The organism is Priestia sp. TGN 0903 (assembly GCF_050846855.1).
In the GTDB taxonomy this organism is placed as follows: Bacteria; Bacillota; Bacilli; order Bacillales; family Bacillaceae_H; genus Priestia; species Priestia zanthoxyli.
Window position 1 is genome coordinate 114,348 of record NZ_JBOZGL010000001.1, and the last position, 113,778, is coordinate 228,125.

At 37.8% G+C, this 113,778-nt stretch carries 126 protein-coding genes and 2 riboswitches (2 of these 128 running past the window's edge); of the genes, 86 read left to right on the forward strand and 40 right to left on the reverse strand.

Going from position 1 to position 113,778, the window contains the following annotated elements; genetic code table 11:
- The 7 genes in view from cobI to cobO are tightly spaced (at most 31 nt apart) and all read left to right on the forward strand, a layout consistent with a single transcriptional unit that may run on beyond the window.
- Positions 1–543 carry the 3' portion of a precorrin-2 C(20)-methyltransferase gene (gene cobI, locus ACRPLY_RS00610; RefSeq protein WP_033579168.1) on the forward strand. Its footprint begins 159 nt before the window's first position, so only the last 543 of its 702 coding nucleotides appear in the window; its start codon lies beyond the left edge, outside the window; it ends in the stop codon at positions 541–543.
- Positions 540–1,316: a precorrin-4 C(11)-methyltransferase gene (gene cobM / locus ACRPLY_RS00615; protein WP_033579167.1), complete on the forward strand. Its 777-nt coding sequence runs from the start codon at positions 540–542 to the stop codon at positions 1,314–1,316. Before cobI ends, cobM begins: the two co-directional genes overlap by 4 nt.
- Complete coding sequence (locus ACRPLY_RS00620; RefSeq protein ID WP_154988645.1) at positions 1,313–2,437, forward strand: cobalt-precorrin 5A hydrolase; 1,125 nt, start codon at positions 1,313–1,315, stop codon at positions 2,435–2,437. The genes cobM and ACRPLY_RS00620 overlap by 4 nt, the downstream gene beginning before the upstream one ends.
- Positions 2,438–2,450: 13 nt before the next feature.
- Positions 2,451–3,833 carry a cobyrinate a,c-diamide synthase gene (locus ACRPLY_RS00625; RefSeq protein WP_033579165.1) on the forward strand — a complete coding sequence of 461 codons (1,383 nt, stop codon included), beginning with the start codon at positions 2,451–2,453 and terminating at the stop codon, positions 3,831–3,833.
- Positions 3,830–4,600, forward strand: a complete 771-nt coding sequence (gene cobA, locus ACRPLY_RS00630) for a uroporphyrinogen-III C-methyltransferase (RefSeq protein ID WP_013057306.1) — start codon at positions 3,830–3,832, stop codon at positions 4,598–4,600. The genes ACRPLY_RS00625 and cobA overlap by 4 nt, the downstream gene beginning before the upstream one ends.
- 20 nt (positions 4,601–4,620) lie before the next feature.
- A complete protein-coding gene (locus ACRPLY_RS00635; protein WP_154972989.1) occupies positions 4,621–5,190 on the forward strand; it encodes a nitroreductase family protein in 570 nt (189 codons plus the stop codon).
- Positions 5,191–5,221: 31 nt separating this feature from the next.
- A complete protein-coding gene (cobO, locus tag ACRPLY_RS00640; protein ID WP_014459837.1) occupies positions 5,222–5,761 on the forward strand; it encodes a cob(I)yrinic acid a,c-diamide adenosyltransferase in 540 nt (179 codons plus the stop codon).
- A 26-nt stretch (positions 5,762–5,787) separates the two neighbouring features.
- On the opposite strand, the gene spoIIP is transcribed toward cobO, so the two are convergent.
- Positions 5,788–6,957 (reverse strand): stage II sporulation protein P, encoded by a 1,170-nt coding sequence (spoIIP, locus tag ACRPLY_RS00645; protein WP_045291726.1) that lies wholly within the window; start codon positions 6,955–6,957, stop codon positions 5,788–5,790.
- A 160-nt stretch (positions 6,958–7,117) separates the two neighbouring features.
- Positions 7,118–8,686: an RQC-minor-2 family DNA-binding protein gene (locus ACRPLY_RS00650; RefSeq protein ID WP_325077899.1), complete on the reverse strand. Its 1,569-nt coding sequence runs from the start codon at positions 8,684–8,686 to the stop codon at positions 7,118–7,120.
- Between the two features lie 249 nt (positions 8,687–8,935).
- On the opposite strand from ACRPLY_RS00650, the gene ACRPLY_RS00655 reads away from it, so the two are divergent.
- Positions 8,936–10,528, forward strand: a complete 1,593-nt coding sequence (locus ACRPLY_RS00655) for an APC family permease (RefSeq protein ID WP_013057301.1) — start codon at positions 8,936–8,938, stop codon at positions 10,526–10,528.
- 155 nt (positions 10,529–10,683) lie between these two features.
- Entirely contained in the window at positions 10,684–11,223 is a 540-nt protein-coding gene (locus tag ACRPLY_RS00660) for an SMI1/KNR4 family protein (protein ID WP_098113053.1), read from the forward strand.
- Between the two features lie 42 nt (positions 11,224–11,265).
- On the opposite strand, the gene ACRPLY_RS00665 is transcribed toward ACRPLY_RS00660, so the two are convergent.
- The gene (locus ACRPLY_RS00665) at positions 11,266–11,766 is read right to left on the reverse strand and encodes a GNAT family N-acetyltransferase (protein WP_098113052.1); all 501 of its coding nucleotides are present in this window, start codon (positions 11,764–11,766) and stop codon (positions 11,266–11,268) included.
- Positions 11,767–12,036: 270 nt separating this feature from the next.
- Between ACRPLY_RS00665 and ACRPLY_RS00670 the strand changes: the two genes are divergently transcribed.
- Both ACRPLY_RS00670 and ACRPLY_RS00675 read left to right on the forward strand, forming a co-directional pair.
- Entirely contained in the window at positions 12,037–13,527 is a 1,491-nt protein-coding gene (locus ACRPLY_RS00670) for a sensor histidine kinase (protein ID WP_014459843.1), read from the forward strand.
- Entirely contained in the window at positions 13,505–14,188 is a 684-nt protein-coding gene (locus ACRPLY_RS00675) for a response regulator transcription factor (protein WP_013057296.1), read from the forward strand. The genes ACRPLY_RS00670 and ACRPLY_RS00675 overlap by 23 nt, the downstream gene beginning before the upstream one ends.
- Before the next feature lie 41 nt (positions 14,189–14,229).
- Here the strand turns inward: ACRPLY_RS00675 and ACRPLY_RS00680 are convergent, their stop codons facing one another.
- Together ACRPLY_RS00680 and ACRPLY_RS00685 are read right to left on the reverse strand one after the other, a co-directional pair.
- The gene (locus ACRPLY_RS00680) at positions 14,230–15,849 is read right to left on the reverse strand and encodes a SulP family inorganic anion transporter (protein ID WP_098113051.1); all 1,620 of its coding nucleotides are present in this window, start codon (positions 15,847–15,849) and stop codon (positions 14,230–14,232) included.
- Between the two features lie 16 nt (positions 15,850–15,865).
- Positions 15,866–16,453 (reverse strand): beta-class carbonic anhydrase, encoded by a 588-nt coding sequence (locus ACRPLY_RS00685; protein WP_013057294.1) that lies wholly within the window; start codon positions 16,451–16,453, stop codon positions 15,866–15,868.
- Positions 16,454–16,702: 249 nt separating this feature from the next.
- Here ACRPLY_RS00685 and ACRPLY_RS00690 point away from each other — a divergent pair, with 249 nt between their 5' ends.
- From ACRPLY_RS00690 to ACRPLY_RS00705, 4 genes are all read left to right on the forward strand, one after another.
- Positions 16,703–17,365, forward strand: coding sequence for a hypothetical protein (locus ACRPLY_RS00690; protein WP_034269212.1), 663 nt, complete (start codon positions 16,703–16,705; stop codon positions 17,363–17,365).
- A gap of 155 nt (positions 17,366–17,520) precedes the next feature.
- Positions 17,521–17,967 (forward strand): MerR family transcriptional regulator, encoded by a 447-nt coding sequence (locus ACRPLY_RS00695; protein ID WP_074680920.1) that lies wholly within the window; start codon positions 17,521–17,523, stop codon positions 17,965–17,967.
- Entirely contained in the window at positions 17,937–19,109 is a 1,173-nt protein-coding gene (locus ACRPLY_RS00700; protein ID WP_098113050.1) for an MFS transporter, read from the forward strand. The genes ACRPLY_RS00695 and ACRPLY_RS00700 overlap by 31 nt, the downstream gene beginning before the upstream one ends.
- 153 nt (positions 19,110–19,262) lie before the next feature.
- Positions 19,263–19,562: a TIGR04104 family putative zinc finger protein gene (locus ACRPLY_RS00705; protein WP_028413131.1), complete on the forward strand. Its 300-nt coding sequence runs from the start codon at positions 19,263–19,265 to the stop codon at positions 19,560–19,562.
- 33 nt (positions 19,563–19,595) lie between these two features.
- Here ACRPLY_RS00705 and ACRPLY_RS00710 read toward each other — a convergent pair whose 3' ends face one another.
- Positions 19,596–20,795 (reverse strand): multidrug efflux MFS transporter, encoded by a 1,200-nt coding sequence (locus ACRPLY_RS00710; protein ID WP_028413132.1) that lies wholly within the window; start codon positions 20,793–20,795, stop codon positions 19,596–19,598.
- A gap of 426 nt (positions 20,796–21,221) precedes the next feature.
- Between ACRPLY_RS00710 and ACRPLY_RS00715 the strand changes: the two genes are divergently transcribed.
- From ACRPLY_RS00715 to ACRPLY_RS00745, 7 genes are all read left to right on the forward strand, one after another.
- Positions 21,222–21,569 carry an alanine:cation symporter family protein gene (locus tag ACRPLY_RS00715; protein ID WP_223546669.1) on the forward strand — a complete coding sequence of 116 codons (348 nt, stop codon included), beginning with the start codon at positions 21,222–21,224 and terminating at the stop codon, positions 21,567–21,569.
- Positions 21,570–21,747: 178 nt separating this feature from the next.
- Positions 21,748–22,110, forward strand: a complete 363-nt coding sequence (locus tag ACRPLY_RS00720; protein WP_028413134.1) for a YidH family protein — start codon at positions 21,748–21,750, stop codon at positions 22,108–22,110.
- A gap of 282 nt (positions 22,111–22,392) precedes the next feature.
- Positions 22,393–23,223: a YihY/virulence factor BrkB family protein gene (locus ACRPLY_RS00725; protein WP_098113048.1), complete on the forward strand. Its 831-nt coding sequence runs from the start codon at positions 22,393–22,395 to the stop codon at positions 23,221–23,223.
- A gap of 146 nt (positions 23,224–23,369) precedes the next feature.
- Entirely contained in the window at positions 23,370–23,912 is a 543-nt protein-coding gene (gene amaP, locus ACRPLY_RS00730) for an alkaline shock response membrane anchor protein AmaP (RefSeq protein WP_033579150.1), read from the forward strand.
- Between the two features lie 15 nt (positions 23,913–23,927).
- Positions 23,928–24,137, forward strand: coding sequence for a DUF2273 domain-containing protein (locus ACRPLY_RS00735; RefSeq protein WP_048019213.1), 210 nt, complete (start codon positions 23,928–23,930; stop codon positions 24,135–24,137).
- A gap of 27 nt (positions 24,138–24,164) precedes the next feature.
- Complete coding sequence (locus ACRPLY_RS00740) at positions 24,165–24,605, forward strand: Asp23/Gls24 family envelope stress response protein (RefSeq protein WP_098113046.1); 441 nt, start codon at positions 24,165–24,167, stop codon at positions 24,603–24,605.
- Positions 24,606–24,688: 83 nt separating this feature from the next.
- Complete coding sequence (locus ACRPLY_RS00745) at positions 24,689–25,147, forward strand: DUF523 domain-containing protein (protein WP_098113045.1); 459 nt, start codon at positions 24,689–24,691, stop codon at positions 25,145–25,147.
- A gap of 48 nt (positions 25,148–25,195) precedes the next feature.
- On the opposite strand, the gene ACRPLY_RS00750 is transcribed toward ACRPLY_RS00745, so the two are convergent.
- The 3 genes from ACRPLY_RS00750 to ACRPLY_RS00760 form a co-directional block, all read right to left on the reverse strand.
- On the reverse strand, positions 25,196–25,369 hold the full coding sequence (locus ACRPLY_RS00750; RefSeq protein ID WP_306460852.1) for a hypothetical protein: 174 nt from the start codon (positions 25,367–25,369) through the stop codon (positions 25,196–25,198).
- A gap of 123 nt (positions 25,370–25,492) precedes the next feature.
- On the reverse strand, positions 25,493–26,662 hold the full coding sequence (locus tag ACRPLY_RS00755) for an MFS transporter (protein WP_048019216.1): 1,170 nt from the start codon (positions 26,660–26,662) through the stop codon (positions 25,493–25,495).
- Positions 26,663–26,766: 104 nt separating this feature from the next.
- Entirely contained in the window at positions 26,767–27,525 is a 759-nt protein-coding gene (locus ACRPLY_RS00760) for a TrmB family transcriptional regulator (protein WP_033579145.1), read from the reverse strand.
- A gap of 218 nt (positions 27,526–27,743) precedes the next feature.
- Between ACRPLY_RS00760 and ACRPLY_RS00765 the strand changes: the two genes are divergently transcribed.
- Positions 27,744–27,971 carry a hypothetical protein gene (locus ACRPLY_RS00765; protein ID WP_074680934.1) on the forward strand — a complete coding sequence of 76 codons (228 nt, stop codon included), beginning with the start codon at positions 27,744–27,746 and terminating at the stop codon, positions 27,969–27,971.
- A 32-nt stretch (positions 27,972–28,003) separates the two neighbouring features.
- Here ACRPLY_RS00765 and pssA read toward each other — a convergent pair whose 3' ends face one another.
- Positions 28,004–28,495 (reverse strand): CDP-diacylglycerol--serine O-phosphatidyltransferase, encoded by a 492-nt coding sequence (gene pssA / locus ACRPLY_RS00770; RefSeq protein ID WP_176521421.1) that lies wholly within the window; start codon positions 28,493–28,495, stop codon positions 28,004–28,006.
- Between the two features lie 170 nt (positions 28,496–28,665).
- Between pssA and ACRPLY_RS00775 the strand changes: the two genes are divergently transcribed.
- From ACRPLY_RS00775 to ACRPLY_RS00790, 4 genes are all read left to right on the forward strand, one after another.
- Positions 28,666–29,073 carry a MarR family winged helix-turn-helix transcriptional regulator gene (locus tag ACRPLY_RS00775; RefSeq protein ID WP_034269240.1) on the forward strand — a complete coding sequence of 136 codons (408 nt, stop codon included), beginning with the start codon at positions 28,666–28,668 and terminating at the stop codon, positions 29,071–29,073.
- The gene (locus ACRPLY_RS00780; protein WP_367077176.1) at positions 29,066–29,407 is read left to right on the forward strand and encodes a DUF3147 family protein; all 342 of its coding nucleotides are present in this window, start codon (positions 29,066–29,068) and stop codon (positions 29,405–29,407) included. The genes ACRPLY_RS00775 and ACRPLY_RS00780 overlap by 8 nt, the downstream gene beginning before the upstream one ends.
- 67 nt (positions 29,408–29,474) lie before the next feature.
- Positions 29,475–30,170 carry a hypothetical protein gene (locus ACRPLY_RS00785; protein WP_063247882.1) on the forward strand — a complete coding sequence of 232 codons (696 nt, stop codon included), beginning with the start codon at positions 29,475–29,477 and terminating at the stop codon, positions 30,168–30,170.
- A 141-nt stretch (positions 30,171–30,311) separates the two neighbouring features.
- A complete protein-coding gene (locus ACRPLY_RS00790; RefSeq protein WP_221834059.1) occupies positions 30,312–30,512 on the forward strand; it encodes a hypothetical protein in 201 nt (66 codons plus the stop codon).
- Between the two features lie 154 nt (positions 30,513–30,666).
- Here the strand turns inward: ACRPLY_RS00790 and ACRPLY_RS00795 are convergent, their stop codons facing one another.
- The 3 genes from ACRPLY_RS00795 to ACRPLY_RS00805 form a co-directional block, all read right to left on the reverse strand.
- The gene (locus ACRPLY_RS00795; protein ID WP_367077177.1) at positions 30,667–30,798 is read right to left on the reverse strand and encodes a hypothetical protein; all 132 of its coding nucleotides are present in this window, start codon (positions 30,796–30,798) and stop codon (positions 30,667–30,669) included.
- Positions 30,799–30,890: 92 nt separating this feature from the next.
- Positions 30,891–31,787, reverse strand: a complete 897-nt coding sequence (locus tag ACRPLY_RS00800) for a hypothetical protein (protein ID WP_048019223.1) — start codon at positions 31,785–31,787, stop codon at positions 30,891–30,893.
- A 147-nt stretch (positions 31,788–31,934) separates the two neighbouring features.
- Entirely contained in the window at positions 31,935–32,408 is a 474-nt protein-coding gene (locus ACRPLY_RS00805) for an Hsp20/alpha crystallin family protein (RefSeq protein ID WP_047750864.1), read from the reverse strand.
- Positions 32,409–32,478: 70 nt separating this feature from the next.
- Between ACRPLY_RS00805 and ACRPLY_RS00810 the strand changes: the two genes are divergently transcribed.
- Positions 32,479–32,718 (forward strand): hypothetical protein, encoded by a 240-nt coding sequence (locus ACRPLY_RS00810; RefSeq protein WP_033579134.1) that lies wholly within the window; start codon positions 32,479–32,481, stop codon positions 32,716–32,718.
- Between the two features lie 125 nt (positions 32,719–32,843).
- Here ACRPLY_RS00810 and ACRPLY_RS00815 read toward each other — a convergent pair whose 3' ends face one another.
- Entirely contained in the window at positions 32,844–33,077 is a 234-nt protein-coding gene (locus tag ACRPLY_RS00815) for a hypothetical protein (RefSeq protein ID WP_013057270.1), read from the reverse strand.
- 12 nt (positions 33,078–33,089) lie between these two features.
- The gene (locus ACRPLY_RS00820; RefSeq protein ID WP_098113037.1) at positions 33,090–33,320 is read right to left on the reverse strand and encodes a hypothetical protein; all 231 of its coding nucleotides are present in this window, start codon (positions 33,318–33,320) and stop codon (positions 33,090–33,092) included.
- A 184-nt stretch (positions 33,321–33,504) separates the two neighbouring features.
- On the opposite strand from ACRPLY_RS00820, the gene ACRPLY_RS00825 reads away from it, so the two are divergent.
- The 9 genes from ACRPLY_RS00825 to ACRPLY_RS00865 all read left to right on the forward strand — a co-directional run bounded on the left by ACRPLY_RS00825 (position 33,505) and on the right by ACRPLY_RS00865 (position 43,637).
- Positions 33,505–34,509, forward strand: coding sequence for an XdhC family protein (locus ACRPLY_RS00825; protein ID WP_099331062.1), 1,005 nt, complete (start codon positions 33,505–33,507; stop codon positions 34,507–34,509).
- Positions 34,506–35,156, forward strand: a complete 651-nt coding sequence (locus tag ACRPLY_RS00830) for an NTP transferase domain-containing protein (protein WP_228123004.1) — start codon at positions 34,506–34,508, stop codon at positions 35,154–35,156. Before ACRPLY_RS00825 ends, ACRPLY_RS00830 begins: the two co-directional genes overlap by 4 nt.
- Positions 35,157–35,174: 18 nt before the next feature.
- Complete coding sequence (locus ACRPLY_RS00835) at positions 35,175–37,505, forward strand: xanthine dehydrogenase family protein molybdopterin-binding subunit (RefSeq protein ID WP_194273189.1); 2,331 nt, start codon at positions 35,175–35,177, stop codon at positions 37,503–37,505.
- Positions 37,492–38,325 (forward strand): FAD binding domain-containing protein, encoded by an 834-nt coding sequence (locus ACRPLY_RS00840; RefSeq protein WP_155017290.1) that lies wholly within the window; start codon positions 37,492–37,494, stop codon positions 38,323–38,325. Before ACRPLY_RS00835 ends, ACRPLY_RS00840 begins: the two co-directional genes overlap by 14 nt.
- Before the next feature lies 1 nt (position 38,326).
- The gene (locus tag ACRPLY_RS00845; protein WP_063247888.1) at positions 38,327–38,806 is read left to right on the forward strand and encodes a (2Fe-2S)-binding protein; all 480 of its coding nucleotides are present in this window, start codon (positions 38,327–38,329) and stop codon (positions 38,804–38,806) included.
- A gap of 71 nt (positions 38,807–38,877) precedes the next feature.
- The gene (locus tag ACRPLY_RS00850; RefSeq protein WP_372454456.1) at positions 38,878–39,330 is read left to right on the forward strand and encodes a hypothetical protein; all 453 of its coding nucleotides are present in this window, start codon (positions 38,878–38,880) and stop codon (positions 39,328–39,330) included.
- A 420-nt stretch (positions 39,331–39,750) separates the two neighbouring features.
- A complete protein-coding gene (locus ACRPLY_RS00855) occupies positions 39,751–41,385 on the forward strand; it encodes an MrcB family domain-containing protein (protein WP_098999387.1) in 1,635 nt (544 codons plus the stop codon).
- Positions 41,339–43,051, forward strand: coding sequence for a DUF2357 domain-containing protein (locus ACRPLY_RS00860; RefSeq protein WP_033579125.1), 1,713 nt, complete (start codon positions 41,339–41,341; stop codon positions 43,049–43,051). The genes ACRPLY_RS00855 and ACRPLY_RS00860 overlap by 47 nt, the downstream gene beginning before the upstream one ends.
- Positions 43,052–43,238: 187 nt before the next feature.
- Positions 43,239–43,637, forward strand: coding sequence for a hypothetical protein (locus tag ACRPLY_RS00865; RefSeq protein WP_098999385.1), 399 nt, complete (start codon positions 43,239–43,241; stop codon positions 43,635–43,637).
- A 22-nt stretch (positions 43,638–43,659) separates the two neighbouring features.
- On the opposite strand, the gene ACRPLY_RS00870 is transcribed toward ACRPLY_RS00865, so the two are convergent.
- The 4 genes from ACRPLY_RS00870 to sspO form a co-directional block, all read right to left on the reverse strand.
- Positions 43,660–44,493 carry a Ku protein gene (locus tag ACRPLY_RS00870; protein ID WP_099331059.1) on the reverse strand — a complete coding sequence of 278 codons (834 nt, stop codon included), beginning with the start codon at positions 44,491–44,493 and terminating at the stop codon, positions 43,660–43,662.
- 150 nt (positions 44,494–44,643) lie between these two features.
- A complete protein-coding gene (locus ACRPLY_RS00875; RefSeq protein WP_098113035.1) occupies positions 44,644–45,084 on the reverse strand; it encodes an Hsp20/alpha crystallin family protein in 441 nt (146 codons plus the stop codon).
- 151 nt (positions 45,085–45,235) lie between these two features.
- Positions 45,236–45,376: a small acid-soluble spore protein P gene (locus ACRPLY_RS00880; RefSeq protein WP_013057256.1), complete on the reverse strand. Its 141-nt coding sequence runs from the start codon at positions 45,374–45,376 to the stop codon at positions 45,236–45,238.
- A 212-nt stretch (positions 45,377–45,588) separates the two neighbouring features.
- Positions 45,589–45,738: a small acid-soluble spore protein O gene (gene sspO / locus ACRPLY_RS00885; RefSeq protein WP_013083371.1), complete on the reverse strand. Its 150-nt coding sequence runs from the start codon at positions 45,736–45,738 to the stop codon at positions 45,589–45,591.
- 221 nt (positions 45,739–45,959) lie between these two features.
- Between sspO and acnA the strand changes: the two genes are divergently transcribed.
- From acnA to ACRPLY_RS00905, 4 genes are all read left to right on the forward strand, one after another.
- Positions 45,960–48,680, forward strand: a complete 2,721-nt coding sequence (gene acnA, locus ACRPLY_RS00890) for an aconitate hydratase AcnA (RefSeq protein WP_432231458.1) — start codon at positions 45,960–45,962, stop codon at positions 48,678–48,680.
- Between the two features lie 195 nt (positions 48,681–48,875).
- Positions 48,876–49,475 (forward strand): TlpA disulfide reductase family protein, encoded by a 600-nt coding sequence (locus tag ACRPLY_RS00895; RefSeq protein WP_028413159.1) that lies wholly within the window; start codon positions 48,876–48,878, stop codon positions 49,473–49,475.
- 212 nt (positions 49,476–49,687) lie between these two features.
- The gene (locus tag ACRPLY_RS00900; RefSeq protein ID WP_014459884.1) at positions 49,688–49,831 is read left to right on the forward strand and encodes an FbpB family small basic protein; all 144 of its coding nucleotides are present in this window, start codon (positions 49,688–49,690) and stop codon (positions 49,829–49,831) included.
- A 44-nt stretch (positions 49,832–49,875) separates the two neighbouring features.
- A complete protein-coding gene (locus ACRPLY_RS00905) occupies positions 49,876–50,019 on the forward strand; it encodes an acid-soluble spore protein N (protein ID WP_014459885.1) in 144 nt (47 codons plus the stop codon).
- 31 nt (positions 50,020–50,050) lie between these two features.
- Here the strand turns inward: ACRPLY_RS00905 and ACRPLY_RS00910 are convergent, their stop codons facing one another.
- Positions 50,051–50,662: a hypothetical protein gene (locus tag ACRPLY_RS00910; RefSeq protein ID WP_034266493.1), complete on the reverse strand. Its 612-nt coding sequence runs from the start codon at positions 50,660–50,662 to the stop codon at positions 50,051–50,053.
- A 172-nt stretch (positions 50,663–50,834) separates the two neighbouring features.
- Here ACRPLY_RS00910 and tlp point away from each other — a divergent pair, with 172 nt between their 5' ends.
- The 3 genes from tlp (at position 50,835) to ACRPLY_RS00925 (ending at position 53,118) form a co-directional block, all read left to right on the forward strand.
- Complete coding sequence (gene tlp / locus ACRPLY_RS00915; protein WP_013057249.1) at positions 50,835–51,077, forward strand: small acid-soluble spore protein Tlp; 243 nt, start codon at positions 50,835–50,837, stop codon at positions 51,075–51,077.
- Between the two features lie 112 nt (positions 51,078–51,189).
- Positions 51,190–52,617, forward strand: a complete 1,428-nt coding sequence (locus ACRPLY_RS00920) for a phospholipase D family protein (RefSeq protein ID WP_098113033.1) — start codon at positions 51,190–51,192, stop codon at positions 52,615–52,617.
- Between the two features lie 78 nt (positions 52,618–52,695).
- Positions 52,696–53,118 (forward strand): acyl-CoA thioesterase, encoded by a 423-nt coding sequence (locus tag ACRPLY_RS00925; RefSeq protein ID WP_048019239.1) that lies wholly within the window; start codon positions 52,696–52,698, stop codon positions 53,116–53,118.
- Between the two features lie 42 nt (positions 53,119–53,160).
- Here the strand turns inward: ACRPLY_RS00925 and ACRPLY_RS00930 are convergent, their stop codons facing one another.
- Together ACRPLY_RS00930 and plsY are read right to left on the reverse strand one after the other, a co-directional pair.
- The gene (locus ACRPLY_RS00930; protein WP_098113032.1) at positions 53,161–53,451 is read right to left on the reverse strand and encodes a HesB/YadR/YfhF family protein; all 291 of its coding nucleotides are present in this window, start codon (positions 53,449–53,451) and stop codon (positions 53,161–53,163) included.
- A 379-nt stretch (positions 53,452–53,830) separates the two neighbouring features.
- Positions 53,831–54,424, reverse strand: coding sequence for a glycerol-3-phosphate 1-O-acyltransferase PlsY (gene plsY, locus ACRPLY_RS00935; protein ID WP_014459891.1), 594 nt, complete (start codon positions 54,422–54,424; stop codon positions 53,831–53,833).
- A 205-nt stretch (positions 54,425–54,629) separates the two neighbouring features.
- On the opposite strand from plsY, the gene ACRPLY_RS00940 reads away from it, so the two are divergent.
- The 4 genes from ACRPLY_RS00940 (at position 54,630) to ACRPLY_RS00955 (ending at position 60,810) form a co-directional block, all read left to right on the forward strand.
- Entirely contained in the window at positions 54,630–55,043 is a 414-nt protein-coding gene (locus tag ACRPLY_RS00940; protein ID WP_013057242.1) for a CoA-binding protein, read from the forward strand.
- Between the two features lie 333 nt (positions 55,044–55,376).
- Positions 55,377–57,353: a DNA topoisomerase IV subunit B gene (gene parE, locus ACRPLY_RS00945; protein WP_028413163.1), complete on the forward strand. Its 1,977-nt coding sequence runs from the start codon at positions 55,377–55,379 to the stop codon at positions 57,351–57,353.
- Complete coding sequence (parC, locus tag ACRPLY_RS00950) at positions 57,350–59,776, forward strand: DNA topoisomerase IV subunit A (RefSeq protein WP_033579117.1); 2,427 nt, start codon at positions 57,350–57,352, stop codon at positions 59,774–59,776. The genes parE and parC overlap by 4 nt, the downstream gene beginning before the upstream one ends.
- A 212-nt stretch (positions 59,777–59,988) precedes the next feature.
- A complete protein-coding gene (locus tag ACRPLY_RS00955; protein ID WP_432231459.1) occupies positions 59,989–60,810 on the forward strand; it encodes an alpha/beta fold hydrolase in 822 nt (273 codons plus the stop codon).
- On the opposite strand, the gene ACRPLY_RS00960 is transcribed toward ACRPLY_RS00955, so the two are convergent.
- Positions 60,796–61,437: a LysE family transporter gene (locus ACRPLY_RS00960; protein WP_165635230.1), complete on the reverse strand. Its 642-nt coding sequence runs from the start codon at positions 61,435–61,437 to the stop codon at positions 60,796–60,798. The two genes, ACRPLY_RS00955 and ACRPLY_RS00960, sit on opposite strands and share 15 nt — an antisense overlap.
- A 152-nt stretch (positions 61,438–61,589) precedes the next feature.
- Between ACRPLY_RS00960 and ACRPLY_RS00965 the strand changes: the two genes are divergently transcribed.
- The 4 genes from ACRPLY_RS00965 (at position 61,590) to ACRPLY_RS00980 (ending at position 63,832) form a co-directional block, all read left to right on the forward strand.
- The gene (locus tag ACRPLY_RS00965; RefSeq protein ID WP_432231460.1) at positions 61,590–62,357 is read left to right on the forward strand and encodes a YqcI/YcgG family protein; all 768 of its coding nucleotides are present in this window, start codon (positions 61,590–61,592) and stop codon (positions 62,355–62,357) included.
- Positions 62,332–62,640, forward strand: a complete 309-nt coding sequence (locus ACRPLY_RS00970) for a cupin domain-containing protein (RefSeq protein ID WP_013057236.1) — start codon at positions 62,332–62,334, stop codon at positions 62,638–62,640. The genes ACRPLY_RS00965 and ACRPLY_RS00970 overlap by 26 nt, the downstream gene beginning before the upstream one ends.
- Positions 62,641–62,661: 21 nt before the next feature.
- Positions 62,662–63,246: a cysteine hydrolase family protein gene (locus ACRPLY_RS00975; RefSeq protein WP_098113185.1), complete on the forward strand. Its 585-nt coding sequence runs from the start codon at positions 62,662–62,664 to the stop codon at positions 63,244–63,246.
- Between the two features lie 94 nt (positions 63,247–63,340).
- The gene (locus tag ACRPLY_RS00980; RefSeq protein WP_014459898.1) at positions 63,341–63,832 is read left to right on the forward strand and encodes a GNAT family N-acetyltransferase; all 492 of its coding nucleotides are present in this window, start codon (positions 63,341–63,343) and stop codon (positions 63,830–63,832) included.
- Between the two features lie 494 nt (positions 63,833–64,326).
- On the opposite strand, the gene ACRPLY_RS00985 is transcribed toward ACRPLY_RS00980, so the two are convergent.
- Positions 64,327–65,766 (reverse strand): amino acid permease, encoded by a 1,440-nt coding sequence (locus ACRPLY_RS00985; protein WP_047750873.1) that lies wholly within the window; start codon positions 65,764–65,766, stop codon positions 64,327–64,329.
- A 102-nt stretch (positions 65,767–65,868) separates the two neighbouring features.
- Positions 65,869–66,053, reverse strand: a riboswitch (Lysine riboswitch).
- A 174-nt stretch (positions 66,054–66,227) separates the two neighbouring features.
- A riboswitch (TPP riboswitch) is annotated at positions 66,228–66,328 on the forward strand.
- A 32-nt stretch (positions 66,329–66,360) separates the two neighbouring features.
- Between ACRPLY_RS00985 and thiT the strand changes: the two genes are divergently transcribed.
- The 7 genes from thiT (at position 66,361) to ACRPLY_RS01020 (ending at position 74,350) form a co-directional block, all read left to right on the forward strand.
- Positions 66,361–66,969, forward strand: coding sequence for an energy-coupled thiamine transporter ThiT (gene thiT / locus ACRPLY_RS00990; protein ID WP_098113183.1), 609 nt, complete (start codon positions 66,361–66,363; stop codon positions 66,967–66,969).
- 156 nt (positions 66,970–67,125) lie between these two features.
- Positions 67,126–68,544: an ethanolamine ammonia-lyase reactivating factor EutA gene (locus ACRPLY_RS00995; protein ID WP_098113029.1), complete on the forward strand. Its 1,419-nt coding sequence runs from the start codon at positions 67,126–67,128 to the stop codon at positions 68,542–68,544.
- Between the two features lie 26 nt (positions 68,545–68,570).
- Positions 68,571–69,941: an ethanolamine ammonia-lyase subunit EutB gene (locus ACRPLY_RS01000; RefSeq protein WP_098113028.1), complete on the forward strand. Its 1,371-nt coding sequence runs from the start codon at positions 68,571–68,573 to the stop codon at positions 69,939–69,941.
- Positions 69,942–69,955: 14 nt separating this feature from the next.
- Positions 69,956–70,669: an ethanolamine ammonia-lyase subunit EutC gene (gene eutC, locus ACRPLY_RS01005; RefSeq protein WP_432231461.1), complete on the forward strand. Its 714-nt coding sequence runs from the start codon at positions 69,956–69,958 to the stop codon at positions 70,667–70,669.
- Between the two features lie 21 nt (positions 70,670–70,690).
- Positions 70,691–72,040 carry an ethanolamine permease gene (gene eat, locus ACRPLY_RS01010; protein ID WP_028413174.1) on the forward strand — a complete coding sequence of 450 codons (1,350 nt, stop codon included), beginning with the start codon at positions 70,691–70,693 and terminating at the stop codon, positions 72,038–72,040.
- Positions 72,041–72,182: 142 nt separating this feature from the next.
- The gene (locus ACRPLY_RS01015; RefSeq protein ID WP_223546630.1) at positions 72,183–73,112 is read left to right on the forward strand and encodes a TcaA NTF2-like domain-containing protein; all 930 of its coding nucleotides are present in this window, start codon (positions 72,183–72,185) and stop codon (positions 73,110–73,112) included.
- Between the two features lie 47 nt (positions 73,113–73,159).
- Positions 73,160–74,350, forward strand: a complete 1,191-nt coding sequence (locus tag ACRPLY_RS01020) for a TcaA NTF2-like domain-containing protein (protein ID WP_165635227.1) — start codon at positions 73,160–73,162, stop codon at positions 74,348–74,350.
- Between the two features lie 53 nt (positions 74,351–74,403).
- On the opposite strand, the gene ACRPLY_RS01025 is transcribed toward ACRPLY_RS01020, so the two are convergent.
- Positions 74,404–75,399 carry a DUF3231 family protein gene (locus ACRPLY_RS01025; RefSeq protein WP_060745523.1) on the reverse strand — a complete coding sequence of 332 codons (996 nt, stop codon included), beginning with the start codon at positions 75,397–75,399 and terminating at the stop codon, positions 74,404–74,406.
- A 335-nt stretch (positions 75,400–75,734) separates the two neighbouring features.
- Here ACRPLY_RS01025 and ACRPLY_RS01030 point away from each other — a divergent pair, with 335 nt between their 5' ends.
- Both ACRPLY_RS01030 and ACRPLY_RS01035 read left to right on the forward strand, forming a co-directional pair.
- A complete protein-coding gene (locus tag ACRPLY_RS01030) occupies positions 75,735–76,817 on the forward strand; it encodes a tyrosine-type recombinase/integrase (RefSeq protein ID WP_325076925.1) in 1,083 nt (360 codons plus the stop codon).
- Positions 76,818–76,958: 141 nt separating this feature from the next.
- A complete protein-coding gene (locus tag ACRPLY_RS01035) occupies positions 76,959–77,393 on the forward strand; it encodes a hypothetical protein (RefSeq protein WP_013083346.1) in 435 nt (144 codons plus the stop codon).
- A 36-nt stretch (positions 77,394–77,429) separates the two neighbouring features.
- On the opposite strand, the gene ACRPLY_RS01040 is transcribed toward ACRPLY_RS01035, so the two are convergent.
- A complete protein-coding gene (locus ACRPLY_RS01040; RefSeq protein ID WP_033579104.1) occupies positions 77,430–77,882 on the reverse strand; it encodes a MarR family winged helix-turn-helix transcriptional regulator in 453 nt (150 codons plus the stop codon).
- A 198-nt stretch (positions 77,883–78,080) separates the two neighbouring features.
- Between ACRPLY_RS01040 and ACRPLY_RS01045 the strand changes: the two genes are divergently transcribed.
- From ACRPLY_RS01045 to ACRPLY_RS01055, 3 genes are all read left to right on the forward strand, one after another.
- Complete coding sequence (locus tag ACRPLY_RS01045; RefSeq protein ID WP_325076923.1) at positions 78,081–78,869, forward strand: HAD family hydrolase; 789 nt, start codon at positions 78,081–78,083, stop codon at positions 78,867–78,869.
- 204 nt (positions 78,870–79,073) lie between these two features.
- Complete coding sequence (locus ACRPLY_RS01050; protein ID WP_033579102.1) at positions 79,074–79,697, forward strand: hypothetical protein; 624 nt, start codon at positions 79,074–79,076, stop codon at positions 79,695–79,697.
- Between the two features lie 184 nt (positions 79,698–79,881).
- Positions 79,882–80,391, forward strand: a complete 510-nt coding sequence (locus ACRPLY_RS01055) for a hypothetical protein (protein WP_028413179.1) — start codon at positions 79,882–79,884, stop codon at positions 80,389–80,391.
- A 94-nt stretch (positions 80,392–80,485) separates the two neighbouring features.
- On the opposite strand, the gene ACRPLY_RS01060 is transcribed toward ACRPLY_RS01055, so the two are convergent.
- From ACRPLY_RS01060 to ACRPLY_RS01070, 3 genes are all read right to left on the reverse strand, one after another.
- Positions 80,486–81,769 (reverse strand): Nramp family divalent metal transporter, encoded by a 1,284-nt coding sequence (locus ACRPLY_RS01060; protein WP_034266468.1) that lies wholly within the window; start codon positions 81,767–81,769, stop codon positions 80,486–80,488.
- Between the two features lie 156 nt (positions 81,770–81,925).
- On the reverse strand, positions 81,926–82,855 hold the full coding sequence (locus ACRPLY_RS01065) for a PD-(D/E)XK nuclease family protein (RefSeq protein WP_367077190.1): 930 nt from the start codon (positions 82,853–82,855) through the stop codon (positions 81,926–81,928).
- Positions 82,856–83,266: 411 nt separating this feature from the next.
- Positions 83,267–83,761, reverse strand: a complete 495-nt coding sequence (locus ACRPLY_RS01070; RefSeq protein WP_033579100.1) for a hypothetical protein — start codon at positions 83,759–83,761, stop codon at positions 83,267–83,269.
- 415 nt (positions 83,762–84,176) lie between these two features.
- Between ACRPLY_RS01070 and ACRPLY_RS01075 the strand changes: the two genes are divergently transcribed.
- The gene (locus tag ACRPLY_RS01075; protein WP_048019258.1) at positions 84,177–84,677 is read left to right on the forward strand and encodes a GNAT family N-acetyltransferase; all 501 of its coding nucleotides are present in this window, start codon (positions 84,177–84,179) and stop codon (positions 84,675–84,677) included.
- A gap of 35 nt (positions 84,678–84,712) precedes the next feature.
- Here ACRPLY_RS01075 and uraH read toward each other — a convergent pair whose 3' ends face one another.
- The 3 genes from uraH to ACRPLY_RS01090 are packed head-to-tail and all read right to left on the reverse strand — an operon-like array spanning position 84,713 to position 86,928.
- On the reverse strand, positions 84,713–85,069 hold the full coding sequence (gene uraH, locus ACRPLY_RS01080; protein WP_033579098.1) for a hydroxyisourate hydrolase: 357 nt from the start codon (positions 85,067–85,069) through the stop codon (positions 84,713–84,715).
- Positions 85,066–85,593 (reverse strand): 2-oxo-4-hydroxy-4-carboxy-5-ureidoimidazoline decarboxylase, encoded by a 528-nt coding sequence (gene uraD, locus ACRPLY_RS01085; RefSeq protein ID WP_028413185.1) that lies wholly within the window; start codon positions 85,591–85,593, stop codon positions 85,066–85,068. Before uraD ends, uraH begins: the two co-directional genes overlap by 4 nt.
- Positions 85,594–85,605: 12 nt before the next feature.
- Positions 85,606–86,928, reverse strand: a complete 1,323-nt coding sequence (locus tag ACRPLY_RS01090; RefSeq protein WP_325076922.1) for a nucleobase:cation symporter-2 family protein — start codon at positions 86,926–86,928, stop codon at positions 85,606–85,608.
- 270 nt (positions 86,929–87,198) lie between these two features.
- On the opposite strand from ACRPLY_RS01090, the gene ACRPLY_RS01095 reads away from it, so the two are divergent.
- From ACRPLY_RS01095 to ACRPLY_RS01125, 7 genes are all read left to right on the forward strand, one after another.
- The gene (locus ACRPLY_RS01095; protein WP_325076920.1) at positions 87,199–87,786 is read left to right on the forward strand and encodes a lysophospholipid acyltransferase family protein; all 588 of its coding nucleotides are present in this window, start codon (positions 87,199–87,201) and stop codon (positions 87,784–87,786) included.
- Positions 87,787–87,806: 20 nt separating this feature from the next.
- The gene (locus tag ACRPLY_RS01100; protein ID WP_325076918.1) at positions 87,807–88,292 is read left to right on the forward strand and encodes a hypothetical protein; all 486 of its coding nucleotides are present in this window, start codon (positions 87,807–87,809) and stop codon (positions 88,290–88,292) included.
- A 219-nt stretch (positions 88,293–88,511) separates the two neighbouring features.
- Positions 88,512–89,585, forward strand: a complete 1,074-nt coding sequence (locus tag ACRPLY_RS01105; protein ID WP_028413189.1) for a branched-chain amino acid aminotransferase — start codon at positions 88,512–88,514, stop codon at positions 89,583–89,585.
- A gap of 222 nt (positions 89,586–89,807) precedes the next feature.
- Positions 89,808–90,035 carry a hypothetical protein gene (locus tag ACRPLY_RS01110; protein ID WP_325076917.1) on the forward strand — a complete coding sequence of 76 codons (228 nt, stop codon included), beginning with the start codon at positions 89,808–89,810 and terminating at the stop codon, positions 90,033–90,035.
- Between the two features lie 137 nt (positions 90,036–90,172).
- A complete protein-coding gene (locus ACRPLY_RS01115; RefSeq protein WP_028413191.1) occupies positions 90,173–90,454 on the forward strand; it encodes a hypothetical protein in 282 nt (93 codons plus the stop codon).
- Positions 90,455–90,558: 104 nt separating this feature from the next.
- Complete coding sequence (locus ACRPLY_RS01120) at positions 90,559–91,017, forward strand: hypothetical protein (RefSeq protein WP_325076916.1); 459 nt, start codon at positions 90,559–90,561, stop codon at positions 91,015–91,017.
- 255 nt (positions 91,018–91,272) lie between these two features.
- The gene (locus tag ACRPLY_RS01125; protein ID WP_014459925.1) at positions 91,273–92,199 is read left to right on the forward strand and encodes a manganese-dependent inorganic pyrophosphatase; all 927 of its coding nucleotides are present in this window, start codon (positions 91,273–91,275) and stop codon (positions 92,197–92,199) included.
- 19 nt (positions 92,200–92,218) lie between these two features.
- Here ACRPLY_RS01125 and ACRPLY_RS01130 read toward each other — a convergent pair whose 3' ends face one another.
- On the reverse strand, positions 92,219–93,163 hold the full coding sequence (locus tag ACRPLY_RS01130) for a lysophospholipase (RefSeq protein ID WP_432231462.1): 945 nt from the start codon (positions 93,161–93,163) through the stop codon (positions 92,219–92,221).
- A 225-nt stretch (positions 93,164–93,388) separates the two neighbouring features.
- Between ACRPLY_RS01130 and ilvD the strand changes: the two genes are divergently transcribed.
- Complete coding sequence (gene ilvD, locus ACRPLY_RS01135; RefSeq protein WP_013083330.1) at positions 93,389–95,065, forward strand: dihydroxy-acid dehydratase; 1,677 nt, start codon at positions 93,389–93,391, stop codon at positions 95,063–95,065.
- Positions 95,066–95,132: 67 nt separating this feature from the next.
- Here ilvD and ACRPLY_RS01140 read toward each other — a convergent pair whose 3' ends face one another.
- On the reverse strand, positions 95,133–95,561 hold the full coding sequence (locus ACRPLY_RS01140; protein ID WP_432231463.1) for a GNAT family N-acetyltransferase: 429 nt from the start codon (positions 95,559–95,561) through the stop codon (positions 95,133–95,135).
- A gap of 295 nt (positions 95,562–95,856) precedes the next feature.
- Between ACRPLY_RS01140 and ACRPLY_RS01145 the strand changes: the two genes are divergently transcribed.
- Positions 95,857–96,645, forward strand: coding sequence for a DUF4240 domain-containing protein (locus tag ACRPLY_RS01145; protein WP_325076913.1), 789 nt, complete (start codon positions 95,857–95,859; stop codon positions 96,643–96,645).
- Between the two features lie 46 nt (positions 96,646–96,691).
- Here ACRPLY_RS01145 and ACRPLY_RS01150 read toward each other — a convergent pair whose 3' ends face one another.
- Positions 96,692–97,669, reverse strand: coding sequence for a DMT family transporter (locus tag ACRPLY_RS01150; RefSeq protein ID WP_049164797.1), 978 nt, complete (start codon positions 97,667–97,669; stop codon positions 96,692–96,694).
- A 79-nt stretch (positions 97,670–97,748) separates the two neighbouring features.
- On the opposite strand from ACRPLY_RS01150, the gene ACRPLY_RS01155 reads away from it, so the two are divergent.
- Complete coding sequence (locus ACRPLY_RS01155) at positions 97,749–98,327, forward strand: helix-turn-helix domain-containing protein (RefSeq protein WP_049164793.1); 579 nt, start codon at positions 97,749–97,751, stop codon at positions 98,325–98,327.
- Between the two features lie 44 nt (positions 98,328–98,371).
- Here the strand turns inward: ACRPLY_RS01155 and ACRPLY_RS01160 are convergent, their stop codons facing one another.
- Both ACRPLY_RS01160 and ACRPLY_RS01165 read right to left on the reverse strand, forming a co-directional pair.
- Entirely contained in the window at positions 98,372–98,656 is a 285-nt protein-coding gene (locus ACRPLY_RS01160; RefSeq protein WP_028408390.1) for a hypothetical protein, read from the reverse strand.
- A gap of 95 nt (positions 98,657–98,751) precedes the next feature.
- A complete protein-coding gene (locus ACRPLY_RS01165) occupies positions 98,752–99,090 on the reverse strand; it encodes a hypothetical protein (protein ID WP_013057201.1) in 339 nt (112 codons plus the stop codon).
- Positions 99,091–99,431: 341 nt separating this feature from the next.
- Between ACRPLY_RS01165 and ACRPLY_RS01170 the strand changes: the two genes are divergently transcribed.
- The 6 genes from ACRPLY_RS01170 (at position 99,432) to ACRPLY_RS01195 (ending at position 107,113) form a co-directional block, all read left to right on the forward strand.
- Entirely contained in the window at positions 99,432–100,550 is a 1,119-nt protein-coding gene (locus tag ACRPLY_RS01170; protein WP_155008087.1) for a GAF domain-containing sensor histidine kinase, read from the forward strand.
- 15 nt (positions 100,551–100,565) lie between these two features.
- Positions 100,566–101,204 (forward strand): response regulator, encoded by a 639-nt coding sequence (locus ACRPLY_RS01175; RefSeq protein ID WP_432231464.1) that lies wholly within the window; start codon positions 100,566–100,568, stop codon positions 101,202–101,204.
- Positions 101,205–101,343: 139 nt separating this feature from the next.
- Positions 101,344–101,883 carry an NADPH-dependent FMN reductase gene (locus tag ACRPLY_RS01180; protein ID WP_048019267.1) on the forward strand — a complete coding sequence of 180 codons (540 nt, stop codon included), beginning with the start codon at positions 101,344–101,346 and terminating at the stop codon, positions 101,881–101,883.
- Positions 101,883–103,100: an MFS transporter gene (locus ACRPLY_RS01185; protein ID WP_325076911.1), complete on the forward strand. Its 1,218-nt coding sequence runs from the start codon at positions 101,883–101,885 to the stop codon at positions 103,098–103,100. The genes ACRPLY_RS01180 and ACRPLY_RS01185 overlap by 1 nt, the downstream gene beginning before the upstream one ends.
- 132 nt (positions 103,101–103,232) lie before the next feature.
- Positions 103,233–106,439 carry an SNF2 helicase associated domain-containing protein gene (locus tag ACRPLY_RS01190; protein WP_432231465.1) on the forward strand — a complete coding sequence of 1,069 codons (3,207 nt, stop codon included), beginning with the start codon at positions 103,233–103,235 and terminating at the stop codon, positions 106,437–106,439.
- Between the two features lie 17 nt (positions 106,440–106,456).
- On the forward strand, positions 106,457–107,113 hold the full coding sequence (locus tag ACRPLY_RS01195) for an MtnX-like HAD-IB family phosphatase (protein ID WP_028413203.1): 657 nt from the start codon (positions 106,457–106,459) through the stop codon (positions 107,111–107,113).
- Positions 107,114–107,124: 11 nt separating this feature from the next.
- On the opposite strand, the gene ACRPLY_RS01200 is transcribed toward ACRPLY_RS01195, so the two are convergent.
- Positions 107,125–108,219, reverse strand: coding sequence for an acetyl-CoA C-acyltransferase (locus ACRPLY_RS01200; RefSeq protein WP_325076932.1), 1,095 nt, complete (start codon positions 108,217–108,219; stop codon positions 107,125–107,127).
- 14 nt (positions 108,220–108,233) lie between these two features.
- Positions 108,234–108,791, reverse strand: a complete 558-nt coding sequence (locus ACRPLY_RS01205; RefSeq protein WP_048019272.1) for a biotin transporter BioY — start codon at positions 108,789–108,791, stop codon at positions 108,234–108,236.
- A 153-nt stretch (positions 108,792–108,944) separates the two neighbouring features.
- On the opposite strand from ACRPLY_RS01205, the gene ACRPLY_RS01210 reads away from it, so the two are divergent.
- Positions 108,945–110,378, forward strand: coding sequence for a class I adenylate-forming enzyme family protein (locus tag ACRPLY_RS01210; protein WP_432231466.1), 1,434 nt, complete (start codon positions 108,945–108,947; stop codon positions 110,376–110,378).
- Positions 110,365–110,823 (forward strand): GNAT family N-acetyltransferase, encoded by a 459-nt coding sequence (locus tag ACRPLY_RS01215; RefSeq protein WP_028413207.1) that lies wholly within the window; start codon positions 110,365–110,367, stop codon positions 110,821–110,823. The genes ACRPLY_RS01210 and ACRPLY_RS01215 overlap by 14 nt, the downstream gene beginning before the upstream one ends.
- A gap of 580 nt (positions 110,824–111,403) precedes the next feature.
- Here the strand turns inward: ACRPLY_RS01215 and ACRPLY_RS01220 are convergent.
- A complete protein-coding gene (locus ACRPLY_RS01220; protein WP_325076907.1) occupies positions 111,404–111,877 on the reverse strand; it encodes a hypothetical protein in 474 nt (157 codons plus the stop codon).
- Between the two features lie 353 nt (positions 111,878–112,230).
- On the opposite strand from ACRPLY_RS01220, the gene ACRPLY_RS01225 reads away from it, so the two are divergent.
- The 3 genes in view from ACRPLY_RS01225 to ACRPLY_RS01235 are tightly spaced (at most 56 nt apart) and all read left to right on the forward strand, a layout consistent with a single transcriptional unit that may run on beyond the window.
- Positions 112,231–112,788 (forward strand): class I SAM-dependent methyltransferase, encoded by a 558-nt coding sequence (locus ACRPLY_RS01225; RefSeq protein ID WP_432231467.1) that lies wholly within the window; start codon positions 112,231–112,233, stop codon positions 112,786–112,788.
- A 56-nt stretch (positions 112,789–112,844) separates the two neighbouring features.
- Positions 112,845–113,531, forward strand: a complete 687-nt coding sequence (locus ACRPLY_RS01230) for a response regulator transcription factor (protein WP_432231468.1) — start codon at positions 112,845–112,847, stop codon at positions 113,529–113,531.
- Positions 113,528–113,778, forward strand: partial view of a sensor histidine kinase gene (locus tag ACRPLY_RS01235; RefSeq protein WP_325076905.1) — the 5' portion only. The gene runs 1,252 nt beyond the window's last position; 251 of the gene's 1,503 nt are visible here — the first part of the coding sequence; its start codon is at positions 113,528–113,530; its stop codon lies beyond the right edge, outside the window. The genes ACRPLY_RS01230 and ACRPLY_RS01235 overlap by 4 nt, the downstream gene beginning before the upstream one ends.

The window sequence follows — 113,778 nt, forward strand, 5'->3', positions numbered from 1 at the left end:
AGTGCAAATGAAAAAGATATGCTGGGCCTTGTGTTTCCAATGACAAAAGATCCTGCTATTTTAGAGAAAAAATGGACCGAAACAGTGGAACGAGTATGGGAAAAGCTCCAGGAGGGAAAAGATGTAGCATTTGTGACAGAGGGAGATCCTATGCTTTATAGCACGTTTATTCACATGATGCGCCTGATGCAAGAACGTCACCCTCAAGCTCCTATTCAAGTAATTCCTGGTATTTCATCTATTAACGGGGCTGCGTCTCGCTTAGGCATTCCATTAGCAGACGGTGATGAACATGTGGCCATTGTTCCTGCTCGTGAAGATTATGAAACAATGAAAAAAGTATTGGTGGAAAACGACTGCGTTATTTTTATTAAAGTGGCTAAAGTCATCGATTTTATGGTCGGTCTTTTAAAAGAGCTTGATCTGCTTGAAAAAGCATCGGTGGTAACAAAAGTAACGTCAGATGAAGAAATTATTTGGAAAGCTTCAGAACTAGAAGGAGCCGATTTACAATACTTAACGCTAATGGTGGTGCGAAAATGAAGTTATACATAATCGGAGCTGGACCCGGAGATCCAGATTTAATTACCGTAAAAGGCTTAAAATTACTTCAGCAGGCAGATGTTGTTTTATACGCTGACTCACTAGTAAGTGAAGAGCTAGTTGCTAAGTCTAAACCAGGAGCTGAAGTGTTAAAAACAGCTGGTATGCATTTAGAAGAAATGGTCAGTACGATGCTTGATCGCATGCGTGAAGGAAAAATGGTTGTAAGAGTTCATACCGGAGATCCGGCTATGTACGGAGCCATTATGGAACAAATGGTGCTTTTAAAAAGAGAAGGCGTTGATATTGAAATTGTTCCGGGAGTCAGCTCCGTATTTGCTGCAGCAGCAGCGGCTGAAGCAGAATTAACCATTCCAGATTTGACTCAAACGGTTATTTTAACTCGTGCTGAAGGAAGAACGCCTGTACCTGAGTTTGAAAAATTAACTGATTTAGCAAAACATAAATGTACCATTGCTTTATTTTTAAGTGCGACGCTCACAAAAAAAGTAATGAAAGAATTTATAAGCGCCGGTTGGAGTGAGGACACGCCGGTTGTAGTAGTCTATAAAGCAACGTGGCCAGATGAAAAAATTGTTCGCACGACGGTAAAAGACCTGGATGATGCTATGCGAACAAACGGCATTCGTAAGCAGGCGATGATTTTGGCAGGCTGGGCCCTTGACCCCCACATTCATGACAAAGATTATCGATCAAAACTTTATGATAAAACATTTACCCATGGCTTTCGAAGAGGAGTGAAGTCGGAATGATTCAACTCCAAGAAGGAAAAAAAGCTCTCATTACACAGCGCGGGGATTATGCTGTCGTGGCCATCACGAAGCATGGCGTAGAAATTGCAAGAAATCTAGGCCGCACTTTTCAGCAGTCCGATGTGTATTACATGAGCAAGTTTGAAAAAGGAGACGAAAGAGAACAGAACATTCAGCTGTTTTCAGGAAGCGTGCGGATGCTCTTGCCTTCTCTTTTTGAATCGTATAAAGGACTTATTATTATTATTTCACTGGGAGCAGTTGTACGTATGATTGCCCCTATTTTAAAAGATAAGAAAACGGATCCTGCGGTTGTTGTGATTGATGATAAAGGCGAAAATGTGATCAGCGTGCTTTCAGGTCATATCGGAGGAGCAAATGAGCTTACGCGTGAAGTTGCGGCAGCTCTTGAGGCCCATCCTGTTATTACAACAGCATCTGATGTTCAAAAAACGATTCCCGTTGATTTATTTGGAAAGCGTTTTGGCTGGGTATGGGAATCCGCAGAAAAGCTAACGCCTGTCAGCGCTTCTGTGGTAAATGAAGAAGAAATAGCAGTGGTTCAAGAATCAGGTGAAAAGGGCTGGTGGCACTATGATCATCCTGTTCCAGCTAACATTAAAACGTACTCATCGATTCAGACAGCTCTCGAAGCATCGCCACATGCAGCCTTGGTCGTAACGCATCGCAATTTAAAAAAAGAAGAAGAAGCGATCTTAGAAAACGGTGTTCTTTACCGTCCAAAAGTACTGGCGATTGGGATGGGGTGCAACAGAGGAACAAGCGCAGCGGAAATTGAAACCGTTATTGAAAAAACGCTTGCTGAACTTCAGTTTTCAATGAAAAGTGTAAAAGCATTATGTACAATAGAGTTAAAGAAAGATGAAGAAGGGCTGCTAGAAGTGGCGTCTAAGTACGGCTGGGAGTTTGTCTATTATTCGCCCCAAGAGCTAAACAGCATAAGTATAGAACAGCCTTCCGATACAGTCTTTAAATATACAGGTGCATATGGCGTCAGTGAACCTGCTGCTATGTTATACAGCGGTGCTGATACGCTTGAACTTGTGAAGAAAAAGTCAGGGAATGTCACCATTTCAGTGGCGCTTATTCCATATGACTAAAGGAGAGAACAACATGTCAAACAGAAGACTCGTCATTGCCGGTACCGGAAGTGGCGTAGGGAAAACAACACTTACAATTGGGCTGATGGCGGCATTAAAACAAGCTGGTTATAGAGTTCAAGGGTTTAAATGCGGACCCGATTATATTGATCCAACGTATCATACGGCTGTTACAGAACGAGCGTCTCGTAATATAGACAGCTGGATGCTTGAACACGATATGGTTAGGGAAATTGTAGCTCGAGCTAGTGAAGACGCTGATATTTCCATCATGGAAGGAGTTATGGGATTTTTTGATGGGAAAAATCCGTTAACGAACGAAGGGACAACAGCAGAAATCAGCTTAATCACCAATAGTCCTGTCCTTTTAGTTGTCAATTGTGCTAGTATGGCTAGAAGTGCAGCGGCAATTGTAAAAGGGTTTCAGCAATTTTTACCGGAAGCGAACATTGTCGGTGTAATTGCTAACCGAGTTGGAAGTGAAGGGCATTATAAACTTGTTAAGGCAGCGATTGAGCAGGAATGTCATATCCCTGTAGTAGGCTACTTGAAAAGAAACGATGATCTTACGATTCCTGAACGTCACCTCGGGCTGATCCCGTCGATTGAACGAGGAGAATTAACACCGTTTTTTGAACAGTTAGGGCAGCTTGTTCATGATACAATTGATATTGAAAAAGTATATGAACTGGCTTTAGCTCCTAAAATAGAAATTAATGATCCTATCTTTACAAAGCCGTCCGTACCTCAAGTGAAAATTGCTGTGGCAAGAGATGCCGCTTTTAACTTTTATTATGAAGAAAATTTCGAATTGTTAAAAGCTTACGGAGCAGAGCTTGTAGAATTTTCGCCTTTAAAAGGAGAGACGGTTCCGCAAGATGCTGATGGCCTTTACATAGGAGGCGGATTTCCAGAAGAATTTGCTGAAACGCTGGCTCAGCAAATTGACGTTAAAAATTCTGTTCGAGCAGCCATCGAAAAAGGGATTCCTACACTTGCTGAGTGCGGAGGCTTTATGTTTTTAACAGATGCTATTGTCACAACAGATGATACATGCCATGAAATGGTGGGGCTTATTCCCGGACAAGTAAGAATGCAGACAAAATTGGCTGCTTTAGGGTACCGAGAAGTGACGGGAAAGCCAGGGAATTTTTTATTTAAAGGCGATATACAAGCTAAAGGCCATGAATTTCATTATTCAACCTTTCATTCAGAGAAAGAGTTTTCGCCTGCCTATGATACAAAAGGGATGCGAGGAATGAAAGAAGAAGGCTATATGAACAATAATTTAATTGCCGGCTATACGCACTTTCATTTCGGCTCTTCTACGAAGATGGTAGAAAACTGGGTGGAACAGTGTAAAGCGGTAAAAAAAGAAAGAAGAGATGCCGTGTGACAGTTGGAAAAGTATATTTAGTAGGAGCCGGACCAGGAGATCCGAAGCTAATAACCGTATATGGAATGGAGTGTATTCAAGAGGCGGATGTCATTTTATATGATCGCTTAGCTAATGAACAGTTATTAAACTATGCTAAAAAAGACGCGGAGCTTATTTTTTGCGGGAAATTACCGGGCAAGCACGGAGTCATCCAAGATCGTATTCACGAACTGCTTGTTGAAAAAGCACTTCAAGGAAAAGTAGTGACGCGCTTAAAAGGAGGCGATCCTTTTGTGTTTGGCCGCGGAGCAGAGGAAGCTGAAGTACTTGCTACTCAAGGAATTCCTTACGAAGTCGTGCCTGGTATCACGTCAGGAATTGCAGCTCCAGCTTATGCAGGAATTCCTGTTACCCACAGAGATCATGCCACTTCTTTTGCGATTGTAACGGGACATGGAAGAGAAGAAAAAGGAAAAGATTATTTAAACTGGTCAGCGCTTGCTCAAGGAATAGATACAATTGCGTTTTATATGGGCGTTGGAAATTTACCTCATATATGCAAGCAGTTGATGGACCATGGACGAGATAAACATACGCCAGTAGCGCTTGTTCAATGGGGAACGACGAAGTATCAGCGCACCGTAACGGGAACGCTTGCCACAATCGAAGAAATAGCAAAAAAAGCAGAAATTGCTCATCCTGCCATCGTGCTTGTAGGTGAAGTAGTGACAATTAGAGAAAAAATAAAATGGTTTGAAGAAAGAGCGGAAAATATTCTGCTTTAACGTTAAAAGGAGGAGACAATATGACGATTATTTCACAGCTAAAAGAACGAAGAGCGGTACGAGATCATGAACCGCGTGAAGTCGAACAAGAGAAAATCGAACAGCTGCTTGAAGCAGCGACGTGGGCTCCAAATGACAGAATGAGAGAGCCCTGGAGCTTTTATGTGATTCAAGGAGAAGCAAAAAAGAAGTATGAAGAACTGGCTGAAGCGTATCTAAAGGAGCGCTTTCCGACAAAGCCTCATTTAGTAGAAAGTTCGTTAAAAGCAGTGAAAAATACACCTGTACATATTGTTGTAACAGCTGATACAGTTGAAGGAGACGAAGAAGCCACGGAAGATAACAAATATGCGGTTTCGTGCGCGATTCATTCCATGTGGCTAGCAGCTAAAGAATTAGGGCTTGGATTCGTTTGGAGAACAAGAGGAGTTGGTCTTGTTCGAGACGAGAGATTGTATGAGTTTATTGGCAACCCTTCAGGTAAAGTCGTAGTAGGAAACGTTTTTTTAGGTTATCCAAATGAAGAGTCTCTTACAAAAATGAAAGAGCCTGCTAGAACATCGTTTACAGAAAAAACAACATGGCTGTAAACTGAAATTCGAAGAAAAAGAGGTTTTTAGATTGAAAGACAAACGGGGTCTTACGTTAATTTATACCGGAGACGGTAAAGGAAAAACAACCGCTGCTTTAGGTCTCGCTCTGCGCGCTACGGGACGCGGACAAAAAGTATTAATGATTCAATTTATTAAATCTCCTCAGCGTACATATGGCGAAAAGCTGATGTTTGACAGAATAGGAATTGAAATGATTCAAACAGGAGTCGGCTTTACGTGGACAAAAACACCGCCTGAACATCGTGAAGCTTTGCAAAAAGCCTGGGCGCTAACGAAGGAAAAAGTCTTCTCAAACGAATATGATGTGGTTATTTTAGACGAGTTAAATAACGCACTGGCTATCGAGAAATTTCCTATTGATGATGTGCTACCGCTACACGAAGTAATTGACCTTATTCAAAAGCGCCCGGAGCATATGCATTTGGTCATTACCGGGCGTTCTGCAAAAAAAGAAGTGATGGAAGCAGCAGATCTTGTGACGGAAATGAAGCCTCATAAACATTATTACGACGAAGGAATTCCTGCTGTAAAAGGAATTGAATTTTAAAAAGCCCTCAGTGAAGAGGGCTTTTTTTATTGAGCAGGGGCATCTACTTTTTCAGCTTGCCAGTAAAATTGGCTAATGACATCAGACAGTGCTTTTGTTGTGTTAGTTAGTTCATCAAAGTTATTGTCAACTCCGCCCACTTCAATTAAAATCGCATTTTTGGAAACATCTTGGTTATATACACCGTTACCGCTGGATTTGTTTTTGCCAATAACTCCGCGGCTTAATCCGGGATATTTCTTTTCAAGTCCTTCATGAAGCGCTTTTGCCATTTTTAAGTTTTGTTCAAAGTTTTGATTCGCTTTCCCTAAAACAAACACAACTTTTGCATACGATTTATTGTTAATCTTAATGGTTGTATTATCTTTTCGAAGCGAATCTCGGTGCAAATCGATAAAGTAAGTTAAATCTCTATTTTCAGTCATCGCCGTTTCAATGACTGTGCGAGACATGGCGTACGATTGATTGGTGTTCCAACCTTTTTCTTTTAATTTCTGTCCAATATTGGTTTGATCAACTTCTGCCCCAATTCCCTGAGCCTCTAAATCTTTTCCTAGCATATTTGCAACAATATTAATATTTGTTTTGCTATCCACTGCTTTATTAGCATCTGGATCACCTTCAAGTCCTAACAGAGGCAAGTAAGATTCCCAGCTGTGCGTATGATAAATATAAAATACCTTTTTTCCGCCAGTTGTATTATTATTTGGAGCGTTCGTACCATTGTTTTCTTTAGGCTGCTGAACTTTTGTAGTAGAATTTCTTTCTTTTAGCGTTTCATCTAGCGGCGGTGCAGATTCTCTAGGGAAGTTTGTGAAATTTGTGCCTTCACCGGCGATAATGATATTGGAGTCGTAAATACTGAATCCAGGAAGTTCGGAACCAAACAAGCTTCTCGCGTCTTCTGCTCGAATACTTGTTGATAACTCGAGCAGTGTAGAAGAAAGACCGGGAGGTGAGTAGTTTTTATCAAAAGCCGTTGAAAAATGATGGTTTTCTTGGCTCATTAAATAATAAAGACTTTCTGCTTTATGCTTTGATAACGTTTGATAGACAATAGAAGAATTGAACTGTTCTTTAAATGCTGAGTAACTTACTAGAACAATGATAGATGATGTCATTAAAACAACGGATAAAATAACAAGAACCATCTTATATGTTAACACTACAAAATTGGCGCGATTACTAGATTTCAATGGCGAAATCTCCTCTCTATGTCAGCGTCAGGCTAATAGGTATGAAGGACTTTGCTAATCTAGTAATAATTATATGAATGGAGATTTCTAATTATGATAAGCATTTAATAGAGAAAGTAGTCTTCAAAATCAAAAAAGAAGAATCACGTGAGATACAATCTCATATTCTCCGTGATTCTTCTTCAAATAGACGTCGGATGGCTTCTCCTTTTGGAGTGAGGCTGAATCCTTTTTTCTCTTTTTTAAGCAGCTGATAGTTTTGTAATTCTTGTAAATACGTAACAATGCGCTTGCGCTTTACGGAATTTAATAATCCAAATGCGGGTATTTTATCGAGCTCTTTTTGACGAATGCTGTTAGTAGAAACGCCTTCTAAAATTTGTACGTAACTCTGCTGAGTTTCCGTGTTTTTTAAGGTATCTATAAGCGTTAATAACTGTAACATTTGGTTTGAATCGAAAGTTATTTGACCGATTTTTAGCGGAGTCAAAAGCAGGTTCTGACGCTGCTTATGAAGTTCATTTTCTATCTTAGCGCTTATTTCTGTCAGCTTCGTTTCTATTTCGTTTGGACCCATATAACATATAAATTTGTTTGTTTCCTGCAGCAGGGTGACATCTGAAAAATCCCACTGTGAAAACCATTGGATGGAACCAATTTTGAGATTGGCATTCGGTGTTTTTACTTGTAATACGTTTTGAATGAAGGAAAGAAAAGGATCATTTTCCCGTAAAACTTGTTCTTCATTAAGTTGATAAGTGGTTAGGCTGCACAATTTGTCTTGGATTTCTTTGATGTGCACTTCATGATGCTTTAAAAGACTTTTCCACTTAAAAAAGACAAGCAGTTTTTGAATCACTTCTTCATTTTCATCTATAATCTCTTCGAACTGCCGCTGAGTTGTAGCTAATCGTTTGGCTGCTAGCACTACATTATACTCATCACCGAGTGAAATAGCATCATTTGTGACATCATATGTTACAGCGAGACCTCTGTTTTCTGAAGTTAAGCGAATGATCTCGTTTTCTCCGCGAACAGTTAATACCGTATCTTCCGTATCTGCAAATCCTCTCTCAAAGGCGGTGGAAGAAAGAGAGCGAAAAGGTCTCATAATGATTTCAATCCGATTGCGCCAAAAAGCAATTTGCTCAGGGTTTTTCATAATAAAAAGCAAAGGTGATTTTTTTGATTGTTCAATTGCTTCAATCACATCTGCATTTCGGTGATAAAGGGAAATGAGCGGATGTTTGAAGAAACACTTATTAATATGTTGAATCCATTCTTCTTTTGAAGAATCATGTATTCTAGCGCAAAACATGTAATCTTTCATAATGCTTCCGAGATAATTTTCCAACTCATTTTTAGTCAAAACCGTAAAATCTTGAGAATAAAACTCATCATGATGAATAGGAATGCCGCGATTCTTATTATATTCTTTCCATAGAAATGAAGTTGGTTTCCAAAAGTGAGGATAAACGTCTTCATTTTTATCAATTGCGACGGGAAAACCGCCCCTATGATTTCCATATAAGAATGTTTGAAAAAGGATGATATCTTCTTTAGGTAACTCATTCATTGCTCGCTCAAAGTAGTCATTTAAACGTCCAAGCAACCCTTTAGTATGTTTACTTCCTACGGATCGAATCGATTTATTCTTACGTCCAAGCGGAAGGAATGTTAAGTGGTTGTAAGCAGTAAAATCAACAGGCAAATTCTCTGGTAAAGTCATTTATCTAACTCCTTTCATTTATTGAGTATTTTACCCATTAAAGAAAAGAAGAAAAAGTTTTAATGTGTCTTGAACGCAAGAGTCGTTTTTAAAAATTTTCTGTTAATTAATCTGCAGAAATAAAGAAAAGGGATTCAAAGTAATTTTGAATGGGTATAGTAATAAAAATTTTGACACATATTATCGAATATATATGAATGTTGTCAAAAAAACCAACAAAAGTGATGATTCATCCAAAGGAGGAAGCTTATGGAGAATAAAGGTCCGTTTAAAAAGACGATATCCCTATTAGATTTAACATTGATTGGATTAGGGGCTATTTTTGGCTCCGCTTGGCTGTTTGCCGTTAGTAATGTCGCTACGCAAGCAGGTCCTGCAGGAAGTTTTTCTTGGGTTATTGGTGGAGTTATTATTTTATTAATAGGCCTTGTATACGCTGAGCTAGGGGCTGCCTTGCCTCGTACAGGAGGAATTATTCGATATCCTGTTTATTCACACGGTCATCTTGTAGGCTATATGATTTCGTTTATTACGATCGTAGCTTACACTAGTTTAATCGCTATCGAAGTAACAGCAGTGAGACAGTATGTGGCTTACTGGTTTCCAGGTTTAACAAAATCCGGATCTGACTCACCAACGATATCTGGATGGATTCTACAATTTGTGTTGCTTTGCTTATTCTTTTTACTCAATTACTGGAGTGTAAAAGCATTTGCGAAATCGAATATTATCATTTCTATTTTCAAATATTTTGTACCGCTTACGGTAATTGTAACGTTGGCATTTTATTTTAAGTCAGGAAACTTTACGATGGGAGAGTTTGCTCCCGGGGGATTTGATGGTATCCAGGCCGCCATTGCTACAGGCGGGGTTATGTTTGCTTACTTAGGCCTTCATCCGATTGTATCGGTAGCTGGAGAGGTGAAAAATCCTCAGCGCAATATTCCAATTGCTCTTGTGATTTGTATCATTCTAGCAGCTCTCATTTATACTGCTCTACAAGTATTGTTTATCGGAGCTATTCCATCTGACATGATTAAAGGCGGTTGGTCCGGCATTCAAGATAAATTCTCACTGCCGTTTAAAGATATCGCTGTTGTTCTTGGCCTTGGCTGGCTAGCAACACTTGTTATTTTAGACGCTATTTTATCACCGGGTGGTAACGGTAATATTTTTATGAATACAACATCTAGACTTATCTATGCTTGGTCCCGTAACGGTACGTTATTTAAAACGTTTGCTCATGTGGATAAAAAAACAGGGATTCCACGATCATCTTTATGGCTTTCATTAGGACTTTCGATTTTTTGGACACTGCCATTTCCTTCGTGGAATGCACTCGTAAACGTATGCTCTGTTGCGCTTATTCTATCTTACGCGATTGCACCAATTTCATCAGCGGCCTTTATGGTGAACGCAAAAGATTTGGAAAAGCCTTTTAAATTAAGAGGAATGAGTATAATTGGTCCATTATCCTTTATTTTTGCTTCCTTTATTGTGTACTGGTCAGGATGGAAGACTATTTCGTGGCTGCTAACTTCTCAACTGGTCATGTTTGTTATATATTTGATTTTTGCTAAATATGTGCCTAAAAATGAAGTAAGTCTTCGTCAGCAGATTAAATCAACATGGTGGCTAGTTGCTTATTATATCATCATGCTCTTTATTTCTTATATCGGTTCGTTCGGCGGAGGGAAAGGTTTAATCGATACGCCTGTAGACTTAATTATCATAGCGGTCGTATCTCTTGGGATTTATTATTGGGCTAAATATACGGGCCTTCCAAAAGCGCTTATTGATTACGATCACCATCCTGAACAGGAAGAAAAAGCGCCTGTATAACCTGTAAAGCAGCGACATTCGCTGCTTTTTTCTATGTTATGCAAACATGAATTTCTAAAGTTTATCGTATAATTGAGTAGGAAAGAAGGAATTAGCACATTATTGTTTAATTAATGTAATGTAACCGTTTTAAATCCAACGCTTGGAGGAAGAGTATGATTGAAAAAATAATAAATTCACTTCGAAAGCGGCTGTGGGAAAACAATAATGTTATAGAAGTGTGTAAAAATGAAGGAGAAGTATACAGAACCACTTGTACTTTTTTTGATGGAGTAAGCAAGAACCAACTGCAAGTTTTTGAAGAAGAAATGCATGTATCACTTCCTGAAGACTACAAGCAGTTTTTGCAGCTAACAAATGGGTGTAATTTGTTCATTGATGCTGACGAAAAAATAACAGGGAATCTTTATAGCTTAGAAGACGTAAGAGAAACAGCTTATAAAAGTCAGAGTCTTTATATGACAATTGGGTCTGTCGGAGAAGAAGAGATTATCATTGACTCTAAAAAATCAGCGCATCCTGCATATATAATAGTAAAAAAGCGGAACGCATCGTTTCAAGATGCACATGTATTACATATGAATTTTCAGAAATGGCTGGATTGTTTTATAGTGAGTCAAGGGAATTGTTTTTGGCACTGGAATAGGCTTTGTAATAAAGCTCATTCAACGGATAAAAAGACAACGGCTCAATAATATTATCTTCTAATAAATAAACGAGCACACTAGTGTGCTCGTTTATTTATTAGAAGGAAGACGTTCCCAACCGTATGCTTCGTCTTCAACTTTAGTTTCTCCAAATTGACTTGTACGATTCAAGCTTTTTTTGCCGCCTAATTTTTTATAAAACTGAACGGCTTTCTTATTTTTCTTCATGGCCCAAATAATCATAGACGTATAGTGCTGATCAGTAAATTCTTTTACTGAATGAGAAAACAGAAGACGACCAACTCCTTGGTTTTGCACTTCCTTGCAAACGTATAGCGCGTATATTTCAGCACCGGACAAATGAGGCTTACCTGCTGAAAAGCCGACAATCTTTTCTCGGTCATCGATAGCGAGCAAAATAAAATGAGAAGGATCGGTAAGAAAAAAGGACCATTTTTCTGCACTTTGTTTATAAGACAAGCTGTTTAAATAAGCATCAGGTACTAACCCTTTGTATGTAATGCGCCAGCTGTCTACGTATAAACGGGCAACAGAAGGGATGTGAGAGGAAGTAGCTTTGATAATCTTCATTAAAAAGTCTCCTTTTTTAAAATATTAAGACAGATAGTATAACTTTCAGCCTAAGAATATTATGAAAAATAGATCATAATTTTCCAGTAATTCATAAAATGGTAAAAAAGGTGGTGTTCATTCTCACTCTATCACGGTAAAGTGAGAATATACATTTGTTTTGTTGTTTTAATTTTTGCTATATGTATAATGTCTAACGATCTATTTGTTATTCACCTTTACTAGTCTATCAAATAGTTTTGTTAAAGCCAAAGGGGCATAGGGTAAGTCATGTCAATTCAGCTGCGTTTTGTTTTAACGTATATCAGTATTGTGTTTGTCTTTATTATTTTGCTTTTTTTATCGGGCTTTCTCATTTTCTTCTCTATTACTGGAGACGCCGATTTTGTAAGAAAACTGTACAGTCACTCCTATGAGTATAAATTGTTAACGCCAGAAGAAGAAAATGCATTCTTAGATTTAAAGTTATTGAGTGAAAAAAAACCAGAACAGCTGCTGCGGCCGGAGACGGTTAAAAAATATGAATTTGAAAATATTGATATTGTGATTCAAAAAAACACAGAGGTTGTATATGCTTCAGAATCCATTAAAGGAGAAAACCTTCGTAAATACTTGCCAAAGCATCAAAAAAGTAAAGGAAATCATTCGTATCAGCAGGACATGCTGCGAATAGGCAAGCAGTACTTTACATATATCAACCTTGATTTTCCTTTCTCAAATCAAGAAAAAGGAAGCATTTACGTTTTGCGAAAAATCAGCCCTTATGTAGGCATTATTAATCGAATTTTCCCTTTTTTAATCTTTCTACTATTAATTTTAGTGATTGTGATTATTGGATTTTTAAACTATCTTGTTTCAAGAAGCATTATTAAACCCATTCGTGAATTAAAAGAAGCGGCTGAAAAAATAAAACAAGGTGATCTTCACTTTGAGATCTCTGCTAATTCAAAAGATGAAATTGGCGAATTAACGCAAGCTTTTGAAGAAATGAGGCAAAAACTAAAATCTTCTGTTGAACTGCAAATTCAATATGAAGATAACAGAAAGCAGCTGCTTTCAAGTATTTCACACGATTTACGAACTCCTATTACTTCCATTGTAGGATATGTAGAAGGAATTCAAGATGGCGTAGCTAATACGCCAGATAAGCTTTCTAAATATTTGTTAACGATTTCAACGAAAGCAAAAGACATGAATGCGTTAATCGATGAGCTGTTTTTATTTTCTAAATTGGATTTGCACGAAATTCCATTTGTATTTAAAAAACTTAATCTTTCTGCTTTTATGAAAAGTTATGTGCAAGAGCTTCAGTTTGAAATGAGCGAACATGATATTGATGTTTTATTTTCCGATAATTCTCTAACCACACTGTATGCAAAAGCAGATGCTGAGCAGCTGCGAAGAGTTTTAATAAATTTAACAACCAACAGTATTAAATTTATGGATAAAGAAAGAAAAAGAATCGATATCGTTCTTTCCGCTACCGAAAGCGAACTCATTATTGAAGTGAAAGATAACGGCTCTGGTATTTCACCGGAAGCATTAGCGCATATTTTTGACCGGTTTTATCGAGCAGAACAGTCCCGCAATAGCAATACTGGAGGAAGTGGACTTGGACTAGCCATTGCAAAACAAATTGTTGAACGCCACGGGGGAGACATCTGGGCACTAAGTAAGCTTGGCGAAGGAACAAGTATTTTCTTTTCTTTGCAAAAAATGAATGAAAATGGTGATACACATGAAGAAGATATTGTTGATTGAAGATGAAGTAAGTATTGCTGAATTGCAAAGAGATTATTTAGAAATTAACGATTTTGAAATAGACGTTCAATATAGTGGTGATAAGGGATTAGAAAAAGCGTTAAATGAACATTTTGATTTGGTTATTTTGGATATTATGCTCCCTAAAGTGAGTGGATTTGAAGTGTGCAAGCAAATTCGAGCTGCAAAAGATATTCCAATCATTTTAGTTTCAGCTAAAAAAGAAGAAATCGATAAAATTAGAGGGCTCGGGCTAGGTGCAGATGACTATATTACCAAGCCATTCAGCCCTGGGGAGCTGGTCGCAAGAGTCAAAGCGCATTTAGCGAGATATGAAAGACTCTCTGATAAGCAGGAAAAGCGTATGATTCGTATTCATGGCTTAGCGATTGACACGCTGGCTAGAAGAGTATTTGTGAATGACAAAGAAGTGTTTTTTACAGCGAAGGAATTCGATTTGCTGAAGTTTATCGTTTCTCATCCAAATCAAGTATTAAGTAAAGAACATCTATTTGAAAAAATTTGGGGGTTTGATTCTTCAGGAGACATTTCAACCGTAACAGTTCACATTCGAAAACTAAGAGAAAAGTTAGAAGAAAACCCAGCAGATCCTCAGTACCTAGAAACGGTTTGGGGAGCGGGGTACCGGTTTAATATTTAAAAAAGAGATCCGAACGATTAATCGTTCGGATCTCTTTTTTATTACGTAGTAACGATTCTATGACGAGCTTTAATCTTACTGACGGGAGGTTCGGAGGAAAATATATTTTTTTCACCGATCTTATCGTATAGACCGGTTGACTTTAACATTTCTTTCGGCTGGTGCTGTAAGCCAGAAATAACGACTTGGCTATGCGAATCTTTCAACCGTTCGACCACCTTTGATAGTAAAGCTTCTCCAGATGTATCAATAAAGGATACTTGGCTCATTCGAAGCAATAAAACTTTCGGTTTCGCTTCGACGATGTTATCAAAAGAATCTTCCAGTACTTCAGCCGATCCAAAGAAAAGAGATCCTTGCATGGTATATTCCATCAGCTCAGATTTGTGAGCGTTTTCAGATGTTTCCGCTAAAACCTTTGAAATCTTCAGTGATCCGCTCATTCGTTTCACGAACATAACAATAGCTAAAAGTAGACCTACGCCTACACCTGTTGTTAAATCGATTGAAACTGTTAATAAAAACGTAGCTACAAGTACAAATGAATCAGCTGACTTGGTTTTTAAAATATGTGCAAATTCTTTACGTTCACTCATATTCCAAGCCACAAACATTAAAATAGGTGCCATACTTGCCAGCGGAATGTTTGATGCATAAGGAGCCAGCATCACAAGGACCAATAAAACAACTAAGCCGTGTATAACTCCTGATAACGGAGAAGCCGCCCCGTTTTTAATATTAGTAGCTGTTCTGGCAATGGCACCAGTTGCAGGAATTCCGCCAAATAGCGAGGTAGCGATATTAGCAATTCCTTGACCCACAAGCTCTTTATTGCTATTATGCTTGGTTTTGGCCATATTATCAGCAACAACAGCTGATAGTAAAGATTCAATACCTCCAAGCATCGCAATTACGCAGGCAGCAGGAAATAGCATCACGATGTTATCCCATGTTAAATCTGGGAAGCTAAAAGATGGTAGTTTACTCGGAATGGCACCGTAAGTAGAGCCAATCGTTGCAACTTTTCCTGGGAACAGTGTAATGGCTACAAGTGTGGAGACAAGAAGACCTAGAAGGGCACCGGGAATTTTAGGTAAAAACTTTGGCGTTATAATCACGATAGCTAAACAAATAGCGGCTATGATGACGCTGTAAATGTTAATCGTTGCAATTTTTCGTAGGATTTCAATCATATTTAAATGAAATTCCTCATGTTTTGCAATTCCCTTTAGGCCTAAAAAGTTAGCGATCTGACCTGAGAAAATAATAATCGCAATTCCTGCTGTAAATCCAATCGTCACAGGGCGCGGAATAAACTTTATAAGTTTCCCTAGTTTAAATATTCCGAGAAGCGTAATCATAATTCCAGCCATAAAGCCGGCAATAATGAGGTTCTCATAACCATATTGCATGACAACTCCAAGCAGCACCGGAACAAATGCACCTGTTGGGCCTGCAATTTGAAATTTCGATCCGCCTAATATTGAAACCATAATCCCTGCGATAATGGTTGTATAAATTCCGTATTCAGGTCTTACACCAGAAGCGATGGCAAAGGCCATTGCTAAAGGAATAGCAACGACCCCAACAACCAAACCGGCGATAATGTCTTTTTGTAAATGCCCTGCTGAATAGCCTTGAAATCGGTTATCTTTTAGCATTCGATAAAACCCTCCTTCATGAGCTTACGGTTTCAGCTCGGTCTTGGGAATAGCCGTTTACAACGACGTCAAGTTTTCCTGTTGAAGGATGAATAACCATTCCAGAAACAAGCACGTCTTTTGGTAATAAAGGGTGATTTCGAATCATATCCACACTGTTTTCGACACTATCCTCTACACATTCAAACCCAGTCAGCCATGATTCTAAATCAATACCAGCATATTTTAGATTACGAATCTGTTCCGTGCTAATCCCTCTTTGTTCAGCAGAGGCTAAAATAGCTTCAGCTTTCATGCCCGTCATTCCACATTCATGATGACCGATGACACATACTTCATCAGCTTGCAAAGCGTAGACGGCAACTAAGATACTTCTCATGACGCTACCAAAGGGATGGGAGATAACAGCTCCGGCATTTTTCACTATTTTTGCATCTCCATTTTTTAGCCCCATAGCTTTAGGAAGTAATTCTAACAAACGTGTATCCATACAAGTTAAAATGACTATTTTTTTGTTAGGAAATTTGGATGTTTGAAAAGCCTCAAATTGATTATTGGTTACAAATTTTTCATTAAACTTTAAAACTTCAGATAGACAAGTCATTGTTTTCCTCCTGCGTTATTTATTTTTAACTTATTTTTTAGTCTAAAGATAAAGTTTAAAAACGAACTAAATAAAATATTAAAATTTTCTTAAAATATTCAGAAAAAACTTATAAATAAACAGAAATTATATGCGTGAAATTATGTAAGCGTATTCTTTTGTTTGTTTTCGCGAAAAATAGGAATTATATGTTAAAATGGTACAAAGTTGGAATTTTATAAAAGAATGGTAGAGAGGAGGAAGGCAAAAGTGAAGGTTCTTATAGTAATAGGCATTATTTTCTGTTGTTTAGTAGGGTGCAGTTCTAATGCCCAAGTCACCAACGACAAAGAAATGGGAGAGAATATTCAGCAATCATTTGAAAAAAAAGGTGTAAGCTCAGTGGATGTATCGAAGTTAAGTGATTTTAAATGGGAAAAAGGATATTTATTCACAAACAAAAGCAAGAAAGCCGACGTAGAAAAACTTGTAAACGCACCGGTTAGTGAAGAAGTGATGAAAAAAATATCTGCTGCTGATCAAATGCTTGTGTTTGTACACGAAGGAGAGGTTGTCCGCTATGTAGAACTACCCCAAGATTTCATAGCGCATGATAAAAACCAACTTGAATTTTCATCTTCTCATTCGGAACTAAAATTTAATAAAAACAGGGAGGGCAAGCCTATAAAAGCAGGAGATAAAACGTTAAGTTCAGAAGATGCTTTAACTGTAGAATCAATTATGAAACAAATTCAATGGAAAAAAGCTGATTACAGCGTCGCTCTTGACCCAGATGTACAGCTTACTTATGAGGGCGCTGTATACAATGTACGATTCACCTCCGATAGTGCGGAACTTACTTCTAAAAAAAGAGGAGTGTACGGTAAAGTAACAGGAGAAACAGCACAGCAGCTATATGACATATTGATGTAACCTATTGATTTTTCAATAGGTTTTTTTGTGCACATATTTTTAAGATTTACATAAAATACCTTAATATTGTTGACATTAACGTTAACGTTAATCTATAATGAGTATATAAATGATTAACGTTAACGTTAATGTTAATGAGAGGTGAGGTGAAACATATGTATTTAATCGATGACGTGACGAAAATGACCGGTTTGACCAAGCGAGCTCTTCGGTATTATGAAGAGATTGGACTCATTTTACCCCCGCAGCGCACAAAAGGAAATGCACGAATTTATTCCGAAGAAGAGGTAAAAGAACTAAGAAAAGTAGCAGAAGCAAAAGAAGTTCTCGGTTTTTCTCTACAGGAGCTGCAGCAGTTTATGTCGCTTAAAAGAATGATTGAAGAAAGAAGTGAGCGGCAAGGATTGTCAGTGAAAGAGATCACGCAAATAGAAGATTTGCTAGAAAATCAAATCAAGATGATTGATTTTAAAGTTGTAAAAATGCAGGCATTTAAAACAGAATTAAAAGAAATGCGAGAATCTGCTATGGCAATACATGAAAAAACAAAAACAAAAGGAGAGATGAAAGAGTGGAAGGACAGCATTCAAATAACCGATTAGGTCAAATTATTACGGTAGTAGCTACTTTTTTAGCATTTATGGGAATTGGAGTAGTAGATCCGATTTTACCGGAAATTGCTAAGCAAATTGGAGCTTCTCATTGGCAAGTAGAAATGTTATTTACTTCCTATTTGTTGATGATGGCTATTATGATGATTCCAGCAGGCATTCTAGCGTCACGTGTAGGAGACAAGCGCTTAATGGTAACAGGACTTATCATTGTGACGATTTTTGCAGCCCTATGCGGGTTTTCTAACAACATTCCTCAGCTTTCCATTTTCCGAGCAGGTTGGGGACTTGGTAATTCGTTTTTCTTTGCAACAGCTATGACGCTGCTTATTGCATTATCAGGTGAAGTGAAAAAAGCAGTAGGATTATATGAAGCTGCAATTGGTTTGGGGATGGCCGGAGGACCGCTTGTAGGAGGCGTGTTAGGAAATGCTTCTTGGAGATTGCCGTTTTTCGGTACAAGTGCTTTAATTTTTATCGCCTTTATTTTAGTATTAACGATTGTTAAACAGCCTACAAGCACTAAATCTCGTAAAGCAGCAGGTTTTAAAGACATGGTTAAACTTTATAAATTAAAACCATTTACTCAAGGCGCTGTATCAGGCATGCTTTATTACTACGGATTTTTTACAGTGTTAGCTTATACGCCGCTTATTCTATCGATCGGAGCTCTTCAAATTGGCTTTGTTTTCTTTGGATGGGGATTATGTTTAGCTTATGGCTCAGCGGTTTTAGCACATCAGTTAGAAAAAAGATATCAGCCAAAACAAGTGTTACATGTTAGCTTAATTGTTTTTTCACTTATTTTAATTTGTTTATTTGCCTTTGATGCAACATGGTTGCGCATTGTTTTAATTATGGCAGCAGGTCTTGTATCAGGACTTAATAATGCATTATTTACGAGTCATGTAATGGAAGTATCTCCTTATGAACGAGGAATTACATCTGGAGGATATAATTTCTTAAGATGGTTAGGCGCAGCGTTTGCTCCTTTATTATCAGGAGTTATCGGCAATGCCGTAGCGCCTCAAGCTCCTTTTCTTGTAGCAGCGATTCTTGGATTGCTCGCTTTTGTTATTATGGTTATAAAAGTAAAAACAACTTCTCAAACGAATGAAGCTGTTTCTAAATAAACGTTGAAATAAAAGGCTTTTTCCTGTAAAAAGCCTTTTATTTTGTTTTATGTTATAATAGTAAAAACGTTTTTAATCATAAAAATGAAACTCTTTACCAACTTGTACGTATACTTTATATGTACATAAATTCTTTTTAGGAGCGTGATGCCCATGGCCACCTGTCAAAATTGTAATCATAAATGGAACTGGAGGACAACCTTTAAACAACTGTTAACATTTAGAAACGTTTTAGAATGCCCACACTGTGACAAACAACAGTATATCTCTGCAAAATCCCAAAAGCGATTATCAATCTACTCATTTGCACCCCTTATTATTTGGCTTATTCTCTCACTATTTGACTTTTCCTTTCCATCCATTGTTGTCGCGGAGCTTATTTTCTTCATAGCAGCGGTTATTATGATGCCACTTTCTTATGAAGTAAGCAGCGAAGAAGAACCCTTGTGGTAATAAAAAAACCTTCCGTTAAAACGGAAGGTTTTTTTATGCGGCTTTACCGTCTAGCTGTTGTCCGTGATGACGCTGATAATATACCCACCCAGCATTCAACAGTAGAAGAACACTCGTTGTTAAGAATACGTAAGGAATTCCTTTAGCTCCGGCAATTTGTCCGCCAATGACTGGACCGGCTAAATTCCCAAAGTATTGCGCTGTTTGATTATATCCAAACATTTTACCTGTAATCGAGTCCGGCACAATTTTCTTTAAATAAGAATTAATAGAAGGTAATAATCCTCCCATTGCAAAACCGAGTAAAAAACGCAGTAAGAATAGCTGCCAAGTACTATGCACAAAGGCCTGCAAGCCGCAAATAACCGCTACGATAAGCAAGCATATTTGAAGCACATTTTGAGGACCCACGCGATCGCTGACTTTGCCAAGTTTGGATGCAGCTAAAATATTTGAAATTCCTGTTGCCGCTACGACAAAGCCTGAAATAAGGGCAAGATGGTCGGTATGAGTAGACAGTTGTTTTACATACAGTGTAACAATTGGCTGAATAGCCATAACCGCAAGCTGCAGTAAAAAAGTTGTAACAAATACACCAATCACGGCCTTTGAATTCTTAAGAGAAAGTAACCCAATGTTAGACTCTTTCGTCGTTTTCGCCGTCTCTTTTTTGTCTTCTTGAATTAAATTTACAATTAAAAAAGACAAAAACATAAATGCGCCTGTTACGAAAAAGACGTGACGCAATCCAATTGTATCTCCTAAGTAGCCGCCTACTAGCGGTCCTAATAAAGATCCTGATACAGCCCCTGTAGACAACGTCCCTAATGCTTTACCGCTGTGCTCTTTAGGTGTTTGAGTCGCTACTAACGTAATGGCTGCAGAGATGAAGCCGGAAACGGCCCCCATTAAAAAGCGCAGCCCGACAAGCTGATAGACATTTTGCACAAAACCAATAGAAGTCATAACAATTGCCATACCCAAGCTTGCGCGAAGGAGCATAAGCTTTCGCCCGTATTTATCGGCCAAACTCCCCCATAAAGGAGAAACAATAGCCGCCATTAAAAAGGTAGCTCCAAACGCAATACCAGCCCATCTGCTGATGGAGCTTGTATCGTGAACTCCCAGCTTTTCAATATAAAGCGGTAAAAACGGAATAACTAAACTCATCCCGGCTGTGGTGCAAAAAGAACCGAACCAGCAAATGTACAAGTTTCGTTTCCATAATTCCATTCTATTTCCTTCTTTCGTCGTGCCGCATAGCGTAAAAACAACAAAAGAGCGAAACCATACGGCCTGCTCTTTTAGCATACATGCAGCATCTTTTTATCAGCTTAAATTATACCACATATCAGAAATATTTAAAAATAAAATGATTCACTTAGTGAACTATTAACATGAAATGAAAACAGAAAGATGTGCTGCGGTTACACTCCGCCTAGAACATAAAGTGACCCTTAGTTCACTCATTACCTTATGCTGTAACAGTAGGGGATATGTAAAGAACTTATGCTTCACTGAAAAAAGCGTCAGATAATCTGTCTAAAATATACGTTATATCCACAAATTTTGTCTATTTATCAAATAATGTGTAAAACAACCTGGCAAAAAGAGTGAATTTTCTGTTTTTTAACTCTATATTAAAACTATGTTCTCATTATTCATAATGCGGAAACGACCTTAGCTTACGTAATGAAAGGCAAACAAAATAAAATAGTATCCATGATCCTTAAGGCAGCTCTTTTAGCCACTACTTTGTACGGGTCTATCCGAACAGCTGAAACTGCATGGGCATTAGCAGACATCGGAGTTGGAATAATGGTTTGGTTCAATTTAATTGCAATTTTGATTTTAGCTAAGCCTGCTTTAATAACCTTAAAAGATTATCGCGAGCAGAGAAAACAAGGGATAGATCCTGTCTTTTTTCCTGGGAAATTAGGAATTCAAAACGCTGATTATTGGGACGAGGAATATCAGCATAATCAAGATAAAGAAAATGTTTCATAAACTAAAAAAAGCCAACTGGGGTTGGCTTTTTTTAGTTTGTGAAGCAGCTTTTTCGACCGCTTGAAAATGGTAATGATTCGTTTTTTTTGGGTATAATGTGGCATGAAGCGTCCTCAATTTATTTTCGTTTGAGCATTTATTTATAATAGAAGACATATAAAAGGACGGTGGTATGTGCATGACTAAAAAAGAAAATGAATCTATTTATATTCAGCAGCATTTAGCAAATGAACGAACGTATTTAGCGTGGATTCGAACGTCTATTGCTACACTCGGCATTGGTTTTGTTGCAGGTGGTTTGCATTTTAATTCGGGGAAAAATTTAAGTGAAGCAGCCGATACTCTTATTATTGCTGTTATCATCTTTTCTTTAGCTGCAAGTGCAGGGTTGCTTCTTTTCTCAACTTATCATTATTTTTCAACCCGCAAAAAAATTAACAGCCAAACGTATCAATCATCTCACGCTTTGGTTATTTTTGTTTTAATGATTATGCTGATGCTGATCGGCGCTCTTATGTTTTATTTTTTTAACATAGCGTAAAAAAGTTTAAGATATAAGAAAAAAGGGAAACCAGTCCCAAAGAATTTACGGTTTTATAAAAGAAAAAGAAGATCTATTAATATGGTGGTAATGGCAGAGGCAATGATAATAATATCTTCTTTTACAAACCGGCTGTGTGATTTTACAGGTTAAATTCTTTGTTATCCGCGGATAATGGAAAAGGAAAGCTGTATAAGCCAAAACTTATCCAATACATGTTGAACATAAAAATTGAATATGAATTTCACTACACGGTGAATCGAAAGTAAAGGAGAACGCTGTATGATTCAAACATCCAAGACCGTTGCCGCTCGTTTTTTTACGGAGCGTTTCTTTGATCAGGCTGCTCAAACAGCCTACTATTTTTTGTTATCTTTTGTACCGTTTATTATTTTTCTTTTTTCACTGCTGAGTTTCTTTCCAATTGACACAAACAATTTGCTCGTCTTTATTGAACCATTTACCCCTAAAAGCGCCTACGACGTAATTGAAAGATCAATTGAAACAGTTAACAATAGCGGGAAAAAAGTTTTGTCTTTTAGTTTATTAGCAACTTTTTGGCTCGCATCTATGGCTATACAATCTTTGGTTCGCTCGTTAAATGATGCGTATCATATTCAAAGAAAACAAACGTTTTTGCGCGGTTTAATCAATGATTTAATTTTGACCTTTGGCTTTATGGTTGTGGTAGCTATTTCATTGTTTGTGCCAATTATTGAAGAAGTCATTCGACATTTGGTGTTAACAAAAGTCCATGTTCCTGACATATGGTTTCAAAGCTGGACGACAATTAGATGGGGAATTGGGACATTATTTTTATTAGGCTTTTTTATTCTTTTTTACAAACTGATGCCAAGCGCAAGAGTAACGTGGAAAGATGTACTTCCAGGAGCTGTTTTCTCCACACTAGGATGGCAAGTTGTATCTACCGGATTTGGATACTATGTCCAGTTTGGAAGCTACTCGCAAATCTATGGTCAGCTTGGAAGTATTATTATTTTAATGGTCTGGTTTTATTTAACGGCCGCTATTTTATTAATTGGCGGTTTAATAAACGGTAATAAGTTCATCAAAGCTCACAAGACAACGTATAGAGACGTGGAAAACGACTAGGGAAACCTAGTCGTTTTTTTATATTCAGTTTTACAGTTAAAAGGTTTATTAAAAAAATATCGCGGGTAACTATTGAATATCTCGTTGCCTTTCCTATACACATAACTAAAAAACAGTAGGAGTTCACGTTGAGATGAGGTGGAAAATTGAATAATTTTAATCGGTTTTTAATCGCAGTTATTGGAATTGCAGGACTGATTTGTTCCGGTATGTTAGCACTGATGGTTTATAAGGTTCCTCACCTTTCGAACTGGGTAGAAAAGTGGCAGCATCAGGAGTGGTTTTACTACACAATATTGTCAATAAGCGCATTTTTAGCTGTTATTTTTATTATTTTTCTTTTAACAGGCATATTTAGCAGGCCGCCTAAAAAGAATTTAGCAATTGTAACAGGCGAAGGCAAAATAACCATTTCTAAAGCCACGATTGAATCTACAGCTTTGCGAGCAATTAGAGGCTTTCAGGGAATACGCTCTCCTGAAGTCCAAGCATCTATTCATTCTCGTAAAGAAAGAGTTAGTCTATATATTAACTGTTCGCTGTTTGGACGAGATGGACTACCAACACTAGGAAAAGAGATGCAGCTTGAAACGAAACGTGCCGTAGAGGCTTTACTTGAGCTTCCCGTTCACTCCGTCCGCATCGATTTAACAGATACACAAACGCGAAAGAAAGAGCGTGTTGTGTGATGAAGGAGGGACATAATGGGTACTCCAGATAAATTGATTCCATACCGTGGCCGAGTACTTGGTATTTTGGCAGGTTTAGTGTTGGCAATTTTACTATTAACAATTGGTTTTGGCCCCACGCTGCTAATTGTAGCTTTTATGGGAATTGGTTATGTAATCGGGAAGTGGCGAGATGGTCATTTAGACTTAAATAATTGGGTAGGATTTTTTACTAAAGGAAGATAGAAAATCACTTTAAGGGAGATGTTCGTTATGGCAGTTAATGAAACAAATACAGCAGTAAAATCTCAGGAAAATACAAATCAAAATACATTAACATTTGAAGATCAAGTCATTAAAAAAATTGCTGGAATTGCAGCTAACGAAATTAAAGGGATTTTATCAATGAGCGGCGGATTTATGAGCGGGTTAACAGATCGCTTCCGCAGCACGGAAGATATCACAAAAGGGATTAACGCTGAAGTAGGAGAAAAGCAAGTGGCCCTTGATTTAAAAGTAATTGTCGAATACGGAAAAAATGTTCCATCCATTTTCTCTGAAACTGTTAATAACGTAAAAAAATCAGTTCACGATATGACGGGATTAGAGGTAGTAGAAGTAAATATGCATGTAGAGGACGTAATGACTCGATCTGAATTTGAAGCGAAAACGGATCGAGACAAAGAGCAGGAGTCAAAGCGTGATCTTGAATAAAATATAAAAGGTAAACACTTCCATTCGTCATATATTCTTTGTATGATGAATGAGAAGTGTTTTTTTATGGGAGGGAGAATTCTGTGATATTGGTTAGTTCTTGCTTAGCAGGTCAAGCTTGCAGATATAATGGAAGTAGTGCCTTAGTTAAGGAAATGGAAGCGCTCGTTAAAAATAAAGAAGCGGTGATGATATGTCCGGAACTGTTAGGTGGATTTCACACGCCTAGAGAACCGGCAGAAATTATAAAAGGAACGGGAATAGACGTAATAAACGGAAATGCGCGAGTTATTGAACGATCGGGAAAAGACGTGACAGATATATACATAGACGGGGCCTATAAGGCACTGAACATCGCAAAAGAAATAAAAGCTACTGTTATTGTACTAAAAGAAAACAGTCCTTCATGCGGAAGTGAACATATATATAACGGAGCATTTCTAGGTGTTAAAATAGCCGGTGAAGGGGTAACGACTGCGTTGTTAAGAAAGCATGGTTTTATCGTTATATCCGAATCTCAATTTGCAGCTAAAATGTATTAAGAGCAATCACAATGACAAGAGGATGGGACAGAACGAAATGAATCCAACTCAAAGACAAACAATTTGGATGCATGATCTGGACTGCTTGCTCGACCGCTGTTGATTTCCGTGCAAGGCTTCGCTTTCCGCGGGCGGCCGATGAGCCTCCTCGTCGCTTCGCTCCTGCGGGGTCTCATCTGTTTCGCTGTTCCCGCAGGAGTCTTCACCTTGTCCTCCAACCAACAGCTATAAGTACCTGCGTTCACCATGATTATAAAAAAACACGAACTATTTATCCATTTTTGATAGATAGTTCGTGTTTCACTTTTATGAAATTATTTTTATCCAATCTCTTTTTGTAAAAGCTTATTTACTGTGAAGCGTATCTGCTGTGCTTTCTGTTCGTGTTACCGCATAAAGAGAGAAGCAAAGACCAAGCAATACAAAAATAGACCCGACCCAGCCGTTATAAATAACAGAGTATTGATTAACGACAATTCCTCCGACATAGGAGCCGATCGCAATTCCTACGTGTGAAATCGCTGCATTGGTGCTGATTAAAATGTCCGACGTGTCGCGTGCACTATGAATAATTAAATTGCTTTGAGCCGGTGAGACCGCCCAGCTGAGCGCACTCCAAATAATCATAAGAAGCAAGAACACAACGAATGGCAAATGAACGCCAAACGGCATAGCAATCATGCTAACAAAAAAGAGAGCAATCATGGTGATAACAGACGAAGAAGGGTTCCATCTATCAGAAACAGCTCCTCCAAGTCCTCCTCCTGCCACTGCAGCAAGACCGAAAATACCATAAATAATGGTTACCATCGTTGTATTTAATCCTAGCGTTTCTTGTAAAAATGGCGTGAAGTACGCATAAAGCGTTAAATGGCCCGCCAGTACAAACAATGTTGCTAGGTGAATAGCAAGCATTTTTTTATTGCGTAAAGCTTTTATCTGAGTCTTTAACGGTACAATTGGAGCGGGAGCTAGACGCTCCATTGTAAACCAAACGGTAATCATAATAATAGCAGTTAAGATTGCAATCATAACAAATACTTGACGCCAGCCAAGCGCATTTCCAATCAAAATACCAAGAGGAATACCCAAAACAAGTGAGCCGCTGATTCCCATAAACACAACGCCAATTGCTCTGCCTTGATATTCAGGCTTTACCATTCTAGAGGCCATTGTGGTAGATAGGACAATAATAAAAGAGCCGCTCGCAGCAGCGAGGATACGCCCGATTAATAGCATATAATAGCCCGAACTGTAGGCTGAAAATACATTGCTCAATAAGAAAATAAATAATGTCCACATATAAACTTTTTTACGCTCTATCTTAGCCGTCACATTTAGTAAAATCGGCGCAGACAAGGCATAAACAAACGAATAAATAGAGATTAAATAACCTGCTTTTGCTAGTGATACATGAAATGCATCGGCAATTAAGTCTAAGATGCCTCCTAGAATTAATTCGACTGTTCCAACAACAAAAGAAGCAATCGCAAGTATGTAAACTTTTTTATTCATCAAAAAACCCCCTCTTTAAAAAGTTACAACTAGAATAGTAACCTTTTTTAGAGTGGATTTCAATAGGTAATATTAAAAAGGTTACTAATTCATTAGTAACCTTTTTAATATCGCAGTCGAGTAAGCAGCTCCATGATCTCAGAATCCTGAAGAAGCTGCTCTTGATATTTCTTTGTAATATGGGTAAGTGCGACATCATGATAAAAGAAATCAGCAAAAACTTTTACAAGAGGCTGCGACATGGTTTTTATTGCTTTCCATGTCTCATGTTCAATGCCGGCAAATAAAAGGTAGGCATCGTCAACAATAATCAACTGCGACGGCTCAAGGTTTTTATGATCATCTATTGGATTTAATGTATGTAAATGTTTGAGGGCAGTCTGCAAGTTTCCTATGGTTAAGACCTCGACGTTTACGCCTTGTTTCTCTTTTTCTTCTAGCAATGAGCGGTAATGTTCCAACTCATCATTCCAAGCCGATAAAATAATAGAAGATTCCGCTTCTTGAATCAACTGTTCAATGTGAGCAGAAATAGAGGATTTATCTTTTAAACTCCAAACATGATCATCTGTAAACGTTCTTTTAATTTTATATGTTTTTAATTCATTAATGTCATTTTCAAAATCAGCAGTAAGTTTTTGAATGACGGTTTGAAGGGCTACCGCTGAATAAAGTTTCTTTTTCCCGGACAATGTATTTACTACAATGCCTTTATCAATTAAACGATTAAGTACTTCATAAATCTTTGCTTTTGGAACATGCGAATACGTGACAATCGAACTAGCATCCAGCGGACCTTCATTCGCAAGCAGCGCTTCATATACTTGACTTTCATACTGAGAAAAACCAAATTTTTGCAGCATAATTCTCTATTCATCATCCTTTCTTTTTTTTAGTATATCACGGTTTGTAAAAGTATTACTAATTGTAACTATATCTTATTAAACTATGTTCTAAATAATCAACAAAGATAAAAAATAGGCTATTAAAGGGTCTTTACTACGATAAAACTATTTTTAATCATGTGCTTTTCATACTAAAACACTCATCATCGGGTAAAGAAAAGAAAGAGGTGAAAAAAATGAAGAAAAATGAAAAACTACTGTTGAAAAAAATGAACATGAAACAGCAAAGAGAAGTGGCTGCTCAGCTTGAAGACGTACTGGATTCCTTACTGTCTCTTGAAGAAAAATTATGCTCAGCACCTGATAATAGCGAGTGGCTTTCTTTACAAGCTCAGCTTGAAAAAAGAGAACATGAGCTGAAATTCAAGCATAAAATGCTGTGTGAGGAATGGACAGCGCTATAAAAGACAGGCATTTTGTCTGTCTTTTATGGCATCTAAATTTTCATGATCCGGATAGGACTCACCATCAAAATGGCTAAAATAATCATAAGATAAGGATTCACATAATAAAACATGCCGAGCAGTGCGATAATTAGAGCTGGAAAAGGAATAGGCAGCCCTATAAAATAACCTACGGTTGGATTTGCGCTAAATTTAGCTAATCTCAATGCACCCATGCTTGGATAAATCATAAAAGCGAGTACCGTTAGCCAAGAGTGGGGAGAAAGAGTATGAAATAGCATTGCAGGCGCTACGCCAAAGCTTATAATATCAGCCAAAGAATCTAGCTCTACACCAAACTCACTGTTAACTTTTAGCTTTCTGGCAATTTTGCCGTCAAATAAATCGAAAAAAGCGGCTAAAAAAATAAAAAGAGCAGCTAAGCGTTCGTAGCTGTTCATATTAAAGGCTATGGAAAATACGCCGCTTAGCAAATTTCCAATCGTAAAGAGATTCGGAACCCATTTTAACAGTCGAAGCATCAATGTCATACAACCGCCTTTCACAGTGTGTACAATTAGTGTAACTGTTAAATCGTATTATTATGTGAGATGCAAGATAAAAAGAAAGGAGTATTGAAAACTGGCTGTCGTTTCTGTAATATATATCGTATAATACGATAATAACTAAAAATACGATATAAAGGAGCAGGATCATGAAAGTAGAGGAGTTAAACAGCTATTGGACGTCTATTTATTATCATTTGCACTATACGCATCAAGAGAAAATTACGCACCAAACCATACGTCTTTTGCAGCATATCGACAAATCATCTTCGGTTGGAATAAGAGAAATCGCAGATTATTTAACTATTTCACATAATACGGCATCTGAACATGTAAAGAGAAGCATCGAGAAAGGATATGTGTATAAAAATAGAGATATACAGGATGAAAGAAAAGTAATTCTGCATTTAACAGAAGCAGGAAAAGACATCTTAAAACGGAATTCAAGCTTGGATGAAGAAAAAGTATCAGCTATTTTACGCGAAATGACAGCATCTGAAAAACAGCTGATTCAACAGGCTTTTCAGTTATTGAGCGAGCGTGCAGAACATGTATAGTATCATCAAAATTTTAATGTCGGCTCTTATTATTGCAGGGGTAACAGAAATGGCCAAAAGATTTCCGGCATACGGTGGAATCGTGGCTGCTCTTCCAATTGTGAGCTTACTAAGTATTATATGGTTGTCAGTGCAAGGAGAAAAAAAGGAAGTGGTCAGTCAGTTTACACTTGGCGTTCTTTATGGACTCCCAGGCACTATTTTATTACTTGCTGTCATCTATATTTGTGTAAAAAACTCCCTTCATTTGTTTGTGAGTTTATCCATAGGAGTTATGTGTTGGGCCTTGTTTTTAGTGCTTCAAAAGATGGTGATTAACCTAATTACTACATAAACTATTGGAATTTAATCCAATTTTCTGTAAAATAAAGGTCTAAGTAAAAGATAGGAGCTGAGTAGAGTTGAGTTTAGCAGAGAAAAAGTTAGGAATTGACCGAGTTGTTTTTATCGGCAGAACGTTTGAAGAGTATAGAGCTATGTTTAATTTGAATGACAAGCGTTTAAAAGGAAAAAAAGTGTTAGATTGTGCTAGCGGAGCCTGTTCTTTTACTGCTCATGCTTTGCAGCAAGGTGCGGCGGCTACTAGCTGTGATATTGCCTATAAATTTACGGCAGAAGAGCTTGAAAAGAAGGGAAGCCTGGATTTAATTCATACGATGAATCAAATGCAGCACGTACAGGAGCAATATGTGTGGAAATATTTTTCATCTATTGATAATTTAACTGAACATCGAAAAAGAGCATTAAAAGATTGTATTGCTCATATGAAAAAGAGCCCCGAAGCCTATCAGTACGGAGCGCTTCCTAATTTGCCGTTTCAAAAGAACGAGTTTGATTTAACGCTTTGTGCAAACTTTTTATTTATGTACAGCGACCGGTTAGATTATACGTTTCATTTAGAGGCTTTAAAAGAACTGATACGCGTTACAAAAGAGGAAGTGCGCTTGTTTCCTTTAACGGACCTGAGCGGCAAGATTTCTACCTATTTGCCGCAGCTTTTAGAAGAGATTGCGCCTCTAGTAAAAGGAACAGAAATAGCAGATGTCCCGTATGAATTTCAAAAAGGTGCCAATCAAATGCTGAAAATATATGTATAACAAATGTAATGAAGAAGCTGAGGAAAAAGTATTTTAGCTCAAGTGAAAAACGAACCCTTGATCAAACATGTTAATCAAGGGTTCGTTTTTTTCTTTTGTTAGGGTGAACGTATGTTTCATCTGCGCCATTCCTTTTAGCAGTTGATTGGAGGGCAAGGCGAAGACTCCTGCGGGAAAAGCGGAACAGGTGAGACCCCGCAGGAGCGGAAGCGACGAGGAGGCTCACCGGCCGCCCGCGGAAAGCGAAGCCTTACATGGAAATCAACTGCGGCGTCACAAGCGGTTCAGCTCATGCATCCCATTTGTTCGTTTTTAGATTGGATTCATTTCGTCATGTCTTAACCTCTTTTAACATTCAAACGTTTTTTAGCAGTTTGAGTATGCTTCGTTATGGTTTCAGATCCAAGCGCTTTAGCTAAGCCGAACGAAGGCATATTCACATATACTGATTCGTAATTCCATAAACAGGATATTATTCAATAAAAAAACGCGAGAGTTATGCACTCTCGCGTCTAAAAAAAGGTTTGTATTGCTGAACCATCATTTGCGAAGCAGCAATAAATAAAAAGATAAAGCCTCCACACATTAGCAACATGACAGCACTTATTCTCCATAAAAGCTTTGGCATCAGCATATCTCCTTTTTTGAAGTTATTACCTATAGTGTAAAGAATAGCTTGCAAAAATTCTAGTCATAACTAAATATAATTTTATAACTTTTTTAGACTGACTCTTCCTTTGGATCATCTTCATCAAAAATAGGAACTTCTGTATACGCTTCTTCTTTTTCGAAAGCGGAAGAAGAATTCTCTTTATCCTCTTGTGCAGGCTTCGGTTTACCAGAAGAAATATCTGATTTAGCGTTTTTTAACTCTTCCATATCTTTTTGGATTTGGTCCGTGAAGTCCTTTGGTATAGCTCCGCTTCCGTATGTAGCTCCGATGTTTAAAGCACCTCCGAGCTCCTTAATGCCCACTTGGCCAATATTGTTGTTTTGTTCGTATTTATCAAGAAAAAATTTATCAATATGAATAGGCGGAGGAGCATTTTCTAAAAGTGCCGCTTTTTGATGAATCAATCTTACTTCTTCTTGAAGAGAAGACGTTCGTTTTAGCATGTCCACCTGTACTTCAGTTAAAAGCGACATGCTTCGCTCTAATGCTGAAACTCTGTTATCTAGTTCGGTCATTTTTTCGAGATAAGGAGCCATTTGTTTCTCTACAGATTGTTCTACTAAGCTAGCTATATCCGGATAAGGCACAGCTTCTTTCTTTTTATCGCGAGGGTTTTGCGTGGAGATGATTTGTTCCAATTGCGCTACTTTTTCTTTTAAAAAATGAAGCTGCCTAGCAGTCTCTTGCATGTCTTTTGTATATGATTGTTCAGTGTTTTTGTGAGCATCTCTTTGTGAAGATGAAGAATCGTTGGAAAGCACTGGCTGAGCCTCCAGCTTTTTTTTGAACATTATGAGAGAACCCATTTGCGGTTCGAGTTTTAAAAAACGGTTCATGTGAACTTCAAGCGTGTTAATACGCTTGATTTGATGTTTGAAGTCCGCTAGCTCAGTTTGAAGATGTTGGTTAGTCTGTTTGGGGTTGAAAAATCCTTTCATAGACATTTCGCTTCTCCTCATCTTGGGCTTATTTCCTCTGTAATCACAGTTAGATAAATACATATTGATTCAGTTTGGGAGTTAATATTAAATTTTTTGCATTTATAAATACTTATGTGCAGCATTACATTTCATTCGTAAAACTACTAAACCTTATTCAATATGAATACGCTCTTCTTGAAAAAACTGCCTGTGATAAGAAAGAATAAGCAGTCCATTTTCAAATTTTGCACGCAGATGATGCGCATCTGTAGGCTCAGGCAATTCGATAATTCGGTTGAAATCTCCAGAAGGTCGTTCTTGTACAACAGGCTGCCCTGTAATGAGAGGGTGGGGCGAGCCTTTTAATAGAAGCCGGCTGCCTGAAACAGAAACGTGCAAGTTTTCTTTTAGATAACCAGGCAGGTCAGCGATAACAATGATCTCGTGAGGAGTAACATAAATGTCGATAGGTGGAAAATTACTTCTAGGAGGTTGAGGAGCCTGATGCGAATCCTGAGCAGTCATATCCATATTTTCTTTCATAAATTCGTTAAAAGCAGTTTGATCAAAAACACCGTTCCAAAAGTCGTTTGTTTGATATTTTTTAGCGAATTCCATCCACTGCATAAGTTTATCAAAGTCCATATGGTTTCCTCCTTACCACACATCATAAAAAGATGGAATTTGAATATAGTTTGAAAAGGGGGTGGTTTAAATGTCAGGTGCATCTATAAATATTAATATTTTAATGCTAAAGATAAATTCCTTTGAAAATGCGTCTGCGGTAAATATCGGACAGAATTTACTAGCAGACTGGAATAATTCAGATAAAAAAACACAGGGGTTTGGGCAAAATTTCGGTGATGATAGCGGGTTTATAGGAACGAGAAGCTGTGTTGATGATCGTGATCAAATTGATAGCCCATCGTCTTTTCAAAAAGTACCCATTTCATAGAAAGAGCCTAATAAATATAGCCAGTTCAGACGCAGGTTATATTTATTAGGCATCAGGTTGAATACTAGTAGACGAATAGATGAAGGTATGCTGCTAGTCATGCTCGTTAGAGGCGGTGTAGAAGCTTAAATTACGCTGTTTTTAACTGAGTTTGAATCGTTTACATCTGAATCTATAATCCATGAGAACGGAGTTACGTTTGGAGAAAAATCTCCGTTTGATTCTCCTAGTCCTTGATTACGTTTATAAGATACGAACACGTCAAGCTGCTGATTAGGTCCTATGCTTAAAACGGATGAATTATCCAGAACGTTCACTTTGAAGGCTTGTAAGTTAATGACCATAGGTGAAAAAATCATATGGTTTCCTCCTTATTTATCATTTTTTGTTGCAAATGCATCCACATAATCATTATCTACAGTTTTGTAAGCAGATTCTGCTGAAAAACATTGATCAGCGAGCTGCTGTCCGAAGGCCTGATTTTTCTTTGCTGTTACATACCTTGTAACTTTTAACGTATTTCCAATAGAAATACTGCTTGCTTGATCAGCACTGCGAACGTTCAATTTTCCTAGGTTGATTTTTGTTGAGTCAAATAGCATACTATTCTCCTTTCAAACGACAGTTCTTCTAAGTCTTTAAAAGCTTATTGTAACTTCGGTGAAAATATGAATAATACATGGATTCATTCCAAGAGCAGAAGTAGTCTACTGTAGCGTATTTTAGTTCTCCACAAAACGTGAAAAGATTTTAAAAAATCAGTAGTAAAAGGAGGAGATAATAAAAATGCATGACATTTTACATGCTGTAGAAAGATTAACAGTAAAAAGCGTGTTGGCAACGATTATTCATGTAGAAGGATCCTCTTATTTAAAGGAAGGAACGTCCATGCTGTTTCAAGAAAACGGGGAGAATATTGGGATGTTAAGCGCTGGTTGTGTAGAAGCAGATCTTGCTGAGCGCGTAAAAGAGTTGTTCCACACAGAACATGTATTAACCGTTACGTATAATTTAAAAGAAGAAGGTGATGCAGGGTGGGGACAAGGAGCAGGCTGCAATGGAATCCTCTATATTCTCCTAGAGCCCGTAACTGCGAGGATGAAGCAAAACCTTTTGCGGGTAAAACGTCAGTTAGATAACCGAAATCCTGTTTTACATATTAAAAAATTAGAAAAAGACTTTATTCAAACAACTTCTTTTTATGTAGAAAAGACGGGCGAAACATTTGGTGCAAATAGCGACCAATCATCTTTTGCAACAGATGATTGGAATGGGAAAAAGAGCGGTATTCAACTTTCAAATTGCTCTCTGCTCACATATGCTCATCTATATAAACCGAAGCCTCGTCTAATTATATGGGGGGCAGGTACCGATGCAAAATATTTAGTATCACTTGCTGCCAATACGGGTTTTCTTGTTACCTTATGCGACTGGAGACCAGCTTTATGTAATAAGGAACATTTTCCGCTAGCAGAGGAAATACATATTGGATTCCCAGAGGAAGTAGACAAACAATTGTCCGTTCAGAGCGATAATTTTGTTGTGATCATGACGCATAATTTTTATCGCGATCAAGAAATTCTCTCCCTATTAAAATCAAAACCTGTAAAGTATATAGGAGTTTTAGGATCTAAAAAGCGAACGCTTCGATTATTGAATACTGATATTCCTTCCCATATTCATTCCCCGGTGGGACTTTCTATAGGAGCGGTAGGACCGCAGGAAATTGCCGTTAGTATTCTTGCTGAATTAATTCAAAACCTCCGAATGTATGATGAAAAAAAGGTGTGAAAATATCCGGATTAAATATTGTTGCTGTTTATCTTGCCGCGGGAGCTAGTAAAAGGATGGGCACCAATAAGCTGCTGCTGCCTTTAGGGAATGGATGTTTAGGGAGTAAAGCTTTACGAAAAGCGGTTTGTTCAAAAGTAAATCATACGATAGTAGTCACAAAGAAAGGAGATTCTCTTGAGTGGATTGACCCTATTCTTTTTTCAAAAGCATATCAGCAGAAGTGGAGTCATACTTCTTGTAGTAGCGCCTTAAAAGGTCAGTCTGCGTCTTTAAAGTGCGGATTAAAAAAAGCAAAAGAATTAAGCGCTGATGCTATTATTGTGCTGCTGGCAGATCAGCCTCTTATAAGTATCGTTCTGATAGATACATTTGTTTCTCTGTTTGAAAAACATTTTTCCGTTCCGTTTATTTCATCTTTTTATCAAGGAATTGCCAGAGCGCCGGTTTTATTTTCAAAACAAATGTTTTCAAGCTTGGATAAGCTCCAAGGAGATCAAGGAGCAAGAAAAATTATAAGGCAAAACGGACCTGGAAATGGAATGTTTTATGAATGTACCGACGCTTCCTTTTTTATGGATGTTGATACAAAACAAGCGTATGAAAGCATTAAAAAGATATATAAAGAGAAATGTAGACGGGTTTGATTGATGGAGGTGAAAAGAGTGGATGTTATTGGGAAAAGCGTGATTCGAAAAGATGCGTTAGAAAAAGTGACGGGAACAGCTCGGTACACGAATGATTACAGTTTTAAAGGTTCCCTTCACGCCAAAATAGTAGTCAGTCCTTACGCTCATGCAAGAATTCAAGCAATAGACATTCAAGCAGCGATCGCTACTCCCGGTGTTCATGCAGTTGTGACGGGTGAGCATTTGCCGTTAACCGGAGAGGGAGTTCGTGACCGGCGACCGCTTGCGTTTGAAAAAGTGCGGTATCACGGAGAAGCCGTAGTCCTTATAGTAGCAGAGACTCCTGCACTCGCTGAGCGTGCGGCGAGTGCTGTCCATATTCAATATGAGCCGTTACCTGTCGTTCATTCTCCTAGCGCCGCTATTGAGCCGGATTCTCCTTTAGTGCATGAACATATGCACATCTACAAGCATGATGAAACGGTGTATCCAGAGCCCGGCACCAACGTAGCAAACAGAGTCAAAATACGAAAAGGCAATATGGAAGAAGGTTGGCAAAAAAGTGAGTTAATAGTTGAAGAAACGTTTTCTCTATCTCCTTCAGATCACGCGGCAATGGAAACAAGAAGTGCCGCTGCTGAAATTCTTCCGAATGGATTAGTTAAAATTATCACTTCTTCTCAAGCTCCTTTTATGGTGAAAAAATTAATCAGTGAGTACTTTGAAATTGAAGCGGGAAAAGTGATCGTTGAAACACCGCTAGTAGGAGGAGGCTACGGAGGAAAAGCAGCTGTCCAGCTGGAGTTGCTTGCATATATAGCTTCAAAAGCTGTTGGTGGAAGACTGGTTAAAATATTAAATACAAGAGAAGAAGATATGCTCACTTCGCCTGCTCACATAGGTCTAGATGCCAAAATCAAGTTAGGTTGTTCTAAAGAGGGACTCTTGCAGGCTGCTGACATTCTTTATTTGTTTGACAGCGGTGCTTATGCAGATAAAGGAACGGACCTGAGTAAAGCTGCAGCAGCTGACTGTACAGGACCTTATCGTCTTGAACATATTTTTTGTGATTCATTATGTGTATATACAAATCACCCTTACGCTTCTCCTTTTCGAGGATTCAGCCACTCAGAACTATTATTTGCGTTCGAGCGCACGATGGACATCCTTGCTAAAAAAGCAGGTATAGATCCTTTGGAGTTTAGAGAAAAAAATGCTATTTTGCCGGGCGATACTACGCCTACGCAAGTACGTTTAACGTCTAGCAGCGTGGGTAACTTACCAGAATGTATTCGTCGCTTGAAGCAGCTGATCAAATGGGAGGAAGGACAGAGAACGGTGCATGAAAACGGCCTTATTACTGCTAAGGGGATTAGCTGCGTCTGGAAAACCTCTACCATTGAAACAAACGCAGGTTCCGGTGTTATTCTAACATTCAATCCGGATGGAAGCGTGAATTTAATGTCTGGCGTTATTGAATTAGGCACGGGAACGAAAACCGTGCTCGCGCAAATACTGGCTGAAAAATTGCAGATGCGCGTGGAACGCATTCATGTGCGAATGGAAGTAGATACTCAAACGACTCCTGAACATTGGAAAACGGTGGCTAGCAGAGGCACTTTTATGGCAGGAAGAGCGGTTTTAGAAGCCGCTGAAGATGTGATTAATCAATTAAAAAAGATAGCTTCTTGTATATTTCGAGCTTCTGAGGAAGATATCGAAATAAAAAATGAAAAAGTTTTTTTACGGGATGAGCCTGAAACATCCTTGGCCTTTAAAGAAATTGTATATGGCTATAAATATCCGAACGGAAATGCAATTGGAGGGCAAATTATAGGGAGAGGCAACTATATTTTAAGAGGGATGACCTACTTGGATAAAGAAACGGGAGCTGGGCGTCCGGGGCCTGAATGGACGGTAGCAGCTGAAGGAGTTGAAGTGGAATATAATCCTAGAACGTATAGGTATCGTATTGTAAAAGCTGTCTCTGTTATTGATATAGGAACCGTGCTAAACGAGAAAATGGCACGCGGGCAAGTCATGGGTGCGATGAGTATGGGGCTATCGTTTGCAGGCAGAGAAACATTTTGGTTTGATTCAAATGGCCGTATTTTAAATCCTCAGCTTCGGAAATATCGTCCTCTTCGCTACGGAGAGCATCCGGAGTACGTAGTAGATTTTATTCATACGCCTCAATTAGATGCGGCGTACGGAGCTAGAGGAGTCGGAGAACACGGGCTGCTTGGTATGCCGGCTTCTTTAGGAAACAGCTTAACGGTGGCGGCAGAAACAGAATTAAACCAACTTCCGCTTATTCCAGAATTGATTTGGAGAATGAAAGAAGGGAATGCTGATGATTTCATTTGACTTTGAATATCACAAACCTGGAACTGTTTCAGAAGCAGTTGCCTTGTTTCAAGAGTTAGAGAATCAAGGCAAACAGCCGCGGTATTATGCTGGCGGTACCGAAATTCTGACATTAGGCAGATTGGGTTTGTTTGTTACCCATGCTGTTATTGATATAAAAAATATACCTGAATTTCAACAAACCGAAGCTAATGAAGATTGGATGATTTTTGGTGCAGGAGTAACGTTAACTGAACTGGAAGATAAAAATTTGTTTCCTTTATTAAGTAAGTCTGCTAGCGAAGTGGCTGATCACACGGCTCGAAATAAAATAACGCTAGGAGGAAATATTTGTGGGCATATTTTTTATCGAGAAGCGGTATTGCCGCTGCTTTTAACAGATAGTCAACTTGCAGTGGCAGGTCCGGCTGGAACCAATATCTATTCGATTCACGCCCTTTTTAACCGGCGTTTGCAGCTGGAAAACGGAGAACTTCTTGTTCAGGTGTTTGTTGAAAAGAAGTACGCTGCCCTGCCATATATGAGTATAAAAGAACGCCAGCAGTGGGATACAGGATATCCATTAGTGACAATAGCAGCGTTAAAAATAGAAGGAGCCATTCGAGTAGCTTTCAGCGGAGTCTGTTCGTTTCCTTTTCGCTCAGCAGAAATAGAAGAAATGCTAAATCATAAAGAAACGCCATTAGAAGCTCGAATTCAAAATGCTCTTGATTATATACCGGCTCCAATTTTAAATGATGGGGAAGGGTCGAATCGCTATCGCAAATTTGTGATTAAAAATTTATTGTTTGATATTTTCACAGAGCTGGGGGGAACGTAACATGCTAAAAGATGAACGGTATAGAATAACAATTAAGCTAAAGGTTAATGGTGAAGAAAAAATGGTTGATATCCGAACAGCAGATACGTTGCTTTACGTATTAAGAGAAAAGCTGGGCCTTACCGGAGCAAAACCAGGCTGCTTAAACGGGGACTGCGGAGCTTGTACAGTAGGGATAAATCAGCGGCCAATGAAATCTTGCCTCATGTTAGCGGCAGAAACAGAAGAGAAAGAAATAATGACTATAGAAGGGCTGAAGAGTTCACCTATGCAAAAAGCTTTTATTGAACACTTTGCTTTTCAGTGCGGTTATTGCACATCGGGTTTTATCATGAATGCTCATTTGCTTTCCAAACACCATCCTTCAGGCAGTGACGATATTATAAAGGAGTGGCTTGCTTCCAATATATGCAGATGTACAGGGTATAAAGAAATTGAAGACGCAGTAAAATCTGTTTTACACTTTTCGGAGCGGGAGTGAGACGGGAAAAAGAAAAAATAGAATAACATTTACACGTGTTTAGAATAGTATGTGCTAAGGGTGTGGAGAATGTGGAATGGAAAAGCGGCTTTGACAAAGAAAGGGAACTGATCTTTGCCATTCAACGAAATCTGGATGTAGTAACAGCTATATTATTATTAACTGGCCAAATAACAATTATAGGCGTATTTGTGACACCCGGAGCTTTTCGTATTTCAGTAGGGGGACCTATTACAGGAACTAGCCGAATAGAAGGAAAGGACGGAGATGCGGGAATTAATATCATTATTGATATGATTGATGTGATTCTTGCGGCGTTGCTGCTTAATAACCAGATCAATGTGTCGGGCGCCTTTATTTCTTCTGGAAGGTTTACCATTAATGTAAGTGGACCTATTTTTGGCGTTCCTAAAACAGAACCTGCATTAAGTGAACTAAATCAATCCTCTCAGTTTTTTCATCGTACCGTATCAAAACATTTTTATGTAAATCCTGACTTAGTTGAAAAATTTACAAAGGACTGATTAAGATGTCATTAACGGATATACCTACAGTAAGACCTTCAGAGACGAGTATTTTTCTTATCGCGCTGCCGCTTATTATTTTTATTTTTTTCTTTACTCAGCCAAAAGCATCAGACATCAAATAATCATGTAGCATAATGGCGATTGTATCACTTTGTACAGAAGCTGCCTATTTTTCTGTTCGTATCATTACCTCTTCATTCATTAAGCCCCTAACGCTTTTCTTTTCGGTCATGTTTCATTAAAATGAACATAAACATATATGTAGAGAAAAGAATAATGTAGTGTTTTCTAACGTTATAAAATAGCTTACGATACGAAGAAAGCGTCTATAATAAAAGAAACGAAACTTTTGCGTGGTCAGCTGACGATGCTTTTTATTTTTACAAACTGCAGTGAAGGCAGAAAGGAGAGAATTCGATGAGTTTGCGCGATCGGCTGCTTTATGTAGCGGAACATTATAAACAAATGGGTGGAGACGTACTTGTAAAACATGAAATAGAAAATATGCTTACACGCCGGCTTCCGATTTCTCTTTATCGATTGGAGCATATAAATCGAGAAGAAATGCGTATATCGGGCCACCACGCTGAAACATTTCCTTACGTGACTCTTGCCAATAAGAATATAGAGAGTGATGTGATAGTAGCATATTTATTCAGTGAAGACGGTCAGCGCATTTACTTAGTCATGATGAAAGGAGATGCAGGGGAAGGAACTGATCTGAAAGACATTCGTTTTTTTACTCCTGAACATGCCCGCGTATTGAAAGATAATCATATTGTCATTGGTACAAGCATGGAAGCGAAAAGCTTTGAGGATAGAGTAGCTCTTTACCTTCCTTACAATATAGCAGACTTACCTAATAATGATCAGCTTCAAGATGATTTGCATTTACTGCTGAGTATGCATGAACAGTATATAAAAACATACGGAATGAGCAAAGAGATGATTGGCGATAAAGACGCCATCGTCCACATTCATGAGTATATTAAGAAATCTGGATTTACATACGAACGACAAGATATAGCCAACGCCTACTTTGCTTTAAAGACCAAGCCTTTTATTGTTTTATCAGGAATGAGCGGGACGGGAAAAACAAAGCTTGCGCAGCTCTTAGCAGATAGTATCGGTGCCACGATTGAAAATGGCAGACAAGTGCTTATTCCAGTTCGGCCCGATTGGCACGATAGTTCAGATTTATTAGGGTATATTGATTTAAGAGGAGATTTTCGCAGAGGATCGTTTCTGTCGATTATGCAGCAAGCCATTCAGCATCCAGCTTACACATATGTTGCCATATTGGATGAAATGAACTTAGCTCGAGTTGAACATTATTTTAGCGATATTTTAAGCGTGATGGAAAGCAGAAGCTGGTCAAAAGGGAAAATCAAAACAGCTCCGTTATTTCCTGGACATAAGATGTTCCGAGATATTTATTTGCCATCTAACCTTCTCATTATCGGTACCATTAATATGGATGAAACAACTCATGGGTTTAGTCAAAAGTTGTTAGATCGTACCAACACCATTGAGCTGAATAAGATTCAGCTAGATTCTTTTGATTTTTTAGATGAGAGAGATCCACCTCGGCACAGTATTGAAAATGTACAAATTCAAAGTCAATACGTTCACTTAAAAGATGCGTATGTTGAACATGCTGAGCTCATTCACGAAGTAACAAATGAACTGCTAACCGTCAACGAGATGCTTACAGAAGTCGATTTGCAAATAGGTTACCGCGTACGCGACGAAATATGCTTTTATCTAATTTACGCAGTGAAAAGCGGAGTGTTTACATTTGATCAGGCGTTTGATTTTCAGATATTGCAAAAAGTTTTGCCTCGTATTTCAGGAAGCGATGCTTACACATTTGACCTATTAAAAAATCTTTATTATTACTGTACAAATACGCTGCTCGATGATGAATTTGAGACAGCTGTTGTCAACGCAGACGGGATGAGATTTCCTAAAAGTGCACGCAAAATAATGGAGATGATGAGACGTTTTGAAGTATACGGATACACGTCATTTTGGATTAATACCGTACGTTGAAATTGAAACCGATACGTGTACGGTGGTTATAAAAGGAAAGAATAAGAAAAAAATAAAATCTGCAGAAGAAGTGATGTTTTTTTCTTGTACGGGAAAAGGAATCACACATGTAAAAGTACTAAATCAAACAAAAGGCATGATGACTTCCAAACCGCCGCTTGAGCCTTTATTTTTTGAAAATGAAACCTATCAAATTACAGTTGTTTCAAAAAATGAAACAAGTCTGTTTGTTAATCACGACTCAAAAGCAGTTGAACAAAGTTTTCAAACCGTAGGATTTCCCTACATTTTAACAGGAAATATAAGCTTTCAAAATGAGGTAGGGTATTCTACGTTTCATGTCTACAGTGAAATAGAAAAAGAGCTGTCTTTTACTCTTGAAATTTTCCCGTCAAAGATGAGCTACAAGACAGATTATGTACGCATGGTTGATGAAGTGAACGGATACATTCATGATTTGGCATACGATATGCTCCGTAAAACGTATATTGAAGCAAAATCGGTTTGGTCTAAACAAGCAACATGGACGGAATTTTATCATGTGCTCTCTCACTATATGAAACCCTTTCTTCATTCTGTTCGTCAGATTGAGAATCAGCCGTTTCAATCGGTAAAAGTTGAACATGAGCTCATGAGAGGAGATCAAATAAAAAAACAAGATAGCCAGGCTATATCATTTGTCCGAACACACCCTACCTATCTTGCATCTTCAAGCAGAGGAATTAAAATTAATCGGCATATAAAAGTAGTACCCACAAAAGCAATTGGCACAAGACATGTAGCTATCTATGATAATTTGGAAAATCAAAGTGTTAAATGGATGATGACGCAGCTGTATCACAAGCTAACTACACTAATTGACAAATTGATAGAAGATAGATATGTAAAAAAAGAAGCGGTGTCGGCTCTAGAAACCAATCATACCGAATTAAAAAGGCTGCTAAACAATGTGTTCTGGCAAAGAGTGAAGACCATACAAGTTTCAACTCTTCCTTCTACACTCCGTACGGCACCCCGCTACCGGGAAGCAAGCAGATACTTTATGTTCTTAACGCGAGGGTTGGCTCTTAACGGAGAGTTTTACCACCTTTCATTAAAAGATATCGCAACTCTCTATGAATACTGGACGTATGTTAGTCTTTTAAAGAAGTTGCAAATTTACGGCAAACGAATAGAACAAAACATCATGACAACGACAGAACAAGGGTTGAATGTCAGAGTGCAGGCCTCTTACCATCGTTTTCAGGTGGGAAAAGCAGAAGTAACGCTATGGTATCAAAAAGAATACCATCATACTCATACTGTTATCCAAAAGCCGGACTTGCTGCTTGAAGTAAAGCAAGGGGAGAAAAAAAGTGTATATCTTTTTGACGCTAAGTATCGTATCAAACCAAATCACGATACGCCCTCTCCTAGAGAAGAAGATATTAATACCATGCACCGTTACCGAGACGCTATTGTAGAGGAAAATGGAATAAAACCGGTACAAACAGCGGTTGTGCTGTTTCCAGGGAAAGCAGAAGGCTATAAGCAGCATCATTTTTATAAAAGTATTGAACGCGTTGGAGTGGGTGCGCTGCCTTTTTTGCCGGGAGAGGAAGGGCTAGTAGAAGAATTTATTAAAACTATTTGTACGGAAGAACCAAATCTTTTCAGCGCTGATTAGGTAAATAGGTAGAACGTGAACAAGCCCTTTTTTTATGCGTTGACATAGTGTTAAGTTTTTTATGTTTTGATGACATTTCGAGATTTTAGTTGTATTTTCCTGTTGAATTTTCTAGAATAGTAGAGAATAAAACCGTATCGAAAAGAAGTCGTATCATGTGCAGAGAACGTATCAGGAGGACAACGAAGTGAAAAAGATTCTACTATTCACGTTAGTAGCGCTATTGGCAACTTTTTTTATTGACAGGGTATACAGCGAACGCAACCAAGCGCAACTTCAGCAAACCGTAATTAATGAAATTAAAAAAACAAATCAAAGTAAAGAAGAAGCTTCCATCCTTGATTTTAATGAATTATGTGATTTTAGATGGGATAAAGTATATGTTTTTGGACCGGAAATGACCCGCAGTGAGGTAAATGAAAAGCTGGGCTTCAATTGGTCTGAAGCAAAAGCAAAAGGTATTGGAAAAGATAAAAAAGATAACTTTATTGTTTTTGTGGAAAATGATCAAGTAACGCAATATTTAAAAATACCGGCGTCATATGGAGCTATTGTTCCTAAGACTTCTGTTGCAAATGAAAGCTAACGAACTTCTTCGTTAGCTTTTTTTATGCTTTCTTTTTTAAGGATGACGTTTTTTTCTCTGCTGTTGATTTTGTCGGCTGTAAAGTAGAAGGATCTATGCTCACCTTTAAAATTTCCATTAAATGTCGAATATCTCGTTCTTCGCTTCCGCTTACTTTTGTAACTTCGCCTTGATTTATTTTTTGTTGAATGACGCTTTGTAAGGCATCTCGGTAGTTGTTTTTGTAAATAGATGGATTAAAAGAAGTAGATAGCTTATCAATTAATTCCACCGTCACTTGTGTATCACTTTCATTAACAGAAGAAGTAGTAGATAAGTTAGGCACATCTGTGACTGAACGAAGTTCTTCTTCAAAATGCATCGTGTGAAGAACGAGAGAGCCGCCCACGGAACGAATAATGGCGATTTGCTGTTTGGAATATAAAAATACATTGGCAATACCGACTTTATTCGTTATTTCAAGTGCATTTAATAACGTATAATAAGCTTTTAGGCTCGTTTCTTCAGGAGAAATATAGTAGGGCTTATCAAAAAACAGGGGATCAATGTCATCTAACGAAACAAAGTGCAACAATTCAACAGCTTTGTTTGCTGCAAAGGGCTCTTTGACAAGGTCAATTTCCTGTTGTGAAAGTACAACAAACTGACCGGTCGCGGTTTCGTATCCTTTAACCAGTTCATCGGATTCTACTTCTCGTCCACACGTTTGGCAATGTTTTTCTTGATGAATGGGTGTATGGCAAACGGAGTGCAGTGTGCGCAGCTTTACATCTTTTTCTTCAATTGCTCCGTGCAGTTTAATAGGGATGTCAATTAATCCAAAGCTGATTTTACCTTTCCAAGCAGTATGAAGCATAAATGTTCTCCTTTTACTCTTTTTTAGTAGTGTGCCGTAAAACAAATGAGATATCCAATTGTTTTGAAAAGGAAAACTTTCTAAAAAAACTATGTGCTAAATAAACAATTAAATAGTTCCAATAAAGCTGCAGAGACAACATCTGCAGCTTTATTGGAACTCAATAGGGACTATTTGCTGATTAGATTCATTTGTCTCATGTTTGGAAATCGTAATTTCAAGGATTTCGTTACTAAATGTAGCGGTAATCTTTTTATTCAACAATGAAAATGGAAAGTCAATTGTACGTTCAACGCTTTCTTCCATTTGTTCTCTTGCAAGCGTTCCTTGCTTTTCATCATGAAATTCTCTAAGGCAGTATTTCTTGGCTGTCAGCTGTAAGTGGTCAGCTTGTATCTGAACGATAATATCCTTAGGGTGATACCCTAATAATTCAGCTTCGACAATAAATGATTGTTCTGTTTCAAATAAATCTATACGAACGGAATCATAATCTAAATAACTCATAAAGGGATTTGAAAGCATGACTTCTAACAAATCTTGAAAGCCTTTTACAAACATTTGGTCTGCTGGCAGACGCTTGTTTTTCATTTCTGCGTTCCTCCATTATTTAAACTGTTCACTTTACTATCATATGCGCGTTTATGTACTTAGTGAACTCCTGTGCAAAGAATAAGCTTGAAGTACTAGCTGCCTTTTCTATGCATAAAAAAGCAAGCTCTGTAGAGAGCTTGCCGCTGTTTTACATATCATGTCCGCTATTGTGTTTTTGGCGAGAATGCTTACGGTTCTTTACTTTATGAGATCCGCTTAGCGGTTCGGGCTGTCCAGAATTGCTTTTTGGCGCATTTCTTCTGATGTCTTTGCTGCTGTTTTTGTTCATAGTTAAACCCTCCCTTTCATTTATTAGGGTGGGATAGTGACAGGGGATTTATCCGATGAAAAATTCCCCTTTCTAAAAATAGGTTTAGCAAAAACAGGAAATGGGAACAGAAAAAAAGCGCCATATATAATGACGCCTTCTCGTTAGATTTCATGGAGTTAAACGATTTTGCTTTTCTAACTAGTGATTAGTATATCCAATAAGAGAGTGTTTTATTGATTTTTTTTGCGTTTTTTATTATTTTGTTTCTGTTGTTCGGTTAATGGTTCATTTGAAAATTCTTCATTATAACCCGCTCCTTTTCCTTGAGCGCTAGCCGCGTTAGCTCCAGGAATGACGTGGTTTGACTTGCGTTTAGCCATGTTGAATCACCTCCGTTTCTAGCATGCGTAAAAATCAATGAAATATGAATTATTAGAAAAATAAAAGGCAGATGGAAAAAGGTTATAAGTGAAACTTATGTTAATTAATAACATTCTTTTTATTTACTTATGTATAATATTATATTAAGATAGATGGTGAAGGGAATAGAGGATGGGGTAAGTAAATCCTTTATACATAGAATTTTAAGGGGGTAAAAGCAATGACTAAAAAAGACGTTTTTAACGCTCGTTCGTCATTCGATCTTAATGGCAGCACATATAATTATTACCGCTTACAAGCTTTAGAGGAAGCAGGTTTAGGTAACGTATCTAAGCTGCCGTATTCAATTAAAGTATTATTAGAATCTGTTCTTCGTCAGGTAGATGGCCGTGTTATTACAAAAGAACACGTCGAAAACCTTGCAAAATGGGGAACAAAAGATATCAAAGATATCGATGTTCCTTTCAAACCATCTCGTGTTATTCTTCAAGATTTCACTGGAGTTCCAGCGGTTGTAGACTTAGCGTCACTTCGTAAAGCAATGGCTGATTTAGGAGGAGATCCTGACAAAATCAATCCAGAAATTCCAGTAGACCTCGTTGTCGACCACTCCGTACAAGTTGATAAAGCAGGTACAGCTGACTCATTACGAATTAATATGGACCTTGAGTTTCAACGTAATACAGAGCGCTATAATTTCTTAAGCTGGGCTCAAAAATCATTTAATAACTATCGTGCAGTTCCGCCAGCTACTGGTATCGTGCATCAAGTAAATTTAGAATATTTAGCAAACGTTGTTCATGCTGTTGAAGAAGATGGCGAATTCGTAGCTTTCCCTGATTCTCTAGTAGGTACTGACTCTCATACAACGATGATTAATGGTATCGGTGTTTTAGGATGGGGTGTTGGCGGTATTGAAGCGGAAGCAGGCATGCTTGGTCAACCTTCTTATTTCCCAGTTCCTGAAGTAATCGGTGTTAAACTTGTTGGTGAATTACCAAACGGTACTACAGCTACAGACTTAGCGTTAAAAGTTACGCAAGTGCTTCGTCAAAAAGGAGTAGTCGGAAAATTCGTTGAATTCTTCGGTCCTGGCGTAGCAGAACTTCCATTAGCTGACCGTGCAACAATTGCTAATATGGCTCCTGAATACGGTGCAACATGCGGGTTCTTCCCAGTTGACGCAGAGGCATTAGCATACATGCGTTTAACAGGAAGAGATGAAAAAGACATTCAGGTTGTCGAACAATATACAAAAGCAAACGGTTTATTCTTTACACCAGAAAATGAAGATCCAATTTTCACTGATGTTGTTGAGATTAATCTTGCTGAGATTGAAGCAAATCTTTCAGGTCCAAAGCGTCCGCAAGATTTAATTCCACTTTCTCAAATGCAAACAGAATTCAAGAAAGCTTTAACAGCTCCTGTTAGCAATCAAAGCTTCGGACTTGATGCTAAAGACGTGGATAAAGAAGTTACGTTTAAGCTTGCAGACGGTTCAGAAACAACAATGAAAACAGGTGCCATCGCTATTGCGGCTATCACAAGCTGTACGAACACATCAAATCCTTACGTATTGGTAGCAGCTGGTTTAGTTGCGAAAAAAGCGGTAGAAAAAGGATTGGATGTTCCAGCTTACGTGAAAACTTCTTTAGCACCAGGTTCAAAAGTAGTAACGGCTTACCTTCAAAATTCAGGATTGCTTCCATACTTAGATAAAATCGGCTTTAACATCGTAGGCTATGGCTGTACGACTTGTATCGGTAACTCTGGTCCATTAGAAGCTGAAATTGAAGAAGCGATTGCAGACAGCGACTTGCTTGTAACGTCTGTTCTTTCAGGAAACCGTAACTTTGAAGGACGTATTCATCAATTAGTAAAAGGTAACTATCTTGCTTCTCCGCCGCTTGTTGTAGCATATGCACTGGCTGGAACAGTAGATGTAGATTTACAAAAAGATCCAATCGGTATTGATACAGACGGAAACGAAGTATTCTTTAGTGACATTTGGCCTTCACAAGATGAAATTAAAGAAGTTGTTAGCCGTACGGTAACGCCTGAATTATTCCGTAACGAGTATGAGCGCGTATTCGATGATAACGAGCGCTGGAATGAAATTAAAACAAGCGAAGATGCTCTTTATACGTGGGAGAATGATTCAACGTACATTCAAAACCCACCTTTCTTTGAAGGGTTATCAGAAGAGCCAGGTGAAGTAGAAGCGTTAAATGATCTTCGCGTAGTAGCGAAATTTGGTGACTCAGTGACAACGGATCACATTTCACCAGCGGGTTCAATTGCAAAAACATCACCTGCAGGTCTTTACCTTCAAGAAAACGGTGTAGAACCAAAAGACTTTAACTCATACGGTTCTCGTCGTGGTAACCATGAAGTGATGATGCGCGGTACATTTGCAAACATCCGCATTAAAAACCAAGTAGCTCCTGGTACAGAAGGCGGCTGGACAACGTACTGGCCAACAAATGACGTAATGAGCATTTATGATGCTTGTATGAAATACAAAGAGCAAGGTACAGGTCTTGTTGTACTTGCAGGTAAAGATTACGGCATGGGAAGTTCTCGTGACTGGGCAGCAAAAGGCACAAATCTTTTAGGTATTAAAACAGTAATCGCTGAAAGCTTTGAGCGTATTCACCGTTCAAACCTAGTATTAATGGGTGTTTTACCTCTTCAATTTAAAGATGGTGAAAGCGCGGATACATTAGGTTTAACTGGAAAAGAAACAATTGCAGTAGCAGTTGATGAAACAGTAAAACCACGTGATCTTGTAAAAGTAACAGCAACTGATGAAGCTGGAAACAAAAAAGAATTTGAAGTACTGGTTCGTTTCGATAGTGAAGTTGAAATTGATTACTATCGTCACGGTGGTATCCTTCAAATGGTGCTTCGTGATAAATTACAGTCTAAAACACATGCGTAAGGTATAAAGAAAAAGAGCGGTTCTCGTGAGCCGCTCTTTTTTTATGCAAACGCACCGTTTTCGACAAAAAGTGAGAGGGAAATATGCTATATTATAAAAGAAAATGCCCTGTAAAAGGATTATTTTAGTAGATATTGCACATATCTATTAGTACATAGATTATCACTTTTTAGAAGAAATAAAGGAGCCGATCATATGGTTAAAAAAATAATTGCGGTCTTGCTTCTAGTAGGCTTTCTTAGCTACGCACTTTGGGAAGGGCTTTCTCCAAATGAAGCATCCGATAATTCTAACTTAAGCGAATACAAGGATTTAAATATTAAAAAAGGCGATAGTGCTCGTCAGGCTTCTGGTCAAGCTTATGGGTTAGAACCGAAAGATACAGCACCTCCGTTTACACTTTCAGATACGAACGGAAAAACTGTTCAATTATCGGACTTTAAAGGAAAAAAAGTTATTTTAAACTTTTGGGCCACATGGTGTCCGCCGTGTCAAAAAGAAATGCCCGATATGCAAGCGTTTTATAAGAAATATGGAAACGACGTACAGCTGCTTGCGGTTAATTTAACTTCATCAGAAGGTAGTAAACAGGCAGTATCTAAGTTTCTGAAAGAAAAACAGTTTACGTTTCATGTATTATTGGACGACCAAGATACTGTGGGAAGTAAAAAATACCGGGTGTCCACCATTCCGACATCTTACTTTATAGATGAAGAAGGGAAAATTGTTCAGCGAGTGAATGGTCCAATGACGCTTAAACAAATGGAAAACTTTGCTCAACAAGCAGCGAATTAACTTCGCTGCTTGTTTTATTAAAAATGAAACTTATTTACTTTACCATCGTATATATAGATAAGTCAGTAAATATGTCAAACTTTCTTACAACTTTTCAAAAAGTATGTTTACTTATCTGACAAATTGGTTACAATATAGATAGCTATATGATATCAGTTTCTTTTGATTTTTCAGATTTTTCATAAAAATTACATAAAGTAGGTGTTGGAATCATGAGAAAATTACGCAAACGTTCATTTGAAGAGTTAGTGCAAGAAAATAAAACGCAGCTGTTAAAAGATCAGTCAGAAATTGAACGCATTGAATTGGAAATTGAAAAGCGGTTAGAAGATCGTATGCTTGAAAGAGCTGAATAACTTTAAAGTAAGTTGGTTAGAGTAACGGTGAGGAGGGGATAAGCATGGGAAATCCTAAAAAACAAAGCAAAAGTTTTGTTCCGAATCACATCGGCACTCAACCGAGAGAAGCTGGTGGAAATAACGGAAAACAAATGCAAGATACATCCGGCAAGCATCCTCAAGTTATTCAAACCAAAGGTGAATGAATAAAAAGTCGCTGAATTCAGCGACTTTTTATTATTTGAATTCTACTGTGAATAAATAAACGTAAGGGTTGCTCGAAATAAGCTCTTTAACAACTTCTCCGTCATCGGTTGAAAGCGGAGCAACTCGTATGCCACTGCCATCGTCACCAAATAAAGCAGCAACTGGATATGGTTTATTCATTTTCACTTTTTGTTTTTTCTCTAATCCAGTAAAGGAATAGCCGTTCATTTTCTTTGGCTTTTCCGCTTCTATCCCTAGGTTTGTATCGTTGCTTCCCACATTAAACATTACTTTGTGAGTATCATCATCGATTTTATATGTAATAGCAAACATGTCAAATTCTTTTGAAACAGTCAACCCTCCTGAGAATAAAGGTTGTTTGGCTTTTCCCTTTTCATAATAAGTAGCTTTTACATAAGCTTCTTTTGCTCCATTAGGAGCTTTAACATCGTATGCCATGATATTGCTTTTGTAGTCTAAGTTTGTCACGGCTAACATTTTTTCTTCATGTTTTGAGTAATGGTGAGGCTTGATAGAGGCACTTATTGTCAATTTGGATGCCAATGAAGTTTGCGACATAAAAAATACGGCAAGCACTGCAATAAAGATGACGCTTAGTAATGTTATCATTCGTTTGGTCATAGCGATTCCCCCTTTGTATGTATATATTACCATATTATGTATGTTTTATATATACATTTTAACTTAATTATAATTATATTATGTAAACTAAAATCATTTTTTTCCACTTATAGAGATGAACAAATCCGGCATACTACAATTGTAACAAAGTTATTTTGAGGAGGAAGATACAATGGCATGGAATAAACCGAATCCAGACGATCGCAGTGATAACGTTGAAAAATTACAAACAATGGTACAAAATACAATGAAAAACATTGAAGAAGCAGAAGAAGCTGCTGCATGCAGCACTGAAGAAGAACGTCAGCGCATTCAGCAAAAAAATCACAATCGCGAAGTAAGCATTGAAGCAATGCGCAGCGAAATAAAAGATGAATCAGAAGCTCGTCAAAATGGTTACGAAGGTACGATTTAATAAGTAAAACAGCGACAATAAGCAGCTAAAAATAAACGGTTTTAGCTGCTTTCTTTCTATATTTTTTTAGTAAGGTGAATAATAATATAAACTAGCGAAGAGGTTTATGTAGGTGAAAAAGCACGTGAAAAAGAAAATAGTAAGGATTTTGGTCAGTTTACTTGTCGTTTTGATTATTGTGGGCTCTTATCACACGCATAAGCCCTTGCCTAAAGGAGTTTCATACGAAAGTAAGCCTCACAAAGTAGAAGATGTATTTCTTTTATCGGACCTAACGTATCAAGACCAGCAGACGTCGGTTTCCGAACAACATATTTTTCAAGCAGTTACGAATGCGATTGATGACGCAAAAGCTTTTATTATTATGGATATGTTTCTATTTAATGGCTACTATAACCAAGGTGAAACGTTTCCTCACCTTAGTGATACACTTGCAAGTAAGCTGATTGAAAAGAAACGAAAACATCCTACTATCGAAATCGTCTTTATTACAGATGAAATCAATACAACCTACGGCTCACATGATTCAAAGTGGTTAGATTCACTGCGGCTAAACGGAATCAAAGTGGTGCAAACCAATTTATCTAAGCTCAGAGACTCCATTCCACTATATTCTTCAGTGTGGAGAACTTTTGTTCAGTGGTTTGGTGAAAAAGGAACTGGATGGATCACGAATCCTTTCGGAAATAATGCGCCTAACGTGACGGCCCGTGCTTATTTTAAGTTGTTAAATGTAAAAGCTAATCACAGAAAAGTAGTAGCAACCGATCAAAGCGTTATTATCTCCTCTGCCAATCCTCATGATGCAAGCTTTTATAATTCCAACATGGCCTTTGAAGTAAAAGGGAATATCATTGGAGATGTTGTAAAAAGCGAACAAGCCGTGTCTGATTTTTCTTACGGAGGAGATTTACCTCGGTATAAGAAGAAAGAAAAAGAAAAGGGAGACCTCTATGTTCAGCTGTTAACAGAAGGCAAAATTTATAAGCACGTATTACATGATTTACGTCATGCTAAAAAAGGCGACGATGTGTGGCTTGGCATGTTTTATCTTGGAGATCGAGACGTAATAAAGGCGCTTTTGAAAGCTTCCGAACAAGGGGCAAACGTACGATTAATTTTAGACCCTAATGAAAATGCGTTCGGAAGAAAAAAGTTCGGACTGCCTAACCGTCCAGTCGCAGCAGAACTTGTGAAAAAATCTAAAGGCGATATTAAAGTTCGCTGGTATCATACGGGAAAAGAGCAGTATCATCCCAAAACTTTATTTATTCGAAACAAAAGAAAGGCAATGATTATTGCAGGAGCAGCAAATTTCACAAAACGAAATTTGGATGATTTGAACTTAGAAACGGATATTAAAGTATCAGGACCTCCTAACAAAAAGGTTATGACGGAACTAAACGCTTATTTTGACCGCCTATGGACAAATAAAGACTACACATACACACTTCCTTATAAAAGGTATGAAAATAAGATGACGAGGCTGGAAACACTGATATATCGTATTCAAGATGCGCTTAGTCTTACAACATATTGAGTAATAACCAAACTAGTAGGAGTATATTCTCCTTATATGGTAAGATAAAACAGGAACAGTGCAAGAGGAGGTAGAATCATGCTAGTATCGAAGAAAGAAATCGAAGTGCGCTATGCAGAAACCGATCAGATGGGCGTTGTGTATCATGCTAACTATTTAGTATGGATGGAAATAGGCCGAACACAGTTTATCAGTGATTTAGGTTTTAGCTATGCACAAATGGAAAGAGACGGTGTGCTGTCGCCAGTTATTGATATACAGGCATCATATAAAAAGCCGCTTCATTATGGCGAGACAGCTGTGGTACATACTTGGGTTGAGAACTATGACGGTCTACGCGTTGTGTACGGATACGAAATTTTTAATTCAGATGAAGAACTTGCGTTAACAGGAACATCGTCACACGTATGTGTAAAAAAAGAAAACTTTAAGCCTATTTCGATTCGCCGTAATTATCCGGAATGGCATAAAGCCTATGAAGACGCCAAAAAGCAGGGTTAAGCGTAAGAATAAAAAGCATCGATAAATCGATGCTTTTTATTCTTACGCTTCGTAATGAAAGTCAGGTTCTTTTGTTTCTTCATTATAATTTACGGTCAAATCATGACCATCAAAGTACCAAAGGTCTTCATCTTCTACGAAAAATGTTAAACCGTTAACTTTTGTTTCAACGCCAACGTTTTTAGGAGAATCTGTGTTTACACCTAAAGAAAAACCTTTTTGAACGTTGCTGCATCCGCCGTAGCGAACAAAAAAGCGAATTGTTTCGTTTCCTTCTAGCATCATTTCGTCTTTGTACCATGTAGCTGCTGCTTCTGTTACTGTTAATTTCATTAATTATGCTCCTTCCAATACTGCGGATACATTTATTATAGTAGAAAGATAGATAAATTACCAATATATACGAATCCAGCTAGGAAGGAATAAGATAAAATAAAATAAAACGATTTAATATAGAGGCGAATGCTTCATTTCTATATTAAATCGTTTCATTCTTTCATTTAAAATCATATTGTTTTCCAATGGTTTCCCAGCAGTGAACGCAGTAGCGGCTTCCTTCTAGCTGTGAATCCATTTTCTTATTACGTTTGCAAATGGGGCATTTTTTCTTCACATTATTCACCTCCTTATTTTAGTATCAGTATAACTAATAAACAAGAAATGTATTCGCTTACAAAGCGGTTATAAAAAAAGAAATAAGAGGCTCTTCCTCTTATTTCTTTTTACCTGATAAAAATGTGACTTTCGGTTCTGTTTTGTTAAGAATTCGCGTAATGTTTGCGCGGTGTCTGTAAATGACAAAGGCTACAATTACACCAATAATCATAATAAGCATGTAGTCTTGTTTAAATAGCGTGTAGATAAAGGTTAATACCCCAGTAACCATTGATGACAGTGATACATACTTCGTTATGTATAAGCAGATAAAAAAACATAATAGCACGAAAACAAATAAAAGAGGTTCATAACATAAAATCACTCCGGCGGATGTGGCAACAGCTTTCCCGCCTTTAAATTTCGCGAAAATAGGAAAAATATGACCAATGACAGCAAATAAACCAATGAAGAGAATGTTTTGATTTGTATCAAATAAAAGCGGTAAAGAAGCTGCTAGGGTGCCTTTTAGAATGTCTCCAAGTGTAACGATAATTCCGGCTTTTACACCCAATGTACGAAATGAGTTGGTGCCGCCTAAATTGCCACTTCCATGCTCTCGTATATCGATGCCGTATCCTAGTTTTCCAACAACTAGTCCAAAAGGAATAGAGCCCAAGATATAGGCAAGAATAGGTAATAAATAATTCATGTTTGAAAGCTCCTTTATTTCTATATCGTTTCTATTTTACCATGAGATACTTAAAAAAACATAGTTAGTTTTGGGTGAGAGCCAATTATTTTTAAAAAAGAAGACGTTTACAAAAATAGAGAAAACGGGTACTATATGCAGGAAATCAACTGTAAATCGCGAATGTTGTTCAGTACATATTATATAGCTAAGAGAGGTAATAGACATGTCCATTAAAATTCCTTCCCGTCAAGAGCTTGGTAAAATATTAAAAAAAAGCAAGCGCATTGCTGTAGTAGGTTTATCAGATAATCCTCATCGAACGTCTTATATGGTTTCAGAAGCCATGCAGCAGCAAGGTTACGAGATAATTCCGGTGAACCCAACAATCAACTCAGCGCTCGGCGTAAAAGCCGTATCTTCATTAAAAGAAATTGAAGGGCATATTGATATCGTTAATGTATTTCGTCGCTCTGAGCATTTGCTTGAAGTTGCAGAAGAGTTTTTAGAAGTAGATGCAGACGTATTTTGGGCACAATCTGGTTTAATTAATGAAGAAGCATATGACCTGCTCGCTAAAAAAGGGTATACTGTAGTTATGGATCGTTGTATAAAAGTCGAGCATGCTTTAACAAAGTAAGATCTATAAGCAGAACAACCAACCCATGCACACTGCTTGCATGGGTTTCACCATGCGTTGAAATAGTAAGAGAGTTTCCGCTACAATAGACGTTAGACAGCTAGCTTTATAAGGCTTATAATCCATGAATACACAAGATATTGCTTTTATAATACGGAAATTTGTGCTAAAATCTTGTAAGTACGCAAAAATAGAAACATACGTTCTGTTGATGCGAACACTATAAAATTAAAAGATAGGATACATGATCATTTATTCTTAGACACGAAGCGCAAACGTTTGTGTTTCATACATAATGTAGTAATGTTCGTTGTGATGAAAGGGGTAGTATGAATGGCTCGGAAACAACAATTTAATTATAATGAAGATGCAATTCAAGTACTAGAAGGATTAGATGCCGTTCGTAAACGTCCTGGTATGTATATTGGAAGTACGGATACACGAGGTCTGCATCATTTAGTATATGAAATCGTCGACAACTCTGTCGATGAAGCTCTAGCAGGCTACGGAGAAGAAATTATTGTAACCATTCACAAAGATAATTCAATTTCTGTACAAGATAAAGGTCGAGGTATGCCAACTGGCATGCATAAACTAGGAAAACCAACGCCTGAAGTTATTTTAACCATCTTGCATGCAGGAGGTAAATTCGGACAGGGTGGATATAAAACAAGCGGAGGCTTACACGGAGTAGGTGCATCTGTTGTAAATGCGCTGTCTGAATGGTTGACTGTAACTATTCATAGAGATGGATTTATTTATGAACAGCGTTTTGAAAATGGAGGAAAGCCGGTTACGACGCTAGAAAAAATAGGGAAAACAAAAAAAACGGGAACAACGATTCATTTCAAACCGGATGCCACGATTTTTTCAACAACCGTGTACAATTATGATACGCTTTGTGAACGGCTCCGCGAATCGGCTTTTCTGTTAAAAGGATTCAAAATAGAGTTAATCGATAAAAGGCATGATCGTCAAGATATCTTTCATTATGAAACAGGTATTCAAGCCTTCGTTTCATATTTAAATGAAGAAAAAGATTCACTTCATCCAGTCGTCTTTTTTGAAGGGATTCATCATAATATTGAAGTTGAATTTGCGTTTCAATTTAACGATGGTTATTCTGAAACCATTTTATCATTTGTTAATAATGTTCGTACCAAAGACGGGGGAACGCATGAGTCCGGTGCAAAAAGCGCTATGACGCGTGCGTTTAATGAATACGCCCGTAAAGTAAGCCTGCTAAAAGAAAAAGACAAAAACTTAGAAGGAACGGATATACGAGAAGGATTAGGAGCCATCGTTTCCGTTAGAATACCTGAAGAGTTGCTTCAGTTTGAAGGACAAACCAAAGGAAAGTTAGGTACAAGTGAAGCTCGTTCGTCGGTAGATGCAGTTATTTCTGAAAAACTTGCCTATTTCCTAGAAGAAAATCCAGACGTAAGCTCTCTTCTTGTAAAAAAAGCAATCAAAGCTGCTCAAGCGCGTGAAGCGGCACGTAAGGCGAGAGAAGACGCAAGAAACGGGAAAAAACGAAAGCGTCAAGAAACCGTTCTAAGCGGGAAGTTGACGCCTGCGCAATCAAGAAATCCTCAGCGAAACGAACTGTACCTAGTCGAAGGGGATTCCGCCGGAGGTTCAGCAAAACAAGGAAGGGATCGCCGCTTTCAAGCTGTGCTGCCGCTGCGAGGGAAAGTTATCAATACCGAAAAAGCCAAGCTTCAAGATATTTTTAAAAACGAAGAAATTAGTACGATCATTCACGCGATAGGCGGAGGAGTAGGCGCAGATTTTACAATCGATGATATTAACTACGATAAAATAGTCATCATGACCGATGCGGATACGGATGGGGCTCATATTCAAGTGCTTCTTCTAACGTTTTTCTACCGCTATATGAAACCGCTTGTGGAAGCAGGAAAAGTATTTATTGCTCTTCCACCGCTCTACAAAGTAAGTAAAGGGTCAGGTAAAAAAGAAGTGGTTGAATATTCATGGAGTGACGAAGAGTTGCAAGGTGCTATCGATAAGGTAGGAAGAGGGTATATGATTCAACGCTATAAAGGTCTCGGTGAAATGAACGCAGATCAGCTTTGGGAAACAACAATGAACCCAGAGACGCGTACGCTGATTCGTGTTCGTATTGATGATGCTGCTCGCGCTGATCGTCGTGTGACCACTTTGATGGGCGATAAAGTAGAACCACGCAGAAAATGGATTGAAAGCAACGTAGCGTTTGGATTAGAAGAAGATCCAAATATTTTAGATAATGAAAATGTATTAACGGTCGCAGAGGAGGACGTACAATGACACAAACAGAACGCTTTTTAGATTTACCTCTTGAGGATGTACTAGGCGACCGTTTTGGTCGATACAGTAAATATATTATTCAAGAGCGTGCACTGCCGGATGCAAGAGACGGGTTAAAACCCGTTCAGCGTCGTATTTTATATGCAATGCACGTAGATGGAAATACAGCAGAAAAAGGGTTTCGTAAGTCAGCCAAAACTGTAGGAAACGTAATTGGTAACTATCACCCTCATGGTGATTCATCTGTATATGATGCCATGGTTCGAATGAGTCAAGAATGGAAAGTTAGAAATGTATTAATCGAAATGCACGGAAACAACGGAAGTATTGATGGAGATCCCCCAGCAGCAATGCGTTATACAGAAGCTCGCCTTTCATCGATTGCTGCAGAACTTCTACGAGATATTGACAAACAAACGGTTGAGTTTGTGTCTAACTTCGATGATACAAGCAGCGAACCAACTGTGTTACCAGCTATGTTTCCTAACTTGCTAGTGAATGGATCCACGGGTATTTCAGCTGGTTATGCTACAGAACTTCCTCCTCATCATTTAGGTGAAGTAATTGACGCAACGATCATGCGAATTGATAAACCAACGTGTACAATTGAAGAATTAATGACGGCTATCCAAGGTCCTGATTTTCCTACAGGGGGAATCATTCAAGGTGTAGACGGGATTAAGAAAGCCTACGAGACAGGTAAAGGGAAAATTATTATTCGCGGAAAAACGGAAGTGGAGTCCATTCGCGGCGGAAAACAGCAAATTGTCATTACGGAAATTCCGTTTGAAGTAAACAAAGCCAACCTTGTGAAGAAAATGGATGAGCTTCGTTTAGATAAAAAAGTGGAAGGTATTGCTGAAGTTCGCGATGAAACGGATCGTACGGGTCTGCGCATCGTAGTAGAATTAAAAAAAGACGCAAATGCTCAAGGAGTACTTCACTTCCTTTATAAAAATACGGATCTGCAAGTACCGTATAATTTTAACATGGTTGCCATTGCTAAAAAGCGACCAAAGCTTATGAGTTTGGCTAACATTCTTGATGCTTATATTGATCATCAAAAAGAAGTAGTAACAAATCGTTCTAAATACGAACTGCAAAAAGCACGTGAACGTGAACATATTGTAGCGGGATTGATTAAGGCACTGTCGATTTTAGATGAAGTTATTGCGACGATTAGAGCTTCTAAAGATAAGCGCGACGCTAAAAATAATTTAATTGGCAAATATGAATTTACAGAACCTCAAGCAGAAGCGATTGTGTCGCTTCAATTATACCGTTTGACAAACACGGACATTACAGCTCTACAAGCGGAAGCTGAAGAGCTAGGTGCTAAAATTAACGAGTTAGAAGAAATCTTACATAGCGAGAAAAAACTTTTTAATGTAATCAAAAAAGAATTACGCCGTGTAAAAAAGCAATACAGTACAGAACGCCGCTCAAAAATTGAAGCGGAAATCGAAGAGATTAAAATTAATCTAGAAGTGATGGTTCCATCTGAAGAAGTGATGGTAACAGTCACAAAAGACGGATATGTAAAACGAACAAGTCTTCGTTCTTACGCCGCGTCTAACGGGCAAGACTTCGGTATGAAAGATACGGACCGAATTTTAGCCAAGTATGAAATTAATACAACCGAAACGCTGCTCATCTTCACAAACAAAGGGAATTATTTATATATGCCAGTGCACGAACTTCCTGATATCAGGTGGAAAGACATGGGTCAGCATATCATGAACATTGTTCCAATTGATAAAGAAGAGCAGATTGTACGAGCGATACCGGTAAAAGAATTTAAAGAAAATCAGTATCTGCTTTTCTTTACGAAAAATGGTATGGTCAAAAAATCAGAATTACTTCAATATAAAGCACAGCGCTACTCCAAAGCTCTTGTCGCCGTTAATTTAAAAGGCGATGATGAAGTAGTGGACGTATATCAAACGGATGGTAAAAAACAAGTGTTTATTGCCACTCGCTCTGGCTACGGACTGCGTTTCCGGGAAGAAGAAATTAATATTGTAGGAACTCGCGCTTCTGGTGTAAAAGGAATTAACTTAAAAGACGATGATTATGTTGTAAGCGGCGTTATCTTCGATGAAGATGAAGCTCTATCAACTGAATTATTTATCGCCACGCAGCGAGGAGCTGTGAAAAAGACAAAAATTGCTGAGTTTGAAGAATCAGCACGAGCAAAACGAGGGCTAGTGATGGTCCGAGAACTAAAATCTAATCCGCATCAAATTGCAAAAGTAAAAGTAATCTCTAAAGAACATTACATGATAGTGGAATCATCTAAAGGTCAAATCGAGCAGGTTGATCCATCTACAATGCGAGCTAGTGACCGATATAGCAACGGTTCATTCGTATTGGACCAAAGCGAAGCTGGCAATTTAGTTGATATGTGGCTGGAAGAAAAATAACAAAAAAAGTAGTAAAGTTTTTAAAGCTTTACTACTTTTTTTACCCAATATTTTTAAAATAAACTATGTTCTAAATAAACAATTTAAAATGATTTTCCTACTCCTCATTCCAAATGAACATCATGCATCTCCTACACAAGCCTATAAGAAACTTTTGAATGTTCAAATTGTCCAAAACATATATATATAAGAACATCTAGGAGGTGTTATATATGAACTATTTTATTCACGTAACTCCTAAGACTAAACTTTTTGTTCGGGATATTGGAAAAGGGGAACCCGTTCTTTTCCTTCACGGGTGGCCTGTTAATGCTAAAATGTACGAATACCAATTTACAACGCTGCCGGCCTGCGGTATTCGGTGTATTGCTCCTGATCTTCGAGGATTTGGAAAATCAGATGCGCCTTTCACCGGCTATTCTTACAATCAATTAGCGGATGATATTCGTATGTTAGTAGAAAAATTAGGACTTAAAAATTATACGCTAGTAGGCTTTTCTATGGGGGGAGCCATTGCCATTCGATATATGAGTAGACACTTAGGATATGGCGTGAAGAAGTTAATTTTATTAGGGGCAGCGGCTCCAAGCTTTATTCAAAAAACTGATTTTCCATACGGACTTCCTTCTGAAGAAGTAAATACAATTATTCAAAATACGTATAGAGATCGTCCTAACATGCTTGAAGACTTTGGGAAAAAATTTTTTAATCAGCCTGTCAGCGCAGCTTTTAGAGGGTGGTTTCAAGATTTAGGTTTAGAGGCATCTGGCCATGGAACGATTAAAACTGCGGTGTCTTTACGAGACGAAGACTTACAGGAAGATTTGAGTCAAATTTTCGCTGAGACATATATATTACACGGAAAAAAAGATCAAATTTGTCCATTTGATCTTGCAAAAGTAATGAATCGCCACATTTCATTTTCTACACTGATCCCATTTGAAAATAGTGGACACGGTCTTTTTTATGATGAACGTGAGAAAGTAAATGACACCCTTATTGAACTCATCAATAAAAGCTCAGCCGATAAGTAAGGATACACATTTAAAACCGAATTGGCAGCCAAATAAAAAAAGTAAAAAACCAGCACCTAACGTAATGAGGCGAAAAAGCTTAGGCGTGATAAATTTTCTTGTAAAATGAATGCTGCTCGCAATATTTAAATTCCAAAGAATGATGCCAAAAATAATAAAGAAGCTATGAAAAAAGACGGATAGCCACGTTTGACTTTGAAGGCTTTCGCTTAAGCTTGATCCAAATACACCAAACCAAAACACAATATTTAAAGGGTTCATAAGAGCAATAAAAAAACCTGTAAAAAACGACTTATCTTTTTTAGCAGAAGGGCTATTTACATCTACTGAAAAGGAACGAGAGACAGCTTGTTTCATACTTTGAAAGCCAACAAATGTGAGCATGACAAAACCCGTTGCATACAGGACAACCGTAACAGCCTGCATCTGAACAAAAGGGGTTAACCCTATTAAAATGAGAAGCATAAATAAGATATCGGCTGTCATTCCTCCTAAACCAACTAGCCAAGAAGCCCAAAATCCTTTTGTCAGACCTCTTTTAATCATCTCTATATTAATTGGGCCTACCGGTGCTGCGAGACTAATACCTAGAATTATTTGTTTTATAGCAATCAAAAACCACTCCACAAACACAGCCTCCTTTCTAACTTGTCCAATAGTAGCTTATATATATATAGATTAGAATTTTATAATTTAGAAGCGAGATTTAGTTAAAAATACTCATAAACTTTCTTTTTTTTAATACACATGTAACGTTGAGTTCCATAAGGAGGGTTTTAATGGTATCAAAAATGCTTTTTCGAGCTAATGAGATTTTAGAGTCAACGCACGTCCCGTTCTGGGGGAAAGATGCTTTTCAATATTTCCAAAGCGATATATTATCAGAAGAAAATCCATTTCCCTGTATATTAGGGGTAGAAGGCTGTAAAAAAGATTTACTGCGTTTTTCATTTGTGACGACTCCTTATAACTATCAAGATATTAAACATGCAGCGGCGGCACTTAGAGAATACATAGATACATTTAAGACCATAGGTCGCTATACATCCTTTGTGTTATTCTTTAAGCCTGAACATAAAGAACGGTCAATGGAAGAGTACGAAACGATGTTTTGGGATACGCTGACGTTTCTTCATCAAATTGATCAAAAGAAATGGCCGCAAGATATTCCGAAAGACCCAAAAGATGCATTATGGGAATTTTGTTTTCACGGAGAACCTATTTTTGTCGTCTGTAATACGCCTGCTCATTCTCTACGTAAAAGCCGTAAGAGCAGAGGATTTATGATTACATTTCAGCCGCGGTGGGTGTTTGAAGGTATGACAGGAGATTCAAAAATAGGGAAGCATGTACAAAAAGTCGTCCGCGATCGGTTAAAAACATATGATGACGTATCAGCTCACCCTGAGTTAGGCTGGTATGGACAGCAGGAAAACAGAGAGTGGAAGCAATATTTTTTACACGATGATAATAACCATACTACCGGACAGTGTCCATTTAAATTAAAAAGGAGTGAGCAGCATGGACGTAAAAAAAGCCTCTATTAAAAAAGGAGTTGGCGGAAAGTTTGAAGAAGTAATTAAAGAGCTGCTTCCGGCGTATACTGGATACGTTGAAGTACAGCACGATATTGCTTTTCAAACACATCCGTCTCATACGCATCCAACTGATGAAATTCTTCATATCCTTGAAGGATCTATTTACTTTACAGTTGAACGTGATACGGTTCTATGTCAGGCCGGAGATCGGATACATTTACCGAAACAAACGGTTCATTCTTCAAAAGCCGGTCCTGATGGATGCACATACGTTATTTCCATTTTAAAATAAAGATGAAAGAAGATGATGCTTATGCTACGTTCCCGGCCAGTGCTGCTGCTTATCGATGTACAAGAAGGGTTTTATTCACCCCAGTGGGGAGAAAGAAACAATTTAGATGCAGAAAAGAATATGCTGACGCTACTGCAAGCATGGAGACGCCAAGATTATCCTGTCATTCACGTGCAGCATGCATCAGAAAATCCAGATTCTCCTTTACACCCAAGCTCGAAGGGGTTTCAGTTTAAAGAAGGATTTGGTCCACAAGAAGATGAATACTTAATTCGCAAGCACGTGAACAGCTGCTTCATTGGAACAGAGCTAGATAGCTATTTAAAAGCAAATGGCTATGATACGCTCATTTTAATAGGACTAACTACTAATCACTGCGTCTCTACGACTGCCCGCATGGCTGGGAATTTAGGGTACAGGACGTACGTTGTAAACGATGCAACGGCTTGCTTTGATTGTATGTCCTACGATGGAAAAACCAGACTTCCTGCAGAAGATGTACATACATTCGCACTGTCTTCTTTGCACGGAGAGTTTGCAACGGTCATTTCTACAAAAGAGACTCTTCAAGTCCTTCAAACCTTTCAATATGCCCAAAACCAATAACCGATGTGCATGCGCACATCGTTTTTTTATGTAGATTATGTTTATTAAAAGAAGTAAAATAAAGATAATTCTATACTATAAGGAGTTTGTACATATGATCATTCGTTATGCTAAAGAAGAAGATTTACCTATGCTTGTTGAAATTTATAATCAGTCCGTTCAAACAAGTGCTGCTACTTTTGACTTAACGCCTGTAACAGTAGAACAAAGAAGGGGCTGGTTTAATAATCATATTAGCAATGAACTCTTTCCGCTTATTGTCGCGGAAAAAGATGGAGTAGTAGCGGGCTATGCTTCGCTTTCTTCTTATCGAGATAAAGAAGCGTACATTCAAACGGTAGAGCTATCGATTTATATTGATAAAAATCAGCAGGGGTATGGCATTGGAAAACAGCTTATGAAGCGGATTTTGGAATTGGCTAAAGAACTCAACCATCACGTTGTCATTTCAGGGATTACAAAAGGGAATGATATCAGTATCAAAATGCATGAGCAATTTAATTTTACATTTTGCGGAGAATTTAAAGAAGTAGGCTGGAAATTCGATCAGTGGCAAGATGTGCTTTTTTATCAGCTTATTTTATAAGATGTATGACACCTTTACACATTGTAACGTTTTAGTTTCATGTGTAAAGGTTATTAAAATAATAAGTCATTTTATTATTTTAATACGAAAGGTGTTAGCTATCATGAATACAGCATATAAGAGCTATTCCAAAAAGATGGTCCAAAAAAGAACTGCATATCCAGCTGAATAGAATCAAACACAATTCTGAACTATCTACTATAACAGCAGATCCGCTTTTTCACCTGTTACAATGTACTCGTTCGGGCCTTCAAACTAAGCAAGAAATCATAGACTACATCCAAACCATTCCTAATCACCAACTTCCATCTTTTGCAACTCGTTTAAGCAGGTTAATTCAGCGTATTTATTATATCGAAGCTGCTGATTACTATAACCGTCCCCTCAAAGGTTATATGCTTGTTATGAAAAACCAACCCGCTTATATATCTCTTCATTTTGCCGATCAGCTCATATAAAAAAAGCTCTCTATTCTTTTGAATAGAGAGCTTTTTTTATTCGTATTTTTTCACTGTTACTTGACATTCTTTTAACGGGATAAGCTTCGACTTTTTCGTCCATTTGTATCCTAACCAAACAATTAAGAATAAAGGAAGTCCGATATAAGAAACAAGTACACCGTACCAGTCAATCGAGTCACCCATAAACGCCGAATAGTTTTGGCCTAAAATAACAACGGCACATAAAATAAAGGCAAAGATAGGGCCAAATGGGAAAAGTTTTGCATGATATGGAAGTTCACTCAAATCATGACCTTGAGCAACAAATGCTCTTCTAAAACGATAGTGGCTGATCGCAATTCCTAACCAAGCAATAAAACCAGACATACCAGAAGCATTAAGTAACCACGTATATACCGCACCGTCTCCAAAAAATGAAGCACCAAATGCAAGTGTACCGACAAGTGCCGTTGCGATTAAGGCATTAACTGGAACGCCTCGTTTATTCACTTTTGCTAAGAACCTTGGTGCTTTTCCATCTTTCGCTAAGTTCCACAGCATACGCGTAGAAGCATACATACCTGAGTTACCAGCAGATAAAACAGCTGTTAAAATAACGGCATTAATCGCTGATGCTGCAAACGCCAGACCTGCTCGTTCGAATATTAAAGTAAACGGACTTACTCTCACGTCATCACTTGCTAATGAATTCGCTGTGTATGGAATAAGCATTCCAATAACAAAAATAGCTAAAATATAAAATAACAAGATGCGCCAGAAGACTTGTTTAACTGCGCGAGGAACCGTTTTTTCCGGATCTTCACTTTCTCCAGCTGCGACTCCAAGCAACTCTGTTCCTTGGAATGAAAAACCAGCTGCCATAAATATACCTAGTACAGTGAAGAATCCACCGTGAATCGGTCCATCACCAAGCGTGAAGTTTTTGAAACCTGGTGCTTCATTGTTAAAGATACCAAAAATCATCATAATACCAATAACTAAAAAGATAATAACCGTTACTACTTTAATTAACGAAAACCAAAATTCAGATTCACCAAATCCTTTTACAGAAAGGTAGTTAAGCCCAAACATAATTAATAAAAACAGGGCACTCCATAAAATAGAAGAAGAGTTCGGGAACCAAAATTTCATAATAAGGGCTCCAGCGGATAATTCAGCTGCAATCGTAATAGCCCAGTTATACCAGTAGTTCCAGCCGAGAGCGAAACCAAAGGATGGATCTACAAAACGAGACGCATACGTACTAAATGAACCAGCTTCAGGCATATAAGCTGCGAGCTCTGCTAGGCTGGTCATCAAAAAGTAAACCATTACGCCAATAATAGCGTAAGCTAAAAGCGCTCCCCCAGGTCCTGCTGTGTGAATTGCTCCACCACTTGCTAGGAATAAGCCGGTTCCGATGGCTCCTCCTAATGAAATCATCGTTAAGTGGCGAGATTTCAACCCACGTTTTAATTCTTGCTGCTCTTGCATAGATAAATACTCCTTTCGAATGTACGGAAAGAGACGGGATAACATAAAAAAAGCCCGCAGTATATGTGCGCGCTTTTAAATCTGAAAACCGCGTCAACCTTCCGTGAAGATAGCTCTTCACATCACTCGCATGATGTGACAGTTCTGTTCCTGTTCGGAGACAGCCCCAGCTTAAATCAACCGAGAAGTGATTTAAACTTCGGCAATTTTTCCTTTCAAGCAACATCCTCAATGTTCTCTGCATTTCCGTTACTTTACTATTAAAAACTGCGACCTCTACCTCATCGATTAGGATGAGGGTTTTTTATATTCAATTGACATAAAAGAAGTATAACAAATACTAAAACGATTGTCATTATAAAAAATAGATTCAGAAAATAGAAACATCTTTGAAATCTCTCGAATCTATTTTGTTACGTATGGTATAATAAACATTGTCTTTATACTACATAAATATCCAAACGTACCACAGGGGGAGCCGCCGTGCTGAGAGTGAACGAAATGTTCAGACCCTTAGAACCTGTTAGTTAACGCTAGCGTAGGAATGTGGGAATAGTAGCATATAGTTGCTTACTCCTGTGTAAACCGTTTGATATGAATGATTCAAAAACAGGAGTGAGAAACGTGAATAAAGCATTACCTTTACAGGCTAAAATTGAAATAGCTATTTTTGCAGCATTGGCACTTCTACTTGACCTTTTGCCTTCCATTAAGATTGCAACGGCTGTAAGTATTTCGTTCTCCATGGTGCCCATTTTTATTATGTGCTTTCGCTGGGGAGTAAAAGGCGGGGCTCTATCTGGTCTATTATGGGGGCTTTTGCAGTTAGCGACAGGAACGGCTTATATTTTAACAGCGCTACAAACATTTATTGAATATATTGTGGCTTTTGCTTTTATAGGTTTTGGAGGTATTTTTTCACAATCTATTAAAACAAATTTAGCTACCAATAACAGATCAAAAGCTTTTGTTTTGATTGTTTTATCCCTTATTATCGGAAGCTTCGCACGTTATTTCTGGCACTTTATTGCTGGTATTATTTTCTGGGGATCGTACGCACCAAAAGGTATGTCCGCTCTGTGGTATTCTTTTTCAATGAACGGTGTTTCAATGGTAGGGTCACTAATAGCCTGCTTAGTCATTCTTTCATTGTTAATTCCATCGGCATCAAGAATGATTGTAACTAAATCACATTCATCATAAGAAAAAAGACTAAATCTGCCAAGATTTAGTCTTTTTTTTCATTTGTCACCTTTGTTTACACAAAAGTGTGTCAGGTTTGATAACATAGTTAGTGAAATATTCAAAAAACTGTTTTATGATAGTCAACATATTCAAACGAGATAAGGGATTGATAGCATGCTACAGAAATGGATCACGAGCATAGGTTTAGATATTGGAACAAGCACAACAAAACTGATTGTAAGCAAGCTGTTAATAGCAAATCAACAAAATCAGTTTACGCTGCCAGGCTGTCAAATTATTGATCGTCGCGTAACGTATGCAAGTTCTATCTATACCACACCTATGGTAAACGAGGTTGAAATCGATGTTCAACGATTAACGGTACTACTAGAACAAGAGTACAAGAATGCAGAAATCTCCTTAGATCAAGTGGAGGCGGGCGCTGTGATCATCACAGGAGAAACTGCTAGAAAGCAAAATGCAGAGAGTATCGTTCACTATCTAGCCGAACATGCTGGAGATTTCGTTGTTGCAACAGCCGGTGCTGATTTGGAAGGAATATTGGCGGCAAAAGGATCAGGAGCAATCCAACATTCCGCTGAAACAAATGCAGTAATTGCCAATATTGATGTAGGAGGAGGCACTGCTAACATCGCCTTATGTCAAAATGGAAAAGTGATAGAAACATTTACCCTGCATGTAGGCGGGAGATTAATTCGGCTGAATTCAGACGGTTTTGTAACCTACATTTCACCTTATTTAACTGAATTTTTAAAAAATAATTCTTTAATACTGCGAGAAGGTGAAAAAGCAACATTTGAAAAACTCTCGTCTATCTGTCAATTACTAGCTGAAGAAACCGTGAATTATGTAAAAGCGCTGAAGCAAAATTCCACGCTGCTCGTTTCTCCTCATACAAGATCTTCTATCCAACCAGAAACAATCATGATTTCAGGAGGAGTAGGGGCAATGATGGAGAAGCAGAAGCCAAAAACAGTGAGGAAAGTCGCTGTACATGGAGACATTGGTCCTCTGCTAGCGTATCAGTTTCAATCCATACACGTATCTCAAGCCGCTGAAACAACGCGCGCTACTGTCATTGGGGCCGGCATGCAAAATACAGAAGTTAGCGGATCAACCGTATACATTAAATCAAAGCGGCTGCCGCTAAAAAATATTCCGATTATAGAGATACCCGTACAGCAAGAGGAGGAGTGGAATCCGCAGCTGTTTCAAGAAAGAGCTCGAACGGCATGTATGCAGGCTTCAACTGTTTTCAGCGCAGAAGATCCTCCCGTTGCTATTGCTTTATCTCATTTCCCTTACTGCAGCTATATAATGCTGCAAGAATTAGCAAAAGTAATAAGCGCTGAATTTGGTGCTTGTTTTAAAGGAGCTAAGTGCCTCGTTGTTTTATGCGAGCAGGATATTGCTAAAGCTTTAGGACAAGCACTAGCCAAACAGGAGAAAGAATTAGAAATTATTTGTTTAGATCAAATTGACTTTACCCACGGAGATTATATCGATCTAGGGTTACCCGTAGCTGGAGAGGCAATCTCTGTTTCGATTAAAACACTCGCTTTTTCATCATAATCAACTGAACATACAAGGAGGAAAAGATGTTTAAAACTACCCGGTTGTTAGGAGAAACATTTTCATTTTATAGCTTGAAAGAAATTATGGCCAAAGCAAACGAAGAACGTTCTGGAGATCAGCTCGCACGAGTTAGCGCTGAGTCAATGAAAGAACGAATGGCAGCCAAACAAGTGCTAGCTGATATCACACTTGCTGATATTCGAAATTACCCGCTGCTAAGCGCAGATGAAGACAACGTCTCGGCATTAATCGAAAGTCAGGTTGATTCATCGGTTTACGACATTATTAAAAATTGGACAGTAGGGGAGTTAAGAGAATACATCTTATCTGATGAGCATACCGGAGAAGACCTTCTTGCGCTTAGCAAAGGATTAAACAGCGAAATGATTGCGGCAGCTACTAAAATTATGTCCAATTTAGATTTAATTCAAGGAGCTGCCAAGATAGAAGTGCAAACTACTTGTCAAACGACTATCGGTCAAAAAGGCGTATTGGCTTCAAGAGCCCAGCCTAATCATCCTTCAGATAACTTAAAAGGAATGAGAGCATCTCTCTACGAAGCGTTAAGCTATGGAATTGGAGATGCGGTTATCGGAATTAACCCTGTTATTGATACAACGGATAATATCTACGCGCTTTTAAATGAAACAAAAAATATAATCAACGAATGGTCGATTCCTACTCAAAACTGTGTATTATCACATGTGACGAGCCAAATGAGAGCAATCGAAAAAGGAGCAGCTGCTGACTTGATTTTCCAAAGTTTAGCAGGCACAGAAGCCGGTAATGATTCATTTGGGATTTCACTGTCTATGCTCGATGAAGCGACAGCGTTAATTCATGAAAAAGGGACAGCAAAAGGTCCGAACCGCTGGTATTTTGAAACAGGACAAGGTTCTGAACTGTCAGCAGAAGCCCACTATAATATTGATCAAGTAACGCTCGAAGCTAGATGCTATGGCTTAGCTCGCCACTACAAGCCTTTCTTAGTTAACACGGTTGTTGGATTTATTGGACCTGAATATTTATATAACAGCAAACAAGTCCTGCGAGCTGGGTTAGAAGATCACTTTATGGGCAAAATGCACGGCTTGCCTATGGGAGTAGACGTATGTTACACCAATCACATGGATGCTGATCAAAACGATATGGATAATTTAAGTATGCTTCTAGGAACAGCTGGGGTGAACTTTGTAATAGGAGTGCCCATGGCTGATGACTGCATGCTAAACTATCAGTCTCTTAGTTATCATGATATCGCAACCGTGCGCAATGTACTCGGCCGTACCCCAACTCCGTTATTTCAAAAATGGCTTGAAGATCAGCGTATTATGGAAAACGGACGCTTCACATCAAGAGCTGGAGACCCAACTATTTTTATGAATTTGATTTAAGGAAGGTGCTTACTATGATACCAAAGTCAAATCGCGATCCGCTTGAAACACTGAAACGATTTACCCCTGCCCGCATAGGTGTTGGCCGTACGGGAACAAGGCCGCTAACAAAAGACGTTTTATCTTTTCGCACAGATCATGCCGCAGCCGTAGACTCTCTATACGGCTCAGTTTCAGAAGATATTCTATCTGAGTTTAACCTTTTTTCTGTGAATACACGCGCGGAGTCAAAAGAACATTATTTAAAACGGCCGGATCAAGGGAGGTTATTAGCAGATGGCGCTAAGAAAGAGATTTTAAAAAACTGCGTGCCACAGCCTGATGTACAAGTAGTGGTATCAGATGGACTGAGCGCTAAGGCAATTGAAGAAAACATGAGCGACGTGTATCCTGCTTTAATTGATTCACTGGAGTCATATGGACTTCGTATCGGGACTTCGTTTTTTGTAAAAGGAGGACGAGTTGCATGTATGGATGAAATTGGTGAAATCATAAAGCCAAAAGCACTTGTGCTATTGATTGGAGAGCGACCTGGGCTGGTCAGTGCTGAATCCATGAGTGCTTACATGTGCTATGAACCTAGCAAAGGCAAAAAAGAGTCTGATCGTATGGTTATTTCTAATATTCATAAAAGAGGAACGCCTCCTATTGAGGCAGCCGCACATATCGGTACCATGATTGACAAAATGATTAAGCAGCAAACAAGCGGTGTACATCTTATTGTCTAAACATCAAAAGGAGGAGAACGTATGGCGTTACAAAAACAATTAAAACCTATTCATTTATGGGCTATTTCAGTTGGTATGGTTATTTCAGGACAATACTTTGGGTGGAACTACGGGTTTGAACAAGGCGGGATTATCGGGCTTGCAATTGCAACCTTAATTGTAACGGTGTTTTACACAACGTTTATGTTCAGCTATGCAGAGCTTTCAACATCTATCCCGCAAGCTGGTGGACCTTCAGCTTATGCAAGAAGAGCACTTGGACCTTTTGGCGGATATATCGCCGGAATTGCATGCTTGCTTGAATTTATTTTTGCTCCTCCTGCTATTGCGGTATCAACAGGAGCATACCTGCACTTTCTTGTCCCAGCCGTTAACCCTGTATATGCAACGGTAGGTGCCTTTATTTTCTTTGTTTTACTAAATTTAATCGGGGTAAAAGAAGTAGCGGTGATTGAGCTTACAGCTACCATTGTTGCACTAATTGGTTTATCTATTTTTTATGTAGCTGGTTTGCCTCATGTACAAACATCAAATATTTTCAACGCTCATTCATTTATTAACGGGCCAACAGGGGTACTAGCGGCTATTCCATTCGCTGTTTGGTTCTATCTTGCAATAGAAGGCGGAGCAATGGCAGCGGAAGAAGTGGAAAACCCTAAAAAAAACATTCCTAAAGGATTTATTGGAGCGATTATTACTCTTGCAACCGCAACGTTGTTTACGCTATTTGTAACAGCAGGACTTGGCGGAGGAAGCGGGAAGCTAGCCGATTATCCACTTCCGCAGGCACTGTCTTCTGTATATGGAAACGGCATTTCAACCGTTGTTGCTATTATCGGGCTATTCGGATTGATTGCTAGTTTAAATGGAATCATCATGGGATTTTCAAGACAAACCTATGCGCTTGCACGAGATGGTTACTTCCCTAAATTTCTTGCTAAAACGAATAAAAAAGGAGTTCCTGTCGGCGGTTTGTTGATTCCGGGAGCAATCGGTGTGATTTGTGCTGGATCTGCCACGTTTGCCAATGCCCTTATTATCTTATCTGTATTCGGAGCAATGATGATGTACTGCATCAGTTTAGTTTCTCTTTTTATTTTACGCAAAAAAGAACCTAACTTGTCTCGTCCTTTTAAAGTAAATTACCCGGTAGTGCCAAGCGTTGCTTTAGTATTAGGGATTCTGTGCTTATACAGCATTATAAAATACAGTGTGCTTACAACAAGTTTAATGCTGTTTGGTGTTTCTCTACCTTTAATGTATGTGATTCTTGGCATTTTCCTTCTTTCAATTATTTACTATGTTTTTTATGGTTCAAGACAGCTTAAAAAAGAGGCATCCAATTCATATCAAGAAGCATCTATTAAATAAGAAGAAAAACGGCTGCTGTAAAGGCAAGCCGTTTTTCTTGTGAAATTAAAGGGTTGAGCGTTTTTTTGTAGAATGATATACTAGGTCTGTTTGTTGGAAGAATATACATACATTTATATTAGATAAAGAAGGGGCAATTATGATGAACAAACGTAATACAATCATTATCACGGTTGTTTCATCTATTCTGTTATCAGCCTGTCAGCAAGAAGAGACAATAAAAGACGGAAATACAATGATAGTAGAAAAAGATGCAAAAAAAGTACTAAATGAACCAAAAACACAGGTAGAAAGCATTCAATCAATTGATTTGAATAAAGAAGCAATGAGCGGAAAATTTATCACAGCCTGGATGACTGATTACTTTTCAGCGTTTGGAAAAGCAGTTGATGACAACTCTTTTAATGATCTAAAAGCTTTTTTGAAAGCGGACAGTTCTTTTTATAAAGAGCAGAACCTTCTTGTTGAAAATTTCACACGACAAGGCATCGAGCAGAAGAAGCAAACGTTTCATATTGTCAATTGGTATGAAGAACCTAACCATGTGTTCAAAATACAAACCCACGAGGAAAGCTTATTAAAACAGCCCGGCAAAGATCCTTACAGCAAAGTTTGCGACCGCCTTTATACAGCTGTTTACCAAAACGATACGTTAAAGCTATCGAGTGTAGAACCATTCGACTTTTCATCTAAACCAAATACACACACTGAAACTCCCACTACACAAACAACAGATTTACACGACTACGATGGAAAATGGACCACTGGCAATGATAACGGATCTCCTATCATTCAATTTCTTGCTACATCCAACTCGGAAGCGACGATTAAAATAAATTCGTACCAGCCACCTAGCAAAATCCGCGTGTCAACCGTTGAACAAAAAAATATTCGCTTTGAAAATAACCAAGCCGCCATTGAATATGAAAATGATGGGCAAGGAAATAAAGGAACCATTGTCATTACGCTTAAAGAAAACTCCATTTCGTTACTTGCTAAAACAGTTCAACATAAAAAGGCAAAATGGGGAATTCCAAGCGGTGATTACGTACTCGATACGTTCGAAAATTAAAGATCCTTTTAAGAATAGACTAAATTCGGCATTGAGGAGGACACCTTATGCATAAAAAATGGACGATTGCATTCGTTCTACTGCTGCTAATGGTTTTGACGGCCTGTGAAGAAAAAGAAACAGTTAAGTTATCCAAACCAACCGAACCTTCCTCAGATGAAGTGATCCCAAAAGATCAAGCTAAGTCATCTATCAAGCCTGATCTTGTATCAGAAAAAAAAGCAGAAAAAACTGCAGTTGAGACGATGAATAAAATTTCAAGCACTTATAAAGAATTAGGTGAAGAGTATGAATGGGATAATGAATCTAACCCTGCTGATTATGAAACGTTAAAAAAAGCGCTAACGCCATATGCAACATCATCTTTAATTGCAACAAAGCTAAAAAGTATTTCTACTAATTATTACTGCAAAGAATGCAATATGAGCTTTTTTCCTGATGTAACTCATCTGATTCGATTTGAACTTATTAACAATCATGCTGGGCAATTTTCGATTTCGGCTATTGAGCCAATTAGTAAAGAAGGAAGCGGCGGACTGACCATTTACATGAATTTTAAATACGTTAATAAGAACTGGAAGTTAAATGAGTGGGATGAAGTTACCTATCATCAAAAATACCTCAACATTACGGCCGATGAATATATCGAATACGTAAAGTCAATTAATCCTTCTAGTGATATTTCATACCAAGGTAAAACGACCCGCACAAATGAAAAAGGTGAAAAGGAAGAAATCTTGGTTTTCAAAGAGAATAATAAAACGTATGCCATCAGCAAAAACAGCTCTCAGCGAATCGACGATTTTAAAGAAGGTGAAAAAGAAAAAGAAGAGAAGGAAGAAAAAGAGTTTAATTTAAAAAACATCCAAAAAGTTGATCAAGAAACAGCGGATATTTTCATTGAACATTATTTACGAGATTTAACAAAGTCCATTAACACGAATAAATCTGAACACGTACAGCCTTATATCCAGCGGGATAGTGTTTTGTGGAATGATCAAAAGCAGCTTGTGAAAATGCTGTATGAAAGAGACATTCGAGAAGAACTCGTTGATTATTCAGTATTGGACGTGGAATCTGTGAGTGAAGAAGAGGGCGAAGCGGTCTATACAATTCAAACGAAAGAAGTCATTTCAATTACAACGAACGGTCAAAGTCAGGAAAAAGAGTATTATCGAACCTATACCGTTTCCTACAGCAATAAACAGCTGCATCTGACTAAAATTGAATCACTTTAAAAAACATCACGCAGAGCGTGATGTTTTTTATTTACAGATAAGTTCGCAGGATATCAAGATAATTCTTTCCGATCATCTGCTCTTGGCAGTTTTTCGATCCATCCTTTTTTGATCATTATTCGGCCAAAAGAAGAGATGGTTTTTAAATCCCTTAAAATAGAAGCATCACAATGTCCGGCTACGTCTATTCTCATACTAGTTATCATAGCTGCAGCATAATATGTAGTAGCTAAATGAAACAAAAATCCCGCATGAAATACCATTAGTTTATCAGAAAAAGGGGCTACGTCAGAATTTGTAATTTCAGCATCCATCAAGCGTGGAGACTGCAGGTTTTCTTGTTGAAGTAAGGAAGAAAAAATGTTTATATTCTTACTGGCTGTGTGCAAACATTCTTCCATAAAGCTATGGATATCTTTATCTTTCGTTACCTGTTTGAAGCCAATCACAAGCGCTTTAGCTGCGATACTCTTTTTTAAGTTAAAATAAATATTTCCAGCTTCCATTGAGTTCAACTGTCTTTTGTCTCCGAATAGGTCCATGACATATCCCCATTCTGTAATCGAGTGACCTCTTTCTGTTTTAGAAAAGTAGGGAGATCGTTGATAAATACCTTTCGATATAAGAATTTCAATAGATTTATTATAAAGGTCCATCGCATCAATATTGCATTGATAATAATGGTCACGTATATCTTTGCGTGCTGAAACACTAAAAGATATACTATATCCAGCCAACCCGTGCATGGTCATTTCGTGTATATATACTAACCAAAAGGTGTCCGTAAACAAAGGAGGAGCATCTAGATTTACATCTTTATCAGTAAAGCCGATCGGCAAATCTAATTTTTCAGCTTTAAAAATATTTCTAAGCACGTGCAAATGTTTTTCAGCCAGTTCTAAAGTAAATTCAAAAAGAGAATAAACCTCAGAATCTTTAACCTTTGCTAACACATATTTACTAATACAAACAGACATGGTGTCTTGGATGTATTGTGCCCATAAACTTGTAATTTCTGATGACGTCAATCTATTTTTCTGATTATCCAAATTCGGTACCTCCAATTATTACTTAAACTCCTACTAGTGTTCCCAAAACATTGCTGTCTAACACAATTAAAATCCTTTAGTTAACTAACGCAAGATAACTCTTCCTTATCAAGCGTTCATATGATAAAGTAGAGTAATAAGCAGAAAATAGAATTTATTTTACATATAATGGATGTTTTTATTAAAATCTTAAAAAAACGGCTTTCTAAATTGAGTTTTGAGAGGTTTTTGAAAAATTTTAATGGTATTTGTTGCAGTTTGATAAAAATTCATTATATACAATTTTGGATCATTTAAAAGGTATTCATTTATTTGTGGTAATTAGGAGGGTTAAAATGGAAGAATTTGAATTATCGCCTGCGAAAAATTCGTTTCGCCAGCTAAAAGAGCAGTGGGAAGAGGCAGAGCTCTTAGATGAAGATAACAACTTGAATTTAAAGCACGTTTCAGATGAAGAATTTATTCAGCTCTTTTTTTCAATGCGTATTATCAAAAAATCACTTTCTCCTCATACGATCAGATCTTACAATCAAGACATGAAAACGATTCTGTCTTTTTTCTATGAACGAGAGATTACATTAAAATCGATTGGATTTATGGAAGTCAAATTATTTAATGAAGAAATGATAAATCAATATGCCAATCGCACTGCTGCAAGAAAACTAGAATTTTTTAGAAGAATGCTAGAGTTTGGACACGCTACTCATTTTTATCCTTCGCTGTATACGACGTGGATTGAAAAACCATCTATCGCAAAAGGACATTACAGTGATAAGGAAAAACAAAATCGTACCGAATACCGAGAGCTAACCGATTGCGAAGCCCAGGTGATTGTAAATGCGTTAGAATCCGTCGTGCGCATTCGCCAGCATGAAAAGGAATTCAAAGCGCGCAATCGCTTAATGGGAATGCTGTTGTATATGAGTGGAATGCGTTCAAGTGAACTGCTAAGTTTAAATTGGGGAAGCTTCCGCGAAGACCGCCGCGGAAATTTGGTTGTAGATGTGATTGGTAAAGGAAAAAAAGAACGCACTATTCCCGTGTTTGATGATGTGAAAGAAACGCTTTTCACTTATCGGCAAGCGTTAAATGAAAGCACCGAACTAAGTCCTTTTGACACTGAACCGCTTTTTTACTCCATTAAAGAGTATTATCGTACCGGCGAAAAAAAGCGATTATCCTATACAACGTTGTATCGAACGATTAAATCAGCTGTTTATAAAGTGAAAGGAAACGCGTCTATTTCTCCTCATTGGTTTCGTCATACCTTTATTACAAATAGTTTAGCTAATGACGTTCCGCTTGCGGTTGTGAAACAAGTAGTAGGGCATTCTTCTATTGCTACAACGAACGTTTATCTTGAAAAACTTCAAGAGGATACGGTATACGACGCGTTTCGAAAGTCGGGCTATCGCTAATCACTTATAATATTTTTATGTAAACTAAAAAATATATATTTTCATTTTTACTGCTTATGCGTATGAAATAAGTTGTATAAATGAATAAGTTACTTTTCCTACAATATAATGGTAGAAAGTCGATAAAGGAGGGCGCTACCTATGACGGCTAAACATCCGCTTCACTACCATTTCGGAGAAGTAACGGAGCTTTTTCATTACATATACGAAGTTTGTGAAACAGCAGGTATTTATATTGACTGGAGCGGAACAGCCCAAACCGTTCAGCTATATCGAAGTAAAGAATCTTTTTTATCCGGAGAACGCTACATCGGAGCGATTCAATATGAAGGGAGCAATCAGTTTCAAAAAAGATGGCCTTCTACCGTCAGTTTGAGATTTCGACGTGCAAACTTGTCGTTTATTTTAAAATATTGTTTAGAACAAATTGAAGACTACCGCAAAGACACAAATAAAGAACCCTTCATTAATCCAAATGCAGAATCCATCGCGTTTAAATTCACCTCTTTAACAGATGAAACCAAACAAGTGATTTCAAAAATTAAAGAAGTATTATGTATTGCCAACTACGTATAAAACCCCGCAGAATGTTACCTGTGGGGTTTTGGGTATTTAACGCAGGTTTTCTGCGTCTTGAAGCAATTGTTCGGCGCGGAATTCAAGTTTTTGTAAAGTGTCGGTATAAATCTTTACCTGCTGCTCGTTTAGCTGGGACGTTAATTCGGAAAATACCTGTTCTACAGCAGGCGTCACTTCTGTTTTTAAACGCAGGCCGTCTTCTGTTATTTGAATAAAAAACGAGCGGCGATCTTCTGGATTTCTAACACGCTGAATCCAATTTTGTTTTTCTAGTAAATCTAAAATTTTAGTCAGCGTCGCTTGATCTTTATCTGCTCGCTCAGCTAATTGCTTCTGTGTACTATATTCAGCTTCTGATACGCGCTTTAAAACGGTCCATTGTTCTGGCGTAATCCCAAAAGGACGTAAGTGTGCGGCAACGACTCTGCTTAAGCGCTTACTTGTACGAACGGTGGGAATGCCGAATATTTCTTCTAACGATTCCATATAAAACCTCCTGCATATATACCTGCTGTGATTATATCAGCTGTTTTTATTTCTGTAAATTTGTTTGTAAAGGTGGTCCTTTATAAAAATAAATTTACACAATAAATTGCAAATACACTAGACTTATTGTGTGTATCCTTGTAATCTAGTGTAAGAATAGTTAAACTTTTTCAAAAACAGTAGGGGGTACACACATCCATGATTAAAGCGGTTTTTTTCGACCTAGATGACACGCTACTTTGGGATCAAAAAAGCGTAAAAGAAGCATTCGTTGCAACATGTACATATGCAAGTGAAAAATATAATCTAAAACCTGAAGAACTAGAAGAAGCGGTGCGTAAGGAAGCAAGAGAATTATATGCTTCGTATGAAACCTATGAATTTACGCAAATGATTGGCATTAATCCATTTGAAGGGTTATGGGGAAATTTTCTAGACGATCATGATCAATTCCGAAAAATGAAAGATATTGTTCCTACTTATCGCAAAGAAGCTTGGACTCGAGGCCTTCGTGCTCTAGGAATTCACGACGATGCTTTTGGAGCGGAATTAGCTGAACGTTTTCCATTAGAGCGCCGCAAAACACCTTTTGTATACGAAGAAACGTTTGAAGTGCTTGATCAATTAAAAGGAAAGTACAAGCTGCTGCTGTTAACAAACGGTTCACCTGACTTACAAAATACCAAATTAGATATTACATCAGAACTAGTTCCATATTTTGATGAGATTGTGATTTCAGGGGCATTTGGCCGGGGTAAGCCTGATCCATCTATTTTCGACCATGCTTTATCACTTATGTATTTAAAGAAAGATGAAGCGATCATGGTTGGAGATAATTTAATGACAGATATACTGGGTTCTTCTCGCGTTGGAATGAAATCTGTATGGATTAATCGTCACGATAAAGAGCGAAATGAAGTCATTCCTACTTATGAAATTACCCATTTAAGTGAACTGCATTCAGTTTTAGATGAACTAAATTCGTAATACGAACAAACAAAAAGAGGCGTAAATCGTCTCTTTTTTTGTTGTAAAAACAAGTACAAAAGTCTCTGAAAGTCCTATATCCGTTCCAAATCTCACTGACTTCAGTCACTTTTTCTTCTTCCTGCATAGTAAACCAATCTTATCCTTGATTCCCAGATAAATACCATGTAGCATAGTATATAGACTAGTCATTGGAGGAATAACATGAAGAAAATAGTTACCAGAAGCCTTGTAGCGGCTGTTTTGTTCACAAGTCTCGCCGCTTGTGAAGACAAACAAGGCGATACGCACGTCACTTACAAAAACCCTCAACCTAAACATGCCCCTGGAGCAGACACCATTTCAGCAACAGATGAAACGATGGCGCCTGTAAGTCGGGTAGCGACAGAAGATGAAACCGATGATCGATTAGCGTTTGGAGAACGATCAAAACACGGTCAATATTATGTTTCCACAACGGATGCACAATTTTTTCCTGTTAAAGGAGCTAAACAAGTAAACACTCAGTACGTTGTCGTATCCGTTCAGTTTCAGCGAACACCTAATGAACATTCGACTGTAGTATTAAACGACACAACGTTTACATTACAAGACACAACAACTTATCAAATCTACGAACCGTCTGATGGAGGGAATTTATCGACAGAAACCCCGCACACCTTGTGGACAGCTTTTTCATCACCGTCATTATCTGACGACGAACCACTTAACCTCGATGTTGCATTTAAAATTCCAAAAAAGGCCAACCATACGTATAACCTGTTGATTACACAACAATCAGAACGAGCAGATGTATTCAAGTTTGAAGAAGCTAAACAAGAGTATTAATTACATATAGAAAAAACGCCTGTCTTTTGTTTTATAGAAAAAGAGAGTAGACATTAAACGTGTTAATGTAGTCAATTTTAAAAAGAACGTGTATCATTGTAAGTGCTGGTAACAAAAGTTGGACATAAAATGTGGATAAAAAGTTACGAGAAAGGAAAAGGTGCGTACATCACGTTAAAGACATATGAATCATAAACATACAAAAACAAATACTGAATTCAGTAATAAAAAAATAAACATGCATTTAAATAGAAAACTATCAGCGGCTATCATAGCTGCCTTTCTTTTCGCTTTGCTTTTTTGTTTTATACCAGGGATAAAAGAGTCAATTCCCAATTTTACTATAAAGAAAAACAGTTCGCATTTCAGCGAATTATTTCCTTTATACCTTTTGTTCTTTACGCCCTTTTTTTTAATAATGGGGACGTTAGGCACAGTTATTGTTGATTTATTAGTCAGCGCTTTTGTTAAAGAACGCAGTAAAAAAATTGATTTTATCATGTCATTCATATTTCATGGTATTTTTGGATTTTTAATGTTTGAATTTGGAATGATGGGCGTCATTCTTATTTTTATTGTTGACCGTATTCTTTCAATCCGTAAAGAAAGCTACACTTATTTATATCCACTGGTTTGCTTAGTGGTGTCGGCTATTATTGGAACTCTTGTCCATTTCATTTCTACTATCGGCTAATAAAAATGCTAAAAAAGAGACCTCAAAGGGTTAGGTACCGCCTAACAATTGAGGTCTCTTTTTTTAAAAACACCATTTGGCTAAGTTATTTACTTTACTGCGCTAACGTTTGATAAATCAAAAAGATATTTAAACAAATGACTAATGCAGCTATCACCCAAGCTACAGTAGTTGTTGCTTTATGATTAACCAACCCGCCCATGATTTTTTTATTACTTGTAAACATGATAAGAGGTACAAGCGCAAATGCAATTCCGAACGATAAAATAACTTGACTGACAACTAGTGCACTTGTTGGATTTACGCCAAGTCCGATAATCAAAAGCGGCGGAATAATTGTAATGAAACGACGAAGATATAAAGGAATTCTGCGTTTAATAAATCCTTGCATAATGACATCTCCAGACATTGTTCCGACCGAAGAACTTGAAAGTCCTGAAGATAATAATCCAACACCGAACGCAATAGCTGCAAAAGGACCAATTAAATGTTCAAATTGTGTAAAAGCCACGTCCAAATCTTGCACGTTTAATCCGTTTTTAAAGAATAGAGCGGCTGCGACAATCAGCATGCTTGCATTAATTGCACCAGCGATAATCATGGCAATCACAATATCGATAAATTCAAAGCGGAAAATCGCTTTTTTCTCCGATTCTGTAGTTCCTACCACGCGGCGCTGCGTAAGAGCTGAGTGCAAATAAATCGCGTGCGGCATAACTGTAGCACCTAAAATCCCAGAAGCTAACAGCACGCTGTCTGTCCCGTGAAACTGAGGGACAAATAAGCCGTGGACAACACTTGCGCCGTCTGGATGCGCAAGAAACATTTGAGTCCCAAAAGCTAATACCACAATAAAAACCATTGCCGCAATCGCTGCTTCTAGCAGTCGAACACCTCGTCTTTGTAACTCTAAAATAGCAAAAGAACCTACCGCTGCGATGAGTGCAGCTGGGAACAAAGGAATATGAAATAATAAATAAATTCCAAGAGCAGCCCCAATAAATTCTGCTAAATCCGTCGCCATAATGACTAATTCCCCTTGGATCCAAAGCCCAAAAGAAACGAAGGACGGGAAGTGTTCCTGTGCTATCTCGGGTAAATTCAAGCCTGTTGCAATACCTAATTTAGCTGATAACGATTGAATTAAGACAGCCATTAAGTTAGAAATTAATACAACCCAAAGCAACATGTATCCGTATTGAGAGCCTGCTGCGATGTTAGTAGCAAAATTACCTGGGTCAATATAAGCAACCGCTGCGATAAAGGCAGGCCCTAAGAAAGGTAATAATCGCTTAATTCCTTTTGTTTTACCCGACAATACGTCTTGAGCACTTAGCTGCATAGCTGATAATGCTTTACTGCTGTTTTGATCTTTCATGTCTAGTGCTCCTTTCTTTGATGAACAATAAATAGCCCAAGCTAATTTTTTTAAATGAAGTATAAAATGTTTCCTTAATGCAAATTATATGCTAGCAAAGGTTCTTTTGACAATAAAAAAGTTTAGCAAAAAATATAAATCATCTTCAGCTGTTTTTTATCCCGTTTGGCACAATTCTTTAAATGCACACCCGTGACAGGAGGAAGGCGTATCTGCTTGAGGGAAATGCTCAAGCGGAAGAGGCTGATTTACCTCTGAGTGTTCCAAAAAAGTTTTCATATAGTCAATGCTTGTATCGACTTGCCGAAGAACAGCTTCAATTTCGTGAAGAGTAAGCTGATACGTACGCGCACTGCCTGAAAGCAAGTATTCGTTTCGGACTTTTATCTGACCAACGGAAATATTATATTCAGCTAGCACGTAGAGAGCGTAAATTGCCAGTTGAAACAAATCATCTTTTGTTTGTTTACTTGTTTTCCAATCAACAATCGTAAATTCGTCTGTGACTGGATTTTTAAAAAGGGAATGAAAAGGCGCATATACTTTATGGTCATACACATTTATAGAACGAAACGACTGAGGAGAATCTACTTCTAAAGAAGGTGAAGACACCACGTCGCAAAACGATTTACTTTGTAAAAAGTTATGTACACAAATGTGTACCCGCTTTTGCATGTCTTTAAGATCTTTTTTAGAAATATAGCCGTTTTCGTAGAATTCTAAAAGCATCTTATACTGAGCGGGCTTATGATACCAAAGCTCTCCATAGTCAGTAGAATCACGCAGTGCGTTATTTAGTAGCTGCTGTACTTTCTTCACTAAATTTTGTTCACCCGGGACAATCTGTGTAGATGTATAGTCAGAAATGGCTTCTGTAATCACCTGACGGACGGCTTGTCCTGCGTACATAGATAAAGTAGAAACCTTTTTTAAACGATAAGCGCTTTGAGACTGTGCAGAAGCGCTGTCAAGCCATCCGTTGTGTGAGACATAATAATGATATGCATACTTTCGTTTGCACTGTGTGATCATTTTATGCCTGGAATAGGACCATGAAAATTCAGGGAAATCAGTGATTTGAAACAAGCTATTCACATCCTTTTTCAAAAACTGCGCATAGGTTGGTCTATTAGTGTATTCGTATATGAGTTAAAATAGACTAAAAATGTAGAGAGTGAATAGCTACGCATGCATATTATTTTGTGGATTCTTGCGAAATATGTATAAATAGAAAAAACTATTTAAAAATTGGTTGCTTTTTTCTATGGCAGATGTTATATTAATAAAGCGATGAGCTAATTTGTGTAAGTCGAAGGACATGCTTTCGAGCTAAACGTGTGAATGTGGTCACACGGTCCCCGCCACAAACGCATCAAAGACGTCCTGCGTGGACGTCTTTTTCATTTTATAAAAAAGAGAGCATATTGCTCTCTTTTTTTGTGGTAACTTTTTGATCCCTTCTATAATTTCTGCCCCTTTTATTTACTGCAGCCAAACTTACTGTATTTGCACATTTGCCGCATATTGCATTGTTCCTCTTGTAGAGTTAATCACGATATCTACAACGTAAAAACCTTGATTTTCAGGAATCTTAAATTCATTATTTTTGACAAACAGCTTGGTTTTTTCACCGTTATTTTTCCATATATGCACGCTCACGCCGCGAATATAAGCGCCGTCTAGGTTGGAAAAATGGAGCTTAACCAATTGTTGCTGCTTTAAAGGGATACTTTTTTGCTGCGATATGTATGTATATAAATCATATACATTTATTTCTTTTTTTGTTGTTGAACGGCCGTTTGACCAGTTAATAGAACCTTTGTGAAGGTGATAGGTATGTTCGCTCACCGCAAGCGCAGCTTCAGGTTTGTTTTGGTCGTATTCTTCCTCTAGAAAGAAAGCACTGTTCTTAAGTAAAAGTAAGAAGAACACCGTAACAGCTCCTAGACCGCTTAAGACATATACACCACATTTTGCGGGTTGTACTTTCATAATAATTTCCTTTCACAGACCAATAATTAAGGAGGATAGGTACATAAAATTTCCACTTTTTCTATTCTAAACGATTACAAGTGAAATTACATTTATTGCTTTCTTTCTTCACAAAAAACAGGATAATAGTCATGTGTTTTCTATAAAAGATCCCCTTAGATCAAAATCAACCCTGCGGAAAAGGAAAATAAATGGAAATTAAAAGAGGGAATCTAAAAAATTTACAGAAGTTGATAAGTGATTTAAAATTATACAGAGGAAAAAAGCATTTCAAAAAAAGGGAGATTAGTAGGTTTTTTGTTCTACTTCCACTTCTTAAAAAGTCGTATTTTTCGTAAGAAACTGTAAAGTTATATTTTATAAAGGTGAACCAATACATATACAAACAAAAGGGACACAAAAAAGGGGGATCAGCATGGAAATTAGAGAACTAGAATTACATGATGCTGCAAACTTTGTAGATTTGCTTAAACAGATTGAAGAAGAAAGTAAGTTTATGCTGTTCGAAAGCGGAGAGCGAAAGCTGAGTACGGATCAGCAGGAGAAAAACATCGAAATCTTTAAGCAGCAGCCAAACTCTACGATTATTGTAGCAGAAGAAAACGAGATGCTTGTGGGATATATAGCTGCAACAGGGGGCGAAGCTAACCGAAACGCTCACATCGCTTCTTTGACATTAGGTATTCGAAAGACGTTTCAAAATCAAGGAATTGGGACGGCTTTAATCGGTGCACTTGAAGAATGGGCGAGAGAACACCATATTCATCGTCTTGAACTGACAGTCGCTATACAGCATGAAAAGGCTCTTTCTTTATATGATAAAGTAGGATTTGGAATCGAAGGAACAAAGAAACATTCACTGCGAATTGGCGGTTTGTTTATTGATGAGTACTATATGTCTAAATTGCTGAATTAAAAAAGAAACGACGTTTAAAGACGCCGTTTCTTTTTTTAACTTCCTCTATAAATTTGGTACCCCCACGGTGATACAAGCAAAGGGATGTGATAATGTTCTTGTTCAGAAGACAATCCGACTCGAACAGAAACTTGATTTAAAAAGGGCGGATTTGTTGTTTGGACTTCTTGTTTTTTATAGTATTCCCCAATATGGAACAAAAGTTCATAATCTCCTGATTCAAACGCTTCAGAAGAGAAGAGCGGGTTTGCTAATCTTCCGTCTTCATTTGTAGTACCATGAGAAAGCTTTATTCGTTTACTTTCTGACTGGATGTGATAGAAATCAACTTTGACAAAAGCAGCTGGACATCCGTGAGTGAGGTCTAAAATATGCGTTGTAATTTTAGTCATGCTCGTTTCTTTGTCTCCTTATCTTCAGTAATTTTATCAGTTAAACGAAAGAAAGCAATTTTATATACTTCTTCTAACGCTGTAGCAAACTCCGTTTGTTTGGTATTCTGTAAGCGACTTTGCATTGCCTCGTAAATATCTTCTTTTTGTTTACCTCGTACTGCCAAAATAAAAGGGAAAGGAAACTTTTCCATATACATTCCATTAAGAGAAGAAAACTGTTCATACTCATTTTGTGTTAAGTTTTGTAAGCCTGCTTTTGTTTGTTCTTCAGTAGAAGCAGATGTCATAGCGATATTTTCACCTAGATTTGGATGAGCTTTCAGCAACTTAAGCTGTTTTTCTACAGATGCTTGCGCTACAATTTCTTTCATCTTTCCATGAAGTTGTTCAACGGACGAGAAAGGGCGCTTAGAATAAGCTTCTTCTGCAACCCAAGGTGAATGTTCAAATATATCGCCAACTAATGAGACAAAATGCTGCTTGCTAAGCTGATTTACATACTGCACAGATACATTATTCATACTAAACCACCTTTACTTTACTTCTGAATAATCTGTCTTCTCTAAAGAGACAGAAGGTACTTTTCGTTCAACCGATGCGTTAAAAAAGAGATTTAATAAAATGGCAGCTAAACTTCCAGTAATAACTCCATCACTTACAATCACACGCAAAGCATATGGGAGCTGGGCGAATAAATCGGGTACCACCGTTACACCAAGACCCAGTGAAAGAGAGCACGCAATAATCAGCAAATTTTCTTGTTTAGCCAAATCAACAGCGCTTAGCATTTTGATGCCTGATGAAATAACTAAACCAAACAACACGACCATTGCTCCTCCTAAAACAGGAGTAGGAATAATGGTTGTAAAAGCAGCTATTTTAGGAACCAGTCCCAATAATACGAGAATAAAGCCGGCTACTACCACTACATTTTTTGTTTTTATTTTCGATAATTGAACCAGTCCTACATTCTGAGCGAATGTATTGTAAGGAAAAGCATTAAATAGCCCTCCAAGAACAATGGCGATTCCTTCGGCGCGGTAGCCTTTTGTAAAATCTTTTTCAGTTAATTCCCGATCACACAGTTTTCCTAACGCTAAAAATACGCCTGTAGACTCAATAATAATGACCAAGCATACGAGAATCATCGTTAAAATCGGTCCAATTTCAAAAGTGGGCATCCCAAAATAAAAAGGAGTGGGAATGTGCAGCCAAGAAGCTTCATTAAAGTTAGTGAAATTAACTTTTCCCATTAATACAGCGGCTATTGTTCCGGCTACAATTCCAATCAATACAGAAAGAGAACGAAGAAAACCGCTGAAAAATCGATTTAAAATTAAAATAAGCGCTAGAACACCAAAAGATAAAAGAAGATTAGAAAGAGAACCGAAATCTTCACTTCCTACTCCTCCTGCCATATTTCGGACAGCGGATGGTACAAGTGATAAACCAATCATCGTCACAACCGTTCCTGTGACAACTGGAGGAAAAAATTTAATAATTTTGCCTAAAAAACTTGCTGCCAGTACGATGAAAATACCACCGGCAATAATCGCTCCGTAAACAGCGCTAATTCCATATTGAGTTCCAATCGCAATCATAGGAGTCACCGCTACAAATGAACTTCCAAGTACAACAGGAAGACCAATCCCAAACCACCTGTTCGTCCAAGCCTGCAGCAGCGTAGCTAGTCCGCAGGTCAGTAAATCAATGGCTACGAGATAGGCTAAGTCATGTGTATTTAAATTTAATGCGCGTCCTACCATCAGCGGAACGAGAATGGCACCCGCATACATAGCGAGTACGTGCTGTAATCCCAATGAAGCTAGTCGAAACGGTCGATTTTGGTTATGCACCTAAAAACCCCCTTTAATTATATCACATGTAATGTTAATAAATATTACATTTGGAATGATACATTAATAGTAAAATGTTTTTTAAGGGATGTCATTAGTCAAGTTGACCAAAAACAGAGGTTTCAATATCTCCTTTTTTACAATATATAGAGAAGTAGGTAAGCTGCCGTGTAAAAAGATATTACATTCTTTTTTTAGTACCAACTCTTAATATCAAGTGATATAATTTTTGTATATATTTTCAACTAATACAGAGAAGAGGAAACACTTATGTATAATATTGCGGCTCACACATGTAAATTTTTATTAAAAAGAAGGGGGAAGTTTCGGGTAAGGAACAGAGAGTATTTGCCAGCGGATACAGGCTTTGTGATCGCTTGTTCCCATAAAGGATGGGTAGACGTCGTAGCGCTTGGTGCGGCTATTTTGCCTCACCAAATTCATTTTATGGCAAAAAAGGAGCTTTTTAATCATATACTCACTAGTAATGTATTAAAAAAACTTAACGCATTCCCAGTAGATCGTAACAACCCGGGACCCAGCAGCATTAAAACACCTATTAAATTGGCAAAACAAGGACATATCGTCGGGATTTTCCCTAGCGGCACGCGAACAGAGGAAGACGTTCCCTTAAAAAGAGGAGCAGTCACTATAGCAAGTATGGCAAAGGTTCCTATTGTACCCGCAGTTTACAAAGGACCCGCAAATGTAAAAGAGCTATTTTCAAAGGAGCCCGTTGTCATTTCCTTTGGGAAGCCCTTCTATCTTGCTGAAGGAAAGCTGACAAAAGATAGGCTCGCCGACGTGTCAAATCACTTAACAGCTTCGATTCGTGCGTTAGAGGAAACAGAAACATAACTTCATAGCGGAGGTGCATCATGAAGGATTGGGTACAGAGAAAGCTAAACGATGTGATTAGTGATGATGTGCAGGCAAAAATGAAAGAAAAGATGGCTGAAAGCGGTGTAACCGTTCCTATATCCGCTTCTATGCTCATGCGAATTTTTCAAAAACAAATGACAAAGCAAGATCAAATTCAGCAATTTTCTATTTCATTTCAAGACTCCTATATTCACGTGAATGGAATTATTAAAAAATTTCTGGTGAGAATTCCATTTTCTATTGTGCTAGAACCTCTTGAAGCCAAAGAACGTACGCTTGTATTCAAAATCCATCAAATGAAACCTCTTAATCAAAATTGGATCAACTATCGAATTTTTCACAAGCCGCCTGTTACTACGTATGAAGAAAAACAAATTCATATCAATCTCAATGAAATTGATAAAGTGAAAGTCATTCCAGTAGGGAAAATCAAACAATTTTCAATACAAGATGAAAAGCTTCGAGTGAAAATTGGTTTATAAATGGTTGCAAATAAAATGTAGAAATAGTTTTTTTAGAAAGAAAACCTTTTCAATTCAGCACTTAATTCGATTAGGTGCTATTTCTTTATAATTTTTATAAAATTTTTAGAATTTTTCGTCTCTAACTATTGTGACACGCTTCCCTAAAGTTGTACAATGTAACTTATATAGAGGTTTAAGCGAAAAACCCGTAAATATAAAGAGCAAGGAGAAACAACTATGACAACTTATTCAATCGATGTAACACTAAGTCAAACAAAAAAAGAAAAGCCGCAATCTGATCAATTGCAATTCGGGAAAATCTTCACGGACCATATGTTCATTATGGATTATACAGAAGGCCAAGGCTGGCACGATGCTCGTATTGTACCTTATCAACCTATCACATTAGATCCGGCATCCATGATCTTTCATTACGGGCAGTCTGTTTTTGAAGGACTAAAAGCATATGTAACAAAAAAAGAGCAAGTATTATTATTTAGACCAGATGAGAATTTCAAACGTTTAAATAAATCAAACGATCGTCTTTGTATTCCTCATGTTGACGAAGACTTAGCATTAGAAGCGTTAAAACAGCTGATTAAAATTGACCGCGAATGGATTCCTACCGCTGAAGGTACATCACTATACATTCGTCCATTTGTCATCGCGACAGAGCCTTACTTAGGAGTAGCGCCATCTGACCGCTACCAATTTATCATTATTCTATCCCCAGTTGGCTCATATTATAAAGAAGGGATTGCTCCTGTAAAAATTGCGGTTGAAAGCGAATTTGTTCGTGCTGTAGCCGGAGGGACAGGAACAGCTAAAACAGGCGGAAACTATGCTTCAAGCTTAAAAGCTCAGCAGCTTTCTGACTCAAAAGGCTATTCACAAGTACTGTGGTTAGACGGAGTTGAACGCAAGTACATTGAAGAAGTAGGAAGCATGAATATTTTCTTCAAAATTGATGGAGAAGTAGTAACGCCATCTGTGAACGGAAGCATTTTGGAAGGAATTACGCGTAAATCCATCATTGAGCTGCTAAAACACTGGGATATGCCTGTAACTGAGCGCCGTATTTCTATGGAAGAAATTAAGCAAGCTTATTCGGAAGGCAAACTAGAAGAGGCATTTGGAACAGGTACAGCTGCAGTTATTTCTCCGATTGGCGAGCTATTTTGGAATAACGAGAAAATGGTCATCAACGGTGGAAACACAGGAGAAGTATCACAAAAACTGTATGACACTCTAACAGGTATTCAAAATGGTACAGTGGAAGATCCATTCGGCTGGGCAGTGGAAGTGGAATAAATTTCGGTAATCGAATATCTTTTTACGTAAAAGAAGCGGGACAGCTCCCGCTTCTTTTTTTTTGTTGTCGAATAGTCCAAAAGAAATAAGTTATTTTTTGGATATTTAGAACTATTTATATACTTTTATTGTAAAATAAAATATAATTATCCTTATAAAAGCAAGACTTTGTCTTTATTGAAATTCACAGCATTACTTATTCGTTATAAGGGGGAGAACAAAATGCTCTTTTTATCACATGATGAAAAAATTAAACAGCTGGCTTCACACTTAGCGGAACGATTCGAAAGAGAATTAAACCAAGAAATCTCAGATGAACAAATGCACGTGCTCATCGGCTACTTATTTGCTTCTCATTTAATCGAGCACCGCCCTACAGGTTATTACGTAAGGTCTCAATACCCTGAGCAGCTAAAAGATTTATATGAAACTTTACACGTCCACCAATAAATTATCTCTTCCTCTTTTGTCCTATATCGTGTAGAATTTTAGAAAATATATGATTTTCTAGTTGATGGCAGAGCTAGGATATAGCGTGGTGTGGCATTTACCTTTAAATGATTAAGTAATGGCTTTAGAGGTGAATAATGTTAGCGCAGATTAAAGAAATGAGTTTAGATAAAAATCGTCGTAATCCACATTACCGCGTGTTGTTGCAGTGTCCAGACGGGAGTGAACTATTCATTCACTTTAATTATACATACCGATCAAAAACATATTGGTCAAGAGATGTATATTACAACAATGTTCATAAAAAATCTCAGCTTGCTTGGTATACCCAAAGCGTAGAGGAAATGACTGCTCAGCAGTTTCTTGAAGAGCTAGGAGCTATAGTAAATGAACATTTCAACTTTACACTGCGACGATAACCAAGAAAAGCATCCTTTAACAAGGGTGCTTTTCTTGGTTATTTTACATAAATAAGGACAGAATAATATATATTCTCTTTTTGAAGGTGAAAGGTGGAAAGCTCATGGCGCAAATCGTAATGTGGGTGCTTTTTATCGGTCCTTGGCTATTGCTTTTTGCAGTTGATAAAGAGCGAGTAAAGCGGTATATGGCTGTATCACTATTCGGAGTGGTATTGTTAACGATGGTTTTTCAAATTGCAGATCGCTTTAACTGGTGGGAAGTCAATGAAACTCTTTTTTTCTTTGTTAATATGACGCCTTTTCCTTTTGGCATATTTATAATAGGAACGCTTTTTATTTTTTATTTTACCTATCCTGGCTTTTGGATGTTTATGATTATCAATGCAGCGTTCGATTTATTTCAGGCATTTGTCATGAGTCCTATCTTTGAAAAACTAGACATTTATACACTGAAGGGAATGAATCATTTTTTATTATTTGTACTAATGATGGTTATTGCTGTTCTACTTTTTCTTTATCAAAAGTGGCAAGATACTGCGTTTAAGTTATCTATCAAGTGATAGAGAGACAGGTTGTGTTTTATCGTTAACTTTTATATAATGAACGTATAAAACCCTCTATTTATATCGGAAATAGAGGTGTTTTTACTGTGAAAAAGATACAAAATGGCAAAATATCTGCGGATGAACATCATTTTTCGCAAAAAAATTAAAATAATGTAAAAGTTTATGTTAAAATGGCAATGTTGCGTGAACGAATTAACTAACTTTACGCAAGAATGCTATTTACATACGTAAGAAGGAGAGAGATTTAAGATGGCAAAGACGTTAATTTTTGGACATAAAAATCCTGACACAGATACAATCTGTTCTGCAATTGCATACGCTGATTTAAAGAATAAATTAGGTGTAGACGCTGAACCAATTCGATTAGGCGATATTAACGGTGAAACGCAATTCGCTCTTGAAAAGTTCAACGCTGAACTACCACGTTTCGTTGATGAAGTATCTAAAGAAACAAATGAAGTTATTTTAGTGGACCACAACGAACGCCAGCAAAGTGCAAACGATATTGATCAAGTTCGTGTGCTTGAAGTAATTGATCATCACCGTATTGCTAACTTCGAAACAGCAGATCCTTTATACTATCGTGCAGAGCCAGTTGGGTGTACGGCAACGATCTTAAACAAGATGTATAAAGAAAACGGCGTAGAAATCGAACCTAACATCGCAGGTCTTATGCTATCAGCTATCATTTCTGATTCTTTATTATTCAAATCACCAACTTGCACAGACCAAGACGTTGCAGCTGCTAAAGAATTAGCGGAAATTGCAGGCGTAGATGCAGAAGAGTACGGATTAGCAATGCTAAAAGCTGGAGCTGACTTAGGCGATAAAACAGCTTCACAATTAATTTCATTAGATGCTAAAGAATTCAGCATGGGCACAAGCAAAGTAGAAATTGCACAAGTGAATGCAATTGACGTAAACGACGTTTTAGTGCGCAAAGTTGAATTGGAAGAAGCGATTACTAAAACAATCGAAGAAAAAGGATTACAATTATTCCTTTTAGTTGTTACAGATATTTTAAACAGCAACTCTACTGCATTAGCATTAGGTTCTGCTGCTTCAAAAGTAGAAGAAGCATACAATGTAACGCTTGAAAACAATACAGCTGTCTTAGAAGGCGTTGTATCACGTAAAAAACAAGTAGTACCTGTATTAACATCTGTATTTGCTTAATAAAAAAAACGGTTCGTGTCTACACACGAACCGTTTTTTTGTCTATTTGCACGTTAAGCCAATTTAGTATATCTTCTATCACTTCATCTTTATTTAATTCATTCAGCAATTCATGACGGCACTCTTTAAAAAAACGGTAACTTACATCCTGTAATCCTGCCTTTTTAAAGTCGTTATATACTTTGACTACGCCTTTTGTATAGTTGCCTACTGGATCATATTCTCCAGATACCAAATAAATAGGCAGGCTTGATGGAACTAACTTTATATTAGCTAAGTTAGAGATTTGTTTGATTCCTGTTAGTAAGTCATAGAAAAACCCCGCTGTGAAAACCCCACCGCAATAAGGGTCATTTACATATAAATCTACAGCTTCATTATCTTGACTTAACCAATCAAAAGGTGTCCGAGCAGGATGAAATGATTTATTGTATTGTCCAAAAGAGAGTTTATCAAGAAAAGGGCTAGGAGATCGTAACCCTTTTCTCTTTATCTCTATTTGCGCAGCTAATATACCGCCCTGCAGTGAAAGGGAAGGAATGCTGCCAGTACCTGAGAGTATCACACCATGAATGTGCTCTGTATCCAATTGAATATATCTTCTCGTTAGAAAAGACCCCATGCTGTGACCGAAAAGAAAGATTGGTAGGCCGGAGTGTTCCGTCGAAATGTGCTTAGTCAGAGCAATCATGTCGTAGACTACTGTATCGAAACCATTTTCTTCAGCAAAAAAACGCTTGTCTTCATCTTTTAAAGCTGTTTGACCGTGACCTCGGTGATCATTCCCATATACGATATATCCATGTTGCCTTAATACATTAGCAAAGTATTCGTAGCGTCCAATATGTTCGGCCATTCCATGGGCTATTTGAACAACGCCTTTTGCAGAATTGTTTTCAACATTCCATTTTTGTGCAAATATTTCTTTTTCTTGATGACCTCTGTAATAAAAGGATTGTTTCATGCTCAGCATCCACCTTCTGCTTTCCTGTAAAATAAGGGATATATGTATATATTATACTAATTTATGCAGGTGATTTTACTATTTTAAAATAAAAAATGATTATTTTGTCATAAACCTTTACAAACCTTTGTGTGATTTGTTAAATTAGTATTTATATTAAAAATTATTAAACAATTTAAAAAGATTTAGTTTTTAATAGGTTAGATGAATACGGAGGGAATTATTGTGGCAGAATTAAGAAGTAACATGATCAAAAAAGGATTCGACAGAGCACCACACCGCAGCCTACTGCGTGCAGCTGGTGTAAAAGAAGAGGATTTCGGCAAACCGTTTATTGCGGTTGTCAATTCATATATTGATATTGTACCAGGTCATGTTCACTTACAAGAGTTTGGTAAAATCGTAAAAGATGCGATTCGCGAAGCTGGTGGCGTACCTTTTGAAATGAACACTATCGGTGTAGATGACGGTATTGCGATGGGACATATCGGTATGCGTTATTCATTACCAAGTCGTGAAATCATTGCTGACTCAGTTGAAACGGTAGTATCTGCTCACTGGTTTGATGGAATGGTATGTATTCCAAACTGTGATAAAATCACGCCTGGGATGTTAATGGCTTCATTGCGTCTGAATATTCCGACAGTTTTTGTTAGCGGCGGACCAATGAAGGCTGGCGTAACGAGCGACGGCCGTAAGATTTCTCTTTCTTCAGTATTTGAAGGCGTAGGAGCTCATCAAGCTGGTAAACTTGATGATAAAGGATTACTTGAATTAGAACAATTTGGCTGTCCGACATGCGGATCTTGTTCAGGAATGTTTACAGCTAACTCAATGAACTGCTTAGCTGAAGCGTTAGGACTTGCTTTACCTGGAAATGGTACAATCTTAGCAGTTGCTCCTGAACGTAGAGAATTTGTTAAAAAATCAGCTAAACAACTTATGGAATTAATTAAATTAGATTTAAAACCACGTGATATCGTAACAGAAAAAGCAATCGACAACGCATTTGCTTTAGACATGGCGTTAGGTGGTTCTACAAATACAGTTCTTCATACGCTAGCTCTTGCGAATGAAGCTGAAATTGATTATCCGTTAGAACGCATTAATGAAGTAGCGGAACGCGTGCCTCACTTGGCAAAACTCGCTCCAGCTTCGGATGTATTTATTGAAGACTTACATGAAGCAGGAGGCGTATCGGCTGCTTTAAACGAGCTATCTAAAAAAGAAGGAGCTCTTCATTTAGATACGATGACGGTTACTGGAAAAACGCTAGGCGAAAACATTGCAGGATGCGATGTAAAAGATTATAACGTTATTCATCCAATCGATAAGCCATTCACAGAAAAAGGCGGACTTGCTGTATTGTTTGGTAACTTAGCTCCAGACGGCGCGATCATTAAAACAGGCGGTGTTCAAGACGGCATTACTCGCCACGAAGGACCAGCAATTGTATTTGAGTCTCAAGACGAGGCGCTGCATGGTATTGCTAACGGAAAAGTAAAAGAAGGACATGTCGTAGTCATTCGTTATGAAGGACCAAAAGGCGGACCGGGAATGCCTGAAATGTTAGCTCCAACTTCTCAAATTATGGGAATGGGACTAGGTGCAAAAGTAGCACTATTAACAGACGGACGCTTCTCTGGCGCTTCACGTGGATTATCAATCGGCCACGCATCTCCAGAAGCTGCTGAAGGCGGACCGCTAGCATTTGTCGAAGATGGCGACCACATCGTGATTGACATTGAAGATCGTTCAATGAATGTTCAAGTTTCTCCAGATGTTTGGGCAGAACGAAAAGCAAACTGGAAAGGCTTTGAGCCAAAAGTGAAAAAAGGCTATCTTGCAAGATATTCTAAACTTGTAACTTCTGCAAGCACAGGCGGAATTATGAAAATCTAATAGCACAAAAAAGGCTCTCTACGGAGAGCCTTTTTCTTTACTAAAGCAACTGTGCAAAGAAGCCTTTTTAACACGTAAACTCTTTTTTCATAATAACGTGTGGAATACCGTCTTCCATAAAGACATCAGAAGCAGTCTTATACCCTAATTTATGATAAAAAGGTTCAGCTTGAACTTGACCGTGAAGCTTAGATTGAGTTAAGCCTTCTTTTTTCGCTGCTTCTTCTAAGCTGGTCACCACTTCTTTTCCGAGCCCGTATTTTCTAAATTCCCTTAATACGCATATTCGCTCTATTTTGGCGTAATCGTCTACTATGCGGAATCTACCAGAAGCAGCTGGTTCGTTGTTATAATAAATCAACATATGTTTTGCTGTTTCTTCATGCTCATCAAATTCATCTTTTAAGGGCACGCCTTGTTCTTCAACAAACACTGTTTTACGTATACGGAATACTTCTTCAAGCTGCTCTTTTGTTGTAACATGCTTAATTTTCATTAAAATCCTTCCTTTTCTACGAATTTAGGCTTCTTTTTTGTATAATAAAAATACGTGATATAAAAAGAGTATAAAGGAAAAATAAAATGTTGTAAATGCAACAAAAAGCAACCAATGAACATTTTACACAGATTTGTGGTCATTACTCACTGTTTAAACGACCTCAGCAACAGTAAGATCAACTGAAATATGTTAAAAAAGCAAAGAAAATGGATTATGAAGCGCTGTGAATCTACATAAATTGTAAAAAGAGAACTATTCACAATAGTAGTGGGATGAAAAAGGGGAATGTATCATGCAAATAACCTTAGTGTATAAAGATGAGCAATCGAATAAATTTTGGAAAGTTGAAAGAAGGGACAGCAAGTTAATCATTCACTTTGGAAAAGTTGATACAGCCGGTCGCATGCAGGTGAAAGAGTTTGCTTCCGCAGAAGCTTGTGAAGCGGAAGCTGAAAAGCTGATTCGTACAAAATTGAAGAAAGGATATAAGCCTTTAACTTGTTCGATGCAAGTAATGAAAGACAGCACGATGTCAGAGTCTCTCTTTTGGGAGCTGATAAAAAAGGCGAAGACAAAATTAGATGTCGATGAGCAAATGGAATGGCTCCGCTCCACGCTAGCGAAGCGTTCTGAAAAGGACATTTTTCGCTTTGATCAGCTACTAAATCAGCATTTTGATCAATCCTATACTTCTTCATTGTGGGCAGCAGCTTATATTGTAATGGGTGGTTGTTCAGATGATTGTTTTGATTATTTTAGAGCGTGGCTTTTGTATCAGGGAAAAGACATATATTATAAAGCGATTGAATCTCCTGAGACGATGATTTCTGTACTTAAACCATTAGAAGCAGAGGGCTATGCTCCTCAATTAGAAGAATTACTTTCTGTAGCGTGTGAAGCTTACGAAGAAAAGACAGGTTTAGATAACGACTATTATTATGATAAATATGACCAGTTTGATCCAGTGTGGTACGATGACCAAGATTTGGATCTTGATTGGGATGAAGATGATGAGGATGGTTTACAGATGCGATTCCCTGTACTTTGGAGCCGCTATTGGAACAATCATCTCGAATATTAAAAAGAGGAGATGAAAACCTTTAAACAGATTTTCATCTCCTCTTTTTTTATTTTGATAGAGTACGTGACGGGGCGGCCGAAGACAGTTTTGTTTTTTTGTTTAGCATACTGTTCATAATCATTCCAATTACGATTATCGTCATACCAGCTAACGCAATCCCTGTTGGCATACGTCCATTTAATAAAAACACTTCGCCAAGCACGGTAAAAATCATGCTGCCTGATTGAGTTGCTTCAACCGCTCCAAGCAAACCTAAATTTTCTTTTGCCAAGTCTGTTGCGTAAAAGAACGTCATCGTAGCAATTACACCTGAACTCATTGCTAAGATAAAGGCTTGAGAAAATTGAGGAGCTGTTGGCATACCAGTTGTATAAAATCCATATATCGCATAGATGATACTTAGCGGGATACTGCCGATAGCCATACCTAAAACACGTTGAAATGTATCTAATTTCCCTTTGCAAACTTCCATCATTTTTCGATTTCCAAGCGGATATAAAAAAGCAGCCATGACGACAGGGAGAAAACCCAACACAAACTGTGAAAGCGTGATGTTTTCAGCTTCTTTAACTTGCATGAGAATCACACCCGCTAAAATAAACGTTGAAATACCAAGCGTTTTGAGTGGGATGCTTCCTCTTACTTTTTTATTTCCGTCTGCAGTTTGAATAGTTACATAGAAAAGTGGAGAAATGAGCGCACCTGCCAAGATCGTTACTTGCCACGTTCCAGCTATGAGCCATGATGGTCCAAAAAGTGAAGAAAAACTTAATAATGAATAAAATCCAATTCCTGCAAGAGTTCCCCAGCCTAACCAAGCGAAAGGATGCTTTTTCATTTCCATCCATAATGGTGTAAACTTCTTTTGTAAAAGTACTAAAATGAGTAAAATAGGTAGTGCTAATAAAAAACGAAGAGATGCTGTCCAAGCCCAGCTTGTTCCAGATACATTCATGGCACGATTCACAATAAATGTAGCAGAAAAGAACATGGACGAGAGAAGCCCCCATAAAATTGCTTTCATACTTTTTCCTCCTAATTAATAAAAATACCTAAATATATATTATAGTATACTTAGATACAAAAAAAGTGTACCATAATATATAAAAGAAAGGAAGGTAAAAATGCATTCAGAAGAAATGATGAAAAAGGTAGGCAACGAGCTTAGAAAAATAAGAACACAGCGAGAATTCACACTCGATGAATTAGCAGATAGGACGGGAGTCAGCAAACTCACGTTAGGGAAAATTGAAAGAGGGGAGACTAATCCAACCCTAGGAGTAATGTGGAAAATAACAACAGGCTTAAATATCCCTTTAACTAAATTAGTGTCAGTAGAACCTTCAGTGGCTGTATCTAAGTGTGGAGAAGGTTTTTCTCTCAAAGGACCGGACGAAACTTGGAAAGTAGAATTTATTTTTCAAAATCAGATAGATTCGACAATTGAAATGTACCGAGCCTTTCTTTCTCCTCTTGCTACATACTGTCCCGAACCTCATCATAAAGGATTAATTGAAGTAGCAACGGTAATGGAAGGAAAAATCGAAATGAAAATCGAAGAAGAGCTATACGAGCTAAAACAATTTGACTCTATAAAATTTGAAGGAAGTCATGTACACTCATACAAAAATCTTGAAGAACGTCCCGCTGTTCTGCATTTACTGCTAAAATATGAGGAGTAAAGCGGCAGAGCCGCAGTAAAACGAACCATAAAAAATGATTCGTTTTACTGCGGCTCTAATAGCTGTTTATTCATCAGCTTGTTTTGATAGCTAATATATTTTTTTACTTTAATGATACTTAATGAATATTCTTCAATTAATCGGTGGATAGATTGAACCATACACTCTGGGTAATGATGTTTTTTCTGTAAATACACTTTATACTTTCGAATTTGTCTTTCGAAATATAAAATAACTTGTTCAGGCGTTTTTACCAGTAACGATTGCATGTATTCATTTACTTGCGTTTCAAGAAACGAATAGCGATTTGTGATAAAAAATGTCTTCATCTTATTTTCCTCCCTATATGTTAGTGGTACAAAAAAGAAACCCTTGTGCTAGGATTTCTTTTTTGCTTTTTATTTGAATCAGCTGTGCGCACCTTTTAGGCGCTGATACTTGAAATCGAAGACTGTCTATATTTTTTTATTTTGCATTTTATATATGTAGGCGTTTCGCCGAAGAGATTTGCTACATGTGCAATAGCTCCGTAATACGTTTTAGCATCCATCATTTCTTTATTTACAATATAGTCATACAGGGATGATTCGATATCATCAACAAAAGCTAAAATGTGACGCTTTTCGAATAGGAGTTGATAAAGTTCATTAATTAAGTATGGGCTTTGATCAAATTTGTCTTGAAGCTGCTCTACTCGGTACTTTGTCATAGGCACTTCACACAAGATAATGTATCGTAACTCTTCTAAAAATAATTTATTCATCTTTCTCACATCCCTATTCTGTTAATAATTATATAATAGCACTATGCCTTCATATTTGGAAGCGTTTTCAATGGATTAATTTTAATATTTTTTTCTTCTCATTTCCCTTCATTTTTTCTGTTCTTACTTGAATTATCTGTAGTATAGTTCGTTTTACGTAAAGACTCTAGCTAATTGTTAAACTACCTGACATACTTTTTGAAAATTTTATTATTGATGTTAAAAGGTCTTACATATCTAAGCGGAAATGCTTTAAAAATAACGTTCTGTGAGTCGGAACCAGCTTTAATTGTGATAAAATAAAAAATGGAAAATACATCATATAATATAGGAGAGAGGCTATGGAAAAAGATCATATTTCAGAGCTGAAGATTTTAAAAGACATTTCCGAGATTTTAAATGAAGGCACTAATTTACATACCATGCTTCATGATGCGCTTTTAAAACTGCTGCAAATCACAGATTTACAAACAGGATGGATCTTTTTTATTGATGAAAATGGAAAGCATGAGATGATTGCCGCTCAGCATTTGCCACCAGCTTTATTAAATAAAACCGCTCAGCCTATGTGTAATGGAAGCTGCTGGTGTGTTGACCGGTATATGGATGGCCGGCTTCAAAAAGCGTCTAATATTATGGAGTGTAAGAGACTTGAAGATTCCGTCATTCATGAGTGGGGAGATACACATGACATTACTCATCATGCAACGGTTCCTTTACAAGCAGGGGATGAACGCTTTGGATTATTAAATGTAGCTGCCCCTCATAAAATTCATTTTGAACAGCGAGAGCTTGATTTATTAGGATCCGTCGCTCTTCAAATTGGCACGGCTATCAAGCGGATTAAGCTGACTCAATCTCAGCAGGAAGTAAAACTTATTGAAGAAAGAAACAGGCTGGCAAAAGACCTTCACGATTCTGTTAATCAGCTGTTGTTTTCAATTAATGTCACAGCCAAAGCCGGAAGCAGCTTAGCAAAAGATGTGCAGTTAAAAGAGACTTTTTCCTTAATCCAAGAAACCGCTCAGCATGCTCAAGTGGAAATGAAAGCTTTAATTTGGCAGCTTCGTCCTCAAGGATTAGAAAACGGCATTGTCAGTGCGTTAAAAAGCTATGGTCAAATGCTAGGGCTTAACGTAAAAGAACAAATTAAAGGAGTGTCCGTTTTGCCTGCTGTGATTGAAGAGACACTGTGGAGAGTCGGACAAGAAGCTTTTAATAATTGCCGAAAGCATGCGGGTACGGCAGAGGTACATCTAAACGTAAATATAAGCAAAGACCAAGTAATTATGAAAATCCGGGATAGCGGCAATGGATTTATGTATAGCCCTTCAGCAGAATTGCCGACGCTTGGGCTAAAAACTATGCACGAGCGAATAAAAAGATTAAATGGAAAACTATCTGTTACAAGCAGCATAGGAAACGGAACGATTGTGGAAGTATCTATTCCTCTTTCATAACGGAAAGGAGCGCACATGAGAATAAAGATTTTAATTGCAGATGATCACCACGTTGTCCGAAAAGGACTTGTCTTTTTCTTACAAACGCAGCCTGATTTAGAAGTTGTAGGAGAAGCTTCTAACGGGGAAGAAGCTATAAAGTTAGCGACATCTCTAGAGCCTCATATTGTGTTAATGGATTTATCGATGCCGGTTCTCGATGGAATCGAAGCAACAAAAGAACTAAAAAAACAAGCACCGCATATACAAGTCATGATTCTAACAAGCTTTTCAGATCAAGATCACGTGATACCGGCATTAGAAGCAGGAGCTTCAGGCTATCAGCTAAAAGAAAGCGATCCAGATGAACTTGTAACGGCTATTCGAAAGCTAATGAATGGAGAAAATCAGCTTCATCCCAAAGTCACTACGCACTTGCTAACACGGTTAACCAAAAGCAGCGAAAAGAAAGTCAATTTTATTGATCACTTAACAAAACGAGAAAAAGACGTATTAAAAGAAATTGCAAAAGGCAAAAGCAACAAAGAAATTGGTGCTGCCTTACATATTACAGAAAAAACAGTAAAAACACATGTGTCTAATATTTTATCGAAGCTTGGGGTTCAAGACCGCACGCAAGCTGCTCTATATGCTGTTCAGCATGGAATTTCCTAACCTACGACTTTAGTTGTAGGTTTTTCTCTGTTCACCTCAGTCTATATTGGTAGCTTTCTTTCTATCAATAGCATGACGAAAAAAAGTTCAATCATCCCTATACTATACATATAACCAAACGACAGAGGGGTAGATAAATATGAATATACTTATTATTAACGGAAGTCCTAGAGAAACAGGCCGAACAACACAAGTAACGAGAGAACTTCACAAAAGCTATCAAAGTTCTTTTCTAGATTTAAGTCAATTATCACTTCCTATATTCACCGGTGAACCTCATCAGTATGAAATAGAAGAAGTGAAAGTGCTGACTGAAGCAATAGAAAAAGCGGATGGTATCTTACTTGCGACGCCTGAGTACCACGGCGCTATGAGCGGAGCATTAAAAAACGCGTTTGACTTTTTAAACAGTGCGTATTTTGCACATAAGCCCGTCGCACTTGTAGCCGTATCAGGAGGAGGAAAAGGAGGTATCAATGCTTTAAACAACCTTAGAACCGTTACACGCGCTTTGTATGCGAATGTTCTATCTAAGCAGTTGGTATTAGACCCTGCAGACATCGTGGAAAAAGGAACTTTACGAAAAAACGCCGCTGACGGAATTCATGAATTAGTTAATGAGCTGACTCTGTATACACAAGTGTCTAAGCAAATTTTAGAAGCTAAGCAAAATGTTTGATGAAGGCGCTTTATAAGGACCGTCGCTTTCAAGCCGTAGTTGCTGCGAATGTTTTATCCTCTATTGGTTCCGGTATTACGATGCTTGCCATTCCTTTACTGTTAGTTGCATCTCCAGATGGAAATAAACTATTTGGCACGATTATGCTAATTATGACGGTGATTAGCTTTGTGGCTACTCCGTATATAGGTGTTCTTATTGATCGAATGTCACGAAAGAAAATGTTGTTAACCGTAGAATTGATAGGTTTTATCACGGTCATGCTATTTGTGATCGTTGGTTTTGTTACAGATTATTCAACGATTCACTACATCATTTTGTACGGAACCGGAAACCTTTACTACACGTTTTTTTATCCAACGATTTTTGCGTTAAATCAAGAAGTTTTTTCAAAAGATGTGTTTCAATCATTAAACAGTATTATGGAAATACAAGGCCAGCTATCGAGTATGCTGGCAGGGGCTGCAGCGAGTCTAGTCATTACCCGGTGGTCGCTTCAATGGATTTTAACAGTAGATGCAGCTACGTACATAGCTGCATTCCTTTTTCTATTGAGTATTCCATATAAACAAAGCAGTGAACGAAGCGATAAAAAACACACTGCGATGAAAGAGGGATTAGCATTCATAAAAGAAAATCGCTCGGTATCTCTTTTTTTACTGCTTTCTTTTATGCCTTTCATTGCTGTGATGATGACGAACTATTTGTTTCCTATTTATCTGACTCAAGAATTAAACGCAAGTCCAGCAGCATACGGGATTGAAAGTGCTGTATATGGTTTCGGAGCATTAACCGCAGGGATATTGATCGTATCTATTATGAAAAGAACAGGCACTGAGCTAGCTATTATGCTGAATATAAGCCTTTTTGCACTTGGAATATCGATCATCTTCTTTATGAAGCTTCTGCCCGTTTACTTTTCTATTGTGTTTCTTCTTGCTTTTGCAAATGCAGGTACAAGAGTAGCTCGAAATACGTTTATGATGCAAAAAATACCGAATATTATCGTGGGAAGAGTCGACAGCTGTTTTCGCTTTATCACGTTAGGGATTCGTATTTTATTGATTTTCTTCTTTACGTACGTTACGGCTAATGATCGTATAGGACTTGCTTTTTTAGGACTTAGCCTGCTTTTAATATCAACCGCCGGAGCAGGCTGGATACTTTACAAAAGAAAACAGCGAAAACAGTCTGCACTGCTTAAGAGTGTTTTATAATGTCTGTTGCATGTTATAATAGAAGAATTGACAAATAATGTTCAACGTTTATGACGTTGGACATTATTTGTTCTGAATAGAAATTAAACAGCAACAGCATTGACTGTTATGCGATTGGAAGATTGTGAAGCGATGATAAATAAAACATTAAACAAAGAACAATTAAAAGATTCGTACTCAAGCAGAACGTACTATAGAGGACACACGTATTACAAGCAGGGGCGTGTGCTTGATTTGGAATACAATGAACAGACCACTACGTGGACAGCATCCGTTCGAGGAGCGGAAATGTATACGGTAATGGTTGAACAAAAAGGAAATTCTTTTTATTCATTCTGCGATTGTCCTGCTTATCACGAGTTTTCAGAATGCAAACACGAAGTAGCTGTTTTATTAACCATTTGCGATGAGCGCGCAAAGCCGCAGCCAATTAAAACAAAGCCTTTTCGCCAAAGCAAAGAATACGAAAATGTAAATCATTTTATCGACTTATTTTCGAGCTATCAGCAAACCATAAGCGACCATAAGAAATATGCAGATAAAGATCCGTTGAAAGTAGAATTTATTTGCAAGTCTTACTCAGAAGAATTTTTACGTTCAGAAGGAATGTACGTAGCGCTTGAAATGAAAGTAGGCGTCGACCGGACGTATGTAGTAAAAAACATTCAAGAATTTTTAACAGACGCTAAAGAATTCCAAACTCACGAATTTACTAAGCGCTTCGAATATGATCCTGCAGAACATTTTTTTATAGACGAAGATAAGAAAATCATTGAGCTGCTGATGGATATTATGACGAATGAATCATTTTATAAAAATTCCTATTCTATGTATCGTTCGTCCGCAAATAACAGAGAACTAATCATTCCATCTATCGTAGCCAAAGAGTTATTTAAACTCCTTAAAGATCGGAACTTTACATTTATTCATGAAGGGCATTCATATGAAAATATTATCTTTGCTGAAAGTTCAGCTCCTTTTTCATTTCAAATAAATAAGCACTCGGCAGCTGGATTTGAGCTAGACTTTACGGAACTTCATCAAGCTTCATTTTTTGATCGATACGGTTGGCTATTTTTAAAAGGGACGTTTTATGAGCTATCTCAAGATCAGCGTATGCTTCTTGAAGGCCTTCGGAAAACGGCTCCTTTGAAGCCAGTCGTACCTATAGCAGAAGAGCAGATGGGCAATTTTTTATCTCACGTCGTTCCGGGACTGAAAAAAGTGGGGAAAGTGGATATCGCAAAAGAAGTATCCCATCAAATTATTGCGCCTGAACTAAAAGCAAAAGTATTTATTGACCGTGAGGATGAACAGCTGTTTGTGACGCTTCGGTACAACTACGGAGAGATTTCGATTAATCCATTTTCACCCCAGTCTGAAAAATACGATAAAATCTTGATACGAGATTTAGAAAAAGAAGACCGCGTTATGGACTTAATTGAAACGGCTCCTTTAAATATTTATAAAAACCAGCTGTACTTAAATCAAGATGAATACTCTCTATATGAATTTTTGTTTCATATTGTTCCAAAGCTTGATGAAATAGCGGATGTGTATATTACGGATGAGATGAAAGATTATGCTTATACGGATTTTTCTGCGCCAGTAACAACGGTTGACATTCAAAATAGCAATGGGCTATTAGAAATTAATTTTGATTTAGGAGACATTGATCATCAGACCGTTCAAGATGTTTTAAAATCTGTCTTAGAAAAGAAAAGCTATCATCGTCTAGATAACGGTGCGTTTATCCCTCTTGAAAATGAGGGCTTTGAACATATTCAAAATCTGTTTCGGGAGCTGAACGTAACGGAAAAAGATTTAAAGGATAACTCATTGCAGGTACCTTTATACAGAGGAATGCAAGTGGAAGAGATTATGAGTGCGGGTGATAAATCAGCTGCTAAGTTTGGCTCAGCATTTAAAACATTACTTACACAGCTCAAATCTCCAGAGGAAATGGATTGGGAAGTACCGGAATCCTTACAGGCATACCTGCGTGATTATCAGCGTAATGGATTTAAGTGGTTTAAATCTCTGTCTCACTACTCTTTAGGAGGCGTACTGGCTGATGATATGGGGCTTGGAAAAACGCTTCAAAGCATTGCCTATATCTTATCTGAAAAAGAGCTTGATGAAGACAGCAGTGCCTTTTTAATTGTTGTGCCGGCTTCCTTGATTTATAACTGGCGCAACGAATTGGAGAGATTTGCACCGAATTTAACGGTTCAAACCATTACAGGAACGCCGAGTGAGCGTGAGGAGAAGCTAAAACGCACAGCTGACGTATGGATCACATCTTATCCAACGCTGCGTCAAGATATTGATTTGTATCAGCACCTTCATTTTCATGCTTTAATTCTAGATGAGGCTCAGAGTATTAAAAATCATACAACAAAGACAGCAGTAGCTGTTAGGACTATTTCAGCTAAAAAACGTTTTGCGCTGAGCGGTACGCCTATTGAAAACTCACTTGACGAGCTTTGGTCAATTTTCCAGACTATTCTTCCAGGTTTATTTCCAGGGCTTCGCCAGTTTAAAAACATGTCATCGGAGCAGGTCAGCCGAATTGTAAGACCATTTTTACTGCGACGAGTAAAAAAAGATGTGTTAAAAGAACTGCCTGATAAAATTGAAACCACTCATTTATCTGAGCTAACTAAAGAACAAAAAGAGTTGTATGTAGGCTATTTAGAGCAGTTAAAATCATCTTTAGCCGGTGAAGATTTTAATAAAAACCGAATGAAGATCTTGGCGGGATTAACAAGACTTCGCCAGATTTGCTGTCATCCGTCTTTATTCGTTGAAAATTACGAAGGGTATTCAAGCAAATTAGAGCAGCTGCTTGAGATTACAAGAAATGCGGTTGCCAACGGAAAACGCTTGTTAATCTTTTCTCAGTTTACAAGCATGCTTCATATTATTCGAGAAGAGCTTCAAAAAGAAAATCTCTCATACTTTTATTTAGACGGTCAAACGCCATCAAAAGAACGAGTGGAAATGGCGGATCGGTTTAATAATGGAGAACAAGACATTTTCTTAATTTCATTAAAAGCCGGAGGCACGGGTTTAAATTTAACGGGAGCCGATACGGTTATTTTATACGACTTATGGTGGAACCCCGCGATTGAAGAACAAGCGGCAGGCCGTGCACACCGCATTGGACAAAAAAATGTTGTGCAGGTCATCAAGCTTATTTCTCAAGGAACCATCGAAGAAAAAATTTACGCCTTGCAGCAAAAGAAAAAAGAACTCATCGAACAGGTTATTCAACCGGGAGAAACAATGCTTTCTAGTTTGACAGAAGAAGAGCTCCGAGAACTGCTTAGTATGTAGCAAAGGATGTGTGAGGAATGAAAAAATGGGCGTTTGTATCAGATTTTGATGGAACGATTTCAAAAAAAGATTTTTACTGGATTGTGATTGAAAAGTATTTTCCAGAAGGTGAAGAGCTTTTCCGCCGGTGGAAAGCAGGAGAAATGAAAGATATTGATTTTTTATCTACTGTTTTTCAATCCATTCACCAAGAAGAACCGAAAATTTTAGAAGAAGTAGCGAATATTCCAATTGATAAATACGTGCCCGCTTTTATTAAAGCTGTTCAGAAAAACGGCGGGGATTTTTATATTTTAAGCGCTGGAACAACGTACTATATTAAACCGCTGTTAGATAAATACGGTGTTGAAAAAGTGGAAGTTTATTCGAATGAAGGATATTTCCATCAAAACAACGTTCACTTGCGTCTAGATCCTGCTCACAGATGGCATTCAGAACGCTACGGCATTGATAAATCTGTTGTTATTCAAGAACTAAAAGAGGCATACGAAACGATTTATTTTGCTGGAGACAGCGAACCGGATTCACATCCCGCAAAACATGCAGATGTTACCTTTGCGAAAGATTCTTTGCAAGATTTACTGCGCGAACAAAACGTTTCATTTGTTCCGGTTGAGACATTTAAAGATATTGAGCAATATTTGATGCAACATAATGTAATAAAAAAGGCATAAAAACAGCGGTATTATTTGATTACTTCAAATAATACCGCTGTTCCTATTCCGCCTCCGCTTCCTAAAGCTGCTATGACATATCGCACGTCACGGCGCTTGCTCTCATAAAAAAGACGCGTAGCTAAAATAGCTCCTGATGCTCCGTAAGGGTGTCCTAGGGTCAATGCTCCTCCGCGAATATTCACTTTTTCTTCTGATATTCCCAGTTCTTGCATGCAAGCGACAACTTTAACAGCAAATGCTTCATTGATTTCAAATAAATCAATATCATCTACCGTAAGAGAATTTCGCTTCAAGATATTTTTAATCGCAGAAACTGGTGCAATAGCAGGGTAAAGAGGTGACACTCCTGAAATATCAGCGTCAATAAAACGCAAAACGGGCTGAAAGCCTAAAGCGCGTGCTTTTTGCTCTTCCATCACAAGCGCAATGCAGGCTCCGTCGTTGATTCCACAGCTGTTGGCTGCGGTGACGGTGCCTTCATTTTTTAAAAAGACGGGGCTGGCTTTTTGCAGCAGCTTTGTTAGGTTTCGTTTTTTCATAAATGCTTCATCGTGCATCACGTTTGGAAGAGGAAGCGTTTCTTCTTCAAACCATTTTTTTTCAAAAGCCTCCCAGCTTCTTTCATGACTTAAAAGAGCATATCTGTCCTGCTGATCTTTAGATATATTGTATCGCTGAGCTACGTTTTCTGCTGCAATTCCCATGTCAGGGTCACCAATTTTATCAGGAGAAAAACGTGCTCGTTTTTCAAAAGGAGAAGTACTTGTACTTTCAACGCCTCCAGCTAAATAGCACGTTCCTGCACCTGCTTTTATCAAATAGCTGGCCATTCGAATCGCCTCTAAGCCAGCTCCGCACTGACGATCAATGGTCATTCCCGGGATAGAAAAAGGGAGGTCCGCTTCTAAAGCGGATAACCTGGCTACATTTCCTCCTGGACCTACAACATTTCCTAAAATAACGTCATCAATTTCATGTTCAATTCCAGCGCTAAGCTGTTTTAATAAAGGAGCTGCTAGCTCTTGAACATGAAAATCTTTCAGTAGACCGTTTTCTTTTCCAATGACCGTACGCTTCGCTTTTACAATTGCTGCTTGATAGATAAGTCATCACTTCCTTACATAGAAGCCGTGTTCGAACGGCCAGGTACCGCTACTGCTTTTCGAACTTTTGTAATTAAATAAGCCGCGACCGCTGCTTTTATACAGTCACCTGGAAGGTAAACAAAGCTTAGCTGAAGGGACTTCAGAAACGGAATGTGAAGCTGCATTGCCTGCACAGGAATACCACAGGCATAGACTAACACAATCCCAAATAACACATTGACAGCAAAAACTTTTGCAACCGTTACATTTTTTAACTTTGTTAACGTCCAGCCAATAAAGAAAGCGGCAAACACATAGCCAATTATATATCCAGCACTCGGACTCAAAAATACCCCAATTCCTCCGCGTCCTCCAGCAAGTAAAGGAACGCCAGCTGCTAGCAAACATAAAAAAAGAAATTGACTTAAAGCTCCTAATCTAGCGCCAAGAATTCCTCCCGACAGCATAACACCCATAGGCTGAAGAGTAATTGGAACAGGTGTAAAAGATAAAAAAATAGGAGGGACGAGTCCTAGAGCTCCCATTATAGCCGTGAATAAAGCAACGTACGTCATATCTTTTGTTTTCATCGTAAACCTCCGCTATGTAGGATAAAACATGACTATCGTATCTTATTAAACTTAAATTAGTCAACTTAATTTTTATTAAAGTTTACATTTTTCTTTTCTCAAACCCGTATTTACGGTACACTAAAAGTAAAATAAAAAGGAGCTTACGGAGTAATGAATCGAATTGAAGAACTAGTTTTTAATCAGTTTCAACAAACGCCGGACAGACTCGCACTATCGGATTCTGTTAATAAACTAAGCTACGGTCAAATGTGGGATCATGTATGCAAAGCCGAAAATCAGCTGAAAGAAAAAGGGATGGAAAAAGGAGAGCTCGTTGCGTTAAGTATGCCAAACAATGCAGAAGCTGTTGTGTCATTTTTAGCGATTTTAAAAGCTGGTGGAATTGTGATGCTTTTACATAATGAGCTAACAGAGGCTGAAGTGGATACCTATTTTTCTATTCAGTCCCCGAATTGGCTATGGAAAACGTCTTCTTTAACTAACATAACAAAAGAAAAACCAATCCTGCCTATACGGCAAGTGAATGCACTGTCCGATCTATTTTTATTTGGATTTACCTCTGGGTCAACAGGGAGACCGAAAGGATTTGTAAAATCGCATCATTCTTGGTCTTCATCATTTCAAGAATGGTCGGACGTATTTTCTTTACAGAAACATGAAAAAGTACTTATCCCCTTACATATTTCGTATTCCGCCCAGCTTTATCCGGTTTTGCATGCGCTTTGCAGCGGCATGCATGCTATCATGCTAGAAGCGTTTACACCTTCTGCTGTTTTTAACAAGGAAGCTAGCTGTATGTCTATTACACCCGCGTTAATTTCTCCTTTGCTTCGGTACATACAAAGCAGACCGAAAGAAAAACGACTTTTGCCAAAAACCGTGATTTCAGTAGGAAATAAATTATCGCCTTCCGTTCGAAAGAAATTTTCACGAGCGTTTTCTAACTCCTCTCTTTATGAATATTACGGATCTTCTGAAATGGGATTTGTTACGGTACTTTCACCAGATACCGCTGAAACGCTGCCTCATACAGTAGGCTATCCTGTTGACAGTGTAGACGTTTTAATCCTGAACGAACGTGGAAAAGAAGTAGAAAAAGGAGACAAAGGAATACTGTTTGTGAAAACAACTCAAGCATTCGAAGGGTTTGTTAAGGACAACGAAGAAACGAACCGCGCATTTTTTAACGGATATGTTACATCGCATGATATTGCGGTTCAGCTTCCAGACGGAAACATTACCATCGTAGGAAGAGACAAAAATGTAATCAAAAGCAGCGGAAGCTTAGTATATGCTGAAGAAATTGAAGAGCTGCTACTACAAATACCGGGCGTTAGCGAAGCAGCCGTTTTTAGCGTAGCAGATGCTGAACGTTCAGAAGTCGTAGGTGCAGCAATTGTCTTAGAGAACATTTCTCTTTCTGATGTGAGACAAGCACTGTCAAAACGAGTATCCCCTTATAAAATCCCGCGCGTATGGAGAATTTTAACGTCCTTTCCGCGAATGAAAAATGGTAAAATTGACAAAGCAACGATATACAGCTACTTTGCAGAGAAAGAAGGGAAGACATATGATTTCATTTGAACCCGTTACAGCTGACACGATGTATATTGTGTCAGAGATTATCAATTCAAACGAAGCTTATAACGTGTTAGAAAACGGCAAGAAAGAGCGGAGGGAAGAAGAGCTTTTTAAAGAATATATGAATGAAAAAACAGACAGTTATTTTATAAAAGCCGACGATACATACGTAGGGGTTATTGATTACATGAAACAAAACCCTAACGATGATCATCCGTGGATTGGAGCTTTCATTATTCATAGCGCCTATCACAATTTCAGTTTCGGAACGCAGGCATATTTAGCATTCGAAGACAAGCTAAAAGAAGAAGGAATTTCTGTTCTACGCCTTGGTGTCCTGTCTCAAAATCCTAGAGCCAAGCTGTTTTGGGAGCGCCTTGGTTTTACCCAGTACGCCACTAAGCCGCTGCATCATAATCAAGTTAACTGTTTGGAAAAAGAACTGTAAGAAAATCCGTGGATTATATCCGCGGATTTTTTATTGTACATTAAATGATCAAAAGAAAGAAAATATAGGAACCACTTTATTATTATCAGAGCCTTATGCTCCTGTTGAAGACAGCGTAATCCTTCTATTCGACGTGACTTGAAGGATCTTGCAATTGTACTCAATTTTAGCAGAAGAAAAGAATCTGGTTTTAATATAAAATTAACTATTTAAACTGTTTAGCAGATGTATAAAAAACTGCTTTTTTATGCATTCTTTCTTCATCTATTTCTCTGATAAAGCCTTTCATATCAAGGATGTATAAAAAGCTGCCTACCATATATATTTTTCTGCCTAAGAACCCTTACTCTCAAAAGGGTTCTTTTTTGTGGTGTGTTCCGGAAAGAGACATTATGTTAACTAATAATGTATAGATTATACATCTTGAAAACAGAAAAAACTATCTGTTGTCCGGTTAGAAAGGTGGCTAGATAGTTTTTTTCTGTAACGCAATCATATTTTTTTGATGATTCAATTCATCTTGAGTAGTTTGCTCATAATATTATGTTTTATTTATTTGTATATAGAGAAAAAATTAATATCATGAAACAGATTTTTCTGTTTTTGAAGGGTTCTCATACCATTTTTGAAATCCGTAAATAGCTAATGAGGTGGAAAGCATTAGACTTAAAATAGATATTCTTGAAATATGAATCTTTCCAATTCCAATTTTCTCTGCAAAAGGTAGGAATACATATGTAAAAAACGAATCGATAAGAGCATTCGTAAGTAGATACGGAAGGAATCCAATTTTATAGACTAATTTAAATATCCAGATTGTACCTATAAAAAAAGGACCAAATACATAGAACATGTTAATTGATTTAAGACCTGGTATAACAGGTTTTTTTAACTTCCACCAGCCTAAATCAGTAGCAACAACAAATATTAGAGAAACAATAAGAGAAGTAAAAATAGATACAGGGGTATATTTTTTTACTTGTTCTTTAGGAATAAATATTAGACTTATCCAAGATATGATCAAAGTAAGAAATGCAAAGAGTTTTGGATTCAAGATATAGTCAACTCCTTATAATTATAAGGTTAGTATGAGATTTAAATGATCTTGTTATTCAAGTGGAAAAAACTTGTGTTTAAACAATTCAGTCTCTTTTTGCTTCTTATAAGGGGTTTTATGTTAACAGTTATAAAATCAAAAAGGGGATACCGTTAGTTCTTAAAGGAAAAGAACTAGCGGCACCCCTTTCTTAAGACCAGCATGTAACGTTTACTTTCAGATTCTTTATAAAAGTTATCTTTTCATAAGTATTTCTTAAGAATTGTTAAGGTTTTTTCTCGTATCGTATTAAGATTTTAGCATTAAACTACTGTTTATAACCTATCACCTGAAGAAACGAGGAGAAATACATGAATGCCATGCATTTCATTCAAGAATATATGAGACACCCGCGTGCAGTTGGAGCTATTATGCCTAGCTCTAAATCATTAGCTAAGAAAATGATGAAGCCTATACCATTTGAGGAAATAACGTGTATCATTGAATATGGTCCAGGAACAGGCGTATTTACAGAAGAAATTGTTCAAAATAAACGGAAAGACACCATTTTCTTAGCGATAGAAGCCAATGAAACATTCTATAATATATTAAAGAAGAAATATGGACATATCGAGAATGTGTACATTATTCATGACTTTGCTGAAAATATAAGTGCCTATTTAAAACAATATGGCATTGAAAAAGTAGACTATATCGTATCTGGATTGCCTTTTACAAGCTTACCAGGAACTATTTCTACACAGATCTTACATGAGACAGGATCTTTGCTGGGACCAGAAGGCAAATTCATTACATTCCAATATTCGAAAGTAAAACGCTCTTTCTTTGAATCCTTTTTTACTACGATTCAGTATGAAAAAGTGTATAGAAATGTTCCACCAGCTTATGTATTCGTATGTAATAACTAATCCTACTCATGTTCTCTAGTTTATATTGAATTTAAGAATAGAAAGAGTGAAGAAACATGTCAGAAAGAACCATCCTTATTGTCGACGATGAAGACGAAATCAGAAATCTTATGTCCATTTATTTAAAAAATGAAGGATATCAAGTAGTAGATGTACCGAATGCTGCAACAGCTATAGATATGTTAAAAAAACAAAAAATTGACCTGATTATTCTAGATGTGATGATGCCAGGGATGAATGGGATAGATACTTGCTTAAAAATCAGAGAAGAATATACCATGCCCATTATTTTTTTATCAGCTAAATCAGAAGATATGGATAAAATTCACGGTCTGGCCAGTGGAGCAGAAGACTATGTTACAAAGCCCTTTAACCCATTAGAACTGATGGCGCGTGTAAAATCTCAACTTCGTCGATACTATATGGCGCCTGAAAGAGAGGTTTCTTCCCACTTCTTAGAAAAGGGAGACTTAAAAGTGGACGGAAGGACAAATGAAGTGTTTGTAAGAGATCAAGAGGTTCGTTTAACTCCTAAAGAATTTCAAATTCTCTCTTTGTTACTTCAGCATCAAGGACAAGTATTTAGTATTCAACAGATTTATGAAACTGTATGGAAAGAACCTTTTTATAAGTCGGATAATACGATTATGGTCCATATGACAAAAATTAGAGACAAAATAGAAGAGAACCCTAAAAAGCCAATCTATATTCAGACTGTATGGGGCGTAGGCTATAAAGCATGAAAACGAGAAATAATGCAGACAAAATTGGACGACCATCAGTCAATTTGAACACAAAATTATTCCTTATTTTTATTATCTCCTTGATTGTATCTATCCTTAGCTTTTTTCTTTTTATCTTCATAAATCCCCAATTTGGGGATATCCGTAATCAACAAATAGAGCAACAAAAAGAGGAAGAGACGATTAGAAAGCTCCTTGTTCAGCTCACTCATTCAATCGAAGAGAAGCACATGAGCTTAGATGATAT

Excerpts from the sequence above, each read along its gene's own strand:
- cobM (WP_033579167.1), top strand. The coding sequence starts at position 540 with ATGAAGTTATACATAATCGGAGCTGGACCCGGAGATCCAGATTTAATT.
- ACRPLY_RS00620 (WP_154988645.1), top strand. The coding sequence starts at position 1,313 with ATGATTCAACTCCAAGAAGGAAAAAAAGCTCTCATTACACAGCGCGGG.
- ACRPLY_RS00625 (WP_033579165.1), top strand. The coding sequence starts at position 2,451 with ATGTCAAACAGAAGACTCGTCATTGCCGGTACCGGAAGTGGCGTAGGG.
- ACRPLY_RS00635 (WP_154972989.1), top strand. The coding sequence starts at position 4,621 with ATGACGATTATTTCACAGCTAAAAGAACGAAGAGCGGTACGAGATCAT.
- ACRPLY_RS00650 (WP_325077899.1), bottom strand. The coding sequence starts at position 8,686 with ATGACTTTACCAGAGAATTTGCCTGTTGATTTTACTGCTTACAACCAC.
- ACRPLY_RS00655 (WP_013057301.1), top strand. The coding sequence starts at position 8,936 with ATGGAGAATAAAGGTCCGTTTAAAAAGACGATATCCCTATTAGATTTA.
- ACRPLY_RS00660 (WP_098113053.1), top strand. The coding sequence starts at position 10,684 with ATGATTGAAAAAATAATAAATTCACTTCGAAAGCGGCTGTGGGAAAAC.
- ACRPLY_RS00665 (WP_098113052.1), bottom strand. The coding sequence starts at position 11,766 with ATGAAGATTATCAAAGCTACTTCCTCTCACATCCCTTCTGTTGCCCGT.
- ACRPLY_RS00670 (WP_014459843.1), top strand. The coding sequence starts at position 12,037 with ATGTCAATTCAGCTGCGTTTTGTTTTAACGTATATCAGTATTGTGTTT.
- ACRPLY_RS00675 (WP_013057296.1), top strand. The coding sequence starts at position 13,505 with ATGAAGAAGATATTGTTGATTGAAGATGAAGTAAGTATTGCTGAATTG.
- ACRPLY_RS00680 (WP_098113051.1), bottom strand. The coding sequence starts at position 15,849 with ATGCTAAAAGATAACCGATTTCAAGGCTATTCAGCAGGGCATTTACAA.
- ACRPLY_RS00685 (WP_013057294.1), bottom strand. The coding sequence starts at position 16,453 with ATGACTTGTCTATCTGAAGTTTTAAAGTTTAATGAAAAATTTGTAACC.
- ACRPLY_RS00695 (WP_074680920.1), top strand. The coding sequence starts at position 17,521 with ATGTATTTAATCGATGACGTGACGAAAATGACCGGTTTGACCAAGCGA.
- ACRPLY_RS00705 (WP_028413131.1), top strand. The coding sequence starts at position 19,263 with ATGGCCACCTGTCAAAATTGTAATCATAAATGGAACTGGAGGACAACC.
- ACRPLY_RS00710 (WP_028413132.1), bottom strand. The coding sequence starts at position 20,795 with ATGGAATTATGGAAACGAAACTTGTACATTTGCTGGTTCGGTTCTTTT.
- ACRPLY_RS00720 (WP_028413134.1), top strand. The coding sequence starts at position 21,748 with ATGACTAAAAAAGAAAATGAATCTATTTATATTCAGCAGCATTTAGCA.
- ACRPLY_RS00725 (WP_098113048.1), top strand. The coding sequence starts at position 22,393 with ATGATTCAAACATCCAAGACCGTTGCCGCTCGTTTTTTTACGGAGCGT.
- ACRPLY_RS00735 (WP_048019213.1), top strand. The coding sequence starts at position 23,928 with ATGGGTACTCCAGATAAATTGATTCCATACCGTGGCCGAGTACTTGGT.
- ACRPLY_RS00740 (WP_098113046.1), top strand. The coding sequence starts at position 24,165 with ATGGCAGTTAATGAAACAAATACAGCAGTAAAATCTCAGGAAAATACA.
- ACRPLY_RS00755 (WP_048019216.1), bottom strand. The coding sequence starts at position 26,662 with ATGAATAAAAAAGTTTACATACTTGCGATTGCTTCTTTTGTTGTTGGA.
- ACRPLY_RS00760 (WP_033579145.1), bottom strand. The coding sequence starts at position 27,525 with ATGCTGCAAAAATTTGGTTTTTCTCAGTATGAAAGTCAAGTATATGAA.
- ACRPLY_RS00765 (WP_074680934.1), top strand. The coding sequence starts at position 27,744 with ATGAAGAAAAATGAAAAACTACTGTTGAAAAAAATGAACATGAAACAG.
- ACRPLY_RS00775 (WP_034269240.1), top strand. The coding sequence starts at position 28,666 with ATGAAAGTAGAGGAGTTAAACAGCTATTGGACGTCTATTTATTATCAT.
- ACRPLY_RS00780 (WP_367077176.1), top strand. The coding sequence starts at position 29,066 with ATGTATAGTATCATCAAAATTTTAATGTCGGCTCTTATTATTGCAGGG.
- ACRPLY_RS00795 (WP_367077177.1), bottom strand. The coding sequence starts at position 30,798 with ATGCCAAAGCTTTTATGGAGAATAAGTGCTGTCATGTTGCTAATGTGT.
- ACRPLY_RS00800 (WP_048019223.1), bottom strand. The coding sequence starts at position 31,787 with ATGTCTATGAAAGGATTTTTCAACCCCAAACAGACTAACCAACATCTT.
- ACRPLY_RS00805 (WP_047750864.1), bottom strand. The coding sequence starts at position 32,408 with ATGGACTTTGATAAACTTATGCAGTGGATGGAATTCGCTAAAAAATAT.
- ACRPLY_RS00810 (WP_033579134.1), top strand. The coding sequence starts at position 32,479 with ATGTCAGGTGCATCTATAAATATTAATATTTTAATGCTAAAGATAAAT.
- ACRPLY_RS00815 (WP_013057270.1), bottom strand. The coding sequence starts at position 33,077 with ATGATTTTTTCACCTATGGTCATTAACTTACAAGCCTTCAAAGTGAAC.
- ACRPLY_RS00820 (WP_098113037.1), bottom strand. The coding sequence starts at position 33,320 with ATGCTATTTGACTCAACAAAAATCAACCTAGGAAAATTGAACGTTCGC.
- ACRPLY_RS00825 (WP_099331062.1), top strand. The coding sequence starts at position 33,505 with ATGCATGACATTTTACATGCTGTAGAAAGATTAACAGTAAAAAGCGTG.
- ACRPLY_RS00840 (WP_155017290.1), top strand. The coding sequence starts at position 37,492 with ATGATTTCATTTGACTTTGAATATCACAAACCTGGAACTGTTTCAGAA.
- ACRPLY_RS00845 (WP_063247888.1), top strand. The coding sequence starts at position 38,327 with ATGCTAAAAGATGAACGGTATAGAATAACAATTAAGCTAAAGGTTAAT.
- ACRPLY_RS00855 (WP_098999387.1), top strand. The coding sequence starts at position 39,751 with ATGAGTTTGCGCGATCGGCTGCTTTATGTAGCGGAACATTATAAACAA.
- ACRPLY_RS00870 (WP_099331059.1), bottom strand. The coding sequence starts at position 44,493 with ATGCTTCATACTGCTTGGAAAGGTAAAATCAGCTTTGGATTAATTGAC.
- ACRPLY_RS00875 (WP_098113035.1), bottom strand. The coding sequence starts at position 45,084 with ATGAAAAACAAGCGTCTGCCAGCAGACCAAATGTTTGTAAAAGGCTTT.
- ACRPLY_RS00880 (WP_013057256.1), bottom strand. The coding sequence starts at position 45,376 with ATGAACAAAAACAGCAGCAAAGACATCAGAAGAAATGCGCCAAAAAGC.
- sspO (WP_013083371.1), bottom strand. The coding sequence starts at position 45,738 with ATGGCTAAACGCAAGTCAAACCACGTCATTCCTGGAGCTAACGCGGCT.
- acnA (WP_432231458.1), top strand. The coding sequence starts at position 45,960 with ATGACTAAAAAAGACGTTTTTAACGCTCGTTCGTCATTCGATCTTAAT.
- ACRPLY_RS00895 (WP_028413159.1), top strand. The coding sequence starts at position 48,876 with ATGGTTAAAAAAATAATTGCGGTCTTGCTTCTAGTAGGCTTTCTTAGC.
- ACRPLY_RS00900 (WP_014459884.1), top strand. The coding sequence starts at position 49,688 with ATGAGAAAATTACGCAAACGTTCATTTGAAGAGTTAGTGCAAGAAAAT.
- ACRPLY_RS00905 (WP_014459885.1), top strand. The coding sequence starts at position 49,876 with ATGGGAAATCCTAAAAAACAAAGCAAAAGTTTTGTTCCGAATCACATC.
- ACRPLY_RS00910 (WP_034266493.1), bottom strand. The coding sequence starts at position 50,662 with ATGACCAAACGAATGATAACATTACTAAGCGTCATCTTTATTGCAGTG.
- tlp (WP_013057249.1), top strand. The coding sequence starts at position 50,835 with ATGGCATGGAATAAACCGAATCCAGACGATCGCAGTGATAACGTTGAA.
- ACRPLY_RS00925 (WP_048019239.1), top strand. The coding sequence starts at position 52,696 with ATGCTAGTATCGAAGAAAGAAATCGAAGTGCGCTATGCAGAAACCGAT.
- ACRPLY_RS00930 (WP_098113032.1), bottom strand. The coding sequence starts at position 53,451 with ATGAAATTAACAGTAACAGAAGCAGCAGCTACATGGTACAAAGACGAA.
- plsY (WP_014459891.1), bottom strand. The coding sequence starts at position 54,424 with ATGAATTATTTATTACCTATTCTTGCCTATATCTTGGGCTCTATTCCT.
- ACRPLY_RS00940 (WP_013057242.1), top strand. The coding sequence starts at position 54,630 with ATGTCCATTAAAATTCCTTCCCGTCAAGAGCTTGGTAAAATATTAAAA.
- parE (WP_028413163.1), top strand. The coding sequence starts at position 55,377 with ATGGCTCGGAAACAACAATTTAATTATAATGAAGATGCAATTCAAGTA.
- parC (WP_033579117.1), top strand. The coding sequence starts at position 57,350 with ATGACACAAACAGAACGCTTTTTAGATTTACCTCTTGAGGATGTACTA.
- ACRPLY_RS00955 (WP_432231459.1), top strand. The coding sequence starts at position 59,989 with ATGAACTATTTTATTCACGTAACTCCTAAGACTAAACTTTTTGTTCGG.
- ACRPLY_RS00965 (WP_432231460.1), top strand. The coding sequence starts at position 61,590 with ATGGTATCAAAAATGCTTTTTCGAGCTAATGAGATTTTAGAGTCAACG.
- ACRPLY_RS00970 (WP_013057236.1), top strand. The coding sequence starts at position 62,332 with ATGGACGTAAAAAAAGCCTCTATTAAAAAAGGAGTTGGCGGAAAGTTT.
- ACRPLY_RS00975 (WP_098113185.1), top strand. The coding sequence starts at position 62,662 with ATGCTACGTTCCCGGCCAGTGCTGCTGCTTATCGATGTACAAGAAGGG.
- ACRPLY_RS00980 (WP_014459898.1), top strand. The coding sequence starts at position 63,341 with ATGATCATTCGTTATGCTAAAGAAGAAGATTTACCTATGCTTGTTGAA.
- ACRPLY_RS00985 (WP_047750873.1), bottom strand. The coding sequence starts at position 65,766 with ATGCAAGAGCAGCAAGAATTAAAACGTGGGTTGAAATCTCGCCACTTA.
- thiT (WP_098113183.1), top strand. The coding sequence starts at position 66,361 with ATGAATGATTCAAAAACAGGAGTGAGAAACGTGAATAAAGCATTACCT.
- ACRPLY_RS00995 (WP_098113029.1), top strand. The coding sequence starts at position 67,126 with ATGCTACAGAAATGGATCACGAGCATAGGTTTAGATATTGGAACAAGC.
- ACRPLY_RS01000 (WP_098113028.1), top strand. The coding sequence starts at position 68,571 with ATGTTTAAAACTACCCGGTTGTTAGGAGAAACATTTTCATTTTATAGC.
- eutC (WP_432231461.1), top strand. The coding sequence starts at position 69,956 with ATGATACCAAAGTCAAATCGCGATCCGCTTGAAACACTGAAACGATTT.
- eat (WP_028413174.1), top strand. The coding sequence starts at position 70,691 with ATGGCGTTACAAAAACAATTAAAACCTATTCATTTATGGGCTATTTCA.
- ACRPLY_RS01015 (WP_223546630.1), top strand. The coding sequence starts at position 72,183 with ATGAACAAACGTAATACAATCATTATCACGGTTGTTTCATCTATTCTG.
- ACRPLY_RS01020 (WP_165635227.1), top strand. The coding sequence starts at position 73,160 with ATGCATAAAAAATGGACGATTGCATTCGTTCTACTGCTGCTAATGGTT.
- ACRPLY_RS01030 (WP_325076925.1), top strand. The coding sequence starts at position 75,735 with ATGGAAGAATTTGAATTATCGCCTGCGAAAAATTCGTTTCGCCAGCTA.
- ACRPLY_RS01035 (WP_013083346.1), top strand. The coding sequence starts at position 76,959 with ATGACGGCTAAACATCCGCTTCACTACCATTTCGGAGAAGTAACGGAG.
- ACRPLY_RS01040 (WP_033579104.1), bottom strand. The coding sequence starts at position 77,882 with ATGGAATCGTTAGAAGAAATATTCGGCATTCCCACCGTTCGTACAAGT.
- ACRPLY_RS01045 (WP_325076923.1), top strand. The coding sequence starts at position 78,081 with ATGATTAAAGCGGTTTTTTTCGACCTAGATGACACGCTACTTTGGGAT.
- ACRPLY_RS01050 (WP_033579102.1), top strand. The coding sequence starts at position 79,074 with ATGAAGAAAATAGTTACCAGAAGCCTTGTAGCGGCTGTTTTGTTCACA.
- ACRPLY_RS01055 (WP_028413179.1), top strand. The coding sequence starts at position 79,882 with ATGAATCATAAACATACAAAAACAAATACTGAATTCAGTAATAAAAAA.
- ACRPLY_RS01060 (WP_034266468.1), bottom strand. The coding sequence starts at position 81,769 with ATGAAAGATCAAAACAGCAGTAAAGCATTATCAGCTATGCAGCTAAGT.
- ACRPLY_RS01070 (WP_033579100.1), bottom strand. The coding sequence starts at position 83,761 with ATGAAAGTACAACCCGCAAAATGTGGTGTATATGTCTTAAGCGGTCTA.
- ACRPLY_RS01075 (WP_048019258.1), top strand. The coding sequence starts at position 84,177 with ATGGAAATTAGAGAACTAGAATTACATGATGCTGCAAACTTTGTAGAT.
- uraH (WP_033579098.1), bottom strand. The coding sequence starts at position 85,069 with ATGACTAAAATTACAACGCATATTTTAGACCTCACTCACGGATGTCCA.
- uraD (WP_028413185.1), bottom strand. The coding sequence starts at position 85,593 with ATGAATAATGTATCTGTGCAGTATGTAAATCAGCTTAGCAAGCAGCAT.
- ACRPLY_RS01095 (WP_325076920.1), top strand. The coding sequence starts at position 87,199 with ATGTATAATATTGCGGCTCACACATGTAAATTTTTATTAAAAAGAAGG.
- ACRPLY_RS01100 (WP_325076918.1), top strand. The coding sequence starts at position 87,807 with ATGAAGGATTGGGTACAGAGAAAGCTAAACGATGTGATTAGTGATGAT.
- ACRPLY_RS01105 (WP_028413189.1), top strand. The coding sequence starts at position 88,512 with ATGACAACTTATTCAATCGATGTAACACTAAGTCAAACAAAAAAAGAA.
- ACRPLY_RS01110 (WP_325076917.1), top strand. The coding sequence starts at position 89,808 with ATGCTCTTTTTATCACATGATGAAAAAATTAAACAGCTGGCTTCACAC.
- ACRPLY_RS01115 (WP_028413191.1), top strand. The coding sequence starts at position 90,173 with ATGTTAGCGCAGATTAAAGAAATGAGTTTAGATAAAAATCGTCGTAAT.
- ACRPLY_RS01120 (WP_325076916.1), top strand. The coding sequence starts at position 90,559 with ATGGCGCAAATCGTAATGTGGGTGCTTTTTATCGGTCCTTGGCTATTG.
- ACRPLY_RS01125 (WP_014459925.1), top strand. The coding sequence starts at position 91,273 with ATGGCAAAGACGTTAATTTTTGGACATAAAAATCCTGACACAGATACA.
- ACRPLY_RS01130 (WP_432231462.1), bottom strand. The coding sequence starts at position 93,163 with ATGAAACAATCCTTTTATTACAGAGGTCATCAAGAAAAAGAAATATTT.
- ACRPLY_RS01140 (WP_432231463.1), bottom strand. The coding sequence starts at position 95,561 with ATGAAAATTAAGCATGTTACAACAAAAGAGCAGCTTGAAGAAGTATTC.
- ACRPLY_RS01145 (WP_325076913.1), top strand. The coding sequence starts at position 95,857 with ATGCAAATAACCTTAGTGTATAAAGATGAGCAATCGAATAAATTTTGG.
- ACRPLY_RS01150 (WP_049164797.1), bottom strand. The coding sequence starts at position 97,669 with ATGAAAGCAATTTTATGGGGGCTTCTCTCGTCCATGTTCTTTTCTGCT.
- ACRPLY_RS01160 (WP_028408390.1), bottom strand. The coding sequence starts at position 98,656 with ATGAAGACATTTTTTATCACAAATCGCTATTCGTTTCTTGAAACGCAA.
- ACRPLY_RS01165 (WP_013057201.1), bottom strand. The coding sequence starts at position 99,090 with ATGAATAAATTATTTTTAGAAGAGTTACGATACATTATCTTGTGTGAA.
- ACRPLY_RS01170 (WP_155008087.1), top strand. The coding sequence starts at position 99,432 with ATGGAAAAAGATCATATTTCAGAGCTGAAGATTTTAAAAGACATTTCC.
- ACRPLY_RS01175 (WP_432231464.1), top strand. The coding sequence starts at position 100,566 with ATGAGAATAAAGATTTTAATTGCAGATGATCACCACGTTGTCCGAAAA.
- ACRPLY_RS01180 (WP_048019267.1), top strand. The coding sequence starts at position 101,344 with ATGAATATACTTATTATTAACGGAAGTCCTAGAGAAACAGGCCGAACA.
- ACRPLY_RS01185 (WP_325076911.1), top strand. The coding sequence starts at position 101,883 with ATGAAGGCGCTTTATAAGGACCGTCGCTTTCAAGCCGTAGTTGCTGCG.
- ACRPLY_RS01190 (WP_432231465.1), top strand. The coding sequence starts at position 103,233 with ATGATAAATAAAACATTAAACAAAGAACAATTAAAAGATTCGTACTCA.
- ACRPLY_RS01195 (WP_028413203.1), top strand. The coding sequence starts at position 106,457 with ATGAAAAAATGGGCGTTTGTATCAGATTTTGATGGAACGATTTCAAAA.
- ACRPLY_RS01205 (WP_048019272.1), bottom strand. The coding sequence starts at position 108,791 with ATGAAAACAAAAGATATGACGTACGTTGCTTTATTCACGGCTATAATG.
- ACRPLY_RS01210 (WP_432231466.1), top strand. The coding sequence starts at position 108,945 with ATGAATCGAATTGAAGAACTAGTTTTTAATCAGTTTCAACAAACGCCG.
- ACRPLY_RS01215 (WP_028413207.1), top strand. The coding sequence starts at position 110,365 with ATGATTTCATTTGAACCCGTTACAGCTGACACGATGTATATTGTGTCA.
- ACRPLY_RS01225 (WP_432231467.1), top strand. The coding sequence starts at position 112,231 with ATGAATGCCATGCATTTCATTCAAGAATATATGAGACACCCGCGTGCA.
- ACRPLY_RS01230 (WP_432231468.1), top strand. The coding sequence starts at position 112,845 with ATGTCAGAAAGAACCATCCTTATTGTCGACGATGAAGACGAAATCAGA.